The 112826-nt window shown below is 43.9% G+C and carries 115 protein-coding genes, 21 pseudogenes and 2 riboswitches (1 of these 138 running past the window's edge); of the genes and pseudogenes, 97 read left to right on the top strand and 39 right to left on the bottom strand.

Annotation, left to right across the window (positions count from 1 at the left end):
- The 6 genes and pseudogenes from pcrA to gatB all read left to right on the top strand — a co-directional run.
- Positions 1-180, top strand: a pseudogene (pcrA, locus tag MMY81_RS18230) (DNA helicase PcrA); it begins 2032 nt to the left of the window's first position.
- 20 nt (positions 181-200) lie between these two features.
- Positions 201-2199 (top strand): annotated as a pseudogene (gene ligA / locus MMY81_RS18225) (NAD-dependent DNA ligase LigA).
- A gap of 36 nt (positions 2200-2235) precedes the next feature.
- Entirely contained in the window at positions 2236-3423 is a 1188-nt protein-coding gene (locus MMY81_RS18220) for a CamS family sex pheromone protein (RefSeq protein WP_252313974.1), read from the top strand.
- Positions 3424-3533: 110 nt separating this feature from the next.
- Entirely contained in the window at positions 3534-3824 is a 291-nt protein-coding gene (gene gatC, locus MMY81_RS18215) for an Asp-tRNA(Asn)/Glu-tRNA(Gln) amidotransferase subunit GatC (protein WP_252313973.1), read from the top strand.
- A 12-nt stretch (positions 3825-3836) separates the two neighbouring features.
- Positions 3837-5294 carry an Asp-tRNA(Asn)/Glu-tRNA(Gln) amidotransferase subunit GatA gene (gene gatA, locus MMY81_RS18210; RefSeq protein ID WP_252313972.1) on the top strand — a complete coding sequence of 486 codons (1458 nt, stop codon included), beginning with the start codon at positions 3837-3839 and terminating at the stop codon, positions 5292-5294.
- 13 nt (positions 5295-5307) lie between these two features.
- Positions 5308-6736 (top strand): annotated as a pseudogene (gene gatB, locus MMY81_RS18205) (Asp-tRNA(Asn)/Glu-tRNA(Gln) amidotransferase subunit GatB).
- A 46-nt stretch (positions 6737-6782) separates the two neighbouring features.
- Here gatB and MMY81_RS18200 read toward each other — a convergent pair.
- Entirely contained in the window at positions 6783-7079 is a 297-nt protein-coding gene (locus MMY81_RS18200) for a hypothetical protein (protein WP_252313971.1), read from the bottom strand.
- Between the two features lie 390 nt (positions 7080-7469).
- Here MMY81_RS18200 and MMY81_RS18195 point away from each other — a divergent pair, with 390 nt between their 5' ends.
- Entirely contained in the window at positions 7470-8372 is a 903-nt protein-coding gene (locus tag MMY81_RS18195; RefSeq protein ID WP_252313970.1) for a helix-turn-helix domain-containing protein, read from the top strand.
- A 61-nt stretch (positions 8373-8433) separates the two neighbouring features.
- The gene (locus tag MMY81_RS18190) at positions 8434-9327 is read left to right on the top strand and encodes a diacylglycerol kinase (RefSeq protein WP_252313969.1); all 894 of its coding nucleotides are present in this window, start codon (positions 8434-8436) and stop codon (positions 9325-9327) included.
- Between the two features lie 38 nt (positions 9328-9365).
- On the opposite strand, the gene MMY81_RS18185 is transcribed toward MMY81_RS18190, so the two are convergent.
- Genes MMY81_RS18185 through MMY81_RS18175 form a run of 3 tightly spaced genes read right to left on the bottom strand, consistent with a single transcriptional unit; the run spans position 9366 to position 10480 of the window.
- The gene (locus MMY81_RS18185) at positions 9366-9695 is read right to left on the bottom strand and encodes a GNAT family N-acetyltransferase (protein ID WP_252313968.1); all 330 of its coding nucleotides are present in this window, start codon (positions 9693-9695) and stop codon (positions 9366-9368) included.
- Entirely contained in the window at positions 9692-9949 is a 258-nt protein-coding gene (locus MMY81_RS18180; RefSeq protein ID WP_252313967.1) for a GNAT family N-acetyltransferase, read from the bottom strand. The genes MMY81_RS18185 and MMY81_RS18180 overlap by 4 nt, the downstream gene beginning before the upstream one ends.
- A 12-nt stretch (positions 9950-9961) precedes the next feature.
- A complete protein-coding gene (locus MMY81_RS18175; RefSeq protein ID WP_252313966.1) occupies positions 9962-10480 on the bottom strand; it encodes a hypothetical protein in 519 nt (172 codons plus the stop codon).
- A 244-nt stretch (positions 10481-10724) separates the two neighbouring features.
- Here MMY81_RS18175 and MMY81_RS33420 point away from each other — a divergent pair, with 244 nt between their 5' ends.
- Together MMY81_RS33420 and putP are read left to right on the top strand one after the other, a co-directional pair.
- A complete protein-coding gene (locus tag MMY81_RS33420) occupies positions 10725-10847 on the top strand; it encodes a hypothetical protein (protein WP_256497953.1) in 123 nt (40 codons plus the stop codon).
- Positions 10844-12317 (top strand): annotated as a pseudogene (putP, locus tag MMY81_RS18170) (sodium/proline symporter PutP). Before MMY81_RS33420 ends, putP begins: the two are co-directional and overlap by 4 nt.
- Before the next feature lie 180 nt (positions 12318-12497).
- On the opposite strand, the gene MMY81_RS18165 reads toward putP, so the two are convergent.
- Together MMY81_RS18165 and exaC are read right to left on the bottom strand one after the other, a co-directional pair.
- Positions 12498-12872 carry a DUF779 domain-containing protein gene (locus tag MMY81_RS18165; protein WP_252313965.1) on the bottom strand — a complete coding sequence of 125 codons (375 nt, stop codon included), beginning with the start codon at positions 12870-12872 and terminating at the stop codon, positions 12498-12500.
- A gap of 140 nt (positions 12873-13012) precedes the next feature.
- Positions 13013-14536: an acetaldehyde dehydrogenase ExaC gene (exaC, locus tag MMY81_RS18160; RefSeq protein ID WP_252313964.1), complete on the bottom strand. Its 1524-nt coding sequence runs from the start codon at positions 14534-14536 to the stop codon at positions 13013-13015.
- Between the two features lie 268 nt (positions 14537-14804).
- Here exaC and MMY81_RS18155 point away from each other — a divergent pair, with 268 nt between their 5' ends.
- From MMY81_RS18155 to MMY81_RS18145, 3 genes are read left to right on the top strand one after another with little or no spacing between them, the layout of a single operon-like run.
- Positions 14805-15311, top strand: coding sequence for a GNAT family N-acetyltransferase (locus tag MMY81_RS18155; RefSeq protein WP_308215382.1), 507 nt, complete (start codon positions 14805-14807; stop codon positions 15309-15311).
- A gap of 13 nt (positions 15312-15324) precedes the next feature.
- Positions 15325-15651, top strand: coding sequence for a hypothetical protein (locus tag MMY81_RS18150; protein WP_252313963.1), 327 nt, complete (start codon positions 15325-15327; stop codon positions 15649-15651).
- On the top strand, positions 15605-15760 hold the full coding sequence (locus tag MMY81_RS18145) for a hypothetical protein (protein ID WP_252313962.1): 156 nt from the start codon (positions 15605-15607) through the stop codon (positions 15758-15760). Before MMY81_RS18150 ends, MMY81_RS18145 begins: the two co-directional genes overlap by 47 nt.
- A gap of 18 nt (positions 15761-15778) precedes the next feature.
- Here MMY81_RS18145 and MMY81_RS18140 read toward each other — a convergent pair whose 3' ends face one another.
- Positions 15779-16348 (bottom strand): sugar O-acetyltransferase, encoded by a 570-nt coding sequence (locus tag MMY81_RS18140; protein ID WP_252313961.1) that lies wholly within the window; start codon positions 16346-16348, stop codon positions 15779-15781.
- Positions 16349-16503: 155 nt separating this feature from the next.
- Here MMY81_RS18140 and rlmD point away from each other — a divergent pair, with 155 nt between their 5' ends.
- The 4 genes from rlmD to MMY81_RS18120 all read left to right on the top strand — a co-directional run bounded on the left by rlmD (position 16504) and on the right by MMY81_RS18120 (position 20616).
- Entirely contained in the window at positions 16504-17886 is a 1383-nt protein-coding gene (gene rlmD, locus MMY81_RS18135) for a 23S rRNA (uracil(1939)-C(5))-methyltransferase RlmD (protein WP_252313960.1), read from the top strand.
- Between the two features lie 174 nt (positions 17887-18060).
- The gene (locus MMY81_RS18130) at positions 18061-19494 is read left to right on the top strand and encodes a hypothetical protein (RefSeq protein WP_252313959.1); all 1434 of its coding nucleotides are present in this window, start codon (positions 18061-18063) and stop codon (positions 19492-19494) included.
- A gap of 257 nt (positions 19495-19751) precedes the next feature.
- Positions 19752-20387, top strand: a complete 636-nt coding sequence (locus MMY81_RS18125) for a hypothetical protein (protein ID WP_252313958.1) — start codon at positions 19752-19754, stop codon at positions 20385-20387.
- A gap of 22 nt (positions 20388-20409) precedes the next feature.
- A complete protein-coding gene (locus tag MMY81_RS18120; RefSeq protein ID WP_252313957.1) occupies positions 20410-20616 on the top strand; it encodes a hypothetical protein in 207 nt (68 codons plus the stop codon).
- Between the two features lie 323 nt (positions 20617-20939).
- On the opposite strand, the gene MMY81_RS18115 is transcribed toward MMY81_RS18120, so the two are convergent.
- The 3 genes from MMY81_RS18115 to MMY81_RS18105 all read right to left on the bottom strand — a co-directional run bounded on the left by MMY81_RS18115 (position 20940) and on the right by MMY81_RS18105 (position 25024).
- Complete coding sequence (locus tag MMY81_RS18115; RefSeq protein WP_252313956.1) at positions 20940-22115, bottom strand: DUF4317 domain-containing protein; 1176 nt, start codon at positions 22113-22115, stop codon at positions 20940-20942.
- A gap of 164 nt (positions 22116-22279) precedes the next feature.
- Positions 22280-22990 carry a C40 family peptidase gene (locus tag MMY81_RS18110; RefSeq protein ID WP_252313955.1) on the bottom strand — a complete coding sequence of 237 codons (711 nt, stop codon included), beginning with the start codon at positions 22988-22990 and terminating at the stop codon, positions 22280-22282.
- A gap of 471 nt (positions 22991-23461) precedes the next feature.
- A complete protein-coding gene (locus MMY81_RS18105) occupies positions 23462-25024 on the bottom strand; it encodes a BCCT family transporter (protein WP_252313954.1) in 1563 nt (520 codons plus the stop codon).
- Positions 25025-25234: 210 nt separating this feature from the next.
- Here MMY81_RS18105 and MMY81_RS18100 point away from each other — a divergent pair, with 210 nt between their 5' ends.
- From MMY81_RS18100 to motB, 11 genes and pseudogenes are all read left to right on the top strand, one after another.
- A complete protein-coding gene (locus tag MMY81_RS18100; protein ID WP_252313953.1) occupies positions 25235-25393 on the top strand; it encodes a hypothetical protein in 159 nt (52 codons plus the stop codon).
- A gap of 324 nt (positions 25394-25717) precedes the next feature.
- Positions 25718-27147, top strand: a pseudogene (locus tag MMY81_RS18090) (ethanolamine ammonia-lyase reactivating factor EutA).
- A 17-nt stretch (positions 27148-27164) separates the two neighbouring features.
- A complete protein-coding gene (locus tag MMY81_RS18085) occupies positions 27165-28535 on the top strand; it encodes an ethanolamine ammonia-lyase subunit EutB (protein WP_252313951.1) in 1371 nt (456 codons plus the stop codon).
- Positions 28536-28546: 11 nt separating this feature from the next.
- Entirely contained in the window at positions 28547-29257 is a 711-nt protein-coding gene (gene eutC, locus MMY81_RS18080) for an ethanolamine ammonia-lyase subunit EutC (protein ID WP_252313950.1), read from the top strand.
- Positions 29258-29375: 118 nt separating this feature from the next.
- Positions 29376-30821, top strand: coding sequence for a DEAD/DEAH box helicase (locus MMY81_RS18075; RefSeq protein ID WP_252314016.1), 1446 nt, complete (start codon positions 29376-29378; stop codon positions 30819-30821).
- An 84-nt stretch (positions 30822-30905) separates the two neighbouring features.
- Positions 30906-32390, top strand: coding sequence for an NAD(P)H-binding protein (locus MMY81_RS18070; RefSeq protein WP_252313949.1), 1485 nt, complete (start codon positions 30906-30908; stop codon positions 32388-32390).
- 122 nt (positions 32391-32512) lie between these two features.
- Positions 32513-33253 carry an SDR family oxidoreductase gene (locus MMY81_RS18065; RefSeq protein WP_308215381.1) on the top strand — a complete coding sequence of 247 codons (741 nt, stop codon included), beginning with the start codon at positions 32513-32515 and terminating at the stop codon, positions 33251-33253.
- A 111-nt stretch (positions 33254-33364) separates the two neighbouring features.
- Complete coding sequence (locus MMY81_RS18060; RefSeq protein ID WP_252313948.1) at positions 33365-33844, top strand: DUF6773 family protein; 480 nt, start codon at positions 33365-33367, stop codon at positions 33842-33844.
- A 21-nt stretch (positions 33845-33865) separates the two neighbouring features.
- Entirely contained in the window at positions 33866-34063 is a 198-nt protein-coding gene (locus MMY81_RS18055) for a helix-turn-helix transcriptional regulator (protein WP_252313947.1), read from the top strand.
- 84 nt (positions 34064-34147) lie between these two features.
- Positions 34148-34957 carry a flagellar motor stator protein MotA gene (motA, locus tag MMY81_RS18050; protein ID WP_252313946.1) on the top strand — a complete coding sequence of 270 codons (810 nt, stop codon included), beginning with the start codon at positions 34148-34150 and terminating at the stop codon, positions 34955-34957.
- Position 34958: 1 nt separating this feature from the next.
- Positions 34959-35741: a flagellar motor protein MotB gene (motB, locus tag MMY81_RS18045; protein ID WP_252313945.1), complete on the top strand. Its 783-nt coding sequence runs from the start codon at positions 34959-34961 to the stop codon at positions 35739-35741.
- 69 nt (positions 35742-35810) lie between these two features.
- Here the strand turns inward: motB and MMY81_RS18040 are convergent.
- A pseudogene (locus MMY81_RS18040) lies at positions 35811-36768 on the bottom strand (IS30 family transposase).
- A gap of 263 nt (positions 36769-37031) precedes the next feature.
- Here MMY81_RS18040 and MMY81_RS18035 point away from each other — a divergent pair.
- The 7 genes and pseudogenes from MMY81_RS18035 (at position 37032) to MMY81_RS18005 (ending at position 42246) form a co-directional block, all read left to right on the top strand.
- Positions 37032-37217: a hypothetical protein gene (locus MMY81_RS18035; RefSeq protein WP_252313944.1), complete on the top strand. Its 186-nt coding sequence runs from the start codon at positions 37032-37034 to the stop codon at positions 37215-37217.
- Positions 37218-37240: 23 nt separating this feature from the next.
- Positions 37241-37507, top strand: a complete 267-nt coding sequence (locus tag MMY81_RS18030; RefSeq protein ID WP_252313943.1) for an olfactory receptor — start codon at positions 37241-37243, stop codon at positions 37505-37507.
- Positions 37508-37604: 97 nt separating this feature from the next.
- The gene (locus MMY81_RS18025) at positions 37605-37907 is read left to right on the top strand and encodes a DUF4212 domain-containing protein (RefSeq protein ID WP_252313942.1); all 303 of its coding nucleotides are present in this window, start codon (positions 37605-37607) and stop codon (positions 37905-37907) included.
- 65 nt (positions 37908-37972) lie between these two features.
- Positions 37973-39639 (top strand): annotated as a pseudogene (locus MMY81_RS18020) (sodium:solute symporter family protein).
- Positions 39614-40156: a Crp/Fnr family transcriptional regulator gene (locus MMY81_RS18015; RefSeq protein WP_252313941.1), complete on the top strand. Its 543-nt coding sequence runs from the start codon at positions 39614-39616 to the stop codon at positions 40154-40156. The pseudogene MMY81_RS18020 and the gene MMY81_RS18015 overlap by 26 nt, the downstream one beginning before the upstream one ends.
- Positions 40114-41559, top strand: coding sequence for a DUF294 nucleotidyltransferase-like domain-containing protein (locus MMY81_RS18010; RefSeq protein ID WP_252313940.1), 1446 nt, complete (start codon positions 40114-40116; stop codon positions 41557-41559). The genes MMY81_RS18015 and MMY81_RS18010 overlap by 43 nt, the downstream gene beginning before the upstream one ends.
- Positions 41560-41595: 36 nt before the next feature.
- Entirely contained in the window at positions 41596-42246 is a 651-nt protein-coding gene (locus MMY81_RS18005) for a 3'-5' exonuclease (protein WP_374562292.1), read from the top strand.
- A 37-nt stretch (positions 42247-42283) separates the two neighbouring features.
- Here the strand turns inward: MMY81_RS18005 and MMY81_RS18000 are convergent, their stop codons facing one another.
- Positions 42284-43372 (bottom strand): exonuclease domain-containing protein, encoded by a 1089-nt coding sequence (locus MMY81_RS18000; RefSeq protein WP_252313938.1) that lies wholly within the window; start codon positions 43370-43372, stop codon positions 42284-42286.
- A gap of 110 nt (positions 43373-43482) precedes the next feature.
- Here MMY81_RS18000 and nei point away from each other — a divergent pair, with 110 nt between their 5' ends.
- The 16 genes and pseudogenes from nei (at position 43483) to MMY81_RS17920 (ending at position 55709) form a co-directional block, all read left to right on the top strand.
- Positions 43483-44304, top strand: a complete 822-nt coding sequence (gene nei, locus MMY81_RS17995; RefSeq protein WP_252313937.1) for an endonuclease VIII — start codon at positions 43483-43485, stop codon at positions 44302-44304.
- A gap of 16 nt (positions 44305-44320) precedes the next feature.
- Positions 44321-44929 (top strand): histidine phosphatase family protein, encoded by a 609-nt coding sequence (locus MMY81_RS17990; protein ID WP_252313936.1) that lies wholly within the window; start codon positions 44321-44323, stop codon positions 44927-44929.
- Positions 44930-44946: 17 nt separating this feature from the next.
- Positions 44947-45516 (top strand): annotated as a pseudogene (locus tag MMY81_RS17985) (GNAT family N-acetyltransferase).
- A 483-nt stretch (positions 45517-45999) separates the two neighbouring features.
- Positions 46000-46323 (top strand): hypothetical protein, encoded by a 324-nt coding sequence (locus MMY81_RS17980; RefSeq protein ID WP_252313935.1) that lies wholly within the window; start codon positions 46000-46002, stop codon positions 46321-46323.
- Positions 46320-46499, top strand: a complete 180-nt coding sequence (locus MMY81_RS17975) for a hypothetical protein (protein WP_252313934.1) — start codon at positions 46320-46322, stop codon at positions 46497-46499. Before MMY81_RS17980 ends, MMY81_RS17975 begins: the two co-directional genes overlap by 4 nt.
- Complete coding sequence (locus tag MMY81_RS17970) at positions 46496-46834, top strand: hypothetical protein (RefSeq protein ID WP_252313933.1); 339 nt, start codon at positions 46496-46498, stop codon at positions 46832-46834. The genes MMY81_RS17975 and MMY81_RS17970 overlap by 4 nt, the downstream gene beginning before the upstream one ends.
- Positions 46831-47370 carry a hypothetical protein gene (locus MMY81_RS17965; protein WP_252313932.1) on the top strand — a complete coding sequence of 180 codons (540 nt, stop codon included), beginning with the start codon at positions 46831-46833 and terminating at the stop codon, positions 47368-47370. The genes MMY81_RS17970 and MMY81_RS17965 overlap by 4 nt, the downstream gene beginning before the upstream one ends.
- Complete coding sequence (locus MMY81_RS17960) at positions 47310-48419, top strand: CDP-glycerol glycerophosphotransferase family protein (RefSeq protein WP_256497956.1); 1110 nt, start codon at positions 47310-47312, stop codon at positions 48417-48419. Before MMY81_RS17965 ends, MMY81_RS17960 begins: the two co-directional genes overlap by 61 nt.
- 265 nt (positions 48420-48684) lie before the next feature.
- Positions 48685-49077: pseudogene (gene tagD, locus MMY81_RS17955) on the top strand (glycerol-3-phosphate cytidylyltransferase).
- 412 nt (positions 49078-49489) lie between these two features.
- Positions 49490-50758 (top strand): CDP-glycerol glycerophosphotransferase family protein, encoded by a 1269-nt coding sequence (locus tag MMY81_RS17950; RefSeq protein ID WP_252313931.1) that lies wholly within the window; start codon positions 49490-49492, stop codon positions 50756-50758.
- 103 nt (positions 50759-50861) lie between these two features.
- Complete coding sequence (locus MMY81_RS17945) at positions 50862-51668, top strand: ABC transporter permease (protein WP_252313930.1); 807 nt, start codon at positions 50862-50864, stop codon at positions 51666-51668.
- A 17-nt stretch (positions 51669-51685) separates the two neighbouring features.
- The gene (gene tagH / locus MMY81_RS17940; protein WP_252313929.1) at positions 51686-52498 is read left to right on the top strand and encodes a teichoic acids export ABC transporter ATP-binding subunit TagH; all 813 of its coding nucleotides are present in this window, start codon (positions 51686-51688) and stop codon (positions 52496-52498) included.
- 107 nt (positions 52499-52605) lie between these two features.
- On the top strand, positions 52606-53475 hold the full coding sequence (locus tag MMY81_RS17935) for a ribokinase (protein ID WP_252313928.1): 870 nt from the start codon (positions 52606-52608) through the stop codon (positions 53473-53475).
- Positions 53476-53543: 68 nt separating this feature from the next.
- Positions 53544-54478 (top strand): annotated as a pseudogene (locus tag MMY81_RS17930) (NADP-dependent oxidoreductase).
- Between the two features lie 70 nt (positions 54479-54548).
- Positions 54549-55073 (top strand): DsbA family oxidoreductase, encoded by a 525-nt coding sequence (locus MMY81_RS17925; protein ID WP_308215391.1) that lies wholly within the window; start codon positions 54549-54551, stop codon positions 55071-55073.
- 138 nt (positions 55074-55211) lie between these two features.
- A complete protein-coding gene (locus tag MMY81_RS17920) occupies positions 55212-55709 on the top strand; it encodes an excalibur calcium-binding domain-containing protein (RefSeq protein WP_252313926.1) in 498 nt (165 codons plus the stop codon).
- 74 nt (positions 55710-55783) lie between these two features.
- On the opposite strand, the gene MMY81_RS17915 is transcribed toward MMY81_RS17920, so the two are convergent.
- Positions 55784-56248, bottom strand: a complete 465-nt coding sequence (locus MMY81_RS17915) for a hypothetical protein (RefSeq protein ID WP_252314013.1) — start codon at positions 56246-56248, stop codon at positions 55784-55786.
- A 147-nt stretch (positions 56249-56395) separates the two neighbouring features.
- Between MMY81_RS17915 and MMY81_RS17910 the strand changes: the two genes are divergently transcribed.
- The 4 genes and pseudogenes from MMY81_RS17910 to sinI all read left to right on the top strand — a co-directional run bounded on the left by MMY81_RS17910 (position 56396) and on the right by sinI (position 60594).
- Positions 56396-57820, top strand: coding sequence for an MFS transporter (locus MMY81_RS17910; protein WP_252313925.1), 1425 nt, complete (start codon positions 56396-56398; stop codon positions 57818-57820).
- A gap of 47 nt (positions 57821-57867) precedes the next feature.
- Positions 57868-58908 carry an AbrB family transcriptional regulator gene (locus tag MMY81_RS17905; protein WP_252313924.1) on the top strand — a complete coding sequence of 347 codons (1041 nt, stop codon included), beginning with the start codon at positions 57868-57870 and terminating at the stop codon, positions 58906-58908.
- A gap of 5 nt (positions 58909-58913) precedes the next feature.
- A pseudogene (locus tag MMY81_RS17900) lies at positions 58914-60107 on the top strand (class I SAM-dependent rRNA methyltransferase).
- 255 nt (positions 60108-60362) lie between these two features.
- A riboswitch (cyclic di-GMP riboswitch) is annotated at positions 60363-60447 on the top strand.
- 36 nt (positions 60448-60483) lie between these two features.
- The gene (gene sinI, locus MMY81_RS17895) at positions 60484-60594 is read left to right on the top strand and encodes a DNA-binding anti-repressor SinI (protein WP_252313923.1); all 111 of its coding nucleotides are present in this window, start codon (positions 60484-60486) and stop codon (positions 60592-60594) included.
- Positions 60595-60727: 133 nt separating this feature from the next.
- Here the strand turns inward: sinI and MMY81_RS17890 are convergent, their stop codons facing one another.
- A complete protein-coding gene (locus tag MMY81_RS17890; RefSeq protein WP_252313922.1) occupies positions 60728-61084 on the bottom strand; it encodes a helix-turn-helix domain-containing protein in 357 nt (118 codons plus the stop codon).
- 97 nt (positions 61085-61181) lie between these two features.
- Here MMY81_RS17890 and MMY81_RS17885 point away from each other — a divergent pair, with 97 nt between their 5' ends.
- On the top strand, positions 61182-61844 hold the full coding sequence (locus tag MMY81_RS17885; RefSeq protein WP_374562253.1) for a DNA-3-methyladenine glycosylase: 663 nt from the start codon (positions 61182-61184) through the stop codon (positions 61842-61844).
- Positions 61845-61868: 24 nt separating this feature from the next.
- Here the strand turns inward: MMY81_RS17885 and MMY81_RS17880 are convergent.
- Both MMY81_RS17880 and MMY81_RS17875 read right to left on the bottom strand, forming a co-directional pair.
- Positions 61869-63307 (bottom strand): annotated as a pseudogene (locus MMY81_RS17880) (MDR family MFS transporter).
- Positions 63308-63420: 113 nt separating this feature from the next.
- Positions 63421-64203, bottom strand: a complete 783-nt coding sequence (locus tag MMY81_RS17875) for a TetR/AcrR family transcriptional regulator (RefSeq protein ID WP_252313920.1) — start codon at positions 64201-64203, stop codon at positions 63421-63423.
- A gap of 255 nt (positions 64204-64458) precedes the next feature.
- On the opposite strand from MMY81_RS17875, the gene MMY81_RS17870 reads away from it, so the two are divergent.
- Positions 64459-65325, top strand: a complete 867-nt coding sequence (locus MMY81_RS17870) for an SDR family oxidoreductase (RefSeq protein WP_252313919.1) — start codon at positions 64459-64461, stop codon at positions 65323-65325.
- Between the two features lie 292 nt (positions 65326-65617).
- Here MMY81_RS17870 and MMY81_RS17865 read toward each other — a convergent pair whose 3' ends face one another.
- Positions 65618-66181 carry a nitroreductase family protein gene (locus MMY81_RS17865; RefSeq protein ID WP_252313918.1) on the bottom strand — a complete coding sequence of 188 codons (564 nt, stop codon included), beginning with the start codon at positions 66179-66181 and terminating at the stop codon, positions 65618-65620.
- Between the two features lie 95 nt (positions 66182-66276).
- Here MMY81_RS17865 and MMY81_RS17860 point away from each other — a divergent pair, with 95 nt between their 5' ends.
- Both MMY81_RS17860 and MMY81_RS17855 read left to right on the top strand, forming a co-directional pair.
- Positions 66277-66879 (top strand): TetR/AcrR family transcriptional regulator, encoded by a 603-nt coding sequence (locus MMY81_RS17860; RefSeq protein ID WP_308215390.1) that lies wholly within the window; start codon positions 66277-66279, stop codon positions 66877-66879.
- Positions 66880-67030: 151 nt separating this feature from the next.
- The gene (locus MMY81_RS17855; protein ID WP_252313916.1) at positions 67031-67837 is read left to right on the top strand and encodes a cation diffusion facilitator family transporter; all 807 of its coding nucleotides are present in this window, start codon (positions 67031-67033) and stop codon (positions 67835-67837) included.
- Here the strand turns inward: MMY81_RS17855 and MMY81_RS17850 are convergent.
- From MMY81_RS17850 to MMY81_RS17815, 9 genes and pseudogenes are all read right to left on the bottom strand, one after another.
- Positions 67834-68298, bottom strand: a complete 465-nt coding sequence (locus tag MMY81_RS17850; protein WP_308215379.1) for a Sir2 family NAD-dependent protein deacetylase — start codon at positions 68296-68298, stop codon at positions 67834-67836. The two genes, MMY81_RS17855 and MMY81_RS17850, sit on opposite strands and share 4 nt — an antisense overlap.
- A gap of 49 nt (positions 68299-68347) precedes the next feature.
- Entirely contained in the window at positions 68348-68548 is a 201-nt protein-coding gene (locus tag MMY81_RS34240) for a Sir2 family NAD-dependent protein deacetylase (protein WP_308215378.1), read from the bottom strand.
- 21 nt (positions 68549-68569) lie between these two features.
- Positions 68570-68797 (bottom strand): PQQ-dependent sugar dehydrogenase, encoded by a 228-nt coding sequence (locus tag MMY81_RS17845; protein WP_252313915.1) that lies wholly within the window; start codon positions 68795-68797, stop codon positions 68570-68572.
- Complete coding sequence (locus MMY81_RS17840; RefSeq protein ID WP_252313914.1) at positions 68764-69636, bottom strand: PQQ-dependent sugar dehydrogenase; 873 nt, start codon at positions 69634-69636, stop codon at positions 68764-68766. The genes MMY81_RS17845 and MMY81_RS17840 overlap by 34 nt, the downstream gene beginning before the upstream one ends.
- 11 nt (positions 69637-69647) lie before the next feature.
- Positions 69648-70529, bottom strand: coding sequence for an SDR family oxidoreductase (locus MMY81_RS17835; RefSeq protein WP_308215377.1), 882 nt, complete (start codon positions 70527-70529; stop codon positions 69648-69650).
- A 107-nt stretch (positions 70530-70636) separates the two neighbouring features.
- Entirely contained in the window at positions 70637-70837 is a 201-nt protein-coding gene (locus tag MMY81_RS17830; protein ID WP_120193703.1) for a cold-shock protein, read from the bottom strand.
- A 280-nt stretch (positions 70838-71117) separates the two neighbouring features.
- Complete coding sequence (locus MMY81_RS17825) at positions 71118-71447, bottom strand: STAS domain-containing protein (protein ID WP_252314012.1); 330 nt, start codon at positions 71445-71447, stop codon at positions 71118-71120.
- Positions 71448-71558: 111 nt separating this feature from the next.
- Positions 71559-71908, bottom strand: a pseudogene (locus MMY81_RS17820) (PAS domain-containing protein); the annotation flags it as partial.
- Between the two features lie 123 nt (positions 71909-72031).
- Positions 72032-73157, bottom strand: a pseudogene (locus MMY81_RS17815) (NADH-dependent flavin oxidoreductase).
- A gap of 171 nt (positions 73158-73328) precedes the next feature.
- Between MMY81_RS17815 and MMY81_RS17810 the strand changes: the two are divergent.
- From MMY81_RS17810 to MMY81_RS17800, 3 genes are all read left to right on the top strand, one after another.
- Positions 73329-73742: an organic hydroperoxide resistance protein gene (locus MMY81_RS17810; RefSeq protein WP_253076009.1), complete on the top strand. Its 414-nt coding sequence runs from the start codon at positions 73329-73331 to the stop codon at positions 73740-73742.
- Positions 73743-73856: 114 nt separating this feature from the next.
- A complete protein-coding gene (locus MMY81_RS17805; protein ID WP_252313913.1) occupies positions 73857-74084 on the top strand; it encodes a DEAD/DEAH box helicase in 228 nt (75 codons plus the stop codon).
- A complete protein-coding gene (locus MMY81_RS17800; protein WP_252313912.1) occupies positions 74081-74950 on the top strand; it encodes a helicase-related protein in 870 nt (289 codons plus the stop codon). Before MMY81_RS17805 ends, MMY81_RS17800 begins: the two co-directional genes overlap by 4 nt.
- A 66-nt stretch (positions 74951-75016) precedes the next feature.
- On the opposite strand, the gene MMY81_RS17795 is transcribed toward MMY81_RS17800, so the two are convergent.
- The gene (locus tag MMY81_RS17795) at positions 75017-75241 is read right to left on the bottom strand and encodes a hypothetical protein (protein ID WP_252313911.1); all 225 of its coding nucleotides are present in this window, start codon (positions 75239-75241) and stop codon (positions 75017-75019) included.
- Positions 75242-75512: 271 nt separating this feature from the next.
- Here MMY81_RS17795 and cshA point away from each other — a divergent pair.
- The 13 genes and pseudogenes from cshA to MMY81_RS17750 all read left to right on the top strand — a co-directional run bounded on the left by cshA (position 75513) and on the right by MMY81_RS17750 (position 83175).
- Positions 75513-76928 (top strand): annotated as a pseudogene (gene cshA / locus MMY81_RS36320) (degradosome RNA helicase CshA).
- A 254-nt stretch (positions 76929-77182) separates the two neighbouring features.
- Positions 77183-77287 (top strand): annotated as a pseudogene (locus tag MMY81_RS36315) (ATP-binding cassette domain-containing protein); the annotation flags it as partial.
- A 108-nt stretch (positions 77288-77395) separates the two neighbouring features.
- Positions 77396-77536, top strand: a complete 141-nt coding sequence (locus MMY81_RS36310; RefSeq protein WP_483882493.1) for a hypothetical protein — start codon at positions 77396-77398, stop codon at positions 77534-77536.
- 6 nt (positions 77537-77542) lie between these two features.
- Positions 77543-77755 (top strand): hypothetical protein, encoded by a 213-nt coding sequence (locus MMY81_RS36305; RefSeq protein ID WP_483882492.1) that lies wholly within the window; start codon positions 77543-77545, stop codon positions 77753-77755.
- A 102-nt stretch (positions 77756-77857) separates the two neighbouring features.
- Positions 77858-78112, top strand: a complete 255-nt coding sequence (locus MMY81_RS36300; protein WP_483882491.1) for a hypothetical protein — start codon at positions 77858-77860, stop codon at positions 78110-78112.
- Positions 78113-78222: 110 nt separating this feature from the next.
- On the top strand, positions 78223-78717 hold the full coding sequence (locus MMY81_RS36295) for an ATP-binding cassette domain-containing protein (RefSeq protein ID WP_483882490.1): 495 nt from the start codon (positions 78223-78225) through the stop codon (positions 78715-78717).
- Between the two features lie 527 nt (positions 78718-79244).
- A pseudogene (locus MMY81_RS17780) lies at positions 79245-80076 on the top strand (TerC family protein).
- A 77-nt stretch (positions 80077-80153) separates the two neighbouring features.
- Positions 80154-80848: pseudogene (locus tag MMY81_RS17775) on the top strand (response regulator transcription factor).
- Positions 80838-81275, top strand: coding sequence for a hypothetical protein (locus MMY81_RS17770; protein WP_252313910.1), 438 nt, complete (start codon positions 80838-80840; stop codon positions 81273-81275). The pseudogene MMY81_RS17775 and the gene MMY81_RS17770 overlap by 11 nt, the downstream one beginning before the upstream one ends.
- Before the next feature lie 302 nt (positions 81276-81577).
- A pseudogene (locus MMY81_RS17765) lies at positions 81578-81796 on the top strand (histidine kinase dimerization/phospho-acceptor domain-containing protein); the annotation flags it as partial.
- A 152-nt stretch (positions 81797-81948) separates the two neighbouring features.
- On the top strand, positions 81949-82176 hold the full coding sequence (locus MMY81_RS35475; protein ID WP_374562288.1) for a sensor histidine kinase: 228 nt from the start codon (positions 81949-81951) through the stop codon (positions 82174-82176).
- A 180-nt stretch (positions 82177-82356) separates the two neighbouring features.
- Complete coding sequence (locus tag MMY81_RS17755) at positions 82357-82629, top strand: winged helix-turn-helix transcriptional regulator (protein WP_252313909.1); 273 nt, start codon at positions 82357-82359, stop codon at positions 82627-82629.
- 3 nt (positions 82630-82632) lie between these two features.
- Positions 82633-83175, top strand: a complete 543-nt coding sequence (locus MMY81_RS17750) for a 3-dehydroquinate synthase II domain-containing protein (protein ID WP_252313908.1) — start codon at positions 82633-82635, stop codon at positions 83173-83175.
- Between the two features lie 48 nt (positions 83176-83223).
- Here the strand turns inward: MMY81_RS17750 and MMY81_RS17745 are convergent, their stop codons facing one another.
- Both MMY81_RS17745 and MMY81_RS17740 read right to left on the bottom strand, forming a co-directional pair.
- Positions 83224-84231: an NADP-dependent oxidoreductase gene (locus MMY81_RS17745; protein WP_252313907.1), complete on the bottom strand. Its 1008-nt coding sequence runs from the start codon at positions 84229-84231 to the stop codon at positions 83224-83226.
- A 17-nt stretch (positions 84232-84248) separates the two neighbouring features.
- Positions 84249-84755, bottom strand: a complete 507-nt coding sequence (locus tag MMY81_RS17740; RefSeq protein ID WP_252313906.1) for a cupin domain-containing protein — start codon at positions 84753-84755, stop codon at positions 84249-84251.
- Positions 84756-84913: 158 nt separating this feature from the next.
- On the opposite strand from MMY81_RS17740, the gene MMY81_RS17735 reads away from it, so the two are divergent.
- The 6 genes from MMY81_RS17735 (at position 84914) to MMY81_RS17710 (ending at position 87991) form a co-directional block, all read left to right on the top strand.
- Positions 84914-85234: a DUF2325 domain-containing protein gene (locus tag MMY81_RS17735; protein WP_252313905.1), complete on the top strand. Its 321-nt coding sequence runs from the start codon at positions 84914-84916 to the stop codon at positions 85232-85234.
- A gap of 15 nt (positions 85235-85249) precedes the next feature.
- Positions 85250-85738: a hypothetical protein gene (locus MMY81_RS17730; protein ID WP_252313904.1), complete on the top strand. Its 489-nt coding sequence runs from the start codon at positions 85250-85252 to the stop codon at positions 85736-85738.
- Positions 85739-85844: 106 nt separating this feature from the next.
- A complete protein-coding gene (locus tag MMY81_RS17725) occupies positions 85845-86753 on the top strand; it encodes a diacylglycerol/lipid kinase family protein (protein WP_252313903.1) in 909 nt (302 codons plus the stop codon).
- Between the two features lie 84 nt (positions 86754-86837).
- Positions 86838-86924, top strand: a riboswitch (cyclic di-GMP riboswitch).
- 29 nt (positions 86925-86953) lie between these two features.
- The gene (locus MMY81_RS17720; protein ID WP_252313902.1) at positions 86954-87076 is read left to right on the top strand and encodes an anti-repressor SinI family protein; all 123 of its coding nucleotides are present in this window, start codon (positions 86954-86956) and stop codon (positions 87074-87076) included.
- Between the two features lie 171 nt (positions 87077-87247).
- Complete coding sequence (locus MMY81_RS17715) at positions 87248-87571, top strand: helix-turn-helix domain-containing protein (RefSeq protein WP_252313901.1); 324 nt, start codon at positions 87248-87250, stop codon at positions 87569-87571.
- Between the two features lie 171 nt (positions 87572-87742).
- Positions 87743-87991: a hypothetical protein gene (locus MMY81_RS17710; RefSeq protein WP_252313900.1), complete on the top strand. Its 249-nt coding sequence runs from the start codon at positions 87743-87745 to the stop codon at positions 87989-87991.
- A 42-nt stretch (positions 87992-88033) separates the two neighbouring features.
- Here MMY81_RS17710 and brnQ read toward each other — a convergent pair whose 3' ends face one another.
- Complete coding sequence (brnQ, locus tag MMY81_RS17705; protein ID WP_252313899.1) at positions 88034-89344, bottom strand: branched-chain amino acid transport system II carrier protein; 1311 nt, start codon at positions 89342-89344, stop codon at positions 88034-88036.
- A gap of 120 nt (positions 89345-89464) precedes the next feature.
- Here brnQ and MMY81_RS17700 point away from each other — a divergent pair, with 120 nt between their 5' ends.
- A complete protein-coding gene (locus MMY81_RS17700; protein WP_252313898.1) occupies positions 89465-89872 on the top strand; it encodes a hypothetical protein in 408 nt (135 codons plus the stop codon).
- Between the two features lie 81 nt (positions 89873-89953).
- Here the strand turns inward: MMY81_RS17700 and MMY81_RS17695 are convergent, their stop codons facing one another.
- Positions 89954-90118: an SE1832 family protein gene (locus tag MMY81_RS17695; protein ID WP_252313897.1), complete on the bottom strand. Its 165-nt coding sequence runs from the start codon at positions 90116-90118 to the stop codon at positions 89954-89956.
- A 201-nt stretch (positions 90119-90319) separates the two neighbouring features.
- On the opposite strand from MMY81_RS17695, the pseudogene MMY81_RS17690 reads away from it, so the two are divergent.
- Both MMY81_RS17690 and MMY81_RS17685 read left to right on the top strand, forming a co-directional pair.
- A pseudogene (locus MMY81_RS17690) lies at positions 90320-91158 on the top strand (ABC transporter ATP-binding protein).
- Positions 91159-91162: 4 nt separating this feature from the next.
- Positions 91163-91957, top strand: coding sequence for a hypothetical protein (locus tag MMY81_RS17685; protein ID WP_252313896.1), 795 nt, complete (start codon positions 91163-91165; stop codon positions 91955-91957).
- A gap of 30 nt (positions 91958-91987) precedes the next feature.
- On the opposite strand, the gene MMY81_RS17680 is transcribed toward MMY81_RS17685, so the two are convergent.
- From MMY81_RS17680 to MMY81_RS17670, 3 genes are all read right to left on the bottom strand, one after another.
- Positions 91988-94027: an iron ABC transporter permease gene (locus tag MMY81_RS17680; RefSeq protein ID WP_252313895.1), complete on the bottom strand. Its 2040-nt coding sequence runs from the start codon at positions 94025-94027 to the stop codon at positions 91988-91990.
- A gap of 3 nt (positions 94028-94030) precedes the next feature.
- Positions 94031-95017 (bottom strand): ABC transporter substrate-binding protein, encoded by a 987-nt coding sequence (locus MMY81_RS17675; protein ID WP_252313894.1) that lies wholly within the window; start codon positions 95015-95017, stop codon positions 94031-94033.
- A gap of 160 nt (positions 95018-95177) precedes the next feature.
- Positions 95178-95552, bottom strand: coding sequence for a DUF1499 domain-containing protein (locus MMY81_RS17670; RefSeq protein ID WP_252313893.1), 375 nt, complete (start codon positions 95550-95552; stop codon positions 95178-95180).
- A gap of 102 nt (positions 95553-95654) precedes the next feature.
- Between MMY81_RS17670 and MMY81_RS17665 the strand changes: the two genes are divergently transcribed.
- Positions 95655-96317, top strand: a complete 663-nt coding sequence (locus MMY81_RS17665) for an MBL fold metallo-hydrolase (protein WP_252313892.1) — start codon at positions 95655-95657, stop codon at positions 96315-96317.
- 13 nt (positions 96318-96330) lie between these two features.
- Positions 96331-96780: a nucleoside deaminase gene (locus tag MMY81_RS17660; protein ID WP_252313891.1), complete on the top strand. Its 450-nt coding sequence runs from the start codon at positions 96331-96333 to the stop codon at positions 96778-96780.
- Here the strand turns inward: MMY81_RS17660 and MMY81_RS17655 are convergent.
- Complete coding sequence (locus MMY81_RS17655) at positions 96777-97208, bottom strand: hypothetical protein (RefSeq protein ID WP_252313890.1); 432 nt, start codon at positions 97206-97208, stop codon at positions 96777-96779. The genes MMY81_RS17660 and MMY81_RS17655 overlap by 4 nt on opposite strands.
- 109 nt (positions 97209-97317) lie before the next feature.
- On the opposite strand from MMY81_RS17655, the gene MMY81_RS17650 reads away from it, so the two are divergent.
- Together MMY81_RS17650 and mnmH are read left to right on the top strand one after the other, a co-directional pair.
- Positions 97318-98238 (top strand): ketopantoate reductase family protein, encoded by a 921-nt coding sequence (locus MMY81_RS17650; RefSeq protein ID WP_252313889.1) that lies wholly within the window; start codon positions 97318-97320, stop codon positions 98236-98238.
- Positions 98239-98256: 18 nt separating this feature from the next.
- The gene (gene mnmH, locus MMY81_RS17645; protein WP_252313888.1) at positions 98257-99282 is read left to right on the top strand and encodes a tRNA 2-selenouridine(34) synthase MnmH; all 1026 of its coding nucleotides are present in this window, start codon (positions 98257-98259) and stop codon (positions 99280-99282) included.
- Between the two features lie 146 nt (positions 99283-99428).
- On the opposite strand, the gene MMY81_RS17640 is transcribed toward mnmH, so the two are convergent.
- Positions 99429-100874, bottom strand: a complete 1446-nt coding sequence (locus MMY81_RS17640) for a peptidoglycan-binding protein (RefSeq protein ID WP_252313887.1) — start codon at positions 100872-100874, stop codon at positions 99429-99431.
- Between the two features lie 269 nt (positions 100875-101143).
- On the opposite strand from MMY81_RS17640, the gene MMY81_RS17635 reads away from it, so the two are divergent.
- The 7 genes and pseudogenes from MMY81_RS17635 to MMY81_RS17605 all read left to right on the top strand — a co-directional run bounded on the left by MMY81_RS17635 (position 101144) and on the right by MMY81_RS17605 (position 108330).
- The gene (locus MMY81_RS17635) at positions 101144-102136 is read left to right on the top strand and encodes a LacI family DNA-binding transcriptional regulator (protein WP_252313886.1); all 993 of its coding nucleotides are present in this window, start codon (positions 101144-101146) and stop codon (positions 102134-102136) included.
- 97 nt (positions 102137-102233) lie between these two features.
- Positions 102234-103647 (top strand): annotated as a pseudogene (locus tag MMY81_RS17630) (sucrose-specific PTS transporter subunit IIBC).
- A gap of 102 nt (positions 103648-103749) precedes the next feature.
- A complete protein-coding gene (locus tag MMY81_RS17625; RefSeq protein WP_252313885.1) occupies positions 103750-104754 on the top strand; it encodes a hypothetical protein in 1005 nt (334 codons plus the stop codon).
- Entirely contained in the window at positions 104751-105122 is a 372-nt protein-coding gene (locus MMY81_RS17620) for a hypothetical protein (RefSeq protein WP_252313884.1), read from the top strand. The genes MMY81_RS17625 and MMY81_RS17620 overlap by 4 nt, the downstream gene beginning before the upstream one ends.
- A gap of 25 nt (positions 105123-105147) precedes the next feature.
- Entirely contained in the window at positions 105148-106041 is an 894-nt protein-coding gene (locus MMY81_RS17615; RefSeq protein ID WP_252313883.1) for an ROK family protein, read from the top strand.
- 24 nt (positions 106042-106065) lie between these two features.
- Positions 106066-107301, top strand: coding sequence for an MFS transporter (locus MMY81_RS17610; RefSeq protein WP_308215376.1), 1236 nt, complete (start codon positions 106066-106068; stop codon positions 107299-107301).
- A 207-nt stretch (positions 107302-107508) separates the two neighbouring features.
- Positions 107509-108330 carry an SDR family oxidoreductase gene (locus MMY81_RS17605; protein ID WP_252313882.1) on the top strand — a complete coding sequence of 274 codons (822 nt, stop codon included), beginning with the start codon at positions 107509-107511 and terminating at the stop codon, positions 108328-108330.
- Positions 108331-108376: 46 nt separating this feature from the next.
- Here the strand turns inward: MMY81_RS17605 and MMY81_RS17600 are convergent, their stop codons facing one another.
- From MMY81_RS17600 to ytvI, 3 genes are all read right to left on the bottom strand, one after another.
- Entirely contained in the window at positions 108377-109273 is an 897-nt protein-coding gene (locus tag MMY81_RS17600) for an aldo/keto reductase (RefSeq protein WP_274622844.1), read from the bottom strand.
- Positions 109274-109301: 28 nt separating this feature from the next.
- Positions 109302-110078, bottom strand: coding sequence for an SDR family oxidoreductase (locus tag MMY81_RS17595; protein WP_252313881.1), 777 nt, complete (start codon positions 110076-110078; stop codon positions 109302-109304).
- Between the two features lie 73 nt (positions 110079-110151).
- On the bottom strand, positions 110152-111222 hold the full coding sequence (gene ytvI / locus MMY81_RS17590) for a sporulation integral membrane protein YtvI (protein ID WP_252313880.1): 1071 nt from the start codon (positions 111220-111222) through the stop codon (positions 110152-110154).
- 223 nt (positions 111223-111445) lie between these two features.
- Between ytvI and MMY81_RS17585 the strand changes: the two genes are divergently transcribed.
- Complete coding sequence (locus MMY81_RS17585; RefSeq protein WP_252313879.1) at positions 111446-112204, top strand: SDR family NAD(P)-dependent oxidoreductase; 759 nt, start codon at positions 111446-111448, stop codon at positions 112202-112204.
- Between the two features lie 12 nt (positions 112205-112216).
- Positions 112217-112768: a cysteine hydrolase family protein gene (locus MMY81_RS17580; protein ID WP_252313878.1), complete on the top strand. Its 552-nt coding sequence runs from the start codon at positions 112217-112219 to the stop codon at positions 112766-112768.
- The last annotated feature ends 58 nt before the right edge of the window (positions 112769-112826 follow it).

The raw sequence follows: 112826 nt of genomic DNA, 5'->3' as shown, positions 1-112826 counted from the left end.
GAAACCGGCGGATCAAAGCTTGGCTGGAAAGTAGGCGACAAAGCCTCCCACAAAAAATGGGGAACCGGCACTGTGGTCAGCGTCAAAGGGGACGCCGAAGATATGGAGCTCGATATTGCTTTTCCTAAAGACGGTATCAAACGGCTTCTGGCCCGATTTGCTCCAATTACGAAAGAATAGGCAAAGAAAGGAAGAAAAAGATGCAGCAGGCACAAGCAGAAAAAAAAGCAGTTGAGCTGCGCGGGCTGCTCGAGAAATACGGGCATCATTATTATGTGCTCGACGATCCCATCGTGCCCGACTCAGAATACGATGAGAAATTAAAAGAGCTGGTTGATATAGAAGAAGCCTTTCCGGAGCTGCAGACAGAGGATTCGCAACAGTCGGCGGGCTTCCGTTGGATTCATTTAAGAAGGTCCAGCATGAGATACCGATGATGAGCCTGGGAAATGCATTTAATGAACAGGATCTCCGCGATTTTGACCGCCGTGTCCAGCAGAATCTGGATGAACCGGCCGAATACATCTGCGAGCTGAAGATCGACGGCCTTGCTGTGTCTTTAACATATGAAGAGGGACGGTTTGTCCGCGGGGCTACGAGAGGTGACGGCACGACAGGGGAAGATATAACCAATAACCTTCGTACCGTCGGATCGATTCCGCTCCGCCTGGACAACCAAGTAAATATTGAAGTGCGCGGCGAAGTATTCATGCCGAAAAAATCATTTGAACGATTAAATGAAGAAAAAGAACAAAATGGGGAAGAACCTTTCGCTAATCCAAGAAACGCTGCTGCAGGCTCCCTCCGGCAGCTCGATCCTAAAATCGCAGCAAACCGAAACCTGGACATTTTTCTGTATGCGATTGCCGATGATAAAGGCCGCGGCCTTCCTTCTCATCTGGAATCCCTGCAGTACATGAAAGAGCTGGGGTTCAAAACGAATCCGGAGAGCCGGCACTGCCGGACAATTGATGAAGTCATTGCCTACGTAGAGGAATGGGCGGATACCCGGACAGGCCTTTCCTATGAAACCGACGGTATCGTTATTAAGGTGAATTCGCTGTCACAACAGCAGAAGCTGGGCTTCACAGCGAAAAGCCCGCGCTGGGCGACGGCTTATAAATTTCCGGCGGAAGAAAAGGTCACAACACTTGAAGATATTATTCTTTCTGTGGGCCGTACAGGCGTTGTGACACCAACTGCTGTACTTGAACCGGTTCAGGTGGCAGGGACAACTGTGAAACGGGCCTCGCTTCATAACGAGGATCTGATTCAGGAAATGGATGTTAAACTGGGAGACAAAGTGGTTATCAAAAAAGCCGGCGATATTATTCCAAAAGTCGTAAAGGTTCTCACAGAGCTTCGAACCGGTGAAGAAAAAGATTTCGTCATGCCGATCCACTGTCCGGCATGTGAAAGCGAGCTTGTCCGCCTGGAAGGCGAAGTAGCCAGGCGCTGCATTAATCCGCAGTGTCCGGCCCAGCTGAAAGAAGCCATTATTCATTTTGTTTCCAGAGGAGCGATGAATATTGACGGCCTTGGAGAGAAAGTGGTGCTTCAGCTGTTTCAGCATGAGCTCATTCACGGGATTGCCGATTTATATAAGCTGGAAAAAGAAAAGCTGCTGGAATTGGAACGGATGGGCGAAAAATCTGTACAGAACTTATTGGAAGCCATTGAAGCTTCAAAAAGCAATTCCATGGAAAAGCTCTTGTTCGGTCTTGGTATTTCTCTAGTAGGAGCCAAAGCCGCCAGAACGCTGTCTGCGGAATTTGAGTCGATGGACAATCTAATGAATGCGACAAAAGAAGAGCTGCTGGCCATCTATGAGATCGGTGAAAAAATGGCGGATTCCGTCGTTAATTTTTTCGACAACGAGGAAGCGGCAGAGCTTTTATCCGAATTAAAGCGCCTTGGCGTCAACATGGACTACAAAGGACCGAAAAAACAGGCAGTGGTGAAAGAATCTCCGCTGAAAGATAAAACGGTTGTCCTTACTGGGAAAATGGAAGATTATTCACGCAAGGAAGCGCAGGAAATCGTTGAGAAGCTTGGTGGAAGCGTGACGGGCAGTGTAAGCCGGAAAACAGATATTCTGGTTGCCGGGAAGACGCAGGTTCCAAGCTGGCGAAAGCAGAAGAGCTCTCTGTCGAAGTGTGGAACGAAGCACGTTTTAAAAAGGAAACGGATGCTGTTTAATCAAGCACGGCCGATTCAAATAGGGAGATGAAAGATATGTGGAGAAAAACAGGCTTGGTTGGAATATCTGCTGTATTGCTGCTCTCCGGATGCCTTCCGGGAATGTCTTCAGATGAAGAAGAAAGCCCGGAGGAAAACCAGGAGGAAGAGGAAACGACAGTAGAAGTCAGCCCGGATATTCCAGGCCTGGATGAATATTACCGCAGCATCCTCGAAGACGGGCAGTATGTACACGGCCAGTCCCGCGGATTCAGCACAGAAATGACGTACAATCGACTGGATCTGGAACGTTTGGAAACTGGTATGCAGGAAATTGCTGTAGATGAATTCAGTCAGGATGATTACTTTTTCCGGGAAGGCCGCTATATTACGAGAGATGAATTAAACAGCTGGCTGAGCCGCCAGGAAGATGCGTCAGAGGACGAAGAAGGAAACCCGGACGGCCTGAATCCGGCTCTTGGAGACGGAGATGATTTTGAAGCAAGAGAAAGCTCTTCTCCAAGAACGCTTTCAAACCTTATCGAGCACAACTACATGGTGGAAGACGGCGGGGACTACGAACCAGGCGGTGTGATGATCGGCCTTTCCATGAACAGCACCTATTATTTCCGGGAAGAATTGGATGATGGTTCCTATGGCCCGTGGCTGGAGGAAACGATCGATCAGGAAACAAGCATGGAGGACGCTGAACGAATTGCCCAGGAGATCACCGAACGGCTTCGCAGCGAAGAGCGCGGAGATGGAGTGCTTGAAGATGTCCCAATTATGTTTTCGGTTTTCCGTGAAGCTCCAAGGGATGCATCGGTACCGGGCGAATTTATTGCAACGGGTATAGCACAGCCCGGCAATGATGTAGGCGGCTGGAACGAGGTTGACGAGAATCATTATTTATTCCCTTCCAGTACAGCAACAGATGCCCAGCGCTCTGACGCGGAAGCATTCGATTCCTTCCAGACGGATATTAATAATTTCTTTGAGAACTTTACAGGAGTTGTAGGAGAAGGCTATTATCAAAATGGGGAAATGAGAGAACTTAGTATTGAAATTCCTATCCGTTTTTACAGCAAAACAGAAGTTATTGCGTTTACCCAGTTTGTAGTAGACCGCATGGAAGCACGCTTTCCTTCTGAAATGGAAATTGAGATTGAAATTAATTCCACGCAGGGGCAGGAAGCGTTAATTGTGAGAGAATCCGGGGAAGATCCTTACACCCATATTTATTAAAAGCAGGTTCTCTGTTTAAGGAAGCCGCCTGCCTCAGCGTTGCTGTGTAACATCTAATTTGGTATCATCAGAGTATTGTGCAAGCATAAGAAGCCGGAGGTGACAACAAAATGGATAAAATTACAAAAGAACAGGTAACACATGTGGCTCATTTAGCCCGTCTGTCGGTTTCTGAAGAAGAAGCAGAACGGTTTACCGAGCAGCTTGATAAAATTATTGAGTTTGCCGAGCAGCTCAATGAAGTAGATACAGATCATATTTCGCCGACATCGCATGTACTCGATATTCATAACGTACTGCGTGAAGATAAAACAGCACCTTCTTTAGATAGAGAAGAAGCATTAAGAAATGCGCCGGATCAGGAAAACGGTCAGGTGAAAGTACCGTCAGTTTTAGAGTAAAGGGGGAAGACCATGTCTATTTTAGAAGAAAGTTTTTCGAGCGTACATAAGAAGCTTGAAAATAAAGAAGTGAAAGTATCTGAGCTTGTCGATGCTTCCTATAAACGTATCAATGCAGTGGATGATAAGGTAAAGGCTTTTCTTACATTAAATGAAGAACAGGCCCGGGCACACGCGAAAACACTGGATGAAGCTATCGGAACAGATGGGGCAGACGGTATGCTGTTTGGCCTGCCGGGCGGTATTAAAGATAATATTGTTACAAAAAACCTTCGTACGACCTGCGCAAGCCAGCTGCTTGATAACTTTATCCCTGTATACGATGCAACAGTGGTAGAAGGACTGCAGAAAGCATCGTCTGTTAATATCGGCAAGCTGAACATGGATGAATTTGCGATGGGATCCTCCAATGAGAACTCCAGCTATAAAGTTACACGCAATCCGTGGGATCTTGACCGTGTACCGGGCGGATCAAGCGGCGGCTCTGCAGCATCGGTTGCTGCAGGAGAAGTAATGTTTTCTCTTGGCTCTGATACAGGCGGCTCCATCCGCGAGCCGGCTTCCTACTGCGGCGTAGTAGGCATGAAGCCTACGTACGGCCGTGTATCCCGTTTTGGCCTTGTAGCTTTTGCTTCCTCGCTGGATCAGGTAGGTCCGTTGACCCGGACGGTAGAAGATAACGCCAGAGTGCTTCAGCAAATAGCCGGACACTGCAAAAGAGATTCAACGTCTGCAGAAGTAGAACTGCCGGACTTCAGCGCGGATATTGAAAAGGGTGTCAAAGGATTGAAAATCGCTGTGCCGAAAGAATATATTGGCGAAGGCGTGCAGCCTGAAATTAAAGAAAAGGTGCTTGATGCACTAAAAGTACTGGAAAGCCAGGGCGCTACGTGGGAGGAAGTATCTCTTCCCCATTCCAAATATGCAGTAGCTGCTTACTATCTGCTTGCTTCTTCGGAAGCATCAGCGAACCTTTCCCGCTTTGACGGCGTTCGTTTTGGTGTTCGCCACGATTCCAGCAAGAACTTGATTGAAATGTATAAGGAAACGAGAAGCAAAGGATTTGGGGATGAGGTCAAGCGCCGTATCATGCTTGGAACATTCGCCCTGAGCTCCGGCTATTACGAGGCCTACTATAAAAAAGCGCAGAAGGTACGTCATTTAATTAAAAATGACTTTGATGATGTTCTTTCTAAATATGATGTAATTATCGGCCCGACAGCGCCAACCGTTGCGTTTAAAGTCGGCGAGCAGATTAATGACCCGCTTACGATGTATGCCAACGATATCTTAACTATTCCAGTAAACCTGGCGGGTGTGCCTGCTATTTCCGTGCCGTGCGGATTTTCTGAAAACATGCCGGTAGGACTGCAGATTATCGCAAGCCCATTCGATGAAAAAACGATCTATCAAGTAGCCCATTCTTATGAACAGGCAACGGAACACCATAAAGCGAAAGCGGAATTGTAAGGGGGGAACTATTGTGAAATTTGAAACGGTTATTGGACTTGAAGTCCATTCAGAGCTAAAAACGAATACAAAAATCTTTTGTAATTGTTCAACCGAATTCGGGGCACCACCGAACACACAGACATGTCCGGTTTGTCTGGGGCACCCGGGTGTTCTGCCGGTCCTGAACGAGCGTGCAGTGGAATATGCCATGAAAGCGGCAATTGCCTTGAACTGCGTAATTGCAGAAGAAACAAAGTTTGACCGCAAAAACTACTTTTATCCGGATAATCCAAAAGCCTACCAGATTTCTCAGTTCGATAAGCCTATCGGCGAACACGGCTGGATTGAAATTGAAGTAGAAGGCTATAAAAAAAGAATCGGAATTACCCGGATTCACCTGGAGGAAGATGCAGGAAAGCTGACGCACGATGATTTCGGCGAGCATTCCCTCGTAGACTTTAACCGTGTCGGAACGCCTTTGATTGAAATCGTATCAGAGCCGGACATCCGCACGCCGGAAGAGGCCTATGCCTATCTGGAAAAACTGAAAGCTATTCTGCAGTACACGGAAGTCCGACTGCAAAATGGAAGAAGGGTCTCTTCGCTGTGATGCCAACGTATCTCTTCGTCCTGCAGGCCAGGAGGAATTCGGTACAAAAGCTGAGCTGAAAAACCTCAATTCCTTTAAACGTGCAGAAAGGTCTTGCGTTTGAAGAAATCCGTCAGGAACAGGAGCTGCTGTCCGGAGGAGAAATTCTTCAGGAAACGAGAAGATGGGACGACAGCAAAAAAGAAACGATCCTGATGCGTATTAAAGAAGGATCCGATGATTACCGGTACTTCCCGGAGCCTGACCTGGTAACGTTATTGATTGATCAGGACTGGATTGATAAAATCAAAGCCAGATTCCAGAGCTGCCGGATGCGAGAAAAATCCGCTATATTGAAGAATATGACCTGCCGGCTTATGATGCAGGAGTAATTACACAGTCTAAGGAAATGTCGGATTTTTTCCAGGAAGCCGTAGATCAGGGTGTGAATGCCAAACAGACATCAAACTGGCTTATGGGAGAAGTAAATGCATACCTGAACGCAAACAACATGGAGCTTCAGGATATTAAGATGACACCTAAAGCGCTGGGTACGTTGATTAAACTGATTGAAGAAGGCACCATTTCGAGCAAGATTGCCAAAACGGTATTTGCTGAACTAATGGAAAACGGCGGCGATCCGGAACAGATCGTAAAAGACAAAGGCCTCCTTCAGATTTCAGATGAAGGCGAGCTGAAATCGATAGTAGATACGATTTTAGATAACAATCCGCAGTCGATTGAAGACTTCAAAAACGGGAAGGATAAAGCCCTTGGTTTCCTCGTCGGCCAAACGATGAAGGAAACAAAAGGAAAAGCGAATCCGCAGCTCGTAAACAAATTAATTAAAGAGGGCATGGAAGCCCGCTGATATAAAAAGAAGCAACCGCTGCGGCGGCTGCTTCTTTTTTTGTGTATTAGGAGAAAATGGCCTGTTTGACCCGATCGGTCATGAAAGCAAAGTCGGCCTCGTCGCTCTGATCAAAGATATCTACAAAGCCAGCTAACGCAGGCTCTTCTTCGGCAAGCTCCCGTACCATTTGGTCATCTTTGAGCCAGACATAAGCCATCAATTCAATAAAAGGCATGTCCGGACCGTACTTCGGCGTTTCATAGAAAACAAAATCAAGCAGAGCTCGTTTTGTCTCTTTATCCCGCGCCGCCTGTTCCTTCATAAAAAACAAAGCCATAAAGCTGTCTCTATCCAAAACCATCCAACCACTCTCCTTGCCAGGTATCATGAAAAAAAGAATCCCCTGCAGCACAGGGGATTAAAAAGGGGGGTAAAAAAACTTGGTGGTATGAAAACAAATTAAGAGAGATATAACTTAATGGATATGGGGTAAAGTTACAAGCGCTGAAAAGTCACCACTTGTTGCAAAAATAGCAGCAAATAAAGCAAGAGTGCTTACTGTTTTTAGTGATTTCATCCATTAATCCTCCCTAAACAAAAGTTAAATCTTACTAATAATATCCTCTCATAATTTGTAAAATGGTGCATTTATGGTTACAAGCGATCTCGTCGAATAATTAACATAATAAATAGCTTATTCTAACGTTTTTGTGTTTTAATAGAATTATAGTTCTATAAAAGGAGAAAAAAGATGAGCGATAATATAGGTTCAAAATTAAAAGATTTGAGAGAGTACTATAACATTACTCAAACGGAGTTGTCAGAAAATATTTGTTCTCAAAGAAATGTATCTAAAATAGAATTAGGCCAAACTATACCAACTGTTGATATATTAAATAAGCTTGCGATAAGATTAGGAGTAGATATTACATATTTTTTGAATGAGAATGAAGCACCTCGTTTCAATTATATTGAGGAAACCAAGAAAAATATTGAAGAATTAGTGAGCTTAACTAAATATAATGAAGCTTTAGAAATTGTAAAGCATGAACTAAAAAATCCATTATTTCGAAAACCTGCTCATAAGAAGTTTTTATTATGGAAACGTGCTATCTGTCATTTTCATTTAACTGATGAAAAAGAAGAGGCTCTTGAACTAATTCATGTAGCAATGGATATTGAAACAAATTCTAGAAAAACGATTACTGTAACAGATATAGAGCTCCATATTACATTAGGTATCATGAATTCAGAATTAAAAAATTACGAGGAATCTAAATTGTATTATGAAAAAGCACATAAGATGTGTGAGAAGTTTCCAAAAATCGATACAAACATTCAACTTATAAAAGTATACTATAATTCGAGCTTAACTAGTTTTAAAATGCGAAATTACAGTCATTCGATTATTATGTCAAACAAAGGTATTGCTGTTTGTTTAAAAATTAATTCATTATTTCTATTGGGAGAACTTTATTACCAGCAAGGTTTATCATACTACTACAGTAATAAGGTGAAATCTGCATTGATAGAAATGCGTCAGTCCATGAATGTATTTAAAATTAAGCAGCAACAGGCATTTTATGAGTTTGTTGAATATAATTATTTAAATTTCCAAAGAGCCGCAATTAATAAACTACACTTTAACATGTAGACTGTTTCAAAACACCGTCACCTAGGGTAAAGATAGTAAACCAGACAATGAGGAGATTGCCATGAGAAGAGCAAGAATAATATATAATCCTACGTCCGGCAGAGAACAGATGAAAAAAGACCTGCCTTATATATTGGACCGCATGGAACAAAATGGATACGAAACGTCCGCGCATATGACAAAAGCGGAAGGATGCGCCAAGTCAGAAGCGAGGCGGGCGGCACTGGACGGCTTTGACGTAATTATCGCGGCCGGCGGGGATGGGACAATTTTTGAAGTCGTAAATGGGATTGCGGATTTAGAGTACCGGCCAAAGCTTGGGCTTATTCCTTCCGGCACGACAAACGATATGGCACGGGCTCTTGGCATCAGTGATGTCGGTATAGAGGGCGTGTGCGATGTGCTCTGCGGAGACTACAGCCAGCCGGTTGATATCGGAAAAGTAGGGGACAAGTACTTTATTAATATTGCTGCCGGAGGAAAGCTGACGGAATTAACATATGATACGCCAAGCCGTCTAAAAACGATGATGGGCCAGTTGGCTTACTATTTAAAAGGGTTCGAAAAGCTTCGCGATCTGCATCCGCAGAAGGTAAGAGTAGAGTACGATGATGAGGTGTTTGAAGGAGAAATTATGCTGTTTCTCGTAGCAAATACTAATTCAGTAGGCGGCTTTGAAAAGCTGCTTCCGGAAGCTAAATACAATGACGGGAAATTTGACGTCATTCTCATAAAAAAAACCAATCTGGCTGAATTAATGAAAATAGGCACGCAGGCATTAAACGCGGAACATTTGAATCATGAACGGGTGATGTATGTAAAAGCCAGCCGCGTAAAGATTGAAGTGGAAGGCGACATGCAGCTTAATCTGGACGGTGAGCACGGGGGCGAACTGCCATGTGAATTCTTTAACCTGCATCATCATATTGAGATGTTCAGCCCAAAAATTAAATAAATGAAAAAAAAGGGACTCTTTCGAAGAGTTCCCTTTTTTTATGGAAAGAGGTTCTGCTGCTTCCATTCCTGATAAAGAATGCTGTAAATGTGAACGTTCCGTCGTTCCCCTTTCACCAACAGCCGCTGCCGCAGCGTACCTTCATACGTCATTCCCATTTTTTCTAGTACACGGATTGACTGGGTATTTTCGGCGAAGCATCTGGCTTCGATGCGAGTGACACCCATTCGTTCGAAAGCAAATTGATTCAAGGCACAAGCCGCTTCATAAATAAGGCCCCGGCCCCAGTATTGCTCGGCAATGGCGAATCCAATTTCGACCGTGCCATTCCCGCGTTCCCACCAGGCAAAGTCAATGGTACCGATCATTTTTTATCGCCTCTATACTCAATTGCAAAAGGAGCCATTTCTCCCCGGCGGTACCGCTCAAAGGCATAATCCAGAAAGCGCTGCGATTCTCTGACAGATTCATGGGCATCCCACAAAACCTGGCGGCTGATATTTTCATTGGACGCATATTCAAATACATCCCGAAGGTCCGTCTGCTGCAGACGTCTTAGAATAAGGCGCTCGGTCTCTAATATTGGAAAGGGTTTGAAAAGTGACGGCGTTCGGCGGAGCATAGGGGATACCTCCTAATTCGTTTCTTCTGCTTCTTGAAAAAGGGCTGGTTCGTCTGCTGAAGCATCCTCTTCCTGACGAGCGGCATCAAAAGAACTGCCAAAATCGTCCCATTGTTCATCAAAAGCATCCCAGCTGCTGTCCGTTTGTTCTTCCGGACCAGGGGTGCTTACAGGATCAATCGCTTCTGGTGCTTCCGGCTCTTTAAAGCCATTGGTAACAGCAGAAGCAGCCGTGAATAAAGTTAGTGGAGTCGTAAAAGCCGGAGTCTGGCCGCCGGAGGGAAAAGATGCCCACGTTTCGTCAAATTCATGCAGCCGCTCCTCCTCTGTCTGATTTTCTTCTGCTTCTACCTCAAGCTGAGCTTCTGCCCAAACGTCATCCACCTTTTCTGCTTCGGGTTCGGTTTCATTGGAAGGAAAGATTTGATTCATAAAAGAAGAAAAAAAGCCTCCCTGATCGGGGGATGCGGCCTCTGCAGACGCAGGCAGGCTGAGAAAACAGATAAGTGCTGCACTTGTCATCCATTTCATATGTATATTCCCTTACTTTCCTAAGTTTTATCATTATATTACCATATATTCATGGCGAAATAGTCTATTTCTTGTAATATAGAAGAAAGTTGCAGATACAAGTAAAATAGGGCAAAATATTAGGCAGTGCCAAAAAACTTGCGGTTTTAAACAGGGTAAAAGTAAACAAAGCCTTTACATAGTACATGTTGGAATTGGCACTTTTCTTGCATTTCAAAATAGTAAGATAAAAGGAGGACATATTATGACAGAGACATTAACAACTGCGACGTGGTTTTGGCTTCTGGTTCCGATGCCTATCCTTATTATCCTCTCCTGCATCACGTTTGTGACAGATAAAAGAAAGCAAAGGAGAGATCGAAGATGACAACAGCGACACTTGTTACATTTTTAATTTATCTTATCGGCATGTTTGTGATCGGCATTATTTTTTATAAAATGACGAATAATCTCTCCGATTATGTATTGGGGGGAAGAAAGCTCGGAGGTGCGGTTGCTGCATTGAGTGCCGGTGCTTCTGATATGAGCAGCTGGCTGTTACTCGGACTTCCCGGCGCCATGTATTTAGGCGGAATGAGTGAAATCTGGCTGCCAATCGGGCTTGCTGTGGGAGCCTACTTAAACTGGCAGTTTATGGCCCGGCGTCTGAGGCGCTACACGGAAGTGGCCAATGATTCTATAACCATACCGGACTTTCTCGAGAATCGTTTTCGGGATAAAAGCAAGCTGCTGCGGATGGTTTCTGCCATCTTTATACTTATCTTCTTTGCCTTTTACGCTTCTTCCGGCCTGGTCGGAGGAGCAACGCTGTTCCAGAATTCTTTTGGTTGGGAATACACCACGGCCCTCTGGATAGGGGTAGCCGTTATTATTACGTATACATTTCTAGGTGGATTTCTTGCCGTCAGCTGGACGGACTTTTTTCAGGGAATCATTATGTTTTTGGCGCTCGTGATAGTGCCTTTTGTTGCTATTTCCGAACTGGGAGGCTGGAGGGAAACAATCTCAGCGGTGGGAAGTGTGGATCCTTCGCATTTAGATGCGTTTGCCGGCACCTCGGCGATCGGCATTATTTCGCTGCTGGCCTGGGGGCTTGGTTACTTCGGACAGCCGCATATTATTACGAGATTTATGGCGATACGATCAGAAGATGAAATACCGAAAGCGCGGCTGGTTGGCATGACGTGGATGGTTCTTTCCTTGTTCGGTGCTATCTTTACAGGGTTTGTTGGCATTGCCTACTTCTCAGCCGCCGGAGCAGGAGGAGCGCTGGCAGACGGCTCTCACGAAACGGTATTCATTGTATTTTCCCAGCTGCTCTTCAATGAATGGATTTCAGGATTCCTGTTGGCCGCTATACTGGCGGCGATTATGAGCACTATTGATTCGCAGTTGCTTGTGTCTTCAAGCGCCCTGGCAGAAGACTTTTATAAAGGCTATCTCCGGCCGAAGGCAAGCGACGTAGAACTCGTCTGGGTAGGAAGAATAGGAGTGGTAGCAATAGCATTAATTGCCACATTTCTGGCCTACAACCCGGACAGCACCGTGCTGGAGCTGGTGGAGTATGCATGGGCGGGATTTGGAGCTGTGTTTGTGTCCTGTCCTGCTGCTATCGCTATTCTGGCGGCGTACGACAATGGGAGGGGCGCTTGCAGGGATGCTGACAGGAGGCATTACTGTCATTTTATGGGCCATTCCTTCAGAAGGTATTTTTGCCCTGTATGAATTGGTCCCTGGTTTCCTGTTTGCCGCTATTGCGATCATCGTGGTCAGCTTCATGCAGAAGCCGCCGAATAAAGAAATTACAGAAGAATTTAATAAAGTAGATGCCATGTAAAAACCTACCCTCACGAGGGTAGGTTTTTTAGTAGCCGCGGTTTATATTAACAAAAGCGAAAATGCCGGTACCTATAGCGGTAATTGCAGTAACAATAACAAACCAGTGCATAGAGAGAGCCTCCTTCAGCTGTGATCTTTTATGTAGAAGAAAGAGCGGATAAGGCTCTTTCTATCTTTATTATACGATGGATGCTTCTTTTTTAAGCTCTTCACGTTCGTCTTCTGTAAATATGCGGGAACGAGTTAAAAACCGCTTCCCTTCCGGTCCTTCCAGGGAAAACATGCCACCCCGGCCATCCACGACATCGATAATGAGCTGGGTGTGCTTCCAGTATTCATACTGGTCCTTTGAAATATAGAAAGGCGCACCGCTGATTTCTCCAAGGAGCACGTCACTGTCTCCGACCTTGAATTCATCCGCTGCAAAACACATCGGCGCGCTGCCGTCACAGCAGCCTCCGGATTGATGAAACATCAATTCCCCATGCCGTTTTTTCAGTGATTCCATCAGTTCAAGCGTGGCATCTGTTGCGGTTACTTTATCCACAGCCATATAAACCATCCTTTCTTGAAAATAGGGTCTTGTCGCGGGACAGTAGAAAAAGGATATAGTCTTATTGTACACGTTTTCATCCAGAAAGAAAATCAGGCCGCTCCCATTTCTAGAAGGCGGCCCGTATCATCTACTGTTGTTTAAAAGAAACCTAAAGCGTCATCACTGTAGCTGACAAGCATATTCTTTGTCTGCTGGTAGTGATCGAGCATCATCAAGTGGTTCTCACGGCCGATACCGGACTTTTTGTATCCACCGAACGCTGCATGCGCTGGATAATCGTGATAGCAGTTAGTCCATACGCGTCCAGCCTGAATACCGCGGCCGAAGCGGTAGGCAGTCGTAATATTACGAGTCCAGATACCGGCGCCTAATCCATAAAGAGTATCATTGGCAGTTTCCATTGCTTCTTCATCTGTTTTAAAGGTTGTAACAGAAAGAACCGGTCCAAAAATTTCTTCCTGGAAGATTCTCTGTTTGTTGTGTCCTTTAAAGACAGTAGGCTCAATGTAGAAGCCTTCAGCCAGTTCTTCATCGTCCATTTTTTGTCTGCCGCCTCCTGTAAGAAGCTCTGCCTCTTCCTGTTTACCGATATCAAGGTACGATAGAATTTTCTCCATCTGCTCCTGGGAAGCCTGTGCTCCCATCATCGTATCGGTATCAAGCGGGTGGCCGACTTTGATCGCTTTCACACGCTCAAGGGCACGTTTCATGAATTCATCATATATATCCTCATGGATCAGGGCACGGGATGGGCATGTACAAACCTCTCCCTGATTCAGGGCAAATAATACCATACCTTCGACCGCTTTATTCAGGAATTTATCGTCCTCGACCATAAATATCCTTAAGAAAATGTTCGGGGATTTCCCTCCCAGTTCGAGTGTGACCGGAATAATATTCTCTGAGGCGTACTGCATAATAAGACGTCCGGTAGTCGTTTCTCCGGTGAAGGCTACTTTAGAAATCCTGCTGTTTTGTGCAAGCGGCTTACCGGCTTCTACACCAAAACCCTGCACCACATTCAGAACGCCCGGTGGAAGAATGTCCTGGATTAGTTCTATAACGAGCATGATGGAAGCTGGTGTCTGCTCGGCCGGCTTGAGTACGATCGTGTTTCCGGCGGCAAGAGCAGGAGCAATTTTCCACGTTCCCATAAGGATAGGGAAGTTCCATGGAATGATCTGTCCGACCACGCCAAGCGGCTCATGGAAGTGGTAAGCAACGGTATCATCATTAATCTGGCTCAAGCGGCCTTCCTGTGCGCGGATAACACCGGCGAAGTAACGGAAGTGATCGACGGCCAGCGGAATATCAGCATTAAGAGTTTCACGGACGGCTTTTCCATTATCCCACGTTTCTGCTACGGCAAGCATTTCCAGATTTTCTTCGATGCGGTCAGCGATTTTATTTAGTATTTTCGAGCGCTCTGCTACTGAGGTTTTACCCCAGGCATCTTTTGCCGCGTCTGCCGCATCAACCGCAAGCTCTACGTCTTCTTTGGAAGAACGGGCTATCTGACAGAATACCTTGCCGGTAACAGGGGAGACATTATCGAAATACTCCCCGTTAACGGGAGCTTTAAATTCCCCATTTATAAAATTGTCATAACGATCTTTAAATTGAACAAGACTTCCTTTTGTGTTCGGGCTGTCATAGCGCATACGATTTCCTCTCCTTTTACATAGATGTGATAGTGATACACAAAACTGTAAATCGGTGGAACAGGATAATGGAAGCGATTACATTTAGAATTTTATCACATATTTTTCCTTTTTAAAACAATATTCTATCTGCCTATTATCAATAAGTTATAAATGAATATTAATGGATGCTCTGCCGGTTCTGCTGAAAAAATAAGTGATATTTGTCGAAGAAGCGTATTTCTTCTATAATAGAAGAGTAAAGAATGGGACACGTAAGGGGCTGAACATGATGAACATTGAAATTGAACGGCTCCATAAGGAGCACTGGCCGGAAGTCAGGGAAATATATGAAATGGGTATTCAGACCGGGAAGGCAACATTTGAAACAAAAACACCTTCCTGGGAAATCTGGTCAGCGACACATGATCTTGTCTGCCGGCTTACCGCGGTGGAGGAGGAGACAAGAAAAGTACTTGGCTGGGTGGCGCTGGCTCCTACATCAAACCGTCCGGTTTATGAAGGGGTGGGAGAGACCAGTATTTATATACATGACGAAGGGCGCGGAAAGCGTATAGGCACACGCCTCATGAAAGAACTGATCTATATCAGCGAGCGTGAAGGCTACTGGACTCTCCAGGCCGGCATTATGCCGGAAAATATTGAAAGCATCCGGATCCATGAAAACGCCGGCTTCCGGGAAGTTGGCCGCCGGGAGAAAATAGGAAAACTTAACGGCGAGTGGCGGGATGTGCTATTATATGAGCGCAGAAGTAAAATTGTAGGAATAGAGTAGGTGAATAGCAGCAATGACGTATCACTCTGGTTATAATCTCGTAAAGCCCCTGATTCTTCTTGCAGCGGTTTGGGCGCTTGTAGTGCTGACGGATCCGGCCTTTGTTATCCCGGCTGTCCTGATCAGCATTTTTGCTGTAGTGGCAATGTTTCTTCATCAGCATGTAAAAATTAAAAATAACACCATGACCTGCTATACGTATTTATTAAAGAAGCGGATATTCACCCGGGTCGTGTACCCGAAAAACGTTACCGGCATCTTTTTAAAAAGCCCCGGGCGGAAAGGTTCTTCCGTTGATCAAACGAAAAAATTTATCAACGATCCGCCTGCGCCGATTTAAAGATACCGGGCTGTACCGCGATGTGGAAAAATTTGCAGTCGACCATGATCTTCCGCTGGAACAGGATACGAGCTACACGAAATGGAAAGAAAGCGAACAGAATAAATAAAAAAAGCAGGGAGGCCTTTCAGCCTTCCTGCTTTTTTGTCTGCTTAATGACGCGTGCGGGATTACCGCCGACGACAGTGTGGGCAGGGACATCTTTTACAACTACCGCACCAGAAGCGATGACGGCACCGTCTCCAATAGTAATACCGGGATTAATAATGGAACGGCCGCCGATCCAGACATTATCGCCTACAGTAACGGGGGTCCCGTATTCATGAAGCGTGGCCCGCTCTTCTCCATCGAGTGGATGATTCACGGTGTAAATGTGCACTCCGGGGCCAAGCATGACGCCGCTCCCAAAGCGAATCGGCGCTTCATCAAGCATCACGCAGTCAAAGTTGGCGTAAAAGGATTCGCCGACGTGAATGTTGTAGCCATAATCACAGCGGAACACGGATTCAACCCGGACCGCGTCCCCGGTGGAGCCGAAAATCTGCTTGATCGTCTCCAGCCGTTTTTCCGGATATTCCACGCCGATGTTGTTGTACATTCTAAGGGCAAGCTTCGCATTCATGCGTTCTTCGGCGAGTTCTGGATCATGGGGAAGGAATAGCTCTCCGGCCAGCATTTTTTCTTTTTCTGTTTTCATATGTACCGTCCTTTCTTCATAAAGATCTCTGTATTTATCCTACCGCAGCTTGTTTCAAAAGAGAAGATTAGATATAAAGAACACAAACAAATTCAAATGAAAAAAGATATGATACAATCTGTAAAGAATATAGGACTAATAAGTGGAGGCATCACATGACAAACGAGCTGCCCGTACAGAAAAACGAGACAATTACGGCAACCATAGAAGATTTAACCCATGAAGGCGCAGGCGTCGCAAAGGTGGATGGTTATACATTATTTGTGCCAAACACCCTTCCCGGCGAAACTGCTGAAATTAAAGTGATCAAAACGAAAAAAGGCTACGGTTTTGGCCGTCTGCTTAACGTAATAGAAGAAAGCGCGGACCGCGTGGAGCCGCCCTGTCCGATCTATAAGCTCTGCGGGGGATGTCAGCTGCAGCACATGAGCTACAGCGGCCAAAAGAAGTATAAGCATAAGCAGGTAATAGAAGCATTAAGCCGGCTCGGCGGCCTGGCTGACGTAACCGTTCATCCGACGCTTGGCATGGATGACCCCTGGCATTACCGCAACAAAGCGCAGGTACCGATCGGTACGAAACCGGACGGCCATTTGAAGGCCGGCTTTTATCAGCAGCGCTCCCACCGGATTATGGATATGGATGCCTGTATCATCCAGCAGGAAAGCAACGATCAGGCCGTGCAGACGGTGAAAAATATTGCCGATGAGCTCGGCATTACTTCCTATAATGAAGATAAGCACCGCGGCACGCTTCGCCATGTGGTGGCTCGTTATGCCCAAACGACCGGCCAGCTGATGATTGTGCTAATTACAAAAGATGAAACCCTGTCCCATAAGAAAAAGCTGATTGAAAAGATCCGAGCGGAAATACCGGATACAGTTTCGATTATCCATAACATCAATCCAAAGCGTACGAACGTTATCTTCGGTGATAAAACAAATGTCCTATGGGGGGAAGAATATATTTATGACCACATAGGCGACATTTCATTTGCGATCTCAGCCCGCTCTTTTTATCAGGTGAATCCGGACCAGACGAAAGTATTGTACGATAAGGCACTGGAATATGCTGATCTGAAAGGTCATGAAACGGTAGTAGACGCGTACTGCGGCATTGGAACGATTTCACTCTTTCTTGCCCAGAAGGCGCAGCATGTCCACGGCGTCGACATTGTACCGGAAGCGATAGCAGATGCGAAGCGCAACGCCCGCCTGAATCAATTTGAGAACGTGACATTTGCTGTAGGGGAAGCCGAAGAAGTCGTTCCATGGTGGGCGAAAGCAAACGGTCTGCGCCCGGATGTAATGGTCGTCGATCCGCCGCGGAAAGGCTGTGACAACAAGCTGCTCGACATGATGCTTGAAACCCGACCCGAGCGTATTGTCTACGTCTCCTGTAACCCGGCAACTCTCGCACGCGACCTGAAGTACCTTACTGAAAGCGGAGCGTACCAGGTTAACGAAGTACAGCCTGTCGATATGTTCCCGCAGACCACGCATGTGGAGTGTGTTTCACAAATAATTTTGGTGAAATAACTGAAGTTTTTAGTTTTTTATAAATATATTAATTCAAGATTTTAATTTGTGCATAAATTTTTAAAGGCTATGTCTACTGTTGAATCTAAAAAAAAAAATTTATTATAATAAAATTGCAATAAAAAATTCTAGATTTATCAATATTATTAGAAAGAATTTTAAAGAGGTGAATAAATGCTATTTTCAGAATTACACCAACTTAAGAAAGGATCAAAAGATGATTGGTTTGACCCCATATTAGATATAGACACTAAGTTATTTATTGACCCATTTCTTCTGTTCAAAAATTCTAACAAGCACTTCGAAAAAAGTCATGAGAAAATTATTCTCTTTTTTAACGAATCTTTTATTCTAGCTGCTAAAAGTCAAGGAATATCAAATACTTTATCTTACAAGAAGCTAAGAGGGATGATGACCTTCCCAGAAGTTGGTGAAATTTGTTTAGGTTATACAAACAAAAGTACTAGTGGCTTAGGTTCAGGTCCGGGTTTTTCCAAAACTATAGGCGAAGCAATTTTAAAATCAATAGAAGCAGGAATTACAGACTTAGATCATTTTGAAGAAATTAGTATATTAGAAGAAGGTATAGGTGCAGATCGTATTAGTGATATTTGTGGGAATATTATCAAAGAGGAAATAATAGATTATACCAATGAAGTATGCAAAAGGCATGATATACCTCTAGAGGAATTTAAAGTAAAGCATTCTTCATTTGATTTTCAAAATCTAAGATGGGAAAATACTAAAATTTTTCTTCCTAAAAATCCCTTTAATAATAAACCGATACTATTAGTACCCTCAAATATTTTAAGAGATCTACCTAGCATAAATGCAAAAGGATTCTTAGATTGGGCATGGACAAATGAAAATGAAACTTTAAGAACAGATTTTAATTATGAAATTAAAAAGCAGTTAAAAAAAGAAGATATTGTAAAAGTTGCTTTAGAACAAACTGATCTATTAGAAAAATATGTTAAATTTGTTGAAAATAAAGGTTCAAGCCCTTACAATCTTGTCGATGACCCCAAGGGTCTTTATCAATGGTATCAACAATCAAAAATTTATACGGAAAATCATCCTGTGAAACTTCCAATAGCATCTAATTCGGAAGAGTTAGCAGTTTTTGTTAAAGAATTAATAGAAGAATTTAATAACTTTATTGTTAATAATTCGGGGTATAAACTTTTGTGGAATGAAAAGCCTCTATTACCTAAAACAGAAGAAGCATCACAGTTATTATTCCATGGTTTAATTAGAGCTCAATGTCAAGTGAACGGAGTAGATGTCTCAAGAGAAGTCAACTCTGGAAGGGGACCGGTCGATTTTAAATTTTCTAGCGGCTTTCAAGAAAAAGTTTTGATTGAAGTTAAGAGAGCAAGTAGTAATAAACTAATGCAGGGGATTACAAAACAATTGCCTCAATATTTAACCACTGAAAATATAAATATTGGGTATTATGTTGTTATTGTGCAAAAAGAAGAAGAATTCAAGAAAATAAGTACATTGAAAGGAATTGCAGAACAATTAAGTAAAGATCAAAATAAATATATAGATGTATTTACGATAGATGCTACTAGTGATAAGCCATCAGCTTCTAATTTAAAGTAGGGCATTTTCGAAGATTCTTAGAATAGGCTCTTAAATTAAATAGAGTTAAGCAACTAAGAAACAAATAAAAACTGAAAAGCAAATTGAAAACATATTTTCTATTTGCTTTTTGACTTTTAAGATAAAGAGTGACTTTATATTTACACTAGCTATTTATAAACCAATAAATAACAAGTTATCCTTTATTTACATAAAATCATTTAATGTATATACTAGATTTAATTACTTGAAAGACAAAAAAATATAGGGGGATTTTTTTGAAAATTCAAACTGTTTTATATAAAAATGAAAGTCTATCTGAAGAAATAAGTATTGAAGCAATAGAGTATCATAAAGATTTTGAAATAGTTAGAAAAAAACTTTATTGTACATTTCAAGGTTGTGGAGCGAAAATAGAATATGTACCAAAAGGAAAGCATAAAGCATACTTTAAAACTTGGCCGCGTCAAGATCATATTGAGGAATGTGTAGACTATTTTGAACGAGAAAAAAAAAGAAAAAGTGAAAAAGGATCAGCGACTCTAGATGTAGCTCTTACTCCCAGTCATATAAATAGAGTTTTACGAGAAATATATAAAGAAGCTAATGAAAATGAAGAGGATAAAAGAAATAGAATTGAGAAGCAAAAGAATAAGAGTAAGAAGAAAAATATTACTGTAGACGAATCACAACTTCCTAGTTCCAGTGTTAATATAAATCCCACTACAGAAGGAGGAAAAAATGACTTAAAAGTAGGTCAAAGAGCTCCGAATGTAAGAAAGCGTCATAATATACAGTTGTTAAGTGAAAGCGATATTGGCTTCACACGAGCAGTTTATGGAATTGTCCAATCAATTATCATTGAAAAAGATAGAGTGATTTTCAAAATATCTTCTGGAAATAAAAGAATGTAATATACGCTTTGAGGAAGCTTTTATGGCTACTGCAGCAAGTAATATAGTAAATATGTTTAAAATTGCAGATGAGTACAAATCTAAAGGAAATGTCTTAAATCTGTCTGGTATAGGAGAAGTAACAAAAATAAATACTAACTATCAATTAATAATCAGAAATCAGAATCACTTTACGCTAAATAATTATAAGATATCTTCTTTTGCTTCCCACTACGTAATTAATGGATAAAATATTCAACCAGTAGTTATTGTGTATAAATGTCTTTAGTTTAAAGACGGTTCTTAGAATTTATCGCTAATATTTCTCGAAGAGAGAGATTTTAATTAATGGTCAAATTGAGAAATTCCTTAAAGAAAGTTCTAAGTGATGTAATCACTAAATAGTCACGTTTATAAATAAGACGGCAGACTCCTGCAGACAAGCCATCGGTGAAGATAAAAGAGCGCTATTTTCTTTTAGCTGAGGCATGGCCTGCGGAAAGACGCCGTCTTAATAAAAAATGAAATATTCTCTCCAAACAAAAAGAAGAAGCCGCCAGGGCCTCTTCTTTTTTATATCTCATCTTCTCCAAATGCCTCAGGGAGCATTTTAAAGCCTTCGATTTCGGCATCTTCTTCGATTTCAATCATAATGCAGCGTTTGCCTTTGTAATTGACCTGTTTCACAAATTGCAGATCCTGCGGGCTGATGGATATGTTGGCTACTTTTGTATTGATCTTAATTGACTTGGATTTATATTTCGGAATCACGCTCGTTGCTTTTAATTCATAGGACTCTTCGTTAGTGAACCGTTCGAAGGACGATTTAATTTGTTCGTCTTCGACCTGTTCGCCGCTCTGGGCAAGTACGCGGCCCACGTCTTTATAGTCGAGCATAGGCGCCGTATCTTCTTCATTTTCTTCCACGACACGGTTGATTTCTTCATATACCGCGGCAAGGGTGGACGGATTAAGCTGGTCGCCGACCACGTCTTTAATAACCTCTTCAAACACTGCTTTGTCTTCCTGAGCAGTCATAATGTCCTGGCCGGTCAGCACTTCTTCAATAAACCGGTAGTCCGGCTCATGTGCTTTGCCAGCCGCATAAAGAACGTGATTTACGTCCGACACGCCATCGGTAATAGCTGGAAATAGAAAGCCTGCCATCGGATGCTTTAAATCGATTACGGGATCGGTTTCGATTTTGTATTTGAACTCTTTTTCAATATAGTCGAAGTGAATCTCTTTTTTTGGTTCCTCGGTTTTATTAATACTGCAGATAATAAAAGGGTTCGAATATACCGTATCACGGACATTTTCTTCATTTTCTCCGGCTTCCCGTCTGGTGGGCTTCATGTATTCGGCACGGATGAACGAAATGACAATATCCTTTTCATATGGATGATCCGTTAATATTTTTTTCGTAATCGCAAGCATTTCCTGCTTCCAATCCTCCACACTGCTGCTGAGAAGAGCTTTATGCAGAATCAGCTGGCTGGAATCCTCAGCTTCCCGGTCAAATTTTACTTCGAACAGCTTTTCATCCATCTGCCCGCCGAGCAGCTTTTTAAAGTGAGCAATAAACAATTCCTGCTGATCGTCATCAAGCAAATGAAACGGCTGGCTCTGCTGATGGTAGATCTCTGTTGTTTCTTTCATCACGTACACGTTAAATATATCTGAAATCTTTAATAGATCATTGTCTACTTTGAGCTGCCGGCGAATCGCGGCAATATCTTTTTTATCCATAGCTGTCCACTCCCGGGTGATGTAATTTACGTTTGGAAACTCTGTCAGTATACCATTTTGACACAGTGGGAGGGCATTTGTGAATATGCCTGTAGAACGTGCCTTTGAAAAAATAAAAAAAGAACCGTACAGGACATATCCTATCGGTTCTCTAGAAAACATATTTACATTTCTTTGGCTCCCAGATATCTTGATTTCCAGTAGCTGTTGTCCATATCCGTTACGGTGACGCCGGTAGAAGCGCCGGCATGAACAAATTTATTATCGCCCGCATAGATACCAACGTGGGAAGGACCGGTTCTCGTTTCAAAAAAGATCAGGTCTCCTTTTTCCGGTTTATCTACGCTTGTTCCTGCCTTCCACATCTGGGCTGCGGTCCGGGGAAGATCTTTGCCATGTTCCGAAAATACGCTTTGCACCAGGCCGCTGCAGTCAAATCCTTTTCTTGTCGTACCGCCCCATAAGTAAGGGACCCCCATGTGGCGCTTCGCTGATGAAATCAAGCTGTCTGCATCTGCGGAAGACGAAGAAGAAGGCTTTGCAGCGGAGGCTGCCTCTGACGGTACTGCCGTTGAAGCTCCTGCCACGACAGGGGAGGCTGCTAGTCCCAAGGAACCGAGCGTCTGCGGACCGGCCACGCCATAGAAGTTCCCGCGCGGGTTGGAAATACTCGTGGACATCTGATAATCCCGCACTGCCTGCAGGGTTTTAGATCCGAAAATGCCGTCTATGTTGGAAGAAGGATTAAATCCTTTTTCGGTTAATGTTTTCTGAAGCTGCTCAACAAAATCGCCCCGGCTGCCTACTTTCATGGAAGAAGCGGTGTTACCAGGCTGCGGAAGCGAAAACCCGCTTGTGGCTACATTATTTATCATGGAATTCCTGCCTTTCACTATGTATAAGAATTGAAGAAATATGTAGAGGAGATGGTCTCTTAAGGTAAAAGAATGTGCCATAAAATGTTTCATTCCTTCTATAGTATCGGCAGGATATAGGAAAGGTTAATGAAAAAATAAAATAAAATGAATAAAAAAATTGGTACCTCTTATAATATAAGGATGTTAATTTTTAAGATTCGTCTTCTTTATTCTATCAAAAACAGCGCAAAAACCTCGAATTCCTTATTTTAAGGAATCCGAGGTTTTTGAAATAATGCCGGTATTAATTTTGAAGGGCTGAAAAGAAAGGTAAAAGAAACCAGTCAGCGACTCGAGCAGACCAGCCATCGGTGAAGTTAAAGAAGGCGCCTTTTCCTCTTTAGCTGACGCATGACCTGCCGAACGCGTTCGACTGGATCTTTTTTTCAAAGTTTGGAATGAGCCCTTTCAGGAAAGAGGCTTCTCATTCTATTTCTTTCTTACATTGTTAATCCAGGCTTCATCCTGATTCATCATTTTAATAGCTGCATAAATCAGCATAAATTGAATGATAATAATCGGCAGTCCCATTAAACCGGACACGATTTCGAGCGGTGCGAGACCGCCCGCTCTCATTAAAACGAGAGCCAGGGCTGTAATAATAACAGCAACGACAATCCGTAAAAACTTAGATGGCTCGTTCTTGCTCATATCTTCTGTACTTGTATAAGCGGCAATCGTATACGTTGTAGAATCAAGGGTGGTCGTTAGGAATATCATCGCAACGATCATAAAGACGGTAAGAGACAGAGCAGGCAGAGGCAGAGAAGAGAGAATAGCAGGGATCGCTGCCATTTCATCACCGTTCTGCACGATGTCCAGTACATTGACATCTCCATTAATATAGCGGTGCACGCCGAGCCCGCCGAGGATGCCGGTAGCAATCCAGGACAACAGGGTAGGTGCAAGCAGATAGGTTAGTATCATTTCTTTAATGGTGCGCCCTTTTGATATTTTTGCAGCAAACACACTGTGCAGCATGGCCCACGTAGCGCTGTAGGCAAACCAGAACACTGTATTTGTCTGGATATGACTGGCTCCTCCATCGGCGAGTGATTCCGTCATAAAGCTCATACCAATGTAGTTGTTGATAAGAAAGCCAAAGGTTTCGGTGAAAAAGTTAAGAATAAATACGCCGGGTCCGGCAATCAAAATGAAAATACCGAAAGCCCCTGCTAAATACATATTAAAGGTACTCAGACGTTTGATTCCTTTTTCAATACCGACATAGGCACTAATGGAAAACATCAATACCCAGATGATCGTTACGGCCAGGGTAAGGCCGAATGTGACTTCCATGTTAAACAGTTCAGCGAAATTGTACGTGATAATCGGTGCACCAAGTCCGAGCGTAACCGCCGCTCCGGCGAGAATGCTGATAAGAAAGATAATATCCAGCAGTTTCCCTCGGATGCCATCAGTAAACGCATCGCCGAAAATACTGCGGAAGGCTTCTGAAATTCTCATCAGCGGACGCTTTCTTACGTGAAGAAGGTAAGCCATTGCCGGAGCAATCATGACAAAAATCGCAAATACTTGAAAGCTCCACATGAACATTCCGTAAGAATTTCCCCAAAGAAGGGCTTCGGCCGACCCGGCTTCAACACCAGACGGAGGGTCATTGGCCACAGAGGACCATTCCACCATGCCGGTCCGCATTAATGTAGAACCGACTCCCATTGCAATTAGTATGGAAGCATATTCAAACAGAGAAAACTGGGGTTTTTCCGCAGGGTCTCCAAGAACGACCTGCCCGTATTTAGAAAAAGATAAATAAAGGCCGGCTGCAACAAGAATAACAGCATACCAAAGGTACCCCCAGCTGAATATAGCGACAATAGAGTCAAAGACAGGATCTAATACTTCTAAAGCGGCGCCCTCATTCGCTGCGAAAAGAACGCTTATCGCAACAATGACAAGAAGGGCGGGAAGAAAAATTTTATAATCGATCAACGCCAGTTTACTTTTTTTCTGATCGACTTTTGGTTCCATACCGTACACTCCCTTTTAAAAAAATAACAAATTCTGACACTTATGTTTCCAGATGATTTGGAACAGGTGCATCCTCACCTCTTACCCTTTTTAACGATAAAATATGCATTTGAAATACTCTTTTTAAAATAGAGTAACAACAGAAGATAAAAAGATTCAGAAGAGCAGTCTAAGGGAAGAGGAAATAAAAAGCAGAAGGAGTGGATTCAAATGGCAGAAATAACGTTTACTTCCGTGCAGGGAAGCCATGAAACAAAAAGCGATCAAGGGCATAAAATTAACTACGATGTAACGGTCCTTTATGACAGGGAGGAACCGACCTACACTATACAGTATGAAACAAAAGACCGATTGGTCCCACAGGCCTGAAACAATAAAATTTGAAAATGGAAATACTGTAATCGAAGAGGGCAAGAATGTATTCCGGCTTGATAAAGAACAAGAAAGAAGAGGAAGAAGATTGATAAAAAAACACCGGCAGCCGCTGGTGTTTTTTTTGTCTTATGACAAGCATAATTAGGCAGAAAAGGTAAAAATTTGCCTGGGCAGATTGGGGCAGGCAGGTATTTCGAGGTCAGCCGCGAATATGTTTAATTAAAGAAGATAAGCGTTGGTTCTGCTGTACAATTGGCGCATTTACCAGCCGTTTATTTAGTAGAACAATGTCATTGAGCGGTTTGAAGGGAGGGCGTGATGGATAAAGAATGGATTACGAGCATCGGTATCGATATTGGGACAAGTACAACCAAATGTATTATCAGCCGGCTGTATATTCAGATATCAAATAATGGATTTACGCTTCCGGCCTGTACGATTGAACAGCGGGAGGTTGTCTATGAAAGTAAGATGTACACTACACCCTTGATCAATGATGAGGAAATCGATATGGAGTCGCTGCAGGCAATATTGGAAAAGGAATATAAGCAGGGCGGCATTCGTCTTGCGGATGTCGAGGCGGGAGCTGTCATTATAACGGGAGAAACGGCGTTAAAAAAAACGCAGAACATATTATTCATTATTTAGCCGACCGGGCTGGTGATTTTGTCGTGGCAGCAGCAGGAGCCTCGCTGGAGGGGATTTTGGCAGGCAAGGGCTCTGGTGCGCTTGAATACTCTGAAAGGCATTCCGGCGTCACCGCAAATATTGATGTCGGCGGCGGGACGGCAAACGCCGCTCTGTTTAAAGACGGCCTTCCATTTTATACGGTAACGTTCCATGTAGGTGGACGCCTGCTGCGTTTGGACGACAAGGGGGAAGTCAGCTATATCGCTTCTTCTACGAAAAAACTATTGAACGATTATGGTATCCCGGTGGAAATCAATGACACATTATCTATGGCAGACTTGGAAGATGTCTGCAGGCTTTTAAGCAGGCTGATGATGGATGCGTTGACAGGCAGGGGGACAGCGGAGGAATTAGTGACAGAACTTCCGTCATCGATCGTTCCTGCGATTGATACGATCATATTCTCCGGCGGTGTTGGAGAAATGATGAAACAGAAGAGACCAAAAACAATCGCAGAAACATCGGCATATGGGGATATCGGGCCGCTGTTGGCAGGAATTCTGCAGGAAGAAGCGATGCATCGTGATTTGACTATTGTTCCGGCCAAAGAAACGTCCCGGGCAACTGTTATTGGAGCGGGGATGCAGAATACAGAAGTGAGCGGATCTACGATGTTTGTGAACCAGGCGCTTCTGCCGCTTAAAAACCTGCCTATTTTACCGATACCAATATATGAAAATGGTACTTCTGCTGCATTTCATACACGCCTCGAGAAGATGCTTAAAGAAGCAAAAACCATTTATTCGGAGCAGGAGGATCCACCCTTTGTGATCGCTCTTCCTGCAGTAGAACATATCACCTATGAGCTCTTGCAGGACATAAGCGACAGCATAGAGGCATTATACGCGAGAGAGTTTGCTGAAAAGCGGATTCTGGCAGTGCTCAGTGAAAACGATCTGGCTAAAGTACTCGGACAGGCTCTTCAAAAGCGGGCAGGTGGAGAAAAAGAAGTGATATGCATCGATCAGGTGGATGTAACACATGGCGATTATATCGATCTGGGGCTTCCTGTCTCTGGAGAAGCCATTTCTATTTCTATTAAAACATTGGCATTTTAATAAAAGGGGGAAAAGAGATGGAGAAAAAAGTAATTCTTTTCGGTGAAACATACTCTTTTCAAAGTTTAAAAGAAATTCTGGCCAAAGCGAATGAGGAGAGATCAGGCGACGAGCTTGCCGGAGTGGCGGCAGATTCAATGAAAGAACGGATGGCTGCAAAAATCGTGCTGGCAGATCTGACGCTTGGGGAAATATACGAGAATCCTCTGCTTCTGCCGGAAGAGGATGAAGTGTCCGAGCTGATCGAGCAGTCCCTTCATAAAGAGAGACTGCATGCGGTAAAAGGCTGGACCGTGTCTGATCTGCGGGAATATCTGCTGAGCGATGAGCAGACAGGCAGCGATTTAGTCGAAACAGGTAAAGGGCTGACGAGCGAAATGATAGCGGCCGCAGCCAAGCTTATGTCCAATCTGGATTTAATTCAGGCTGCGTCTAAAATAACCGTTCTGACGACATGCCGGACGGAGATAGGCCAGCCGGGAGTTCTCGCATCAAGAGTTCAGCCCAATCACCCGTCCGATAATTTAAAAGGCATGAGAGCTTCTTTATATGAAGGGTTAAGCTATGGCATTGGGGATGCTGTCATCGGCATTAATCCGGTCATTGATACAACGAGCAACATTGATAGTCTTATGCGCGAAACGAAAGCAGTGATTGATGAATGGAGCATCCCTGCACAGAACTGCGTGCTCTCGCATATTACCAGCCAGATGAGAGCAGTGGAAAATGGCGCACCGGCAGATATGCTGTTTCAAAGTCTCGCGGGCACCCAGGCGGGCAACGAATCATTCGGAATTTCTACGGCAATGCTCCGGGAAGCGTCGGAGCTGATTCAGGAAAAAGGCACCGCACCCGGACCGAACCGCTGGTATTTTGAAACAGGGCAGGGGTCGGAGCTTTCCGCAGAAGCTCATGCCGGTATTGATCAAGTAACGCTGGAATCGAGATGCTATGGCATGGCCAGAGTGTTTAATCCGTTTATCGTTAATACAGTAGTAGGGTTTATCGGTCCAGAATACTTGTTTGACAGTAAGCAGGTCATTAGAGCGGGTCTGGAGGATCATTTTATGGGAAAGATGCACGGCCTGCCAATGGGAGTGGATGTCTGCTACACCAACCACATGAACGTGGATCAGAATGATATGGATACATTAAGCACGGTCCTGACCAGTGCGGGCGTTACCTTTGTGATTGGCGTGCCGATGGCAGATGACTGTATGCTGAACTATCAATCGCTGAGTTATCATGATATTGCCACACAGCGAAGCATTTTCAATAAGCGTCCGGCTCCTGATTTCGAAAAATGGCTGGAGCGCAGAGGTCTGATGGAAAACGGAAATCTTACAAAAACATCCGGCGACGCGGGAGTATTTCTGCACCGGGTATAGGAGGAAGCAGAATGAAAGAACAAAAGGATACACATGCGGACGACCTGAAACAGTTTACGCCGGCACGAATTCAAGTCGGACGTACCGGCACAAGGCCGCTTACGAAAGACGCTTTGTCGTTTCGCATTGATCATGCTGCCGCTGTTGATTCTGTTTACGGAGAAGTAGAAGACTCTCTGCTTGCGAAGCTTGGTTTGTTCTCAATAGATACCCGCTATGAATCAAAGGAAAATTATTTAAAGCGGCCGGATCACGGGCGTCTGCTCTCGGATAAAGGACAAAAATGCTTACTAGAGCATTGCGAAATGGCTCCTCAAGTGCAGATTGTCATCTCAGATGGTCTCAGCGCGTCGGCAGTAGAAGCAAATATAATGGATGTGTACCGGGCGCTTAAAGACTCACTCGATTCCTACGGATTAAAAACAGGCACCTCTTTCTTTTTAAAAGGGGGAAGGGTCGGCTGTATGGATGCAATAGGAGAGCTGCTTCAGCCTGAAGCCTTTGTGCTGCTGATCGGGGAGCGGCCGGGTCTCGTATCAGCTGAATCACTGAGTGCTTACATGTGCTACAAACCACGGAAAGGAACAAAGGAGTCGAGCCGCATGGTCGTCTCCAACATTCATCGCAGCGGGACCCCGCCTCTGGAAGCTGCCGCCCACATAGGAACATTAATTCATAAGATGCTGGAGCAGAAAACAAGCGGGGTGAAGCTGGTTGTTTAAATAAAAGGCGGGCGCAGGTCCTGCCTTTTTTGCTGATTTATTCCCTATTACATAAAGAACCATGTATGATTAAGTGAAGGATAACGTCAAACGAAATTTATAAAGAAAAAGGATTGTGTTGGAAATGAAATCATTTACGCAGTATAAATTACAGGAGGACATCCTTCGTGCCCTTGACATGCTTGGCTACAAAGAGCCAACCAATGTTCAGCAGAAGGTGATTCCAAAAGCGCTGGAAGGCCGGGACGTGATCGTGAAAGCAAGAACGGGAAGCGGAAAAACAGCGGCATTCGGCATCCCGCTTTGTGAGCTGGTGGAATGGGAAGAGAACAAGCCGCAGGTACTTGTGCTGACGCCGACCCGTGAATTAGCCGCTCAGGTAAAAGACGATATTATCCATATCGGCCGCTTTAAGCGTATTAATGCTGTTGCGCTGTATGGCAAGCAGCCTTTTGCGAAACAGAAAAATGACCTGAAGCAAAAAGCGCACATCGTAGTCGGCACCCCGGGGCGTGTGCTCGATCACATCGAAAAAGGAACGCTTTCTCTTGAAAAAGTAAAGTATCTTGTTATTGATGAAGCCGATGAAATGCTTCACATGGGATTTTTGGAGCAGGTGGAAGCCATTATCAACCGGGTTCCCAAACAGCGGAAAACGATGCTGTTTTCTGCCACGCTGCCGGATAATATTGAAAAGCTCGGACGCAAATACATGATCGATCCTGATTACCTGGAAGTGGAGCCGGAAGCGTCTTCCGCACGGGCCATTACTCATTACCGCCTGGACAGTATTCCGGAGAAGAAGCTTGAAACGCTTCATAAAGCAGCAGTTGTGGAAAATCCGGAAACGTGTGTTATTTTCTGCAACACACAGGCGGAGGTGGAGCGGGTCTTCGCGTATATTAAACAAAAAGGATATCCCTGTGATAAGCTGCATGGCGGCATGATCCAGGAGGATCGTTTTGACGTGATGGACGATTTCAAAAAGGGGCTCTTCCGCTATCTGGTAGCCACTGATGTAGCAGCGAGAGGCATTGACGTAGAGAACGTCACCCACGTTATAAGCTTTGACGTGCCTAGAGAACAGGAGAGCTATGTGCACCGGACAGGCAGGACAGGGAGAGCGGGGCGGACCGGAACAGCGATAACGATTGCGGGTACCCGCGATGAGCGGTACATGAAGTATATTGAAGACTATACCGGCATTTCTATTGAAAAAAGAGCGGTGCCGTCTGAACAAAAAGTAACGCGGGCTCTTCCTGCTTTTCAAAAAAGTCTGCAGCAGAAACCGCAGCGAAAAGCAGATAAAGGCGAACAAATGAATCAGGACATTTTAAAGCTGTATATTAACGGCGGGAAGAAAAAGAAAATTCGTGCCGTAGACTTTGTTGGTACGATTTCCAATATTGACGGTGTATCGGCAGAAGATATCGGCATCATTTCCATTCAGGAACAGTCCTCTTATGTGGATATTTTAAATGGAAAAGGAATGATGGTTCTGGAGGCCCTGCGCCATACGACCATTAAAGGAAAGAACCTGAAAGTACACATTGCCAAGAAGTAGCCGGCAGCCATGCGTTAGTTCTGCTCCAAAAAAGGGTACTGATTAAGTAACATAATAAAATTTAGTATACTGGAGTGAATTTCAATGGCTGATACTCAACAAAAAAGGCGTCCGAAAATTGCTTTAACCGGAGCGAGCGGTTACATTGGCAGAAACTTAATGAACAAGCTCACGGAACATGCTGATGTCATTGCTTTATCACGAAATGGTGATAAATACGAAAATACAGAGCACGTGGAATGGCGGTCCTGTGACGTGTTCTCAATGGCTGACGCAGAAAAAGCATTAAAGGGAGCCGATTATGCATTTTATCTCGTTCACTCCATGATGCCTTCTGCAAAGCTTACGCAGGGCACGTTTGAAGATATGGATATTATACTGGCAGATAACTTTGCCCAGGCTGCCAAGAAGAACGGAGTCAAGCAGATCGTTTACTTAAGCGGCCTGATGCCGGAAGCTAAACAGCTCTCCAGGCACTTGAAGAGCCGTTTGGAAGTAGAGAAAGTGCTCAGCGCATACGGTATTCCTATCACGACGATACGCGCCGGCCTGATCGTAGGACCGCAGGGCTCGTCTTTCCCGATTCTGCAGCGGCTTGTAAAGCGTCTGCCTTATATGATTCTTCCAAAATGGACGAACACAAAAACACAGCCTATCGCCCTGCCGGATGTTTTAACGGCGCTCGATAAAAGTGTAGGCAATGAATCTGTGTTTGGAAAAGCCATTGATGTAGGAGGACCGGAAGTCCTGACCTATAAAATTATGATGAAGCAGACGGCGGAAGTGTTAAATAAAGAACGAAAATTTTATAATGTGCCTTTTTTCACCGTGAAACTTTCCCGTTTATGGGTCAGTTTAACAACACAGACGCCGAAAGAAATGGTGTATCCGCTTATTGAAAGCCTGGTGCACCCTATGGTAGTCAGCAAAGAGCGGGTAGTAGAAGGCATCAGCGATGGTAAAATCACCTTTAAAGAAGCAGCGCTGAATTCGATACGGGAAGAGGAGCAGAAAGAGAAAGAACAGCAGGAAAAAGAACAGCAGCAGAGTTCAGCTCCTCCTAAACCGAAAAAGCCGGAAGTGGAAGCAAACGTCCGCTCTGTCCAGCGCGTACCGATGCCGGAGGGGAAAACAGCCCAATGGGTGGCACAGCATTATGTAGAATGGCTACCCGGCCTGTTTAATCCGTTTCTAAGAGCAAAATGCGACGATCCGAGCAGCTGCGAACTTTATCCGAAGTTCGGAAAAAAACCGCTTCTTATCTTATCGCTTTCCGAGGAACGGAGTACGGAAGACAGAGCTCTTTACTACATTACAGGCGGAGCATTTGCCAAGACGATAGACGGCAACCGCGGACGCCTGGAGTTCAGACATATTCCGGGTACCAACGAATGCATTGTAGCGATTCACGATTACATGCCTTCGCTGCCGTGGTTTGTTTATCAGTATACACAGGCGAAAATGCACATTTGGGTCATGTTCAGCTATAAAAAGCATCTGGAACGCTACATCAAACGCCAGAATAAAAATAACGAAACGAGCATTTCATCTTCTGAAGCAAGAGCCTAACCGCTCTTGCTTTTCTTTTGATAGGAGCTGGAAACAAAGAGAAACACATCTTGTATTTGTAAAATAGAGTCTTTTAAAGGTAGAATAAGAACACAGTTATCAATTTGGGAGGGTGTCGCTATATGGCTATGGAAGGAAAAGTTATTGTAATTACAGGGGCAAGCAGCGGAATCGGAGAAGCTGCTGCAAGAGAACTTGCGTCCAAAGGAGCCTGCGTGGTCCTCGGCGCCCGCCGAGAAGAACGTCTGGAACTGCTTAAGCAGACCATCGAGCATGAAGGCGGAAAGGCTATTTATAAAACGACGGACGTAACGAAGCGTGAAGAGGTGGAAGCTCTCGTAAACGAAGCGGTTCAGGCTTATGGCCGTGTAGACGTAATGATTAATAACGCAGGCATCTCGCTTGCTTCTAATATGAGCAAAACGAAAGTAAACGAATGGGATAGTATGATTGATGTTAACTTGAAGGGCGTTTTGTACGGTATTGCAGCCGCACTTCCTCCTATGCTCAAGCAGAAAGAAGGCCATATTATTTCAATTTCTTCTGAAGAAGGCCACGAAACAGCGACATCCAACGTCGTATACTCTGCTACAAAAAGAGCAGTACGCGTCGTAATGGACGGTCTTCGTAAAGAAGTACAGCCGGAAGACAATATTAAAGCAACGACCATTTCACCGGGAGTGGTGGCAACAGAGCTGACCGACCATTTAACGGACGAAGACTTGTTAAATATGATGGATAATTATATTCTCGGGCCATCCCTGTATCCTGAAGACGTGGCGAACGCAATCACCTACGTGATCGAACAGCCTGACCATGTGGCAGTCAACGAAATGCTCGTGCGCCCGAAGCCTCATCAATAAAAGATAAGCTTGAAAGCACTCTATCGGAGTGCTTTTTTTATGCCTTGAATGTAATATATATATTGCATTATGTTTTATATAATGTATAATTTTTAGAAAGGAGGCGTTATAATGCGTTGGTTTAAACAAAAAACAACAGATGAATGGATAGAGCAGACGAAAAACAAAATCTATAAGGAACTTTATGTGCTGGTTGTGGTAGTATGCGCGTTTTCGATTTTTTATAATGCGTTTGTAAACCCGGAACCCTCCACGATTCCTGTAGTAGAACTAATCATTTTAGCTGGAACCGGAATATATTATATGATAAGAGGCTGGGTGCTCGGTATTTTCAGCGCAGAAAAAGAGATACACGATCGAAACAGCCGGCTGCCGATGACAGCTAAACAATTTATATATGCTGCAGCAGGCGGGGTGCTCATATCTGTTTATTTTGGTGTGAGAAGCGCTGTTGTTTATGGAGAAGGGATGACACAAAGTATTTATTATTTTTTTATCAGTTCTGCAGGAAGTCTATTGATATATATGCCTGCTATGCTTCTGGTGGCATTTATTTCAGCTGTTTTTACAAGCTCAAAGAGTATGGAATAATCTAAAAAGAGAGGAGAAGAAATGAAAAACTTAAAAATGAAAGCGGCACGAGCAGAAAAAGATTTATCCCAGGGAGAACTGGCAGAAAAAATAGGAGTGTCCCGGCAGACGATTGGATTAATGGAATCGGGTAAATACAATCCGAGCCTTCAGCTGTGTCTCGCTGTGTGCCATGCGCTGTCGAAAACCCTGGATCAGCTTTTTTGGCAGGATGAATGAAAAAATTCCTATTCTTCCTTCATTTCTTATGCGGCGTTACCGATAGTAACAGTAGAGACGTCAAATTAAAGGAATGAATAAGAAATGGATAAAACAACCATTATTGGATTAGTACTAGCACTCACAGCACTGCTTGGCGGGATGGTTATGAAAGGGGTCCAGCTGGGAGCTCTGGTCAATCCGGCAGCCATTATGATTATTATCGTTGGAACGATCGCAACCATTGTGATCGGTTTCCCTACGAGTGAAATTAAAAACATACCTAATCTTTTTAAAATCATTTTCAGCGATAAAGGAACGTTAAGCGTGGAAGGCTTGATTCCGAAATTTTCCGAATGGGCTCAGACGGCAAGAAGAGAGGGACTGCTTGCACTGGAGCCGGAAGTAGATGAAATTGAAGACGAGTTTCTTCGCAATGGATTAAGTATGGTAGTTGACGGCCAAAGCTCGGATTTCATCCGTGATTTAATGACGGAAGAAGTCGAGGCGATGGAGGAACGCCATAAAGTAGGAGCAAGCATCTTTTCTCAGGCTGGTACATATGCGCCGACGCTCGGTGTTCTTGGAGCGGTAGTCGGCCTCATTGCGGCCCTTGCCGATATGAGCGATACAGAGCTGCTCGGCTACGCAATCAGTGCGGCTTTTGTAGCGACACTGCTGGGGATTTTCACCGGTTACGTATTATGGCATCCGTTCGCCAATAAGCTGAAGCGTAAATCAAAAAAAGAAATAGAAATCAGAGAAGTCATGATCGAAGGTATTCTTTCTGTACTGGAAGGCCAGCCTCCGAAAGTAATAGAGAAAAAACTGCTGATGTATATCCCGGCGAAAAAGCGTCAAAAAGTAATGGAAGATATTCAAAATGCAGAACCCGCGGCAGGAAGAGAGGGATAGCATGAGTAAGCGAAGAAAAAAGAATCACGAAGAAGACCATATGGGAGAAGATTGGCTGCTTCCATATGCAGATATTCTGACTCTGCTTCTTGCTCTTTTTATCGTCCTGTTCGCTTCGAGTTCTGTGGATGCAAAAAAGTTCGAACAGATTTCAAACTCGTTTAATTCCGCATTTGATGGCGGCACCGGTATTATGGATCATCCGGAAATGGTGCCGGAGATGGAAGAACTGGCCGGTGAGGATAGTATGGAACTCTCGGAAACATCAGATGCATCTGCTGCGGAAGAGGAAGCGGCTGCGCTTGCGGACCAGGAAGAACTGCAGGGCATTAAAGAAAAGGTCGATCAGTTTATCCAGGACCGCGGCCTCGAGGAAGAATTAAACACCAGTATTTCAGAAGACGGCCTGATGCTGTCCATTGAAGATAATATTTTGTTTAATTCCGGTGAAGATGAAGTACGGGAGGAAGCAGAGGCATTATCTGATGAAATATCGGAGCTTCTCGTATTAAGTCCTCCGCGGAATATAGTTATCAGCGGCCATACGGATAATGTACCTATTTCCAATGCCGACTTTGAAACAAACTGGGACCTCAGTGTACTGAGAGCTGTTCATTTTATGCAGCTGCTGCTTAATAACCCGGATCTGGATCCTGCCATTTTTAGTGCGAAAGGCTACGGAGAACACAATCCGACTGCGAGCAATGATACTGCGGAAGGAAGAGCACAGAATCGAAGAGTGGAAATATTGGTTCTGCCTTTAACAGAAGACACAGCACCTTAATAAACAAAAGAGTGAAGCCATATGGTGCTGCGCTCTTTTTTTACCGGATATTTTTTAATATTTAAATTGTCAAATTAAGTTAGACAATATATCAGTCCCCATGTACCTCATGAATACTTCCAACGGTGTATGGTAATCTAACGATTTTCTTGGAATATGATTTCGTTTGGAAGCTACAGCGGATATATAGGATGGACCTACCTGTTGAAAGTCCATTTGTTTAGGCAGTCCATTCCTTCGAAGCAAACCGTTCGAATGTTCGTTTAACCCACGCTGAGAAGGCGTTCCCGGATCTGCAAAATAGATGGAGATGTCATGCTTATTACTGATCGACCGCCAGTTCGAAAACTCTTTCCCACAATCAAACGTGATTGATTTGAAAAGGTGCTTTGGAAAGCGGCTGCACCATTGGTGCAGCGTCGTTTCAATATCACCAGCTGTGCGGCCTTCCGGCTGAAGCGTAATAATGACTTTGACAGACGCTCTACCAGCGTAATAATCGCACTTTTGTGGTGACGGCCTACAATCGTATCACCTTCTAGGTGGCCAAACTCCTGTGAAAAGATCGGATAATCGCGTTCCCTTTCGGAAAGGGTTCGTCGAAACGCCTGTTTCCCCGGCGTTCCTGATGCCCATTAGGTTTTCGTTTCCCTTTCATCGGCAGCGCGCTTCGGTCCAACACCCTGCGCTCGAACATACGGTACAGCGTGCGCCTAGAACAGGGAAGCGGATGTTCTTGTCGTCCAGCGATAACGTCAGGGGTCCAACCGTCTCCTACTTTTTCGATGATGTAGATGCGATCGGTTTCGGATAAGACCGTTGGTCTTCGGCCGCAGCGCTGTTTATTAGCCTGATACCGCTGCATATAATCCAGAGCGTTATGGCCTTCCCGCAAATACGACACCACGTTGTGGATGGTTTGACGGGCCCGATTCAGCTGTTTGGCGATCCTGGAAACCGGTAGTTCATTCTGCATATACACTTCTATGAGAACGACTTCATTCGTGCTAAGATGGGTGTAGGTCATTCGTGATCACTCCTATGATTTCTTTGGTCGGAAATTCATATTGAGTGTACCACGAGTGCCTTTTTTCATTGTCTAGCTTAATTTTACAATCGGCGTATTTTAGAATTTTGAAAATAAGAGTTGCGGGTTGAGGATATTTTTGGAATAATGTGTAGTATAACAAAACGCAGAAACACCCTGCGTGAAAAACAGAAAGCAGACTGATTGCTGTTTATATCAGACTGTCAAGTCTGATTTGAGAACGCATTCATAAAAGGGGGTAAATGATGACTGCACTAATTTTATTCTGGGTAGTGATGCTGGGTAGTCTCGCTGCAGCATGGAAAATGAAAAAGCCGGCGCTTCTGCTGATGCCGTTTCTGGCGATCGGAACGTATATGGTGATCGAGATAGCGAAAGTACCGCTTCCGTTTTGGGAAACCGTTCAGCTGATTTTCGGCCTGCAATAACAAAGTAAAGGAGAGGGCCGTGTATGGGAAATCAAAGCGGGCAGAACAAACGGTGCATTCATTGCAGCAGTGAACGAATTGCTGTGATGTCGAAATGGCGCTATGTCTTTTTTATGTCAACGCTTCCTGTCATAATGGCAGTGGTTTTGGGATGGTGGATGACTTCATTTTTCTTTGTGTTCATTCCAGCTGTTATTGTGTTGAATAGTATCCTGGCGGCTAAAAGGCCTCCGGTCATTATGTGTATGGATTGCAAAAAAGAAACAGGAAGAGCATCTCATAGTGCATAGTGAATTACGCATATTTTTTTGAAAGCGATTACATAAAAAGGAGGGCAGAAAACAAAAGCTATTGTAACTACTAACTCATAGAGGCGGGTGTTAATAAATGAAAAAAGTAGATAAAAAAGTAGCAGATGCTTATTTTAAAACAAGAACAACGATGATCTCGATCTTTTTATTCATTGGATTTCTCGTTTCCTTTGGTGTCGTAACCTTCGCAGAATTCTTTTCGCAGTTCATGTTTATGGGTGTACAGTTTCATTATTATATGGCATCCCAGGGGGCCGTGATCATATTTATTATTCTTTTATTCCTGAATGCGATTTTAAATGATCGTGTGGACAAAAAATACGGCATTGATAATGATGAAAATGTCCGGATAAGCGGTGGCAAAACGGTCGACCATTAACTAGACATAACGCTGCAGCAAAAGTAACCATTACAGACAAACTAAACATTCAGGGGGTCACCAGCTTGGACATGCAAACACTCGTATCTGTCGGTCTGATACTCGCTACATTTGCCCTGTATATTGGAATTGCCTATTTTAATAGAGCGAAAAAAACATCTGAATTCTACGTAGCCAGCCGCGGCATCCCGGCCTTTTGGAACGGAATGGCAATAGGCGGCGACTGGATGAGCGCTGCTTCATTTATTGGTATGGCAGGAACGGTTATGGCACTCGGCTATGACGGTCTTGCTTATATTATGGGCTGGACGGGCGGCTATCTTCTCCTTACCTTCCTGCTCGCGCCGCAGCTTCGTAAATACGGACGCTTTACCGTTCCTGAATTCATTGGGGACCGGTTCGACAGTAATACAGCACGACTAATTTCAGCTATTGCCACCATCATTATTAGTTTTACTTACGTTATCGGCCAGCTTTCCGGATCCGGAGTAGTTATTGGCCGTTTGTTCAGCATCCCGGCCGCATACGGTACGATTATCGGGGTTGTTATTATAGCGATTTATGCTTCCCTGGGCGGTATGAAAGGGGTTACCTGGACGCAGGTAGCGCAGTATATCATACTTATTATTGCTTATATTGTTCCGATTGTATTTATGTCCCTGCAGGTTACCGGAAATCCGCTTCCATGGCTGACCTATGGAAATGTCGTAAATGAGATCGGGGCATTGGATAGAGAACTTGGCTTTACCGAGTACTTTGCTCCTTTTTCAGAGAGTGACCGAAGTCAGTTTATTGCACTTATGTTCACATTAATGGTTGGAACGGCAGCACTTCCACACGTTATTGTTCGTTTTTTACTGTAACAACAATGAAAGCGGCACGCTGGAGCGGTGCATGGGCACTGATGTTCATTGGTTTCCTTTATCTTTCTGCACCCGCTTACGCTGCATTTTCCCGCTTCATACTAATGACTGAAGTAGCCGGCCAGCCGATCGATCAGCTTCCTGCCTGGACCGACAGCTGGGTAAACACCGGACTGCTTGAAATTGCCGACACCGATGGGGATGGAATTCTCGACTGGAATGAAATCGCTGTTGGTAATGACATGGTGGTAATGGCGACGCCGGAAATTGCCAATCTGGGAATGTTCGTTATCGGTCTTGTAGCAGCAGGCGCCATGGCTGCAGCCCTATCGACTGCGGGCGGACTTTTAATTACGATTTCCTCTTCGTTCGCTCATGATATTTACTATCGTCTGATGAATCCGACAGCATCAGATAAAAAGCGTTTAAACGCAGGGCGGATTGCTATTATCGCCTCAACGGTAGTAGCTGGTATTATTGCACTGGATCCTCCCGGCGTTATTACACAGATTGTAGCCTGGGCCTTCGGACTTGCCGGCGGTACATTCTTCCCGGTTCTATTCCTTGGCGTATGGTGGAAGCGTATGAACAAGCAGGGAGCTATTGCAGGAATGCTCGTAGGTCTTGGTACGACACTTACGTATATCTTCCTTGCACTGAATGATATTACCTTCCTTGGTATTCAGGACACGGGAGCCGGTATTATTGCTGTACCTATTAACTTCCTTACATGTATTATCGTCACGTTATTAACTCCGGCACCTGCTCAGCATCTGCAGGATGATGTAGTGGATCTCCGCTATCCGGAACAAATGACATATAAAAACGGTGAGGTATGGATGAATGATGGAACAGACGAAGACAAATAAAGAATACTTGGAGCAGGTACATCTCCATCCCTTATTCAGCGGCGCACCAGCCGCTGAATTTGGTGCATTAATGGAGACGTGCACCCTGCAGTCGTTTTCCAAAAATCAGCGTATTTTATACTCAGAAAGCCCGAGAGACGGACTCCTTCTTATTCTGGAAGGGTTAACAGAAGTGTATGTGAGCTTTTCCAAAACGAAAGAAAAAAATCAGGAAGTGCTTGAAGTGCTGGAAAAAGGAGAAGTCATCGGGCTGTCAAGCCTTGCAGATTTTCTTGGGGAACCGGCGGCCGAACAAAACAATTATACGGTGGAAGTCCGTGCCATTGAAGAATCGGTCTGCCTGTATATTCCGTACCAGGTGATGGAAAAAGTATGGCACCGTGAGGAAGTCCGCGATTTCGTCATGCGCCATGTAGCCGTCAGGCTGAGGGATATTTATGCTTCTCTTGCAGAACAGGTGCACCTTGCCCAGAAATGGGGGAGAGCGATCCATTTATTCAACGCGTCCAGGACGTAATGAATGCCCCTCCTTTAATGGTGGAAGAAAAAGAAAGCATCCAGCATACGGCAGAGAAAATGGTCGATCAGCAGGCAAGTTCCATTGTGGTTGTCAATGAGAAGCAGCGGCTGCATGGGATTATTACAGAAAAGGATCTGGTGCAGCGTGTCATTGCTGCAGACAAAAAGACAGGAACCGCAGCCGATATTATGTCGGCTTCTCCTTATACGATTTCCCGGCGGGCGTATTATTACGAAGCAATGTCGAGTTTTCTTATGAACGGTATTAAGCATCTGCCAGTGGTGAATGAAGACAGCACAAGCCAGGTGGTAGGCATGATCACACTGTCCGACCTGCTGAAAAAGCAGAACCGCGGGAAGTTTGACGTGCTGCGGGAAATTGAAGCGTCTTCGAGTGAGAGTCTTGCTGATGTAAAGTTTGCCATTTATGAAGTACTCGGCCATCTGATTGATGATGGCATTCCTATTCTTCACATTATGAAAGTAGTGACCAACCTGTATGACCGGCTGATCCGCCACTGTACCGAACTGGCGCTGGAAGAGGTCAAAGAGGAAATCGGAAGCCCGCCCTGCGATTTTGCGTTTTTCCTTATGGGAAGCGGAGGACGGCATGAGCAGTTTATGATGACGGACCAGGATCATTTTCTTGTATATGAAGAACCGGCAAAGGAAGAAGACCGGCAGACAAACGATGCCTATTTTAAAAAGCTGGGAGAACAGATTGTCTACTGGCTGGAAACAGCAGGCTATAAGCGCTGTGACGGCAACATGATGGCAAGCGCTCCCGGATGGCGAGGAACCATTGATCACTGGGAAGATAGAATCCGGACCTGGGGTCTGAGAGCGACCAATGAAAATATTCTGCTGGGCCAGAATTTTCTCGCGTTCCGCTGGATATACGGCAGTGAAAAAGTGCGGGATCAGTTTGTAAGAGGCGTCTCCCGGCAGCTCGGCAAATCAAAAATCTTTCTAAGACGTGCAGCCGAGCTTGAGAAAAATGTGCCGGTGCCCGTGCTGGATCATCCTATTCGCGCCCTATTCCGCGTGAAAAAAGAAGGCATGGATATAAAAAAACAAGCGTTGTTTCCTTTTCATCATTCGCTGCAGATTCTTTCAGCCGAGCATGGTATTTTAGGAGAAACGCCGGAAGAGATGATAGAGCACCTGAAAGAAAAAAGAGTGCTGGACGAGCCGTTTGCCGATGAGCTGCTTTATGCTTATGAAGTAGTGCTTCATATCAGAGTGACGCAGTCATGGGACCGGTATAAGCTGGAAGAAGAAAATTCCAGTGAAGTGTCTTTCCGACAGATGAAATCAAGAGATAAAGAAGCGCTGATACAAGCGCTGAAGGCGATACGCTCTCTTCAGACAAAAGCCGTGGCAACATTTGGAATGGCTTAGAAATACCAGGGGGACGAAAAGGAGGGGAGTCTTTTGATATTCTGGAAAAAAAAGAGTCTGCATTATCAGTTAAATAATGAGCTGCCATTAAATACGCCGTTGAAAGAACTAAGTTTTACCGTGTTTGATACAGAAACGACCGGGTTTGCAGTAGGCAGCAGAGACCGGATGATTGAAATCGGAGCCGTGCAGGTGCAGGGCCTGGAGGTGACCGACCACACATTTCAAACATATGTGAATCCAGAAAGAGAGATTCCTGACTCCATTCAGACCCTGACCGGTATTAAGCCGTCGGATGTCGAAGGGGCGCCCCTCGCCCTTGAAGCGATTGAATCGTTTTATCAGTTTATTGAACAGTATGACAGCGGCGGCTGGGTGGGTCACTATCTTGATTTTGATATTATGGTGCTGAAAAAAGAGCTGGCCCGGCACAAGCTTACCTTTGATGAGCCGACTTATATAGACACGCTTGATGTGATTGGCTATTTGAATCCCTCCTGGGATATGAGGGATTTATCCCATTATGCCATTCAGTTCGGTTCTAAACTATTTGAGCGCCACAGCGCTCTTGGGGATGCCCGGACGACCGCCCACCTGCTCGTTGAACTGCTTTACCATATCGGTGACCGGGGGAAACTCACTCTCGGTGATTTGATTGAAATTACGAAAAAAGACAACGGCTATTAACAAATGAAAAAACGGGAGGCATCGGCCTCCCGTTTTTTTAGTATGCTCGTTTTTTATCGGAAAACTGAATCTCTTTATCAAGCAGCTCCAGAAAGTAAGGAGTGCCTTCAGGATTGGTCTGCTGCAGAAGACCAAGCGTAAGCTTTACGTCATCAAGTGCCCGGTGGGACTGTGTCTGGGCGAGTCCATGTGCCTGACAGAGTGAAATGAGCTTTTTGGAAACAAAGCCGTACTGTTTCCAATTGACGCCTTTCACTGAACAATGCCATGGCTTGTTTTTCACGAAAGGAAAATAGCGCGAGACAAAGCCGCGGTCAAACGAAGCGTTATGAGCAACAATCAGGTCGGACTGTTCCAGTAGCAGTTCGATTTTGGGGTGATCAAGGCTTTTTCCACGAACGTCGTCATCGGTAATGCCATGTACTCTTGTCACTCCGGGCGGAATGGAAAAGCTTGGTTCATTTAAGTTATTCAACTCTGTGAGAACCTTTTCGACTTCGCCTGTTTGATTATTAACGAGGCAGACAATTAATCCAAGTTCGACTACTTCATCTTCTTCCTTTGACATTCCCGTCGTTTCCACGTCAACGATAGCTACTTTCACTAAGGAAGGATCGGTATGAGACTGATCCATAAGCTGCTCAGGAAGCCAAACACGGGTGACGCCGTTTTCTGTTTTTTTCTCCAGAACGCGGGAGTGGGTAAGGTACCATTTGAGAGAAGAGGAAACGGCTCCGGTAACCTGCTGCTCTGCTTCTTCGATGGGGATTCCCGGAGTCTTTATTAATACTTCAGCTAGAGCGTTGCGGGCTGCCTCAGTGTCATCAATACCGCGGATGGCTTTTTCGTGCTGAATGGAAGTATAGGCTCCTGCTTTATATACAGAAGCAACGGCTTCACGTGCAAGTTCAAATTGATCAGTGGTAAGATAACTACGGAGCAGCACGTCCCGGCATAATAGCTGTCCGGGAGGCTCTTCTGTTTCTTTCATGTACATAGGAAGCAGAATAATACCCTGCTCACACAGTTCAATCGTACGTTCTATATCCCCCTCCTGGGTGGATGTGGGACGGTTCGCTTCAATATTCTGGTTTAATTTATTAAATATATTAAGAATAGCACTCATGACGGTTCTCCTTCATAAACAATATATAGGTTCAAAAAATCAGCTTCTTATACATGATACAGGACGAAAGAAAAAGGGTAAAATAATAAATAGGAAAGGCAGCGATAACTATGCCGGAAGGACCAGAAATCAGAAGAGCCGCCGACCAGGTAGAAAAGGCAGTAAAGGCAGCACCAGTGGCAGAGATGTATTTTGCGTTTCCCTACCTTCAGCCGTATGCTGGTTCATTTGAGCAGGCAGAAGTACTAAAAGTGGAAACAAGAGGAAAGGCGATGCTGATCCGTTTTAATAATGGATATACGATTTATTCCCACAATCAGCTGTACGGGAAATGGTATGTTCGTTCCGCCTATAACTATCCTGCGACAAAGCGCCAGCTGCGTCTGGCAATACACAATGAAAAGAAATCGGCTCTCTTATACAGCGCCTCGGAAATTGAAGTGCTTAGAGATGAAGAAGTCGAAGAGTATCCATTTTTAGCAAAAATCGGGCCGGATATTTTAAATAATGAAACGTCCGCCGAAGAATTATATGAGCGGGTCACGAGCCGTAAGTTTGTGAACCGCAAATGGGCTTCCCTGCTGCTTGATCAGTCGTTTGTAGCCGGAATCGGCAATTACCTGAGAAGCGAGATTCTTTTTGAAGCAGGAATTCATCCCGGAAAAAGACCGGCAGACTGTACAGAGGAACAGCTGCATCGTGCAGCAGAAGCACTGATTACATTAGTGGAGCGCTCCTATGAGACAGGCGGTATCACAACTGACCCGGAAACAGCCGCTCGTCTGAAAGAGCGGGGGCAGAGTTACGCTCAGAGAAGACACTGGGTATTTAACAGAGACGGAGACCAGTGCCGTATAGATGGCACGGATATACAAAAGATTACGGCAGCGTCGAGACGACTCTATTTTTGTCCTTCCTGCCAGCCTGAATGAAAAGGAGACGGGGAACATGCTGACGGTTTATTTAGTACGCCATGCCCAGACAGAATGGAACGAACAGGGAATTGTGCAAGGGTGGAAAGACTCTCCGCTGACAAAAGACGGGGTGGTAAAGGCCGAACTGCTGGGAAAGCGTTTGAAAGAAATTTCCCTGGACGCGGTTTACGCCAGCCCGACAGAGCGGGCAGTAAAGACAGCAGCGATTGTTTCCGGGCTTCCGGCTGCAGCCATCAAGAAAGAAAAAAGGCTGATGGAGCTTAATTACGGGAGCTGGGATGGCCGTTCGGCTGAAGCTATTCAAAAGGAAGAAGAAGCGAAAGTTACAACTTTCTTTACGGAACCTCATTTATTTGAGGCGCCCGGCGGCGACACGTTTCCCGCTCTGCAGCAAAGAGCGGCATCAGCCTGGGAGAACATCATAAATACACATCAGGAAGGGCGGGTTCTGCTCGTGAGCCACTCCGGCACGTTGAAATGTCTGCTGGCATATTTGAAAGAAGAATCGCTGGAACACTTCTGGGACGCCCCGCCACTGGCGAACTGCAGCCTGACCCATGTTGAAATAAAACATGGGCGCACAAACGTAAAGCAAGAGGGAGACACGAGTCATTTCAATTAAAAAAGGAGGAGCATCCGATGAAAAAAAAAACAGGGAATCATTATCAGCTCCGCTTAATGCATATAGATGATGCAGAAGATTTATACCATATTGCAACGGAAGCATCCAATTGGACGTACATGGTGAGGTACCTTTCGTCTGTGGAAGATATGAAAAGCATTATCGAAGAAGCCTGTCTGGAGTTTGAACAGGGAACCTCTTTTCCTTATACGGTTATTGAGAAGAAAACAGGACGGATTAAGGGATCGACCAGGTTATATAACTATTCTGACAGCCGCCGTACGGTAGAACTGGGATCTACTTATTTCAGCTCTTCCCTGCATGGAACCGGCATCAATGCCGAAACAAAATACCTGCTCCTTCAACAGGCATTTGAAGAAATACATGCTATTCGGGTACAGATTTTAACAGACGAAAAAAAATATACCGGCCCAGCGGGCTTTGGAGCGGCTTGGAGCAGTGAAAGAAGGAACGCTTCGAAATGAGCGTCAGCTTCACGACGGCCGCATCCGAATGCAGTGATGTATAGTATTATTGCAGAGGAATGGCCGAAGATTAAAGTACAGCTTAAATGGAGAATGGGTTAAGAGAAAGAAGAATGCAAAAAGCAGGAGATGTTTCAAATGACGACACTACAACCAAAGGCTATGTCGGCCAAAGTAAACCACGTAAATGTAAATGAAAAGGAGTGGGTGATCAAAGGTACATGCACTTCTTTACCCGAGGAAATAATATATAGAAAAATAAAAAAAATATTCGACCGCAAAAGTAATCCATTCCGTAGAGAAAGAGCATCAATTTCCAGTCACTTCTATAGAGTGGACCGTTGTAAAGCCGAAAAAAGAAAAAGCAGGCCGCGTATCTTTTGTGTGCCGCATACCGCTGGAATCCCTTTTATACATAAGTTGACGCCGCACCTTAACAACTGGGAGATTTATATCGTTTTATCAGACGGCAGCATAGATATAAAAAAGAGGCTGCGTGCGCCGGCTTCAGATAAGCTTTATATGGAAAAGCTGTATTACGGCGACAGAGCTTTTTAAAAGCATATAAAAACACCTAAAGGATATTTGAATATTACCAGAAGAGAAGCATGGGATGATGGTCTGCTCAAGGACATGCCGATGAAAGTAGTGGATATAGAACGGTCCGGCGATACGTACCGCATTACGGGTACGGGAAACCGGAACATTCTATCAGATATTCCAGACCTTCATACATCCGGGATCCTTTTAAAAAAAAGAGAAAAAGTACTTAATAAAGCGTTAAAGATAAAATGGCTTGATGATTATTTCTGGCAGGTAGACTGGGTATCCTCCGAACCATCTTTTTCGGGGGGATATGGGACGCTTACTTTTATATCAAGACAGATAAACGAAGGTTGTACCGTATGAATATTGACTCGGGTGAATTTCTGCCCGGCGCCTACCATCGCGCGGAAGTTGACGGCGGCATCAGGCGGATACGCCCGTACCGCACATCAAACGGCAGTTTTTCCTTTAAAGTGTTCGCTGATTTAGTGAAACTCTACTCCTGGAATCGGAATACAAAGACGATAGAGTGCACATGAGCGGCAGCTTCCAGTGGGGAAAGTATGAGGTGGATGCATTTCATCTCTGCCTGTTTGACAAACTGTCAGGTGAAATCATTCGAACGCCCATGGAAACGGAAAAAGGAGATCCGGAAGCAAAGGAATATACATTTACTTGCAGCCTGCCGGAAAAGTCCCTCTTTTTTGGCAGACTCATTGATACATCGCGTTACGAAGTGTATTTGAGCGCAGAGGTGGATGCAAGTCTGATGGAATATCGTTTTAAAGCAGTAGCCGACCTGTTTGAAACAGAACCAAGAAAAGAATGGCGGCGCGGCGATTATGTGTATAAAGGATTTTCTATGCAACGGTGAACAACCGCCTGGGATATATTTTGAAGGAAGCAGGCATTGTACGAAATGTTAAGGCACTTCATGTGCAGGATAACAGCTTTTTCATAGAAGGAACGGCCAGTCTTAACGCCCTGGAAGCAGCTGATCCGGCAGAACAGTCGCTGACTATTATAGCGAAAAGCCGCGAAACAGAACGAGAGGCTTTATTTGTTCCTTATGAAAAAAAAGGAAATGCTTTTAAAGTAGAAGTGCCGCTCCATCAGCTGAAACCTCTGCATACAAATAAAGATGTCATCGATCTGTACATCCGTGTAGAGCTGGGCACATATCTTCGCGAAAGAAAGCTTGGGCAGGAAGAATTCACCTATTATAAAGATGATATTATTACCTCCCACTCTTTACAGACAGAAGGAGAAGTCCTGGAATACTATGCTACCCACACGCCACGTGGAAATGTGAAGCTGGAAACCGCACTGCTTTCTGAAAAACACGCGGCCTGGCTGGAAAAAAAAATGAAGCTTATGAACGCTCTACCGGAAAGTACACGTGGATTATAGGCGAAAGGCCTGATACGGCACAGGATACAGGATATCATTTCTTTAAATACTGCCGTCTGCATCATCCCGAAGTTAATGCGTACTATGTCGTTAATGAAGATGCTGAAGATTTCAGCAAGGTGTCAGCTCTCGGAAATGTATTAACGGCCGGCAGTGATGAGCATGTATTGAAGACGCTGGAAGCAGATGCGTTTTTTGGCTCTCACGATATTGAATATCTGCTGCCTTTTAAAGGAGCATTAATGGAGTCATACAAGCAGGGCAAAAAGATTTTCCTGCAGCATGGTGTGCTGGGCCGTAAAAAAGTGGAATACGATAAAAAATATTATCATTATCCTTTTGACATCTTCTGTGTCAGCTCAGAAATGGAAAAACAAATGGTTATAGAGGAAATGGGATACAGCTCCGATGAAGTAAAAGTGACCGGCTTGTCGAGATTTGATGAGCTTTTGGAAAGTCCAGGACCGAAGCGTAAAATTCTTTTGATTCCTACGTGGAGGGAGTGGCTTCATAATGAGGAGTCGTTTTTAGACTCCACCTACTACAAAAGGTATAAATCGCTTATTCACAATGAAGAGCTTCATGAGATGCTCGAAGCTCATAGTGTGGAACTGGACTTTTATCCTCATTATCGGATGCAGCCGTATATAGATCATTTCAGAGTAGAGAATATAGAACGCATCCGAGTACTGCAATTAGGAGAAGTTTCCGTGCAGGAACTCTTAAAAGAAAGCAGTCTGATGATCACTGATTATTCAAGCGTGTCGTTTGACTTCAGCTATATGGGGAAACCGGTGATTTTCTATCATTTTGATGTAAAAAGCTTTTTCAAAACGGGCAGCCTGCGTCCACTTGAAGAGACCTTTCTCGGAGATATTGTTAAATCAGAACACAATCTGCTTAACAGCATCCGAGGACATATCGAACAGTCTTTTCAGGAAATGAAATCGGTGGCCGGCATGAAATCATCTATTTTCACCTATATCGATCAGAATAACGCAGAACGTATTTATCAGGAAGCGGTCGATTCCTTGATTCGTCCGGAATAGAAAAAAGGGAGTGCCTTTAAAGGCGCTTCCTTTTTGAATTAAGTAAAAGTATGTAATTTTTGTTTAATTTGTTACACATTTTTATAAATCGTTGGGCAATATTTCCATGATTACTCGATGATTGGGCAGTATATGTATGTATAGTATAAAAGTCAACCAGTAGAAAGTAAATTTTTTATTAATTTTGATTAAATTTTTTAAACGAATATCCAAAAACAAATACAAATAAAACATATTATAAAGCTTAACAAGGAGGGCATTAGTTATGAAGAAAGTTATTACGTATGGTACATTTGACTTGCTGCATTGGGGACACATTAATCTGCTCAAGCGTGCCAAAGACCTAGGAGATCATCTAATTGTTGCTATCTCCACAGATGAATTTAATGCACTAAAAAACAAAAATGCTTATTATCAGTATGAGCAGCGTAAAATGATTCTTGAAGCTGTTCGTTATGTACGAAGTTATTAAAACGAGTGGGAGCAGAAGCTCGAAGACGTAGTAGACCGTTCGATTGATACCTTTGTTATGGGAGATGACTGGAAAGGCGAATTCGACTTCCTAAAGCCTTACTGTGATGTTGTTTATCTTCCTAGAACAGCAAACATCTCAACTACGAAGATCAAAAAAGAACTTCTTCTCGTGAATAACTACTAAAAAACGCAATCTGAATATAATGGAACAAAGAGAGGGGAACGTAGTGCTCTCTCTTTTTTTGCATAAAAGTCACAAGAATTTCCATTCTGCATGGAAAGACGGTGCCAATAAACCTGGCTGTGTGTCAGGTTTTTTCTTTACGTTTTTTACGAAAAAAAATATAAAAAGGAAAAACCTCCTCTGCCGGGTGATCACATATTCCACAATAATCTGAGCAGTTCAAAATCAGAAGAATTCCTGCTATATTATATAAGGCTCTCTTTTTAGCTGCCGGAGAACTGCCTGCGGCCATACCTGGAAAGTGCAGCATATACAAGACAGAACCCTGATGAGAAATATTCAGCCGCTGCTTTCGCAGCGAAAAAGCCGGCATTGCTTTCTAATAGATGGAGCCAGTGGAGGATTTAGTGATATGAAAAAACTATCCGTTAAGAAAATAAAGAAGTCATCAAATAAAATTAAAAAGTCCTACCTTAAAAAAGTAAAAAAGATTAAAAAAAATACATCTAAACGCTATAAAAAGTTCAAGAAAAGCAAAAGTCTGCAGCGTTCTCTGCTTTCTTTAATCGGCCGCCTGCCCGGCAAAAAGGATATAGTTGTATTTGAGAGTTTCTTTGGAAAACAGTACAGCTGTAATCCGAGGGCAGTGTATGAGTATTTGAAGGAGCAGGATCCGAAGCGTACGTATTACTGGAGCGTGGATCACCGCTATAAAGCAAAATTCGAAGAGCATAATGTTAATATGCTTCCCAGGTTTACCCTTAAGTGGTTTATGGTTATGATGCGGGCGAAATACTGGGTATTTAACAGCCGGCTTCCAAAGTGGATACCCAAACCGGAAAAAACAGTATACCTGCAGACGTGGCACGGTACGCCGCTGAAAAAGCTGGCATTGGATATGGATGAAGTGCTAATGCCTGGTACTACTACAGAAACGTACAAAAAGAATTTTGTAAATGAAGCGAGCCGGTGGGACTATCTGATATCACCGAACCGCTACTCCACGGATATTTTCCGTCGTGCTTTCAGCTACGACAAAAATCTGCTGGAAACAGGATATCCGAGAAATGACTATCTCGTGCACCATAAAGAAGAAGATGTACAGAGGGTCAAACGCAGACTCGGTCTGCCGGAAGATAAAAAAGTCATATTATATGCCCCGACGTGGAGAGATAACGAATACCATTTTATCGGCCGGTATAAGTTTAATCTGAAAATGGACCTGGATCAAATGAAGAAAGAGCTCGGAGATGAGTACGTCGTCCTTCTCCGTCTGCATTATCTTGTATCAGACCAGGTAGACGTAACCGAACACGAAGGATTTGCGTACGATGCATCCAATTATGAAGACATCCGCGATTTATATATTATAAGCGACATTCTGATGACGGACTATTCGTCTGTTCTGTTCGATTACGGGGTGTTAAAACGTCCGATGATTTTCTTTGTGTATGACATCGAAAGCTACCGTGATAAGCTGAGAGGGTTCTACTTTGACTTTGAAAAAGAGGCCCCGGGACCACTTGTACGGACCACAGACGAAATCATTAAAGAAATCAGGCAGGCTGATACCATTATGGAACGCTACAAAAATGAATTCGAGATATTTGAGAACAACTACAATGCTCTTGAAGACGGAAATGCCTCCAGACGGGTAGTAGAGCGGGTATTTCTAAAATAGAAGGAATAATGTCTGTTATACCGGAACGTACTGGGAAGCCTGAAGAGTTACAGGAGGCACCATGTAGTGATTTCCTAATGTATCGGCAAAAGAGGGAACTATTATGAAATCTGCAGTATTGATTTGCAAAGAACTGTACCAGAGCCTATATTTAATACGAAGGCTTTCCGTTTATGAAATTAAAAGTAAAAATAAAAACAACTATTTAGGTATTGCCTGGGAAATTATAAACCCGCTGATTTTTATCGCTATTTACTGGTTTGTATTCGGATATGGCATACGCGGCAATACCGGCGTAGACGGCGTTCCATTTTTAAACTGGATGATGGCTGGTATTACGATTTGGTTTTTTGTACAACCGGCCATAACCCAGGGCTCCAAATCGATATTTTCAAAGATTAAAATGGTAGCGAGAATGAATTTCCCAACGAGTGCTATTCCAACGTATATCATTGTGTCTAAGCTTTACCCTCATTTAGCTCTAATGGTCATTGTAGGTATTTACATGCAGTTCACAGGATATCCTGTGAACATGTATTACCTGCAGTTTCCTTACTTCTTATTTGGAACGATTGCACTGGTCGTATCGTTCGTATTGATTTCATCTACGCTTACAGTATTAGTGCGGGACGTGCAGATGTTTATTCAATCCTCGATCCGTGTCATGCTTTATTTAACACCGTTTCTATGGACGACGGATTCTCTGCCGCCGGCTATTCAGTCCGCTATGCAGCTTAATCCGCTGTATTATCTTGTAGAGGGCTATCGGGCTGCTTACTTTGGAGACGGATGGTATTTCATTAACCAGTGGGAATACACTTTATACTTCTGGGGCACGGTTGCGGTATTTTTCATCATTGGAGCCGCTCTGCACGTCCGTTTCCGCCGTCACTTTGTTGATTTCCTTTAATGGAAGAAGGGGTCTCTATGAAAAAAGCAGTTATCGCTGACAATCTAACGAAAAAATATAAGATATATGACTCCCAGTCGGAAAGGCTGAAGGATATGCTCCTTCCAAAAGACTTCGGTGAGGAGTTCTATGCTCTTCGCAACGTATCATTTGAAGCGGAAAAAGGGGATATTATCGGTCTGCTTGGAGTAAATGGTTCAGGTAAATCGACGCTCTCTAGCATCCTGGCAGGTATTGTACCTCCGTCAGATGGAGAGCTTATTAAAAATGGGGATTCAGCCATCATTGCTGTATCATCCGGTCTTGACCTTAAACTATCCGGGCGCGAGAATATTGAGCTGAAATGCCTGATGCTTGGCTTTTCAAAAAAGCAGATCAAAGAAATGGAGAGCAGCATTATTGAATTTGCCGAGCTCGAAGCATTTATTGATCAGCCGGTTAAATCATACTCCAGCGGAATGAAAGCCAGGCTCGGTTTTGCTATCAATGTAAGCATTGACCCGGATATTCTTATTATTGACGAAGCTCTTTCTGTGGGAGACCGGGCCTTTGCGAAGAAAAGTCTTGATAAGATGAGAGAATTTAAAGAAGAAGGCAAAACAATGTTTTTCGTCAGCCATTCGATCAGCCAGATGAAAGAATTTTGTACAAAAGCGCTGTGGCTGGAGTTTGGTGAGAAAAGAGACTACGGTCCGCTCGAGGAAGTACTTGAAGAATATGAAGCCTTTCTTGAAGAATATAATCAGCTCACCAAACAGAAGAAAAAAGAATTCAGGGAAGAAGGATTCAGAAAACAGAGCCGCAGAACAATAGAACCGGCTTCTTCCTAAGATTAAAAAACGACCGGCAGCGGTCGTTTTTTTTATTATATTGACTCTTCATGAAAATAATCGTATAAGAAAAGAGTACCTCACAGTGGCAGGGAAGGGAGACGAACATGGAAAAAATACCTCAAGTAACCGTAGTCGGCAGCATTAATATGGATTTAATCACTACATGCACCCGTATTCCGGAGCAGGGAGAGACTATTATTGGCGATGATTTCGAGACCGCACCCGGCGGGAAAGGGGCTAATCAGGCGGTAGCCGCTGCAAGACTGGGAGCGGAGGTGAATTTCATCGGACGTACCGGAGAGGATTATATTGGACGGGAGCTGCGCGCCCACCTTAAAGAAAGCGGGATATCCGGCCTGTATGTGGAAGAGGTTCCAGCAGTATCTACAGGAACGGCATCTATCCTTTTAACAGAGAAGGACAATCGGATTATTATTGCCCCCGGCGCCAATGCCTATGTAACACCCGATTATATAGATAAACATCTTCACGTTCTAAAGAAGAGTGATATCGTGCTAATGTCATTTGAAATACCTGCTCAGACGATTCTGCACACGGCAAAGAGATGCAGCGAATACAATCTGCCTCTTATGATCAACCCTGCTCCAGCTCTTCATATGTCGGAAATGCTATGGGAGCTGGCTGATTTTATCACACCTAATGAAAAAGAATACAATCAGCTTTTTATAAAAGCGGAAGAACCCATTCAGCAGAAAATCATTACAACCCTTGGGGATAAAGGAGCACAATGGAAAGAAGAAATGACAGTAGAGTCACATCCAGGCTACAAAAGCCGGGTCCAGGATACGACAGGAGCGGGTGACACGTTTAATGGGGCGCTTGCTGTCAGCAAAGCTGCAGGAAAGACCATGAAAGAAGCTGTAGCTTTTGCAAATGCGGCAGCCTCCATAGCTGTTGAAAAATGGGAGCGCAGACAGGTATGCCGGATTATGACGAAGTACAGAAAAGAATGAATGAAGGTTTGCATTACTAAAAGTAAGGGGATAGAAGGATAGTACAAAAAGAAGGATGTGGAATCAAGATGAAAGCAATTGTCATAAATGAATACGGCGGTAAGGAAAACCTTACGGAAGAACAAATAGATCGACCGGAGCCGGAGGATAATGAAGTCGTTATTGAAATTTACTCTACCTCTGTTAATCCGATTGACTGGAAGTTAAGAGAAGGTTATCTAAAAGACATGCTGCCCTATGAATTTCCTATCATATTAGGATGGGACGCAGCAGGAGTGGTGAAAGAAACAGGCAAAGACGTTCATACATTTAAAAAAGGGGATCGTGTATTCACGAGGACTGCCAACAACAATCGCGGGACTTACGCTGAGTATGTAAAAACAACAGAAAAGCGGATCTCCTATATGCCGGAAGATATGAGCTTTGATGAAGCTGCCGCTGTGCCGCTCGCCGGACAGACAGCCTGGCAGTGTCTTGTAGAATTTGCGGAAATGAAATCAGGAGATAAAGTACTCATTCAGCCGGCGGCGGAGTTGGTCATTTTGCAGTGCAAATTGCAAAAAGCTTTGGTGCCTACGTTATTGCTACAGCAAGCGCGGAAAAAGCGGACCTGCTGAAAGAACTTGGTGCCGATGAGATCATCGACTACCGGACAGAAGATTTTGAAAAAAAAGTATCAGATGCAGATATTGTGCTTGATACAATTGGCGGCGAAGTGCTCGAAAAAAGCTTTACCGTACTGAAAAAAGGCGGGAAGCTTCCAAGTATTGCCGGCCAGCCTGAACAGGAACAGGCCGATAAATACGGAGTGAAAGCCGGATTTGTATGGCTTGAAGAAAGCGGAGAACGCCTGCAGAAGCTGGCAGATCTTTATGTACAGGGGAAATTAAAAGTTGTTATCGACAGCACGTTCCCCCTCAGTGAGGAAGGCGTCCAGCAGGCACATGCTTCAAGTGAAAAAGGGCGCACACGTGGTAAAATTGTTATTCAGGTTAAATCATAGGAGAGTGAAAAATATGGAAGAAAAACAGAAAATGATCGTCTTCAGCGATTTTCTTTGACCTTTCTGTTTTATTGGGAGTGCCCCGCTCAACCAGTTGGTTGAGGAAGAGAATGTAGAAATAGAATGGCGGTCATTTGAATTAAAACCAGAAGGTGTGGAACTGCCGCCAAAGCCGGAAGGTTATATGGAGCAGGCCAGGGCAAACGTAAAGCGGATGTCCGAGCAGTACGGCCTGGATATGAAATGGAACGACAAAAGCAGTCATTCCCACTTCGCTCATGAAGGAGCCAAATTCGCAGAACAGCATGGAAAGGCAGATGCTTACCATGACGCCGTATTTAAAGCACAATTTCAGGAAGACAGAGATATTAATGATCTTGCGGTCCTGACTGCGATTGCTGAGGCAGTAGGCCTTGATGGCTCTGCGTTCCGCCGGTCTGTGGAGAATAGAGAGTTTGAGCAGGCTATTCTCGAAGACAGGCAGACGGCTGAGCAGATCGGCATTACGGGAGTACCATGCTTTATTGCAAACGAACAAGGTATAATGGGTGCGCAGACGTACGATTCTCTCGCTGCATTATTAAAAAAGAAATAGACAAGCAGCCTCTCCTTATTCACCAGGAGAGGTTTTTATTGATTAATTTTTCAGAATATTTGTTGAATAAAGCTCTTTTTTATGTAATAGTGAACAAAGGGAATAGTACATAACATACAATAAAGGGGATATTAACCAATGTTGAAAAAATGGATAATGGGATTAAGCAGTATTGCTGTTATTAGTCTCGGAAGTGCAGGGGCCGCTCAGGCTGCTCACGAAGAAGGAACTATCAACTGTGATGAATTCTCTACAGGAGAAGAAGTGTGGGTGTTCTGGGATGAGCATGGCTACAGCGCAGAGAATGACCCGGAAGGACTCGATAGAGACAGCGACGGGCTGCCATGTGAAAGCTTAACAGCTGGAATGGAAGACCGATTTATTGGAACGACTGATAATGATTCAGAGACTGTTACAGAAGAAGATTCGGCCGCGACGGAAGAAGATGCTGATACAGAAGAACCAGCAGCAGAAGAAGCTGACGCTTCTGCAGTACCGGCTGAAGAAGAAAGTACAGAAGAAGGCGGTGCCCTTCCAGATACAGCCACAACCAATCCAATGATGGTGTTGTTTGGGGTTATTGCAGCCGGTGCCGGAGCAGCATTGTTTATCCGTCGCAAAACCGTTCAGTCATAGATTCAACATGGACTATTCCCTTTATAAGCAGAAAGAAAGCAGTGCCGGAGAGCACTGCTTCTTTCTGCTGTTAGTTATAATACTCTTTTAAATCCTTCTTTTTCCAGATAGTCGATAGCTTCACCATACGTATTGAACGTACCATCGAGCTTGAGCCCGGCGTAAACATTCCAGCCATCCTCTTCCGGCATGAGAACGAGCAGCTGATCCTCTATATTTTCCCATTCTTCAATTTCAAACTCTTCTTCCGTAGAGTCATCCGCCTGAAGAGAAGCAATCGCTTCTTTAACGAGATTTCTAAAGTCATCCGCTGTATACTCCCGGATGTTTACCATGCCGCGTTCGTCTCTCTGTCTTAACGTCTTGACCAGTTCAGCATAAACAAATCCGTTGCCGTTTGGGTGAAGGTGATAGACGACATTTTTCTTGTCATAGGCACTTTCTTCATAGTGAAAGTTAACGCGGCCCATGGATACTTCTTTTTTTTCAAGTTCTATAAATTCTTCTGCAATTTTTATTTTTTCATCAAAAGTAAGCATAAATCCTCCGATCTTTTTTTCATCATTATAGTATATCATATATCCCACCGTTATTATGGAGAATACGAGGACTGAATTTATTTCGAAAAGTGAAATATATGATACACTGCTAATGGTGTAAAGAAGAATTAAAGGAGGGCGCTGCTCGTGCCGGATTCATATATAGAAAGTGATGTACCACTAAGCAGGTCTGTAAAAAGAAGAATAATTGTTTTATTATGTGCGGTTCTTATGTTTTCGGTTATGAACTCCACTATGTTTATGATTGCCGTGCCTGATATAGCCCAGGCATTTTCTTTGTCCCCTTCCGAGGTAAGCTGGGTAGTGACAGGGTATATTATCATTTATGCGGTAGGGGCGCTTATCTATGGAAAGCTTGCCGATTTATATCCATTTAAGCGGCTGCTGACAGTCGGGCTGATTTTGTTTGCCGTTGGCTCTGTGATTGGTTTTTTCTCTACGCATTTCCTTATGGTAGTGGCAGCCAGAATGATACAGGCGGCAGGTGCTGCGACAGTGCCGGCGCTTGTATTTATCGCGCCTTCCCGCTTTTTTAAAGAGGAACAGGGCAAGGTGCTTGGCATCGTATCTTCAACGATGGCTTTTGCCTCCGGTATAGGTCCTATTGCCGGTGGGTTGATTGCCGGTGCGTTCGCCTGGAACTATTTATTTCTAGTATCTATATTTGTTGTCATCACCATCCCGTTTTTTCATAAATGGCTGCCGGTGGAAGAGCCAAAAACCGGTAAAGTGGACTTTCCTGGCGCTTTTTTTATGGCGGTCGGAGTAGGTTTCTTTATTTTATTTATTACAACGGTCGGCTGGCTGTATCTTGGAATCAGCATCGTCTTCTTATCTGTTTTTATTTGGTGGATTTTTCACGTGAGTAATCCATTTATCAAGCCCGGTCTGTTTTTGAATCATGCGTACCGCACTACTTTAATCACAAGTTTCTTTGGTATTATGACAATGTTCAGCATGATGTTTATGATGCCGCTGCTTTTGGATGATGTGAATAATCTCAGTACAACCGCGATCGGTCTCGTGCTTTTCCCAGGGGCGATAACGGCGGCTCTGATGGGCAGGATTGCGGGATTATGGACGGACCAATTCGGCAGCTGGCCGATGGTGTTTCTGGCTCTTGGTTTAACGATGGTTGGCTTCACCTCGCTGTCTATTACGGCCGGGGCTTCCCCATGGGTTATAAGCATAGCCCTCATAGCCAGCTATGTTGCTTTTCCCTTTTTGCAGACTGCTACAGCTAATTTAATATCTTCTGTTCTTCCGGAAGAGGAGACCGGTGTCGGCATGGGTGTGTATAATTTGTTTAATTTCATGGCCGGTGCATTCGGAGGCGCGGTGATAGGTGCGCTTTTGAATCAATTTGCCGGAGCAGAGGCGTATAATCCGCTTCATTTTTCTCCCGGGAATGCTGGCATTTACAGTAATATCTTTATAGGAATGGCCCTGATGGCCGTTATTAATGGAGCTGTATTTTACTTTTCCTCCCGTTCCTTCCGCGAAGCTGCCACTACTTCTTCGAAACAGACAGGGCAGGTCGAAAAATCATGATATACTAACAAAAGTTGATTAAAATGAGTAGTGAAGGAGCCGTCATTATGTGGCAGAAAGGCTTATTCATCACAGCAGCCGTCATGTCGGGCGGCCTTTTTTCTGCTGCGGGTGTGCCTGCCGGCTGGCTGTTTGGAGCCCTGCTGGCAGGGATTTTTACTGGTATTTTTATTAAACGTTTCACGTTTGAAGGCTGGCCGTTTCAAGCAGCGCTGGCGCTTGTAGGAGCCAATATTGGTTTTCTGATGGATACAGAACTTTTCGCAGTTATTCCAGCCTACATCCTGCCTTTGACTATTACATTATCAATCACGCTGCTAATGGGACTTGTATTTGGAATGCTGATGTATAAATGGACGGACCTGGATGTAAAGACAGCTTTTTTCTGCTGTGTGCCGGGCGGAGCGTCGGAAGTAATCAGCGTCAGCCGGGAATACGGAGCGGACGACCGTATTGTGGCAGCCTTTCATACAGCGCGGATTACTTTTTTTGTGTTTCTTATTCCATTATCTGCCGTGCTGTTTTATCCAGCGGCTCCAGCCGGCGGTACGCCCGCAGATTCAATCGTCTGGAATCCGTTTATTGGTTTTCCGATTTTACTATTCATTGTAGGAATCGTTATTGTATTAAATAAGTATGTTAAAATTCCCGGTGGAGCTCTTCTTTATGCGCTGGCCATCGGATTTGTTGTCGGGGAATGGGTAGTGCCCGGTCTTGCTTCACCGGACTATGCAGCTGGTATCGGCCAGGCGCTGATCGGGGCTATGGTAGGCATCCGCTTTGACAGGGAGACGCTGGTTCGGGTAAAAAGTATCGGTCTGCCAAGCCTTGGCATTTTGCAGTGTTTTTTGCTGCTCAGTCTTCTATTAGCCGGTCTATTTACGATGATGACTCCGCTTCCGTACATAACAAGCCTGCTGAGCACAGTTCCGGCCGGCGCAGCGGAAATGTCATCTACTGCCTTTGCCCTGCAGCTGGAACCGACGCTCGTGTCAACGCTTCACATTATTCGTGTGATTGTGTTATTTTTACTGCTTCCATTTCTTATTAAATGGATGGATCGAATGATATTAAAAAATGAAGGATGAGATATATGACTGAAATAATGAAAATTTCTGCTTCAAAGCAAGCCGTTGAGACGTTTCAAAAAGGATATCCGTTAATCCATGAAGACATGGTAAATAAACGGGAAAAGCTTTCAGAAGAAGGAACTATTTTTGATTTAATGACCCCTCAGGGCGAATTTATTGCCAAAGCATACTACGGACTGCAGAACAAAGGAATCGGCTGGATTCTTACGCAGAAAAAAGAAGAAGCAATTAACCAGCAGTTTTTTACAGGGAAGCTAAGCGCTGCTCTGCAGAGACGTAAAGCTTTTTTTGAAGATGAATCCACTACTGCTTTTCGAGTTTTTAATGGTGAAGGAGACGGCATCGGCGGATTAACGATTGATTATTTTAACGGCTATTATTTACTGCAGTGGTACAGCGCAGGAATTTATGCCTTCCGCTCCCTGATCATCCGCGCGCTTGAAGCCGTGACCGCTTATGAAGGCTTATATGAGAAAAGACGTTTTCAGCAGCAGGGCCAGTATATAGAAGGCGATGATTTTGTGAAAGGAAAAGAAGCTCCGGCTCCGCTCCATATTAAAGAAAATGGTATGACTTTTGCTGTGTACTTAAATGATGGGGCGATGGTCGGTATATTTCTCGATCAACGTGAAGCAAGAAAGCGCTGCGCGATGAGTATGCAGCTGGAAAGACTGTGTTAAACACTTTTTCCTATACTGGTGCTTTTTCTGCAGCCGCTCATCATGGCGGTGCTGATAAAACAGTGGACGTAGATGTAGCAAACAGAAGTAAGTCACGTGTTCGTGAAAATTTTGAGCTGAACGATATTATAAGCGAAAATCAGGAAATACGGGTGATGGATGTATTTGCCTATTTTGATTATGCTAAAAAAAAACATTACATTTGACGTTATTGTGCTTGATCCGCCAAGCTTTGCAAGAACCAAGAAACGCACGTTTTCTGCAGCAAAAGATTATACTTCTCTGCTAGTTGATGCTATATCCATTGTTAAAGACGGAGGAACGATTGTTGCTTCAACGAACTTTGGAGGCTTTGGAATGAAAGCTTTCCAAAAGCAGATTGATAAAGCGTGCACGAAGGCTGGAGTGACCCAGAACGTCACAGAACGGGTCCGTCTTCCTGAAGATCATCCGTACACCGCTTCTTATAAAGAGGGAGATTATTTAAAAGTCGTCTTTATAGAAATAACGAAATAACGAATCAGGTGATAGAAGAAAGGAAGGCCTGCAGCCAGGGGCCGGCCCAAAACGTGTTTTAAATAAGGGAAAAAGATATAAGAATAACCTCGGACTCCTTTTAAAGGGGATACGAGGTTATTTTAAAAAGAAACCAGTTTTGCGTTTTCCTCTTTAAAAGATAGGGTATAAAACAAGATGCATAAGAAAATATAGGTTTTCAAAACAGATTGATTTACCCGACAGCATGTTGGTGATAAGATATTAAAATCAACCTTCAGATAAAGGCAAATTCATTGAAAAATGATTACGCAAAGTTACAGGTCTAAGGCGCTTATGCTAAGATGGCTGAACTGCCTGGGGAGAGATCCTATAAAGGCTTGGGAGGTTGGAAATATTGGAAACAAAAGAATTGGATTACGACTGGATGGTGTTAATCCGCGAAGCGAAAGCGGCGGGTATGACAAAAGAAGAGATCCTGGAATTTTTTCATACAGTAAAGCATTAGTCAAATACCATGCAGCGAAGTAGTATACTTTGACGAAAAGGGTGTTATTATCTTTTTAACCGTTTACTACACGTAAAAAGCATGTTAAAACAAGATTATTGTTTTAACATGCTTTTTGTATAGTCTGGAAAAACTAGTTGGTATTCTTATCTTTTTCGAAAGAGGTCCACTTCTCATAGCGGATAAATTTTTGAAAATCACGAAACTGTTTTTTGCTGATACCTGCCTGTATCGCTTCGTGGATTAAGGCCTGCCATTCTTCGTCAATGACCCCATCCTTGGAAGCCGGTGCAGGGGAATCTGTGATAATGCTGGAAATATTAATTTCAAGCGCTTCTGTAATCTTTTCAAGCACATCAATAGAGGGGTTGTGTTTAATTCCTCGTTCAATGTAGCTTAAATATGATTTGGAGATACCGGTTGTTGAGGCTAAATCAGACAACGTCATTCTTTTTTGTTTTCGGTACCTTCGTATGTTTTCACCAATCATGTACGGTTTACCCTCCCTATAAGAAAATGAATGTCTAATAAATGCTGAAGCGATATACGTTATATAGAACATTATAGTTCTTTATATTGTTCTAATCATGAGTCGAAGTAACTATTTTCGGTTATTTTATCCCGGATATGGAGGAGAAGATCTCTTGAAACGTCTTAATAAAGAATTTTTTCATCTGCCGACTTTGGAATTATCGAGAGCTCTGCTTGGACAGACGCTCGTAAAAGAAACACCAGAGGGGAAAACGGCAGGTAGAATTGTAGAAACGGAAGCTTACATAGGACCAGAAGACCGTGCTGCCCACAGCTACAAGGCGAGGCGTACGAAACGAACAGAAATTATGTTTGCCTCTCCGGGTCACGTGTATACGTACTCCATGCATACCCACTGCTTATTTAATATTGTATCCGCTCCTGAAAACAGCCCGGAAGCCATATTAATTAGAGCCGTTGAGCCGTTAGCAGGGAAAGATTTAATGGAGAGCCGGAGAAGCGGACGCCGGGAATTGGAATGGACGAATGGACCGGGGAAATTGACCAAAGCGCTGGGAATCTCGATGGATGATTATGGCCGGCACTGCTGCGATGATACATCAGTCTATCTGCTGGAGGGCAGAAGGCCGGAACATATTCAAGCAGGTCCGCGTGTTGGCATCGACAACAGTGGAGAAGCGGTAGACTATCCATGGCGTTTTTGGGATTCAAGTAGTCCATATGTCTCAAAAAGCAGAAAAAAGCCAGGCACTCCATAAGGGAGGCCTGGCTTTTGTTCTCCTTTATAAGGGGGAATTTTCTTTTTCAGATACTGGATGAAAAGCTTCTTTTGATCGCTTATTTCCTTTAATGAAAAAGGACAATATAAGGCCCAATAGAGAAATTACGGCGGTAACAAGAAAAGCAATATTGACGCCTTCAATCAGCGCAGTGGAAGGAGCAGAGGCAGAGCCTGCCGCAACGCTGCTCATAATAGTAATAAGAACAGCGGTACCAATGGATCCTGCCACCTGCCGCATCGTATTTGTCATGGCCGTACCATGGGGAATTAAATCCTCTGACAGCTGATTAAGGCCGGCGGTCGTCATCGGCATCATGACCATAGCCATCCCAAGCATACGCAATGCGTGGAGGGCGGCAATAGTCGTTAAAGAAGTCATATCGTCAAAATAGATAAATGGAATAGTTCCTATGACAAGAGATGCCATACCGATAAGCCCAAGCCATCTGGCGCCGACCTTATCAAAAATCCGGCCGGTAATAGGAGAACAGATCCCCATTACTATAGCGCCCGGCATGAGAATAAGACCGGACTGCAGGGCAGTGAAACCTCTGGCATCCTGAATGTACAGCGGAAGTATCGTAGCAGCACCAATCATAGCTGTAAAAACGATCATTGTAATAACGGTCGTTAAAGTAAATATTGGGTTCTTAAATACTCTGAATTCAAGAATAGGGGTTGGGAGCTTAAGCTGGCGTGTTATAAATGCTACGAGTGAAACAACTCCCACAGCTAAGGTTATGGTAACAACCGGTGCCCCCCACCCGCTTGAGCCTGCGGTGCTGAATCCATAAAGAAGACCGCCGAAACCGAAGGTGGATAAAATAATGGAAAGGCTGTCCATTTTCGGATGCTTCAGCGTGGTTACATCGGTCATTTTAAAGTAGGCAACAATTAAATTGATAATAGCAATAGGGAAAATAATATAAAAAGCAGGCGCCATGAATAGTTATCGACAATTAAGCCTGATAAAGTAGGACCGATCGCCGGGGCAAAAGAAATCACCATACCAACAAGCCCCATAGCAGCCCCGCGTTTATCTATAGGAAAGATAAGCAGAAAGACGGTCTGCATCAGCGGCATCATAATTCCCGCTCCCATTGCCTGCACAATACGGCCGACGATTAGGATGCTGAAAGTCGGGGACACAGCGGCAATGAGAGTACCAATAGCAAAAAGCCCCATAGCAGCCATAAAAAGGCGGCGTGTCGTGAATGTTTCAATTAAAAAAGCTGTAATAGGAATCATAATACCGTTGACGAGCAGAAATACAGTAGTAAGCCACTGGGCCTGGGAAGCATTAATATTTAAATCTCCCATAATGGTTGGAATAGCGGTAGCCAGCAGTGTCTGATTCAGCACGGCGATAAAAGCCCCTGTAATGAGAATAGAAACAATAATTCGTGTGTTAATTTCTTTTCCGGTTGTAGTATCTGTCATTTCTTTTTCCTCCTAGTGCTCTGAGCGGTAAATACGTTCAGCGTGAATGCTCTCTTTTTCGATTTCACTCTGTTGACGAAGGTGAGTGAAAAGGGCATCCACAATAATCGTATTTACATTCGTTCGGGCCATTTCTTCTTTAAGCTGCCGGACAACCTGTTGAAAATATTCATGTTTTTCTTCCGGTAGTTTTGTTTTAATAGCAGCCTGAAGTTCCAGCAGACTGTTGTTCCATCTTTTCTCAAATGGCTGGTGCTGTTCTTTTCTACTTCTTCTATAAAAGGAGCCATATACGCAGAAGTAAACAACGGTTCTGTTGATTTACGGGAAGCGATAACCGCTTCAATACTGGAAGCAACAAACTCCGCTATTGCTTCATAATCAACATTTTCTTCTCTTTTTTTGTCTAAAAGAAGCGTAATCTCGCGGGTGAATCCTTTAAAAAGAATAGTCAGATCCCAAATGTTCGCCTGTACATCACTTCCGAACCCTTCAAGAAGCATATTTTTATGCCAGTTCAGCAGAATGCCATAGCTTTGATTCATCAATTCATTTACCCGGTGCGACTGCTGCGGTTTTGCCTGCTGAAGCATATAAATGAATTCACGCTTGCCGATAAATCCACGGATTTCTTCCATTACTTTGGCTTTAAATGCTTCTCTGGGCGTAAGCGAAGTGTCCATCTGGATCGCTTCCGACCTGGCGATCATTTGATCACGGTTGTGTGTAGCAATATTTAAAAGAATATCCTCTTTGTTTTCAAAGTATTTATAAATAGATGCTTTAGACATGCGGCAGGCTTCAGCTATATCCTGAACCGATGTTTTGTAAAAGCCTCTCTCTGAAAATAAGTGCATGCTTTTAGTGAGTATGAACTGTTTTTTCTCTTCAATCATAAATTCATTCTTCTCCTTAAAACTAATTGGTTTCTATAAAACGTTACAGTTTTTTAACATGATTTATCTTATCGAACCCCTTAGATAAAGTCAAGAATAATGTTTCAGTTCCCGAAATAAATAAAACTGGATTCTTCATCCAGTTTTAAATAAATAATGAAAAATATGGCTGGATTTTGTTTCAAAAAATAGAAGGGGGAACAGAAGGAGTATTATCAGCAAGTCATTTAAATAAAAATAAGCAGGAGGATATATATGGATATCTCGAAAAGACAAACAGAAGGACAGCCTAACCAGACGCAGCCGGAACAGCCGGGTGTAGAATCAAAAATGGATCCATATCCGGTCCAGCCGGATCATTATAAAGGGGCGGAAAAGCTTAAAGACAGAGTGGCCCTTATTACAGGGGGAGACAGCGGCATCGGCCGTGCTGTTGCGATGGCTTATGCCAAAGAAGGCGCACATATAGCAATCAGCTATTACAATGAGCACGATGATGCGGAGGAAACAAAACGCCTGGTCGAGCAGGAGGGTGTAAAAGCACTTCTGCTTCCAGGAGATGTATCGGAAGAGAGTGTCTGCAAAGATATCGTGGAAAAGACAGTAAGTGACTTGGGGAAACTGGACATTGTAGTAAATAACGCGGCTATTCAGTATCCGCAGAATGATATTCAGGATATATCGTTTGAACAGCTGGATAAAGTATTCCGGACGAATTTCTATTCCGTTTTCCATGTGACTAAATTTGCTGTTCCGCATTTGAAGAGCGGAAGTTCTATTATTAACACAACGTCGATTAATCCATACAGAGGAAATCCTATTCTGATTGATTACACTGCTACAAAAGGAGCGATCGTCGGTTTTACAAGAAGTATGGCAGGAAGTCTTGTCAATAAAGGCATACGAGTTAATATGGTGGCGCCGGGTCCAATCTGGACACCGCTTATTCCTTCTACATTTGACGGAGAATCAGTAGAGGAATTTGGCACAGACACCCCAATGGGTCGTCCGGGCCAGCCTTCAGAGCACGTAGGAGCGTATGTGCTGCTTGCGTCTGATGAATCTTCCTATATGACCGGCCAGTGTATTCACATCAATGGCGGCGACTTTATGTCATCATAACAGCAAAACTCCCGGCAGCGGCCGGGAGTTTTTTTAGACTGTGGACAAAGACAAAAATACGTATTTTATACAAGGTCCTGTACAGGGGACGCTTTCCGCAGGCCATGCCTCAGCTAAAGAGGAAAAGAACGTCCTCTTTATCTTTTCCTATGGCTGTTCTGCTGGAGTCGCCCCTGTGTATTTTCTTTCATTATTAACACAGATTAAATAGGACTCAAAATCATATAGGGATTTACAAAAGAAGATAGTTTCACGGCAAACAGCAAAACTCCGGCCGCAGCCGGGAGTTTTTTTATTTTAATGTAGTTAATTTATTAAGCACGGAGCTTCTTGGTTTGGCAGCAGGTATATGGTCCGGGTAGCCTATCTGCATAAGCCCGATAATCGTTTCTTCAGTATCAATATGCATAGCTTCTTTGAATACATCACTATCAACGTAGCCGCCGGTTTTCCATATCATTCCGATTCCCTGTTCCCAGGCACAAAGCTGAAAGTTCTGGATAAGCGCACTGGCAGCACCGAAATTTTCCTCCCATTTTTTCTGATTGCTTTCAGCATTATTGATAACAAGCAGATGAGCAGAGGGGCCCATTTTTTTTGCGCGTACTTTTTCAGGGTTTTTAGGTTTTTTACACTGGCTGTTGTAGGCAAGCATCGCCTCCAGCAGGTTTTCCTTTCCATTTTCGAGACAGAGAATAAAGCGCCATGGTTCCCGTACTCCATGGTCAGGTGCCCATTTTGCCGTTTCCAGCAAATCGACAATCATTTCTTCGGATACAGGTTTATCTGAAAAAGAGTTGATGGATCGTCTTTCTGAAATAATAGCGGACAGATCTTTACGCTGCGTTTGGATCATGAGAAAGTCATCCTTCCTTAACTGAGAATCATTTTCATTAATCTTAGCATAATCAGACTGGAAGAACAAAAGATAACATGTTATAATAAAAATGACTGATAGTCATTCATTCTCAGGAGGGATACATTATAGATACCACAAAGAAAGAGCGAATCCTGCAAAGTGCAATAAATGTCTTCTCGGAGCAGGGTCTGGAAAAAACAAAAGTTGCTGATATTGTTAAACAGGCCGGTATAGCTCAGGGAACCTTTTATTTATATTTCCCTTCAAAATATGCTTTAATTCCAGCAATAGCCGAAAAACTGCTGGATGATATCTTAACGATCATGGAAGAAAGAGTGACTGCAGACCAGAAGTTCGAAGAGAAAATAGCAGCTATTGTAGATGCTACATTTGAGATCACAGCTGAATATAAAGATGTACTTGCCCTATGCTATTCAGGTCTTTCTTTGTCCGGAGCCCTGCAGGAGTGGGAAAAAATTTATGAACCTTACTACCGCTGGATGGATGGACTGCTTGAAGAGGCTGTCCGAAATAAAGAAATTCGTCCAGGTATACGGATAAGGATCACGTCCAAGATGCTGATTGGTGTTATGGAAGAATCGGCAGAACAGGTATATTTATTTGATGAGCACTATGATGGCAGCAGGGAATACCGTGAAGAACTTAAATTATTTATTATCCAGGGACTAAAATAATTCCTGGCAGTCAAAATGACTGACATTCATTCATTAAAGGAGAAGAATTAATCGTGAAATTACAAGAATCAACGCTGCTTCGTTTATCTGTGTCGGGGGCTTTACTGTTTTCTATTATGGGTATCATCTGGGGATATACGCTGCTTCCCAAATGATACTGTTTGACGGGCTTTATTCTCTTATAAGCCTCGGACTTTCATTTATGTCGATAAGTGCCTACTATTTTATGAAAAAGGAAAATCTTAAGCAGTTTCAGTATGGAAAAGAATCGATAGAACCGCTCATTGTCTCATTTAAAGCTTTAGTGATAACTCTTTTATGTATCGGAGCCATCGCTTCTTCTATTTATTCGCTATGGAACGGTGGAAGAGATATTGCGCTTGGGAGCGCGCTTGTATATGCCGTAGTAAGCACGATTCTCTGCGGCGCAGTGTACGGCATCATTCAGAGAAGAGGAGAAGAAAAGAGCTCTTCTTTTCTTCAAGCTGAATCAGCCCAGTGGCTGATGGATACACTGCTTAGTGCAGGAGTACTGGCAGGATTTCTATTGGCATTTATTCTCCAGGCTGTCGGTTTTCAAACGGTTATTCCTTACGTGGACCCATTGATGGTTCTTGTCATTGGCCTTTATTTTTTAAAAATGCCATACCAGCTTTTCCGCAGTAACGGAAGAGAGTTAATTCGGATGGCACCGGCACCGGCTACAGCAGCTCTTGTTTATAAGAAAGCAGAAGAATTATTAATGAAATATAATATGCAGGACATGGTTGTAAGAACAACCAAAGTAGGGAAGACGCTGTATATTGATATTGATTATATTATTGATGAGACGTCTGCCATTCAGAATGTAAAAGAAATGGATACCCTGCGCAGGGATTTCGAAGCGGGTATAAAGCAGATGGAGATGGAAAAGTGGGTAACGATCACATTTACGGCAGACAAGTACTGGGCTATTTAAAGGCAGGAATGTATCGAACGAATCGTTTCTGAAATCGTATGGCCGGTAAACAGGTGATCCGCTAAATGATCAAGTTCTGTTTCACTCTCATTGATTATAACGAGAGAGGCACCGCTTTGTTTCGCATCCGCAGGAAAATAGGAGGCGGGTGCTACAGTAAGGCTCGTACCCAGCACGATAAAGAGGTCCGACTGAAGAGCGGCTTTCTCTGCTTCTTCGATAGCTTGAGAAGGAAGCATTTCCCCAAATAAAACAATATTAGGACGGAGCATACCGCCGCAGGAAGGGCAGTTTGTTTCTGCCCTTACATAATGAAGTGTGTCTTCCCGGGCTCCGCAGTCATTACAGCGAAGGGATGCAGAGATCCATGAAGCTCCGACACAAAGACGGCTTCCCGCTTTTTGATGAAGATTATCTACGTTTTGAGTAATAATCTCTGCACAAGGCCGGTGCGTTCCCATTCCGAAAGAAGAAGATGACCGTCATTTGGAAATACGTTCTGCAGGGCTTCTATACGTTTTGATAAAAGGAAACAAAGGAAGCCCGGTTATTGTGCATAGCATCGGTGCTGGCCATTTTTACAGGGTCATATTTCTGCCACAGGCCCTGCTGGGAACGGAAATCTGGAAGCCCGCTTTCTGTTGACATACCTGCCCCTGTCATCACTGTAGTATAAGAAGACGCTTTTAATAAATCAGCTATTTTCTTCATATTTCCGAAAGCTCCTTTTAATTAATAGTCCGTCAGTTCAATAAGGCGGTCGTCATTATCAGACGGATTGCCCCGTCCATCGCCGTTATTCGTTACAATATACAGGCGTTCCTGCTCAACCCATACATCACGAAGCCTGCCTTCTCCGCTGTATATAACATTCATTTCTTCTGTTTCCACATTAAATCGCATCAGCTGCGTACCGCGGAGGCCGGTTACAAATAAGTCCCCGTTGGCATCTGCATCCATTCCGGAAGGTGCCCACGTATCACTGCCGGAATGAAAGAGGGACTCTGCATTGTCTCGTCCTGTTCATCCCCTGTAATTTCCGGCCAGCCGTAGTTTTCTCCTGCCTGAATCTGGTTGATCTCATCCTCTGCGGAAGAACCGTGCTCCGAGCTGTACATGGTGCCTTCCTCATTCCATGCAAGCCCCTGGGGGTTACGGTGACCATAGGAGTATACATATGAATCCTCCATAGGATTATCTTCAGGGATCATACCGTTCGTTTCCATTCGCAGAATACTTCCTGCCAGGTTGTCAGGATCCTGAGAGCTGTCTTCAACGTCCGCATCTCCGGTTGTAGCGTAAAGCATGCCGTCCGGACCGATTTCGAGCCGGCCGCCGTTATGGATGGAAGCGCCGGGTATTCCGTCAAGCAGCACGTCGTTCTCTCTCCAATCATCGCCTGAGCGCTTCAGGGAAACGATGCGGTTGGCTGGTCCATTATCTGATTCATAGGTGTAGTAAGCGTAGGCTGTCTGGTTAGCATCGTCAAAATCGGGGTCAAGTACGAAGCCAAGAAGGCCGCCTTCTCCTTCAGCAGCGACTTCATCCGATAAGTCAGGTTCGGTTCTTGTAACACTGCCATTTTCATCAATCCATGCGATGGTTCCAGGCCGTTCACTGATGAAATATCCATCCTCATGCGGCTGGATCGCCCAGGGAACGTCAAGATTTTCGGCGATGGTGCGCGCAGATGCCGAACTATCGGCACTGTTTTCCGAACTGTTATCGGTTTCCTCATCTCCACAGGCCGCAAGCAGCAGGGAGACACTGCTCAGAAAAAATAATGGCTTTTTATACATGTCCAGCCTCCTCAATTAACATCATTGATTTCTTTTTCGCTCCATTTCCATAAATCTTCAGCAAGATTGCGGTCAAGAGCCGTATTGGAAGGAACAATCGGCTGCATGTTTTCAAAGTATTTACCTGAAACCGATGCCGCCTCAGGTGAAGAAGCGAGGTAAACGGCAGTGGCTGCTCCTTCTTCCGACGTCTGGAAAAAAGGTCGGAGAACAGCATGAATGCCTCGGCCAAAACCAGTTTCCTGGTTTACGCCGAGGCTCGTGCTGACAGCACCGGGATGAAGACTGTTAACAGTGACCGGTGTACCGGAGAGACGCTGATCGAGAGAGAGGGCGAATAAAATATTCGCAAGCTTGGATTGGCCGTATGCCTTCCAGACGCTGTATTCTTTTTTTAAGTGAGGATCCTCAAAATCAATGCGGCCCCATTTATGGGCGCCGGAAGAGACCATGATAATCCGGCCCTGTGGTGCGGCTTTTATTTTATCCAAAAGCAGATTTGTCAGCAGAAAAGGACCTAAGTGATTAACACCGATCGTTTTTTCAAAGCCATCCGTTGTTTCTGATCGTTTCGTTTCCACCACGCCGGCGTTATTGATTAAAACGTCTAACGTCTGCCAGCGGGAGATGAAAGCCTGACAAAAAGCACGGATGCTTTCCAAAGAAGCCAGATCGCAAAGCATCATTTCTGCAGAGGCGTGTCCACTGTAATCATTAATTTCACGTACAGCATTGATGCCGCGTTCATTATTTCTTGATGTAATAATAACGTGAGCCCCTTTTTGGGCAAGTGCTTTGGGGATGCAAGACCCATACCGGTGTTTCCGCCGGTGATTAATACTCGTTTCCCGTTCATATGTAATGCCTCCTTTGTATACACTGCTTATTCCCAATATAGATCGGATGGAAACAAAAAGGAGGAGAGGGCAAAAGAACGCAAAAAAGAACTCCCCCGAAGGGAAGCTCTTTTTATTATGGTTCTTACATTGGTGTCGGCTTATTATGCTTTAGTTACGTTAGCTGCTTGTGGTCCACGGTCGCCTTCAACGATCTCGAAGTTAACCTGCTGGCCTTCTTCAAGTGTTTTAAAGCCTTCTTCCTGAATTGCGGAGAAGTGTACGAATACATCGTCTGCACCTTCGCGCTCGATGAAGCCAAAACCTTTTTCTGCGTTAAACCATTTAACTGTACCTTGTTCCATGTGATGTTCCTCCTGCGTGCGTAATAATCTGTTGCGCACTAATTGTATTACTTATCTTGCAAACCGATACCCTATTTATTAATAGTTGTACCGGACAAAATAGCTACTTTAGAATACCATCGATTTTTTGATTTTGCAACCACCTGGCGGATAAATTAATTATATTTTTTGCCTTATCGGCTGTTTATAAGGGGTAATAATGAAACATAAATGTTGTAAATGCTTTCATTGCAGTGGTTTCACGATTTTTTTGAAATGATGGTATAAAAACGAAAAAATTTTAATTATTTTTTTGTTTGTCGTTTATAGCGTCCTTTACCGTTTTAAATGCAGTGAAAGAGTTAAGGTTGGCGTGAACTTCTTTTGAGCGGACGGCTATTTTGGGAGTAACACCGGTTAGAATCAGCTCGGTCCCAAGGAGATTCAACAGGTCATACAGCGTAAAAAGGCTTTTTATGACATCATCGTTCAATTTAATAAGACCGGATAAATCAAGAATCAGTGTTTCAATTTCAGAATAGTAGACGGCTTCTGTTACGTTATGGAAGATAAGTTTGATACGTTCTTCATTCATATTTCCGATAAGCGGGAGTACATAGACTTTATCCATAACGGGAACAATTGGAGTCGAGAGGAGGGCTATTTCCTTGTTGTGTTCCCTGAGGGATTCCTCCGTATTTTTCTGTGCAGTGATGTCTTTTTGTACGCCTATAAAGAAGTATTTTTTTTCTTCTTCTGAATACACAGGGTCAATATGAAGTTCATTCCAGAATTTTTCACCGTTTTTTTTATAGTTGACGAGCTGTACACTGACGGATTCTTTCTGCTCAATAGCATTACGCAGTTTTGTATAGCAGCATTGGATGACTCCGGCCCCTGCAGAAAGCGGCAGTTTTTTCCAAGAATATCTTCATAGCTGTAGCCGGTCATTTGCAGGAATCCCTGGTTTGTATAAATGATAGGGTTGTCTTCGATTGCCGGGTCTGAAACGATAACACCTACCCGGGTGTGATCTATCGCTTCGAGAAGAATGGAAGTTGCAGGAAGGTCAATAGGGAAATGACGAGTCATGTTGTGAAGGGCTCCTTTATTAAGTAATAGCTTTTTTCTGTTCATAATAGTATCAAAATTTCTTATTGGTGCCCAGAAAAAAGACTCCTTTCCCCGGCAGAGCCGGAAAAGGAGTCTAAGGTATTATTTATCGGTTACGGGGAACCAGCCCGGTGTATGAATGATAGCCTGCCAAAGGGCATCGGGAATAACTAGTTTTCTTTGATCGTGAACGGAAAGGGTTGTTTGAATAGTATCCGTTTTTCCGTCTGCTGCTTTTTCGACCCAATCCGGTTCCATAATGAACTCGCGGCCCAAAGCAATAAGCGGAACGCCTGAGGCTAATGCTTTTTCCACTTCTTCCGGTGTATGAAGAGAACCTACTCCAATGACAGGAATGCGGGAGCCGATTCTATCCTGGATTAATGTGACCCGGGAAGCAGTATCATGTTCATCTCTTATAGAGCCCGACCAGAAGTTCTGCACAGATACATGAATATAATCGAGCGGCTGGGAAGCCAATATTTCAGAAAGAGCCAGCGTATCTTCCATCGTAATGCCCGGGTTCTCCGCTTCTTCAGGAGAAAGCCGGTATCCGACAATAAAAGAATCGTCTGCATGGGTTTTGGCCGCTTCGAGTACAGCTTCAGTAACAGCAAGGAAACCTGGTGCGGTTTTCAAAACTGCCGCCCCATTCATCTTCTCTTCTATTAGAGTGTGGAGAAAAGAACTGCTGAATTAGATATGTGTTGGCTCCATGGATTTCTACACCGTCAAATCCGGCCTCAGCGGCTCTTCTTGCTGCTTCACCAAAGCTGTGAATAATATGGTTAATTTCGTCTTTTTCCAGCGCCCGGGGTCACTGCGTTATCACGGACAGGAGCTACCGCGCTTGCGCTGACCGGCATATTATCAGGAACAAGCTCAGGCGGGCACATTCTTCCTCCATGAAAAATCTGCAGAATCGCTTTGGAGCCTTTCGCTTTGATAGCATCAGCAAGTCTTGTAAGTCCAGGAATGAAATCATCATGGTGGACGCCGATTTCATCTTTAAACCCTTTGCCGTTTCTGTTACGTTCGCACAAGCGGTCACAACAACGGAAGCACCACCGGATCTTCTTTCATAATAAGCTATTTCTTCATCGCTGACCTCGCCGTCCGGCTTAGATGCGAAGTTAGTCATTGGAGCAAGAAAAACGCGGTTCTTAAGCTCTTGACCGCGGGGGAGAGTGAATGGTTGTAAAAACGAATAGTTGTTTGATGCAGTCATATAATATCCTCCTCGATTTAAGTTACAAAGTATATTCTAGATAATGATTAATAACTAAAGCAAATAAATTAGCTTATGAATGTTTGATGATTCAACAGGAGGGGTAAATTAAACAATGTCCCGAATTTCACAGCAGTAGAAATACTGCTACTAACTAAGGAGGAATTTATAATGGAAACAATGTTTACTTCTTACGCAACAGCACAAGGCGGTCGTGAAGGTCACGTAAAGTCAGATGACGGACTTATAGATGTAAATCTCGTACAGCCGGGATCCGGTTCGGATAAAGGCTCAAACCCTGAGCAGCTTTTTGCAGCAGGATATTCCGCATGCTATGATGGCGCGCTGAACCTTATGGCTAAAAAAGAAAAAAAGAATATTACTTCAGAAACAACAGCAGCTGTAAGTCTTAATAAAGACGAATCAGATAATGGCTTCAAAATAAGCGTAGAGCTTACAGTTAATATCTCTGGAGTTTCCCAGGAAGAAGCAGAAGAATTAACAGAAAAAGCTCACCAGTTCTGCCCGTATTCCAAGGCAACAAGAGGAAATATTGACGTAACAATCACGACAAAAGCAGAATAATATAGTAAAAAGAACGGCTGCGTCAGCGGCCGTTCTTTTTTTTATCTCTAAATCTATATTATTTTATGCTAAACTAGACATTACTGAATAGATAAGCGTAAAAGGAGATATTACATGAGCAACGAAAGTCCGGCATTGGATTCGTTCCCTTCTTATATACAAGATAACTGGGAGAAAAGCAGTTATACAGAATGGACCCCTATCCAGGAAAAAGTAATTCCGCCATTGTTAAACGGCGAAAACGCATTGTTTCATTCCCCGACCGGTACAGGCAAGACAGTAGCGTATCTACTGCCTTCTCTTCAAAAAATAGACGAATCTGTTAAACAACACAGGTTTTGATTGTTGTACCAACGAGAGAACTGGCGATGCAGGTAGCAGAGCAGGTCAAAATATGGACGCAGGGATCAGAAATTAAATCCGCCGCATTTATTGGAGGAGCTAATATCCAGCGTCAGCTCGACAAGCTCAAAAAGACCGTGCATGTGGTCGTAGGCACACCTGGAAGACTCGATGAGCTGAAAAGCAGAAAGAAACTGAAGCTGCATGCTCTGCAGACGTTCATTGCTGATGAAACAGATCAGCTGCTGCAAAAAGAAAACACAAAGTATATGCAGTCCCTGCTTAAAGATGTGAAGCGCGAAACCCAGCTGGTCTACACATCGGCTACCGTAACAAAGGAAGTCCGGGCATTCGCTGAACGGACAATGGAGCCTTATCAACTATTCAGTGTTGAATTTACGCAGGAAGAAAAAGATAGAATCACCCACTTGTACATTGTGTCTGATGAACGGGATAAGATCGATCAGATGAGAAAAATTGTAAATGCTGTTGGAAAACAGGCCATAGTTTTCGTCAACAATGCAGACAAGCTGGAAGAAGCTTCCGGAAAGATGAACTACAGGCATTGGTCTTCCAAAACGCTTCATGCGCAAAGTTCAAAGGAAGAACGGGAAAAGTCGTTAAAGGCATTTAGAAATGAGGAGATTAAGCTTCTTCTTGCGTCGGATGTTGCAGCACGCGGTCTGGATATTGAAGAGCTTCCCTGCGTTATTTCACTTGATCTTCCCTTTACAAAGGAACAGTATACCCACCGTGCAGGCAGAACAGGACGGATGGGAAGAGAAGGCCTTTCATTACCCTTTGCACACCTCGTGAAGAATCTATCTTTAAGCGTATTGCTAAAGAAGCAGACGTTCACGCAGTAAAAGCTGCGATCCGGGGCGGGGAATTGGTGGAAGCATAAAAAAGCCGTCCCCCTTGAGGGACGGCTTCTAAACAGTATCAAACAATTCTTTCTCAAATATGTGCAGGTGGGTAGCCAGCGTGATAATACATTCTTTATGGTAATATTTCCTCACGGCTTCAGCCATTTCGTGCTGTGAAGAGAAGTAATGAATACTCTGGCTGTTGTTAGCAAGTGTTTCAATGTCGGTTGATTTTCCGGCGGTTACCTGCTGAATTTTTTCATCAAAGATATAAGCATAAGGCTTATTCATTTCAGGGCCCCCTAAAATAGTTTTGAGAACTGTCCTTATTTTATACCTAATATTGGACTAAATCAATCTGTCTTATATAAAGATACGGTTACTGTATTTTAATGATTGTAAAAAAATATTAATGAAAACAATGTTTTAAGATCAATAAATATGGTATAATATTAAGGTTATGGAATGAACTAGTTAAGCGAACTTTCCAGGTAAAAGTATCTGCCACACTAATTTGTTGCGGAAATAATAAGAAATATGAAATATAAAGGAGATCATTTTATTGACTTTGTTTAAAGAATTAGATATTAACCCGCAAATCTTAAAAGCTGTTGAGGCTATGGGATTTGAAGAAGCAACACCTATCCAATCAGAGGTTATCCCTAAGCTGAAAGCAGGCAAGGATATCATCGGCCAGGCACAGACAGGAACAGGGAAAACGGCAGCATTCGGTATTCCCCTTATTGAAAACATGAATAAGAGGAAAAAGCACCCCAAGGGTTAATTCTTGCTCCAACAAGAGAATTAGCTATTCAGGTATCAGAAGAAATCAACCGCCTGGGCAAATATGCCGGTATCTGGTCTCTTGCCATTTACGGTGGACAGGATTTACGCGCCAGATTAAAGCGCTGAAAAGATCCCCGCAGATTATTGTAGGAACACCAGGACGTTTCATGGATCACATGAGAAGAAAGACAATCCGTCCAAATACGATGAGAATGGTCGTATTAGATGAAGCAGACGAAATGCTCAGCATGGGATTTGTTGAAGACATTGAAACAATTCTTAGTGAAACACCTGAAGATCGTCAAACGCTGCTCTTTTCGGCAACTATGCCTACAAGACTAAAAACGGTAACAAACAAGTTTATGAAAGAGCCGGAATCCATTAAAGTGAAAAGCAAAGGTTTAACGGTTTCTAACATTGAACAGCGGTACATTGAAGTTCCGGAAAAGCAGAAATTTGATACACTTTGTCATCAGCTTGATATTACTCCACCTGACTTGGCAATTGTGTTCGGCAGGACGAAAGAAGAGTAGACGAGCTTGCTGAAGCTCTTACTCAGCGCGGTTATGCTGCAGAAGGTATCCACGGAGACCTGAAGCAGGAGAAGCGTGATAAGGTAATCCGTAAATTCAAAAAGTCTACTATCGATATACTTGTTGCAACAGATGTTGCTGCAAGAGGACTTGATGTAAGCGGCGTAACACACGTTTACAACTTTGACCTGCCGCAGGATCCGGAAAGCTATGTTCACCGTATTGGACGTACCGGACGTGCCGGGAAAAATGGTTTGGCTTACAGCTTGTAACGCCGAAAGAAAAAAGCCATTTGAAATATATCGAAGATACGACAAAAGCAAAAATGATAAGAGAAGAGCTTCCTACCTTTGAAGAGCAAGGAGAAGGAACGCGTGCATCAGGCTGTAGAAGATCTGTCTAAAGCAGCAAAAGAAGAAAGACTTGGACTCCTTAAAAGGACCAGCTGAAAACCTTCTAGTGAATACGATGCGGTCACGCTCGTAGCAGCAGCTCTTAAGATGAATACAAAAGAAGCAGAAAAAGCAACCATCAAGCTGACTGAAGAAGCACCATTGCGTTCTAAAAAGCAAGGCGGCGGTGGAAATTACGTAAGAGAAATGACGGACCTCGCGGCGGCGCCGGCGGCAAAAGCCTTATGGCAAGTCAACGCAGCGTAAAGAAAGCTATGCAAGAACAAGAAGAAATCCAAAACGTCCTACAAACTCATAAAAACAAAAAGAAACCGCCTGCGGGCGGTTTTTTGTTGGAAACAGCCGGCCGGTTACTGCGGCAGATGAGAAAATGAACGGTCGTATGATATAATAGCACGGCAGAAAGAGAAAGGCAGGAATGCGTGATGAGTATTATTCGAGTGGAAGATCTCTATAAATCATATGGGGAAAAAACAATTTTTGACCGGATTTCCTTCTCTATTGAACCCCACGATAGAATCGGATTAATTGGAGTAAACGGAACAGGCAAATCAACACTGTTAAAAGTTCTTTCAGGCATCGAAAGCCCGGAAGAAGGTACGGTATATCATGCCAATTCCTTTGAACAGGCGTTTCTTCCCAGGAACCAGAGTTAGACGGAGAGGCAACTGTATTAGATGAATATACTTTGGTGCCTCTAAGAAGATGAAACGATGAGAGAATACGAGAAAGTCCAGGCTGAGCTGGAAAAAGCTCCCGGTGATGAGAAAGTTCAGGAACGAATGATAGCTGTGCAGCAGCGGATTGAAGAAGAGGACGCCTGGGAGGAAGTACACTTGCCAAACAGGTGCTGACAAAGCTTGGCATTACTGAATTTTTTAAAAAGACAAAAGATCTTTCCGGCGGCCAGAAAAAAGGGTCGCTATGGCAAAAGCTTTAATTCAGCCGGGGATCTGCTGATTTTGGATGAGCCGACAAACCATTTGGACCATCAGTCTATCGAATGGCTGGAAAAATACCTCTCCACCTTTCCGGGCGCCCTTATCGTCGTAACGCACGATAGTACTTTCTAAATCGAGTAACGAATCGTGTATTTGAACTCGACAAAGGAAACCTTTATGAATACAGCGGAAACTACGAAATGTACCTGGAGAAAAAAGCAGAACGGGAAATAAATGAAGAAAAGAAATGCAAAACTTCAAAACACGATGAAGCGTGAACTGGAATGGCTGCGAAGAGGTCCTAAAGCACGGGGAACAAAACAAAAAGCAAGAGTGCAGCGGATTCATCATACGAAGGAAACCATGCAGCATACCTCAAAGGAAGAGCTTTCCTTTGCTGTGGGATCGCAGCGATTAGGAAAAAAAGTAATGGAACTCGAGAATGTGTCGAAGGCGTTTACCGGGCGGCAGCTGCTGGACTCCTTTTAGCCTGCTTATCCAGCCCGGAAGCCGGATCGGCATCATCGAGAAAAATGGAAGCGGGAAATCAACGCTTCTTAATATAAGGCAGGCCGGGAGGACGGCCGCGACAGCGCACAGTGGAAACAGGCACGACAGTCAAAATTGGGTACTATACGCAAAATCATGAAGAACTGGATGAATCCAAGCGTGTTATTGAATATATTAGAAGCATTGCAGAGGTAGTGCATACAGAAGACGGCCAGACCGTAACCGCTGAACAAATGCTGGAGAGGTTTTTGTTCAACCGGACTGTCCAGTGGAACTATATCAGCCGCTTATCCGGAGGAGAAAAACGGAGACTGTATTTACTGAGTATTTTAATGACAGAACCAAACGTATTAATGCTGGATGAGCCGACCAATGACCTTGATACCCAGACGCTTGGCATATTGGAAGAATACCTGGCTGTGTTCTCCGGCTGCGTCATTACCGTATCCCACGACCGCTACTTTCTGGACCGGTTGTGGATGTGCTTTTTATCTTTGACAGCACCTCAACGATCAAGCGGTACCAGGGAAGCTATTCTGATTTTTTATCGGACCAGGCAGAGAAAACAGAGACTGCTTCTTTAGCTAAGAAAGCGGCTGGAACTCCTGACAAAAAAGGCAGTCAAATTATCCTATAACGAAAAGAAAGAATGGGAATCCATTGAGGATGATATTCTGGAAGCAGAGAGCAAAGCGGAGAAATTCAGAAAAAGATCGATGGAGCCGGCAGTGATTCGAAAGTCCAGAAGTGGATGGAAGAAAAGCAAAAGCTTGATGAACAAACCGAATACTTGTTTGAACGCTGGGAAGAACTTTCTGCGAAAATAAATCCAGAATAAATAAGATTGACAAGACCGGCAGAGAAGAGTACATTATAAGAAATAACTTGATACTTTGGAAAAAGGGGAGTAGCTTTTTCAATAAAATCGTCAGGACGGGAGCAATCCCGGTTTTATTGGCAGCCGTTATGCTGTTAGCGAGACCTTACCTATGAGACGGTAAAGGTTTTTTCATGCCTTCACCGCCTCAGTGGTGAAGGTTTTTGTGCTTTGGCACAGAGGAACTTATCGCTGCAGGGTACCAGGTTTATCTTGGAAAAGGAGAAGATAAACATGGAACTTAGTCTGCTGATGGAATATGGATGGGTGCTGCTCGTTCTCATACTGCTTGAAGGAGTCCTTGCTGCAGATAATGCGCTTGTTCTTGCCGTGATGGTCAAACGGCTGCCTCCGGAAAAAAGAAAAAAGCACTTTTTTATGGCCTGGCCGGAGCATTTGTTTTTCGTTTTGCCTCTTTGTTTATCATTTCATTATAATTGATGTATGGCAGGTTCAGGCTATCGGTGCTCTTTATTTATTATTTATTGCGATCAACCACATTGTGGAAAACTGTGGTTTCATAAGGAAGGTGAGGAGGAAAAAAAGGCAGAAGGATACGCGGAAAACCCTGCAGGGTTCTGGCGTACCGTAGCTAAAGTGGAAATTGCAGATATGCGTTTGCAGTGGATTCCATTCTTGCTGCAGTGGCTCTGGCTGTTACTCTTCCTCGCACCAATCTTCCGATGATAGGCGGGATGGACGGCGGTCAGTTCCTCATAATCCTAACAGGTGGATTAATAGGTGTCGTCATTATGAGGTTCGCCGCGGGATACTTTGTAACTCTGCTTGAAAAAAGACCGGGGTTGGAAATTGCTGCGTTTGCCATTGTTGGCTGGTGGGCGTAAAGCTGATGGTTCATACCCTTTCTCATCCGGCTTTATCGATCCTGCCTGTGCATTTTGCCGAATCAACTATATGGAAAGCCTCTTTTTATATCGTATTGGTTGGTATTGCAGCTGCAGGTTGGCTGTTGTCCAAGGATAAAGAGAAATTTCAGGAAAAGTGGTACGCAAAGAGAAATCTGTTTAAAGGTAAAAATAAGATATATTTTCTATACTCCGGCTGAATCTAATCGATTCAGTCTTTTTTTTTCATAAGAAATTGGATAAGCTAGAGAAGTACAGAGAAGAGAGGGGGCGCGGCATGCAGGAAATTCTTATTATAGAAGACGAAAGAAGCTTGCAAGGGTAACGAGCCTGGAGCTGGAGTATGAGGGATATCAGACAGAAATTATTCACGACGGGCTGGAAGGGCTGGAGCGGGCCAAAGAAAAGAAATGGGACTTAATCCTGCTCGATGTGATGCTTCCCAGCTTAAATGGAATGGAAATTCTACGTCGTTTCCGAAGAGAAGATAATGTGACGCCGATTATCCTGCTTACTGCAAGAGACCAGACGCCTGATAAGTAAGCGGACTGGATCTTGGCGCCAACGATTATATGACCAAGCCTTTTCAAATTGAAGAACTGCTGGCAAGATCCGGGCACAGCTGCGTTACGCAGAAAACAGCGCTGGATCGAAAAAAATCTAATGTAATAAAAGTGGAAGATATAAACGTTAACATTGATAACCGGAAGTGCTGCGGGCAGGAGTTAGTATAGAACTGACCCCCAGAGAGTTTGATCTGCTCATATACATGATGAAAAATAATAATATCGTTCTGACCAGAGATCAGCTGCTCGAACAGGTGTGGGATTTGACTATTTTGGCGATACGAATGTAGTAGATGTCTATATCCGCTATCTCCGGCAGAAAATCGATAAACCGTTTCCAATCCAGCTGATTCACACGATCCGAGGCGTTGGGTATTCTATTAAAGGAAACAGTCATGAAACTTAAAACAAAGATCCAGCTTTTCACAACGATCTGGATGCTTCTTATCGTCGTAATTGTCAACATATCTATTTATTTGTTATTTGACCGATTATCGGTAAATGCAGAAGTGGAAAGGCTGCAAAGTCAATCCGAATCTATTACAGAATCTCTCCTGTCTACGGAAGGAAACGCAGCTGAATCTGAGGCACTCCTGCAGGCATTTCTGCCAACGAACGGTATGATTCGTATTATTGGGCAGGAGGAAGTGCTTTCTATTCAAACAACAGAGGATCGCTTCCGCCAGCTCCCGGCAGAGTATTCGACCGGCGAATCGCAGCGCACCTTTCTCAGTCAGAAAGCGGGGAAAGATATGCAGCCGTTGAAAAACCGATTATCTGGCAGGAGGAAGTATTGTAACGCTGGAAGTGACAGAGCACATGCAGGCACTTGAAGAAAACTGACGTTTCTTCGAATTGCGTTATTAATTGCCACTCTGTTTATCATCGTACCAACGGTGATAGGCGGACGACTGCTTGGCACTTACTGTTGAGACCGATTCTTGAACTGATCCGCACGATGAAGGATATTCAGCAGCGCGGCGAACTGAAAAAACTTACATGAAGGGTAACTCTAAAGATGAACTGTATGAAATGGGAGATACGTTTAATCATATGATGGAACGATTGGAAAGCAATTTCGAGAAGCAAAACCAGTTTGTGTCCGATGCCTCCCATGAATTAAAAAACGCCTCTCTCCATTATAGCAAGCTATGCAGGCCTGCTGAAAAGATGGGGAAAAGAAAAGCCTGAAGTGCGTGAGGAAGCAGTAGATGCTATTTTGTCAGAATCAGAGAGAATGAAAAGCATTACCGAGCAAATGCTGACACTTGCCAGAGATGAATCTATGCGGGAAATAAAAAAACAGACAGTGGATCTTGCGGCACTGGCAGAAAGAAGCGTCCCATGCGTTTAGTAAAACCTACGAGAGAGAAATTATTGTAAAAACGGCAGAAGAAATAGAAGTAGTAACCGATAAAGAAAATTAAAGCAGCTGTTATATATTCTGCTGGATAATGCTTTAAAGTACAGCGAAGAGAATGTTGTTATAGAAGTCGATGCAGGTAAATCGGCTTCCATAAAGTAATCGACTTTGGAGAAGGACTGAGTAAAGAGGAACAGGCCAAGATCTTTGACCGGTTTTACCGGGTGGACAAAGCTAGAAGCAGGAAAACCGGAGGGACCGGACTAGGTCTTTCCATCGCTTTCCGTTTATCCGAGGTTCTCGGGGGCAAAATAGAGGTAGAGAGTGAACCAGGTGCAGGTGCTTCTTTTATTTTCCGTTTTCCCAGTTAGCATAAACAATGGTTCCCGCTTCAGCTAAGGTTTACATGTTTCCTAAAAAGGATATTAATACTATATATTAAAGTGATGAACGCTTGGGCTGAAGAAGAATACGATAAGACTGGGGAGAAAACAAATGAATGAGACAACGCCTGAAGACATAAAAGAAACGCTGGAGGTTGTCTGTGGGAAATGGAAGGCTGTTATTTTGATGGAATTGATGGCAACACACTTCGATTCAATGAGATAAAAAAACGACTTCCGCGTATTAACCATCAGACATTAATTAAGCAGCTGAAGGAATTGGAACGAGATGAACTGGTGAATCGGACCTCCTACCCTGTGGTACCTCCGCGCGTAGAGTACACGCTGACAGAATATGGCGAATCCATAAAAGACTTGCTGCATCATATGGAAGACTGGGGAAGAAAGCATCGTCAGCGCAAACAGGAAGAAGTGAAGTAATAAATGGCTGAAGGTAAAGCAGTGATTACAATTCATGAAATAACAGAAGCAGGAACAGGTACGAGAGTCTGTATTGATATGGCAGACAGCCTGTCTCCAACAGAAGGGCTTCTTATTGGCAGTACGGGAAGCGGATATTATCATGTGCTTTCCGAAAACAATGAAACGGATACCTATCCACCAAGAGTATTTCGGGTAAATACCGGGGGAATCCATCACTATATCAGGGAAACAGAGAATACCGTTTACGCGTCGGAAATCCAGGGCGGTCATTCCTTAGATGTATTTGACGGCAGCGAATGGTCCCGGAAAATTGTTGGGCGCGCTAAATGGGAACACCGCGTTCTTTTACACGTATCCGGATTTATTGGAAAACAGAAAGTAACAGCTGTACTTCAACAGTCGGACAGCGTCTGTTTAATGAAGGAATCAGGGGAAAGAGCAGCGGTTATTGATTTAAAACCAGGAGATAAAGTTCAGGGCTTTGCAGACACTCCGGGCCGTCACCTGGGAAAGCAAATCGAAGAATATATAGAAGAAAAATAATAAGGAGAAACCCGCAGCGGGTTTCTCCTTATTTGTTACGTTTTATTTTTATAGTTTTACAATTTGTTTTCCGAGGTTCTCTCCCTTAAATAACCCAATAAAGGCGTCCGGAGTCTGCTGTATACCCTCTACAATGTTTTCACGATAAGTGATAGAACCCTGTTCGAGCCATTCAGCTAATTTTTCAGACCCTTCCTGAAAACGATCAGAAAAATCACCGACAATGAATCCCTGCATAAGGGCGCTTGCTTTCACAAGATACTGCTGCACTCTTGGTCCTACATCTTCTCCAGTGGAGTTATAGGTCGAAATAGCGCCGCACTGGGCAATGCGGGCGTACTTATTTAATAGGGGATAAAGCGCTTCGGAAATCGAACCGCCTACGTTATCAAAATAAGCATCTACACCGTCAGGGCAGGCTTTCTCCAAAGCGGCTTTCATATCTTCTGTTGTTGTATATTGAATCACTTCATCGAAATGAAGCTCTTCTTTCAAATAGCGGACTTTTTCATCTGTCCCAGCAATACCTACAACGCGTGCGCCGTAAATTTTGGCAATCTGTCCGGCCGCAGAGCCGACCGCACCGGCTGCTCCGGAAACTACGACTGTTTCTCCCTGTTTTGGCCGGCAGATGTCATTAACTCCGAAATAAGCAGTCAAACCCGGCATACCGAGAATCCCTAAATGAGTAGAGACCGGAGCCAGGGAAGGATCTATTTTACGGACGGAATCCGCAGTAACAACAGAAAATTCTTCCCAGGTCAGATTTCCGATGACAATATCTCCTTCTTTTAAAGAAGAAGAGCGGCTTTCTACAACTTCACCAATGCCGCCTCCGGCGATAGGCTCATGAAGTTCAAAAGGCGGGATATAGGATTTGCCTTCGTTCATTCGACCGCGCATATAAGGATCGACTGATAAATAAAGTGTTTTTAATAATACTTCCCCGGACTCGGGAGAGCCGGTAGAGACTCTGTCAAAATGAAAGGTATCTCTTGTAGGGATGCCTTCTGGACGTTCTGCGAGCAATATTTGATAATGAGCTGATGGTGCCATAGTAGAATAGGTCTCCTTTATTTCCAATAGTTTTGCAGAGGACCGTTCTCGCCATAAAAAGGATCAAGCGACGGCAGCTCTGCATGGTGAATATTTCTATATATTACCTCATGATTGTTCTCATCTCCAGTATAAAGGTCTATCTTCCGACTGTCCGGGTAAGCACCCATCACTTGAAAAATATCATCAGAATCAAGCAGTTTATGACCGACACCGGCTGGGATCAGCATAATATCCCCGCTCGTGACATGCACGACCTTTCCCTGAGGACCGCCTAGATGAAGAGAGGCGCTTCCTCTCGTAACCGCCAGCACTTCATGACTGTTACTGTGGAAATGATGGTATGAGAATACACTGCCATACCAAAAGCCGGCCCATCCATTACTTCGAAAAATCTTTTCCAACTCGGGAAGGTAATGTTCATTAACCGAATAAAGGAGTACAGAAAGAGAAGGGTTATTAGGTATTTTCCCATTATCATCGAAAAAAAGCCTTTCAACACTGTAAGCATGCTTATTAATCATTTTATCCCTCCATATCTATTAGTATTGAGCAGATGCTGTTATATGCATCTATTCCCATTTTTTTAAATATTAAAAACATTTGACAATGAGAATGATTTTCAATACACTTACATTATAATAAATGAGAATGATTTTCATTGAGAATGGGAGGGCTTCAGATGAATTCGTTATTAATAGTAGGAGCAGACAAGCTGGGTGCCATCCCGGATCGGTTGAGTGAGCTGGGATTTTCAGATATTATGCACATCAGCGGCAGAAAAGTAAAAATGGTGCACCGTGAAATACCTGAAAACATAGACCTTGTTCTGGTATTAACAGATTTCATAAATCATAATGTGAGCAGTAAGCTCAAAGAAAGAGCAAAGGAAAAAGCAATTCCTGTCTGCTATGCAAAACGCTCCTGGTGTTCTATCTATAAGGCATTATCGACCTGTAATGAAGTATGCGAACAGTGTCCATTACTGGAAAAAGCCAGATAACAGGAGGTAGAATCTGTGAAGAATCAGAAAGAATATATATTACGAAAGTCTTCTTCCGTATTTGATTTTACTATTTATATACTGCGGAGTATTACATATAAGCAGTTCAATGATGAGGCAGAACTTGCTTTAACAATAAAGCGCCGCTGGAAATATATCGATCCGAATCAATTTAGAGATGTGCAAGAGTTTATTCATACGCTGAAGCTTCTGCAAAAGCGGCTCGTTGAAATCAAGAGTCTCGCTGAACAATTGGAAGAAAAGCGGGAGACCACAGCAGAAGGATTGTTTATCATAAGCGGAATAGAAGCGGGGCCGGACGGACATGTAGCTGCCTGCGCAGTAACATCGGAATATAATGCATGGCAGATGAAAAGGGCAGCATCTTTTCTGCAGAAACTCTATCCCAATAAGGATTGGAGATTGTACATGCTGGACAGTAAACGCATGGAGTATTCCATGAGCGAATACCGTCATAAGGTTTTACCATATAAAAAGAAATAACGAACCCCTGCCGAATTTCCGGCGGGGGTTTTAAAAAGCTTTTGATAGGAGAAAATAGGGTATAGAATAGGGGGTAAAGAAGTTACAGAATGAAGGAATGGTAAATGTGTATAAAAAGATGTGGTTATTGATAAACGGAGCTTCAGGAAATAATGAAATCCAGAAAAACCTGGATGCAACGATCGGTACGCTCGCTATGCAGACAAAAGAGCTTACTATTACTTTCACGCAGGAGAAAGGACATACAGAGCAGCTCTGCCGTGAACAGGGCCATGAGTTTGATATCATTATGATCATGGGAGGGGATGGAACGGTACACGAGGCTATTAACGGCTTGTCCGGGCTTGACAACCCACCAGTTACCGGTATCCTTCCAACGGGCACCTGTAATGATTTTTCGAGATCCTTACTGATCCCGCAGAACTTAAAAAAAGCAGCCGCAGTAGTGGAGCAAAATCATATACAGTATGTCGACATCGGAAAAATGAACGATCGTTACTTTTCTAACTTCTATGGGATCGGCCTGATTGCAGAAACATCTGAAAATATAGATGATCAGCTGAAAGGAATGCTCGGTAAAGTAAGCTATTTTATCAGCGCACTCCAAACGTTCAATAATGCTTCACCATTTACATTTACATTGAAAGCAGATGGAAAAGAATACAAGGATGATGCGGTAATGATCCTCCTCGCAAATGGGAATTTTATTGGGACGAACCGTCTTCCGGGCGATCAAATCTCTTTGGATGACGGACTTATAGATGTATATATTATAAAAGAAAGCGGAGCACCGCTTTTAAAAGAGTTTTTTAATTCCAAAAATCCTTTTATGTATGACTTGGAACAAAGCTCTATTGAATACATTCAAGCCTCCGAAGTAGAGCTGGAAACAGAAAAAGTAATGAAAGCCGATACAGATGGAGAAGTGTACGAAGAAACGCCGGTTCATATAAAGATTCTCCCCAAAAAAATCCCTTTTTTATTTGGGGAAGTACAGCAGGATACTAATAATTAAAGAAAATTCTGATAATTATTCTTTTAGGCATTTTTTACCTTTTTTATGAAAAATGTAGTAAACTAAAAACACTAACAAGCAACCTTCAGAAAAAGGCAAAGCTGCTGAAAGGCAGTCTCGCAAAGTTACAGGTCTAAGGCTTATTGCAGCTAAGACGGCTGAACTGCCTGGGGAAATTTCCTAAAGGCGGGTGAGGGTTGATGGAACTAGTAATTCCAAAAGTACAAAAGATTGATCAAGATTGGTTACAATTAATGGTTGAGGCTAAAGAAGCTGGTTTAACCCCTAGTGAGGTTAAAGAATTCTTAAGACAAACCAAATAATGAAGAAAAATAAGTCATTTCGTATGGCTTATTTTTTTATTTTATGTAAATATAAGTATAGGCATAAATATGCAGATTTTAAAAAATGTCGTTCACTATAACATACTTCAATTCGTTATATGTTATAATTACAGCAAATTACAAACTACAGTATACAAAGGAGTTCAAGCGATGATTGGTGAAAGGGTGAAAATGCTTCGAAAAGAACAGGGTTTATCGTTGACAGAGCTGGCAAATCAGGCCGGAGTCGCGAAATCATATCTTAGTGCACTGGAAAGAGATATTCAAACAAATCCATCGATCCAGTTTTTAGAGAAAATTGCTAAGGTGTTAAACATATCGGTTGATCTTTTAATTAAAGAACAATCAGAGATTAACGAAGAAGAGCTCGATAATGAGTGGTTGGAAATAGTAGAGGAAGCCATGAATTCAGGCGTTTCCAAAGATCAGTTCAAGGAGTTTCTTGAATTCAACAAGTGGAGAATTAAAAATTAGAGAAGGATCGTATCATTCGATCCTTTTTTATTTTGATTATTTTCTATATAAAGAACAAATATTGTTCGTTAAAATGCATTTTATTTCATTTAAGTGTTTTCAAATCCGTTTTTTCGTTATATAATGTATTTAATTCTTTAAAAAGAACATTATAGAACGGAGGATGACGATTTGGTGAGGCTTAGGGGCGGTGTGTACTATACGAATATTATGAACAGACATATTAAGCTTGTTTACTTAACCAATAATAAATGTTCTCTTTATGTAAATGGCTACTTTCTCGGATATTGTGCGTTCGATGTGGCAAAACAGAAAATAAAAGAGATGGAAGATCGTTTGAATAATGTCACCCTAATGTACACAGGAGACAATATTTTTCAAAGCGGCAAAGATTCCACTATGGTTTACGTAAGAATATAAAAAAGCGAGGAGCTGGAAATAATCCAGCAGCCCCGCTTTTTTTTAATAAGAGATTGATTTTGATCTAAAACAATGACCAATCACAAACCCGATGAGAGCTGGCAGTATCCAGCCCAGGTTCAGCTCAAAGAATGGGAGAAGGGAATACAGGCCAACACCTTCGATAGGCACAAGCCCTGCTTCTTTCAATCCGTCATAGGCGCTTACAACAATAGTTCCGGCAATGGCTCCAATATAATGGGACCGATGCAGTGTTATTTTCTCATTTAGTAAGGCCATTAGGATTAACACAATCGCAAGCGGATAGATGGCAACAAGCAGCGGAACCGATAAGGAAATAATAGTGTTCAGTCCCAGATTGCCTACAAGAAGGCTGAGTACGGTCAAAAGCAGAGCGAGCACTGAATAAGGCAGAAAGGACAGATAGCGGTGAAAATATTGACTGCATGCGGTTACCAAGCCGATGCAGGTAGTTAGACAGGCTAGTGTAACGATTAAACCAAGAAGAATAGTACCTGTAAAACCGAAAGACTCTCCTGCAGAATAAGTAAGAATTTCACTGCCATTCTCCATAAGCATGCGGGGACCGCTGTGCACGCCGAGCCATCCAATCGCAATATATACAGCGGCAAGACCAATACCTGCAATAATGCCGGCGGAAGCAGCGGAGCGCCGTACCTCGCGGCGGTCCAATGCACCTTTTTCTTTCAGCGTATTTACAACAATCAAGCCGAAGGCTAAAGCTGCGATAGTATCCATTGTTAAGTATCCTTCGACAAAGCCTCTTCCGATTGCCTGGGAAGCATATTCATTGGACGGAGGCCCTCCTCCGCCCATAAAGCCGGTAACATAAGCTCCGGCAACAAGCAGTATAATAGAAAGAAGCAGAGCGGGTGTAATAACATATCCTATTGTCGTAACAAGCTTATTAGGATTGAGGCTGAGCAGAAACACGAGACCAAAAAATAATAGGGAAAACAAAAATAATGCCATGTTTGAACCGTTTTCCGGCAGAAGAGGTACGATCCCCATTTCATAAGAAACGTTTGCTGCTCTTGGAATGCCAAAAAATGGACCGATTGAGGCGTATAAAATAATCATAAAAAGTAAAGCGAAGGGTTTGTTTACTCTTTCAGCAATGCCTTGAAAGCTCTGCCCTGAAAGAGAAACCGCAATTATTCCTAAAACAGGAAGTCCCACACCGGTAATAACAAAACCAATTATGGCAGGAAGATAGGAAGTTCCAGCTTCCTGACCTAAAAATGGCGGGAATATTAAGTTGCCTGCTCCAAAAAACAAGGCAAAAAGCATTAAACCTATAAAAAAGTTATCTTTCCATGTTAATTTGTTCATGATTGTCTCCCTTAAAATAAAATAAACCTTCATTATCCTAACGCTGGATAAGTAAATTGTAAAGATATTTATGTGAACTGTTAAAATAGAGAAAAGCTATTGATGCAGAGGAGGGGAAGTATGCTTGTGACAATAGAAGACGAATTGATTTACATTTACCTGCAGCATAAAGCCACCAGTGCTTCACCGCTGGGAGCTTACCCTGATGTAAGTGGATATATGCTGTATGATAAAAACGGTAACTGGCTTGGATACAGGGTAATGCGCACTATTTACAATAATAAAAATTATGTTATTTCCATTCCAAAAGTGAAGAAAGTTGAATACCCGCTATTCGCGGCGAGCATTGAAGACGCCGATGAATTTATTGAGATTAAATTCGATGCCGATAGGGAAACTGCAGAAATGCTGCAACAGGAATGTCTGCTCGATATAAACGAAAAGGGGCTGTTTGGTATCGAATTAGTCAGACATCCTGATATTCCAGCAGGGGAAACAGAATATGTGAAATATTTTGTAGAAGAATAGAAACGATTTCTTTCTTTTATAAAAAATATCTCAAAGCGTTTATCGCTTTGAGATATTTTTATAAAGGAGAAAACAAATGATTTATTTTTTTCTTATCTCTGCAATCTGCTCTTCAAGTTCAGTAAGCTGATTAACTGCAGCATCGGGGCTTCTGCCTACAGATTCGAGCTTTTCCAAATCTCCCTGTACTCTTACATATTCACTTTTCAGCCACGCCAGCTGCTCTTCTTTTGCTTTATTATCCATTTGATGCCAGCTCCTTTTTCTCTGATTAATTCCAATGTAGCATATTCAATAGAAGAGAGGAAAACAAAAAATACAGAAAAGTCTTTTTGTTCGTGTTGATATTTTTAAAAAAAAGATTTATACTTTAAATGAAAATGATTATCAATGTTAGTAATGAAAAGATTATATAAATGTATGAAAAGCATGAAAGGGGTTTCCAGTGTGTCAAACTTAACCACACAGCAGATAGCAGTTTCGTATCAGGAAAATAACATTATAAAGGAAATGACAGTAGAGATACCAGAAGGTCAGGTCACCTCTATTATCGGTCCAAATGGCTGCGGAAAATCCACCTTACTAAAAGCTATGTCCAGAACATTGAAACCCAACAGCGGAGCCGTTTATTTAAACGGCCGCAATATACATGATATGAAAACAAAAGAAGTAGCAAAAGAAATGGCTATTCTTACGCAATCACCGGAGACGCCGCAGACGCTTACAGTCCAGCAGCTTGTAGCTTTCGGACGTTATCCTCATCGTAAAAGAGTCGGCGGGCTGACTCCGGCAGACAAAGAAGCGATTGATAAAGCAATCTTTGACACAGGTATGGCAGAATTTCAGGATCGTACGCTGGATGCTCTTTCCGGGGGTCAGCGCCAGCGTGCCTGGATCGCGATGGCACTTGCCCAGGAGACCGATCTGCTTCTGCTTGATGAGCCGACAACGTATCTTGACATGGCGCATCAATTAGAAGTACTGGAACTTCTGCAAAAGCTGAACAGAGAAGAAAACCGTACGATGTTATGGTTCTTCACGACCTGAATCAGGCTGCCAGGTTCTCTGATCATTTAATTGCTATTAAAAATGGGGAAATTCAGCATTACGGTTCGTCACACGAAGTAGTCTGCCAGAAAGTCCTGCGCAGAGTATTTGGAATTGACGCGTATGTAGTCCAAGATCCAAGGACAGGAAAACCTCTTTGTATGACATACGACCTTGTAACCAATGATACGCTCGATGCTCCTCCGAATGAAGCCGAACTAAGATTAGCACAGGTGTAAGCTTATGCAGGCAATTATCCGGCATAATGCTACTCAACTACGAAGCGTTTTTTCTGTTATCCATGAAGAACCGAAGCAGTGGGAGTGCCGGTTCTCTTTAAAAGAATGGGCAGCAGAAGAAACCGACTCCTGCAGGCAGTTTTTAGAGCAGTATGGAACGTATATTGAAGCACCAAGCTTTGATATGAGTGCCGCTTTCTGGGCAAATCGGTTCAGCCGCTTTATCGCATTTGGTCACTGGGCGATTGTGCACGGCTTTGATATGAATAATATTTCCAGCAGATGCACGGTTTATTTAGTGCCGGGCGAATACGCTGAGCCGGTGTATCAATTCCTGATTGATCAGGAAACGCTGGAAAACAGTGAGGCTGACTCCTCAAATACAAAACAGGCTCTGGCCCAGTATTATGCAGAACATGTCACCCCTCTGTTTCTAAAGTTTTCGGAAACAGCAGATGTACGTATAAAAGAGCTCTGGGGTCAGGTGTATCATGCCGTACCTTACTTTCTTCACCTTGCAAAAGTGACGGAAAACCCGGAAATTGAACAGGCACTAAGAAAAAGCTGGCAGGATGTCCTGGATTTTGAAGAAGGATATATTTTTGGACGGGCCAAGCCGCCATTTGCCTTTCGATGTATGGAAATACCCAATCCGGCGGGAGAAGAGAAAATTTATACAAAGCCGACGTGCTGTCTGGCTTTCAAAGGCAGCAACTCGTACTGTTACCGCTGCCCGAGAATGAAAAAAGAAGAACGAAACGCCAGATATAATAAGTTAACGAAAAGACAGGAAGCGTGAATACGCTGTCCTGTCTTTTTTATTAATAGATTATTTTTTAGTGCGGCTCATTAACCATAAGAAAAAAGGAGCACCGATAATAGCGGCCACAAGCCCGGATGGGATTTCTTTTGGAGCAATGATTATTCTTCCCGCAGCGTCTGCACCGACTAGCAGAGCAGCCCCGAGCAACAAGGCTACAGGGAAAATACGCCGGTAGTCTTCCCCTACAAGCAGCCGTGCCAGATGAGGAGCAACAAGACCGATAAATCCGATGGTTCCTACTGCAGCTACTGCCATAGCAGCAGAAAAAGTAGCTAAAATGATAGAAAACCAGCGGACGGCTGTTAGTGGAACGCCGAGGCCAATTGCATTGTTATCTCCCAGCGCAAGAATATTCAGTGACCCTAAAAGGAAAAAGCACGTCGGTATGATAATAATAAGAGGCCAGGTAAGAAACATCTGCAGCTCATTAAATCCACTCGCATAGGTGCTGCCGGAAAGCCAGGTAAGGGCGGAGGCAGCATTCAAATTAGAACGAACGATTAAAATCTGGGTAATCGCTCCTCCAGCTGCTGAAATGGCAATGCCCATTAAAGCAAGCACGGCAGGATGAAATTGTGTTTTCCAGGAAAAGAACAATACAATGGCCACGGTTAGAAAAGCGCCGATAATGGCACCCGCCGGCAGCCAGGCTGCGGAAAGGGAGGAAAAAAAGAACAATACACTCAAAGCCCCGACGCCTGCTCCTGCCGTGACACCGATCACAGAAGGATCTGCCAGCGGGTTGCGCAGTATTCCCTGGAATAAAAGGCCGCTTGCTGCCAAAAGCATGCCGGCAGCGCAGGCTGCAAGCATTCTGCCAAGCCGCAGGTCAAAGATAATGAACCTTTGTCCGGATGCTTCATCCGTAAACAGGGCCTGCCATGTTTGTCCCCATTCAAAACCTGTGCTGCCTCCAGCCATTCCTATGAAAAATACAGTAATTAATAAAAATGCTGAACCGGTCAAGACCACCGGATAGGGAAGCCTGAATGAAAGCCGGCTTCCCGATATACTTTCTCTGCTGCCCGATCCAAAAAAGCTGCCCCGGTGTTTTAACACGAGCCAGATCAGCCATGGCGCGCCAATTAATGCGGTGACAGAGCCTACAGGCATCTCGGTAAGAGAGGGATCCAGAAAGCGGCCGAGTATATCCGCTCCAATTAATATATTAGCTCCCCAAAGCATGGAAGCCGGAATAAGAAGGCTGTGAAGCTGAAATCCGGCGAGCCGCATTAAGTGGGGGGCTATCAGGCCGATAAAAGCGATAGGTCCTGCTACACTTACAGTAAGAGCGGAGAGACCAACAGCAAGAAAGAACATAATGACCTGGATTCTTTTTGTTTTTTCCCCCAGGACCTTTGCCTGGTCGCTGCCAAGCAGCATAATGTCCATCTGCCGGCTTATTGTAAATATGACGATGGTAATCACTGCCGCCCAGGGGAGGGCAAATAATACGCCGCTCCAGTCCTGCTGGACAAGAGAACCATTTCCCCATAGGAACAAACCGGCTGTTTCATATTCAAAAAAGATCTGCAGAGCTGCCGTGAAAGAGGAGAACATTAAACTCAGGACAAGCCCTGCAAGAGCCATGCGGACCGGGGTGGCATTGATGCCTCCCGACAAAACAAAGACAAGCACAGCGGCCAGCGAGCCCCCAAGAAAGGCAAACAAAAATCCACTGCCAAATAGCCAGGCAGGACCAGTTGACCCAAGAGCTGCTCCGGCTACTACAAAGAAATAGGCTCCAGCATGAACACCAAGTGTACTTGGTGCGGCCAGCGGGTTCTTCGTCAGCGTCTGAAAAATGACTCCAGCGGCGGCCAGAGCTGCCCCGGCAATGAGACCCAGTGCAATTCGCGGAAGGTAAACAGACCGTACGATACTATGCTGAACGGTATCGCCTTCATTTTGCAGCGCCTGAAGAACAACGGACCAGCCCATTCCCTGACTGCTTTGATATAAATGTAAAAATGACAAAAAAAACAAGAGGGCTGTCCCCCCTCCGAAGATAAGGACAGCCTTTGTTTTTCTATGCAAATGCTTCATAATTTATTCTCCTGTCAGTGAGTCTGAAACCTGCTCGGCAAATACTTCAGCAGAGAGAGGTCCTCCAAAAGTCCAGGTATCTCCCGGAAGTGCATAAGTACGGTCTTCCTCCACAAAATTCAAACCTTCCCATACTTCATTTCCAGCCAGCTGGTTTTCAAAGACATTATCTTCTTCCTGTACGATATACATAAAGTCGCTGTCCTGATACGGTTCAAGCGCGTCAACATTCGTTTCTGTATAACCATAAAGTTCAAATTCCGCACCATCATATGCGTTCTCAAGACCGATTTCCTGCATAATCTTTACAGCCATGGAGTTGTCTGTGAATAGGCGGATAGAGGCAGTATCATTTGCGCTGAAAGCCTGGGATAACAGAACTTCATTACCTTCATATCCACCGTCGCTGATTTCAGCTGCCACGTCTTCATAGGAATTATCCAAATCTTCCATGACCTGATCTGCTTCTTCTTCTCTGTCAACAGCTGAAGCGATCTCCCGGAACGTTGTTTCCATCTCCTCATACTGATCGCCTTCGCCTTCCTCCGGATATGGTTCAAACATAACGGTTGGAGCGATGTCGTTCAGTTGATCACTGATACCTTCATGCCGGGAAGAAGCGGTAATAATCAAATCCGGTTCGAGCTGGGCGATAGCCTCCAGATTTGGTTCCTGTCTTGTTCCTACATCAGTAATATCTTCTGGAAGTTCAGGTTCTACGTTTACCCACTGATTATATCCTTCCAAATCAGCGATCCCAACAGGATCTACGCCAAGTGCCAATAAATCCTCTGCATAAACCCATTCCAAAACTACAATATTCTGGGGCGTTTCTTCAAGCTCTACTTCTTCTGACGCTCCTTGAACGGTAGTTGTTTCCCCGCCGCCATTTTCTTCTTCACTGCCGCTTTCTTCTGTATCTGAAGAATTGCAGGCACCGAGCGCAAGCAGACCTGCTAGTGCTGGAATCCATATGTATTTCTTTGTCATTGTTCCATCCCCTTATTGATAAAGATTATCATTTGCAATTAAAATAATACTATGAATGCTGGTATAAATCAATAGATTTTTGGCGTGTATATGTAAAAGCTGAAGAGTGCAATTAACGGAAGCCATAAAAAAGATGGGTACCAAACCCATCGAGTCCATTCTATGTTGCCGCCTGCTTATTATAGGCCTCACGGAATTGTTTTGTGAAGTCATTCATTCTTTTTTTATTTTTCCCAAGGTCCGAATAGCCGATCCGGGAGGCAGAGCGAAAATGAACAAATCCTTGCTGGCCGAAATAAAATTCCACATCATCTTTAAACGGCAGAAGTTTTACTTTGTAAACAGCTTTCATATAATCGACATCCTCATGTTCGATTTCAGCGAGCGGTTCTTCTTTCAAAATAGATCGAACGATTCGTTTTGCTTCTTCCGGTTCCCCGCTGAAAGCAATCGGGTCCATATAGTGTTGTCTATCGTCAGAGTTCCCCATAGTGGAAACGCAATTTCTGGAATTGGGACAAGGTGGAAGTTTCATGAACGGAACCCCTTTCAAATGGTATGATGTAATTGTTATGTAAATCAGTTCCCTATTAAGGTCACCATTAATCATTCATTCCTTAGAAAAGGAGATACAAATATGAAATTCAAACAGATTTCCCCTCACGTTTACAAAGGCGAAACATGGATGGGTATCAAAATGAGCGCCTGGGTTGTCAAAGAGGGCGACTATACCATTATTATTGATACTGGACTCCCATTTATGGGTTCCTCACTACTATCATTCGCAGAGAAACAAGCACCTCTTCAGATGGTTCTGCTTACCCACGGACACTCTGATCATGTAGGAGGGTTATCTTCTATTTTAAGAAAAAGAAAAGTGCCCGTATATGCTCATGCCAATGAAATTAAATATATAGAAGGAAAAGAACCGTATCCAAAGCGTAAAAAACCGGAACGGGGGATGACGCCAGGCATCGTTAAACCACTGCCGGAAGATGAAAATAACAATCTTCACACGATGATGAATCTGGTTCCTTATTTAACTCCCGGCCATTCCCCGGGCCACACTGCGTTTTATCATAAAGAAGATAATGTGTTAATCAGCGGCGATATGTTTACTTCTAAAAGAGGAAAGCTGACCCCTCCTATAAAAGCTTTCACAGCTGACACACAGGAAGCTGTAGAGTCGAGCAGACTGCTCGAAGAACTTAACCCGGCAAGGATCAGCATTTGCCACGGAGAAGACATTGAGCAGCCAACGGAACAGCTGCAGGCCTATCTGCAGAAATATAAAAAATGATGAGGTGAATGAAATGGGATACAACGAAAATTTTATGAAAGAAGCCCTGCTGCTGGCAGCAGAAACAGTAAAAGAAAGCAGAGGAGAGCCTTTCGGGTGTGTTATCGTTAGAGAGGAAAAAATAATAGCACGGGCCTCCAATCAGCTTCATCGGACAAATGATCCCACAACTCATGCAGAACTCGAAGCGATCAGACAGGCAACAAGAGAGCAGGCATCTCCTGATCTTAGTGACTGCGAACTTTATACGAGCGGTGAACCGTGCCCGATGTGCGAGGCTGCCATTAACTGGAGTAAGATACCTGTAGTTTATATGGGGAAAACGCTCGAGGACGCAAGAGAAGCAGGACTTGTACCTGCTCCAGGAGATGAGGCACCGGCGTATACTGCTTATCACAAACCGGTTCATATGGGAGAAGAAGACCCCTATGATATATGGGAAAAAATAAACTCGGATAATTAACCGAGCAGAAAACGAAAATAGATGATAATAAATAGGAAAAATAGGAAGAGCAGGACAGCAAATAAAAGTATGCCCCACATATATGGCAGATGAACATATTTTGACTGCTTTTTAATGGTAATAGCTGACAAAGTAAAAGAGACACCTAGTGCCAGCACGATAATAACAGCTACCCAAAGTGCGAGCTGCGGCCAGGGAAGAAAATATACAATGGGCATAAGTAAAAGCAGTACACAGACGGTGAAGAAAGCGTAAAGAGATGCACGGTAAAAGCGGTTATCTGTTTTAGATTCTTCCTGCTGGCGTCTTTTTTCCATACGGCTTAATGACTCCTGAACAGAGCCGCCTCTGCCGCTGTCTCCCCGTCCTATCCAGCGGTTTATTGTACTGACGGGATTCCATTCTCTAATTGCAGTGATCCATTTCATATTTTCATCTCCTGATTGTCACGGAAATTAACTGTCTTGTTCATCTTGGCTATCATATCTAATTATAGTTGATTGTGCAATGAGAGAAGAAAACAAAGGAGAGATACACATGAAAGTTATCGTGCAGGGAGCCGGGGCAGTAGGAGCATATATAGGTGCACGTCTTGCCGAAGCCGGTCATGAAGTGACGTTTTTTGTGAGGTCAGGGCGTCGTCAGCAGCTGAAAGAACATGGTTTAATGCTTTACAGTACGGCCGGCGACTTCCATATATCAAAAGTAAATACTATTACATCGTCAGAAGAGGCTGAAAGTGCAGATTTAATCATATGGGCGGTAAAAGGGTATCATATAGAGGAAGCACTTCCGCAGCTGGCTGACCTGGCTGAAAAAACAGGAGCGGCAGTTCTGCCTTTACTAAATGGGACTTCTCATATTGATAAAATGAAACAAATGATCCCGGATAGCCGAATTATCGGAGGACTCGCATTTATCATTGCAGCTCTGGACGAAAAAGGGCACGTTCATCACACCAGCAGCCAGCATGGCATCATTTATGGAGCGCTTCTACCGGAGCAGGAAGCGGAAGTGGACAAAATAGAGGAATTATTTGAGGACGTAAATGCAGAAACAAAAAGAAGCCGGAACGTCTGGCATGACATGTGGAAAAAATATATGTTTATCACTGCATTTTCAGGCATTACTACGGCGGCAGACCTGACAATAGGTCCTGTCGTCCGTTCAGAAGAGGCATGTATGACCATACGTTCTGTATTGATGGAAATGAAAGATATTGCCAACACAGAAAATGGAGATATAACCTCAGAGCACGCAGAGACAGCGTTAAAGCAGATGAAGTCATTGAATGCAGAGGCAACTTCCTCTATGCATAATGATCTACTCCGCGGGGGAGAAATTGAAGTAGAGCATCTGCAGGGTGAAGCATTAAAGATTGCAGAGAAGCACAGTAAAGCGGCTCCTGTTTTATTTACTATGTACAGCATAATAAAGCCAAAGGCTCTCAATAGATAAAGTAGAGAAGGGAAGAGAATGTACAGAATGTTATTTGAAAACAAGCAGTATATTGACGTGCGGTCTCCTCAGGAATTCGAAGAATATTCACTTCCTGGAGCCATTAATATTCCTATTTTTGACGATGAGGAACGGGCGTTAGTAGGTACAGCTTATAAACAGCAGGGAAAAGAAAAAGCAATGGAGCTTGGACTGGAAATATTATCGCCTAAACTTCCTTCCATGTACCGGCTGATGCGTGATATCAGTGAAGGAGAGCAGGAAGTAGAAGTATATTGCTGGCGCGGCGGTATGCGGAGCGGATCTTTTGTTTCTTTTATGAATATGATGGGGATTTCCTGCTCCAGGCTACCTGGAGGAATACGGTCTTTTCGAAAAGAAATGGAGAAAACCTTCCAAAGGGAAAAGGAAAGAAAAAGAGAGTATATTGTGTTGTCCGGAGGCACAGGTACCGGAAAAACAGAAATCCTGGATCAGCTGGAACAGGAAGGCTATCCGGTTATTTCATTGGAAGACCTTGCAAATCACAGGGGATCGGCTTTTGGATCGATCGGACTGAAGAAAAGAAGCCAGAAACAATTTGAACTGCTTTTATGGATAAGAGTGAAAGAACTCGAAGATGCTCCTTTCTTTATTATAGAAGGAGAAAGCCGGCGGATAGGCAACATTCATCTTCCGGATTTTATTCAAAATGGGAAATGGTACGGGCATCGCATTGATGTGCAGCTGCCGATGAAAGAAAGAGAAAAAGTGCTGCTGCGGACGTATGATCCTAAACTGTATCATGAGGAAATCAAGTACGCTATTGAGAAAATCGAAAGCAAACTTACGGATGAAGCAAAAGAAAGCATTCATCAGGCCATGCAGGAAGAAAGCTACGATAGAGTCGCTTCTCTTTTACTGGAGCATTACTATGATCCCCGCTATGACCATGCTTATGCCCAGTATGAAAAAGAACCTATGCTTGTTGCTGCCGCTGATATTGGTGAAGCCAAAACAGAAGTAGCTCGATTCATTGAAAGTATTCAAAAAGAAAAAGTGTGAAAAATAACTATATCTGCTATGTAAAAACCTCGCGTCCTGTAAAAAGGATGCGAGGTTTTTTGTTTCATGACGGCATAAAAGATAAATTCTTCAGAAGATAAAAAAACCCTTGAGACCATCTAGATGGCTCAAGGGTTTAAAGTATATTAATCGATAACAGTTACTTCTAGGTTTTGACGACCGAATGATACAGCATCGCCGCGATCCGGCATGAAGATATCAATTCTATTGCCATTGATTGCTCCACCTGTGTCAGCAGCTGTAAATGTACCCATGCCTTCAACTTCAACAGTTGAGCCTAGCGGGATAACATTAGGGTCTACCGCAATAACATTCTGGTTAGGATTGGCACGAAGGTCTACTCCTGTTGCAGTAGTACCAGAGCATCCTGTGCAGAAAGCAGTATATGCTGTAGCTTCAGCTGTAAATGAATCACCAGAAGCTTCTGTTTCAGAACTTGCTTCACTTGAAGATGATTCTACTACTTCCTGAGAAGCTTCTTCTTCAGCCTGAGCGGCTTGTGCAGCTTCCTGCTCGGCAGCTTCCTGTTCAGCAGCGGCAGCTTCAGCGGCTTCCTGCTCTTCAGCGGCTTCTTGAGCGGCAGCGGCTTGTGCAGCTTCCTGCTCGGCAGCTTCTTCAGCAGCAGCAGCTTGTGCAGCTTCTTCTAGTTCGGCAGCTTCTTGAGCGGATTGTTCAGCCTGAGCAGCTTCCTGCTCGGCAGCGTTTTCTGCTTCAGCAGATTCTGCTTCTTCGGCGGCCTGTTCAGCAGCAGCCTCTTGTTCAGCAGCTTCCTGCTCAGCAGCCTCTTGTGCGGCAGCTTCTTCTTGTGCAGCCTGACGTTCAGCGGCTTCCTGCTCGGCAGCCTCCTGCTCGGCAGCCTCCTGAGCGGCAGCTTCTTCAGCTTGAGCGGCTTCCTGTGAGCTGGAATCTTCAGAGCTAGTATCTTCAGAGCTGGTGTCTTCAGAGCTAGTATCTTCAGAAGAAGATTTCTCCTCTACAGGTGCTTTTTCCTTAGAATCAGCTGTGGAAGCTGATGATTTTGGTGCTGGAGCAGCTTCACTTGATGAAGGAGCTTTTGTGTTTACTGCATGAAGAGCACCAAACGTTTCAGGGCCTGCAAGGCCATCAACGCTGATTCCGCTCTTGCTTTGGAATTCTTTAACAGCTTTTTCAGTTTTATCTCCATAAATGCCATCTACTTCGATAGTGTATAGTCCAAGATCACTTAGATCTTCCTGCAGGTTTTCAACAGGCTGGCCTGTTGAACCGTGCTTTAGGACTTCAAGAGCACCAATTGTCTGCGGTCCGGCAATGCCGTCAACAGCAAGGTTATGCTTTTCCTGATAAGCAGTTACAGCTGCTTTAGTTTCTTTACCAAAAGAACCGGATACTGCGCTTGAGTTTAGTGTTCCTTTATCACTTAGAAGCTCCTGAAGGCTTTCTACCTGTGAGCTTTCCTGTCCTTTTTGAATAAGATCGTCTCCGAGTTCGCTTGCTTCTGAGTTAACTGGACCTGCAAAGAAAATAAATCCTGCTGCTACGGCGGGTACGCCAAGCTTAGTCCATGATTTTAGTGTTGGTTGAAATTTCAAAATGTAAAACCTCCATTTAATAGTAATTCGATTTCTATACTGTTCTCTGTTCTCTCTCGACCTTTCACATCTTATCAGCCGGGTTTCTTTTTACGCAACCATAAATCGCCCATTTAAACGAATTGAAATCTCCATGTAATCTGTGCAACTGAACCACAATATTTTAAAAACTATAATATTAATAAAGAAAAACTCTATAGTAACTGGTAAAATGGGATAAAATAAAACAAGGACGTAAATACCCGGGAGCAGAAAAGGAAAGTGGTAATATGACAACAATAAAAGATATTGCACGAATGGCTAACGTTTCAAGGACGACAGTATCAAGGGTGCTTAATGAATCTTCCGCTGTCAGCAAGGAAGCCAGAGAACGCGTTCACAGGATAATAGAAGAAACAGGGTATATTCCAAGTGAAAATGCTAAATCACTGCGGACGAAAAAGACAAAAGTTATCGGTGTTATCCTGCCGAGACTCAGCACAGAGACAACGACGCGTGTAGTGTCAGGTATAGATAAGGAGTTAGGGAAAAAAGGTTTTCAAATTCTCCTCGCAAGTTCCGATTTGAATTTGGATAAAGAAGTCGAGCATATTAAGCTGCTTGAGAGCAGAAGAGTAGACGGCATTATTCTTTTGGCAACCAACACTCTCGATCCCATAAAGGAAGCTGTTTCCGAAGCAAAAGTTCCGGTTATTGTAGTGGGACAGGAGTTTCCTGACGCCATTTGTCTAATGTACGATGACTTTCGTGCTGCTTATGATTTAACAAATTTGTTCATAAAAAAAGCCTACAAAAAAATTGGATTAATCAGCGTGGATGAAGCGGATGAAGCCGTCGGTTTCTGGAGAAAAAAAGGTTACATAAAAGCCCTGGAAGAAGCAGGATTATCAATAGAAGAGAATTGGCAGGCGGAAGGAGCATTTACTATTGAATCAGGCTATACTGCGATGAAAACTATCTGGGAAAGTTCAGACACAAAGCCCGACAGCGTAGTATGTGCAACAGACCGGATGGCAATCGGAGCAGCGGACTACCTTGCACACATCGGAGCAGCAATCCCAGGTGATGTAGGTATTGCTGGATTTGGGGCATCAGAGCTGTCACAGTATGCGAAGCCGGCACTCACTACGGTGGATTATTACAACGAGCAGGCTGGTATAGAAGCGGCAAAGATTTTACTGGAAGAAATGGAAAATCCAGCTGTTAAAAAGAATAAAAAAAATATTTTAAAGTATGGACTTATAGAAAGAAATAGCTTATGATGAGAATGTAATCGATTCCAAAGAGGGGTCGACTATCATTTTACTTCTTTTTGGAATCGATTCCAAAAGAGCTTAAACGGAAACAGGAGGGTGAAAAATGGCAGCTGATAATAAGACAATCGTGAAAAAATTGATTGAAGCAGTAGGGGGAAAAGAGAATATTGCTTCTGTGTCTCATTGCGCAACAAGGCTTCGGATCATGGTTCATGATAAAGAGAAAATTGACCAGGATAGTGTAGAAGATATTGATAAAGTAAAAGGAGCTTTTTACAACTCGGGCCAGTATCAGGTGATTTTTGGCACCGGGACGGTAAACAAAATGTATGAAGAAGCTTCTAAGCTTGGAGTAACGGAGAGCACGAGTTCCGAGCAGAAGCAGGAAGCAAAAAAACAGGGAAATATGTTTCAGCGTGCTATCCGTACGTTCGGTGATGTATTCGTCCCTATTATCCCGGTACTCGTAGCAACAGGACTCTTTATGGGATTAAGAGGGCTTCTGCTGCAGGAAGCAGTGCTTGGGTGGTTCGGCTTAACGCCTGATGACATTTCATCTAATTTGATAACGTTTACAGAAGTATTAACGGACACAGCGTTTGCCTTTCTGCCGGCCTTAATAGCCTGGTCTGCCTTCAGGGTGTTTGGAGGAAGCCCTATTATCGGTATCGTTTTGGGACTCATGCTCGTCAATCCTTCGCTCCCCAACGCTTATGAAGTAGGGGAAGGCGTGGCAGATCCGCTTACCTTTTTCGGTTTTATTCCGGTAATCGGCTATCAGGGTTCTGTTCTCCCGGCATTTATTGCAGGGTGGCTCGGAGCATTGTTTGAGAAGCAGCTTAGAAAAAGGGTGCCGGAAGCTTTGGATCTTATTGTTACACCCGTTTTTGACACTGCTCGTTATGATTTTTCTATCGCTTTTCTTCATTGGACCGGTAATGCATGGACTGGAAAATATAGTGCTTTCCGGAACAGTAGCGCTGCTGGAAGCGCCGTTTGGTATCAGTGGACTGGTTATCGGCTTTTTTCATCAGGTTCTTGTTATTACAGGGGTACACCACGTATTTAACTTTTTGGAGATTCAGCTTCTCGAGCAGTTTGGTGCCAACCCGTTTAACGCCATTATTACATGTGGTATCGCGGCGCAGGGTGGTGCTGCTTTGGCAGTAGGCTTGAAAACAAAATCGAAAAAGCTGAAAGCACTCGCTCTGCCATCTTCCTTTTCCGCATTTCTCGGAATTACGGAACCAGCCATCTTTGGGGTTAACCTTCGATATGTAAAGCCTTTCGTGATGGGATTAATAGGCGGCGGTGTCGGCGGATTTACAGCTTCTCTTTTTCAAATGGAAGCAACCGGAATGGCCATTACTGCAGGTCCGGGTATCCTGCTTTACTTGAACGAACAAATTATTCTCTATATTGTTGTTAATCTTCTTTCAGCAGCAGTGGCATTTACATTAACATGGTTATTCGGCTACTCTGATAAAATGAAAGACGAAATAGAACAGGCGTCATAATATAATAAGAAACACCAGCCGGAAGCGGCTGGTGTTTCTTATTGTCTAAATATCCTTCCTGTGGCAGACTAGAGAAGCACTGCGACGGAGAGGAAGTTGTTAATGAAAGCGTTAATTAATGAAAAGCGATACATAATCTATACCCTGATGCTGGGGATTTACCTTGTTAATATATTTCTTGATCATAATGTTCTGCTTTACATGGCAGGCATTATAGCGATCCCTGTATTTATCATATCATTTGCGGCAGCTTCCAGGCTTTTTAAGATTCTGGGAACTTTTTTTATCGGCGCAGGGGTAATCTTATTTGTCGTCAGCGGAGAGAGTGCTGCCCAAATTCCTATTTTTTTAACATCAAACATGCAGCTGCTGGCTTTCCTGGCTGTACTGCCCTGGATGAATAGTGTTGTTCATGCAGGAAGATTCGACAGAAAGATCAGTCAGCTTTTAAGAGCAGACGTAGATGACCTGGGAAAGCTGTATGCAAGAAGCTCGATTACCTCCTACCTGCTTGTCTGCTTTATTAACCTGTCGGCACTGCCTTTTTCCCAGCAGGTTCTGCAGGATAATTTGTCCGCTGTGTCGAAAAAGCTAAGGGAGTCTTTCGTCAGCCGAACGACCCTGCGTGCATTTGCTATAGCTCTTGCCTGGAGTCCGATGGAAATTATGGTGGCAATTACGATTGATGCGACAGGGGTAGGATACGCAGCTTATCTTCCCTGGCTGCTGCTGTGTTCTCTTCTCGTTCTCGCAATTGAAATGCTGTGGGGGCGTATAGAATTCAGAAAGCATCCTTACACACCGGCCAATCAGAAAATGAAGAATGAGTCGATTAACTGGAAAACATTGATCTTTAAAATTATAGAATTGTTTGCTGCACTGTCTGTGTTTTTGATGGCCGTTCTCCTCATCGGTAATTGGACAGGGTTCAATTTTATATTAACGGTCACTCTTGTGCTGATTCCTTTTTCTATGTGCTGGGCTTTTGTTATTCGAAGATGGCGTACTTTCCGTATCGTAGGCTGGTCGATGTGGAAACAGAGAACGACGAACATGCAGAATTTTGTTGTGTTGTTTCTTGCTTTGGGCCTGTTTCAAGCAGCTTGAATGAGACACCTGTGCTGACATTGATGCAGACACCGTTTGAAGCCGCCTCAGGCTTCCCGCTTGCGATTCTTCTGCTGATCCAGTTTACATACCTGGGATTATCAATGGTCGGGGTGCATCCTATTGCAACAATAGGTATATTGATGGAAATCCTCCCGCCCCTCTATGAAACGATGAACCCATTAAGTATTGGAATCGTATTAATTACCGGCGGGTTGGCAACAGCTACTGTAGGTACATTTGGAATAACAGTAACGATGACAGCGCAGAACACGATGCAGAATCCTTATAAAATCACCTATCGAAACATGCCATTTGCTCTGCTTTATGGAGGCATGGGAACGCTTATAGCGTATTTACTGCTGTAATATAAAATAGAAAGGACGACAGCATATGACCCGAACATATCAAATTGGAATCGACCTGGGAGGTACAAGTCTTCGTACCGCTCTTATAGAAGATAAGAAAACAATAAAGCAGATTGAATCTGTTCCGACGCCAGATAAACCCGAAGAGGGGATAAAGAAGATAAAAGAAATGATAGATTCGTTTGGAAACCATCAGGCACAAACAATTGGCTGCGGAGCGCCCGGGCCGCTTGATCCGTGGAGTGGTATGATGCTGGATCCGCCGAACCTTCCGGGCTGGCACGGATTTTCATTTAAGAAAGAGCTGGAGAATGCAACCGGTCTATCTGTTACGCTTGATAATGATGCAAACGCGGCAGCGCTGGCAGAGCATGAGCTTGGAGCAGGGAAACATGCAGGCAGTATGATATACGTTACTATCAGTACCGGTATTGGGGCCGGAATTATTATAGGTAATTCGCTGCTTTCTGGAGCACTGGGTGCTGCGGGTGAAGTAGGCTTTATGAGAATGGGTCGTACGCACCCTTCACCAAACGATCAGACCTGGGAGCAGGCGGCTTCTGGTACAGCTTTAAAGGAAAAAGCGATAGAGCTTTACGGAGAGCATAGTCATGCAGGAGAACTGTTTGATGCTTATGAAAAAAATGATAAACAAGCATTGCATGCACTTGATCCCATCATTGATTATCAGGCCGCCGGCATAGCTAATATTTATTTAACGATCAACCCGGAGCTGATCGTGCTTGGTGGAGGCGTAATCCAGCATAATCCCTTTCTCGTAAAGGTTCTGGAACAAAAAATAAACGAATATTTGTATAAAAGTTTGAAAGGTAAATGCGTAGTGGTAAAGGCGGAATTAGAAGGTAATGCAGGTGTGATGGGAGCCGGTCTTCTTTCTTCTGCCGAACGATTAGGGTGAATCCCGGCACTTTGTACAAACAAGGTGCTTTTTTATTGCCCGCCCCGTAAAGATAGGAGGAGCTGCAGTGAAAAAAACCGGTGGTATGCGTTACTGATTATTTCTTTATCTGTCTTCTTTTCATTAAGTCTATGGTTCAGTGCTTCAGTGATTGCAGAAGATTTAAGAGAACGATGGGGGCTTACCCCGTTGATGGAAGGATGGCTTTCTGCCGCTGTGCCGGCAGGGTTTGTCGCTGGAGCCTTTGTAAGCGCTCTGCTTGGGCTGGCTGACCGTTTTAATACAAGAAAACTATTTGCCTTGTCTGCGCTGGCAGGGGGGATATTGAACATACTGCTTTTATTTACGGACACGATTGTTGTTGGGCTGCTTTTAAGAATACTTACCGGCGCGGCGCTTGCAGGTGTATACCCTCCCGCAGTGAAATTGATTTCTTTGTGGTTTCCAAAGCAGCGCGGCTTAGCAATTGGTATTCTAATTGCAGCTTTAACCTTGGGTACCTCACTTCCACATGCTCTATTTTTGTTTACAGCTGGTGCCGACGCCGGCATGGTACTGATTCTCAGTTCCGCGCTGGCGTTTACCGCAGCCGTGTTAATGTATGCCGTGCTGGGAGAAGCACCGGTGAAGCCGAATCCTTCTGTTTTTTCGGTAAGGCTTTTGTCTAGTGTTATAAAAAACCGGCCGGTTATGCTGGCTAACTACGGTTATTTTGGCCATATGTGGGAGTTGTACGGCATGTGGACCTGGCTGCCGGCTTTTTTGACCGCGAGCTTTGCCCAGTCTGCTGTCCCCGACGAATGGAGCACGGCTGCTGCTTTTACAGCGATTGGAGCGGCCGGAGCAGTGGGATGTATAGCTGGAGGCTTACTTGCTGATAAAATAGGAAGGTCGCTTCTGACCATTGGAGCGATGGGTATAAGCGCAGCCTGCGCAATAAGTATTGGCTGGACCTTTGGCTCTGCTGTCTGGCTCACTGTTTTGCTGGCAGTCATATGGGGTGCTTCGGTTATTGCCGATTCCGCCCAGTTCTCCGCCGCCGTTTCCGATTTTGCAGAGCCGGAATACACGGGAACCGCATTAACCTTTCAGATGTGTATCGGATTTTTAATATCTGTTGTTTCGATTAATCTGATTCCGGTCTTTCAGACGCGGATGGGCTGGGAGTGGGTGTTTGCTGTTCTAAGTATAGGGCCGATCCTGGGAATGGCTGCTATGTGGAAGGTTAGATCCTACGAAAAGAACTCCATTTCTCTATAAAACAGTGATGGCTTCCAGCAAATAAGAATCTATACTTACCTTGCCTGAAATAGAGGCAGGGGCTTTTTCATTTTCAAGGAGAATAAAAAATCAAATATGCTTGAAACACTTGATAGTAAGCGTTCTCAGCTGAAATATCATGTTTATAATACGGATGGGGTGGTATGAATAGAGAATATACTTAACTAAGAAAAAGGAGTTTTTTCAATGAAACGCTTGGAAAATTACACAACAGTTATTACAGGAGCAGCTACAGGTATTGGCCGTGCGACAGCGAAAGTATTCGCTGAAGAAGGAGCGGAAGTGATCTGTACAGATAAAAATGAAGAACAGGTGAAAGAACTTGCGGAGGAAATAAAGCAGAGCGGCGGCAGAGCTCAGGCCTATGGGCTGGATGTGTCGAAAGAAGCAGAAGTAACAGGATTTGCGGATAAGATAAGAGAGAAATATCAAACGATTGATGTATTATTTAACAACGCCGGTATTGATGAGGAAGGCGGAAAGCTCCACGAATACCCGGTGGAGCTGTTTGATGATATTATCAGTGTTGATTTACGCGGCACTTTTTTGATGAGTAAATACATGATTCCGCTAATGTTGGAAAAGGGCGGATCGATTATAAATAACTCCTCTATGTCAGGTTCAGCCGCAGATCTGGACCGGTCAGGCTACAACGCAGCCAAAGGCGGTGTGACTAATTTAACAAAGGCTATTGCAATTGATTATGGTCGTCAGGGTATTAGAGCAAATGCTATCGCTCCTGGTACCATTGAAACACCGTTAGTATCGGGTCTTGCAGGGACAGAAAATGATGAGAGCGGTAAGGCATTTCGGGATGCCCAAAAATGGGTTACTCCAATGGGCAGACTTGGGGATCCGAGAGAAATGGCAACCATTGCGCTGTTTTTAGCTTCAAAGGACAGTTCTTTTGTGACAGGAGAAACCATTACAGGCGACGGAGGGTTAACAGCCTACACCTGGCCCGGAAAAATGCTCTTTGAAAAAGGCTGGAAAGAAACGACCGAATAATAATAGAAAGGCCCATGCTTCTTTAAAAGCATGGGCTTTCTTTTGTTTATACAATATCGAGCGGCTGCTTCTGCCTTGGGGCTGGAAAGGCATTGTCGAGCTCCTTCAGATCTTCAGCTGTCAGGTTAATACCAGCTGCACGGGCGTTCTGCAGAACATGCTCCTGCCGGCCGGCTTTAGGAATACTAAGCACTTTACCGGAGCGAATGCTCCATGCCAGTAAAAGCTGCAGCTCTGTTACATCATGAGAGGCAGCGACTTTCTTTACAGACGGGTTGGTTAACAGCTGTTGGCGGAGATTTCCGCCTTGAGCAAGCGGGCAGTATGCCATAGCGGGAATGGCCTGCTCCTTCATCCAGGGCAGCAGGCTGTATTCAATGCCGCGGGATCCGAGATGATACAGTACCTGGTTTACTGCACATGCTTCTCCACCGGTGATTTCGCTCAGCTCCTGCATATCTGCAGTGTCAAAATTGGATACTCCCCACCGTTTAATCAACCCCTGGGCTTTCATTTTTTCCATTTCCTCTACAGTTTCCTGCAGAGGAACTCCTCCGCGCCAATGAAGCAGATAAAGATCCAGATAATCAGTCTGCAGCCTGGAGAGGCTGTTTTCCAAAGAAGACTGAAGACGCGCTCTGCCTGCATTGGAAGGGAGAACTTTAGAAACAAGAAAAGCTTCTTCACGGGAGTGTTTCAGTGCTTTTGCAGTAACTCGTTCCGCACGGCCGTCTCCATACATTTCCGCCGTATCAATTACGCGGAGGCCAAGCTCTAATCCGAGCTGAAGTGCCTGAATTTCGTCTTCTTCTCGAGAAGAATCATCTCCCATATGCCACGTTCCCTGACCGAGACTTGGAAGAACTGTCCCGTCCGGAAGAGTCACGGTATGATGCTGAACCTCATTTTTGATAGCTGTCATTTCTTTATTTGTTAATTCCATAGAATAAATCAGTCCTTTGTTAGTTGAATTACATAAGGGATTGCGCTCCATCAAGATAAATTTCAGACCCGGAGATATGCGAAGAATTTTCCGAAGCTAAAAACAGAACCAAATCAGCAGCTTTTTCTGCTTTTGCAGGCTGATTTAATAAAGTATCAGCAGATTCATCCATTTCTGTTTTTACAGGCAGTTCAATCTTTTCGATGCCTTCTGTATAGGTGCGGTCGAATATATTCGTCTCCACATATCCCGGGCACATGATGTTAACACGTATTTTATAACCGGCGAGCTCGAGCGCGGCCATTTTGCCAAATGCCATTTGTCCTGCTTTGGAAGAAGAATAAGCAGTCATTCCCATATTGGAAAAAGTACGGTTTCCATTAACAGAGCTGGTAATAATAATACTGCCGCCATGTTCTTTCATATGAGGGATCGCGTATTTAACGGATAAAAACGTGCTGCGCAGATTGGTTTCAATAGTTTTGTCCCACTTATGCGGCTCCATATCCTCAATTGGAGCAACTGTTCCGTTCATTCCGGCATTGGCCAGCACCACATCAATACGTCCCCATTCTTTAGCAGCTGTCGAAAAGCTTTCCTCCATCTGTTCCGGATCGGAAACATCTGTTTCAAAACAAAGCGCTTCAGAGCCGGCGTCTTCGATTAAACGCTTGGTTTCTTCTGTATCCTGCAGATCAATTAGAGCTACTTTTGCTCCTTCTTGTGCAAATTTAATAGCAGCAGCCTGTCCAATACCTGAAGCTGCGCCTGTTACAACAGCAATTTTATTTGATAATAGTCCCATTTGCTTTCTCTCCGCTTCTACGTGTAGTTGTTTTCTTTCAATACCCTTCTCTGTACTCCTAAAAACAATTCTCTTATACAAATCCTTCTCTAATAAATCGGTTCAGCGCTTTAAACACGCCGATATCAATGCAGATTACGATAACAACGAGAATAACAGGACCGATAATAAATCCTAATGCGCCGAACAGCTGAAGTCCTGCAAATAATGAAACGAGAACAGCTATAGGGTTGAGGTTCATACTTGAAGAGAGAACTTTAGGCTCAACAGCCTGCCGGACCACTAAAATGATTACGTATAAAATGATTAAGCTGACGCCAAGACCAAGGTTGCCTGTAATAATCAAGTACAGTCCCCATGGAATAAGAATAGTGCCGGTACCCAAATATGGAAGAAATTCAGCCAGCCCGATAATCAGGGCAAGCAGGACCGCGTTATCGACCTGCAGAACAAGAAGGCCGATAAACACGATTATTCCTGTGATGCACATTAATATGAGCTGGGCCTTAATATAGCCGAAAACACGAACCCACATTGCCTTATAAAATTCTTTCGCTTTCAAGACAACCTGATCAGGAAGAGCTTTACGAATTCCGCCTGACATTCGTCCCCAGTCTTTCCCGATAAAATAAATAGCGATAAGCACGAACAAGAAGGCGACAAGAAAAGCAGGGATACTGAGGGCCAGCTGGGCTGCGGCATCACCGGCACTTTGGGCCAGTCTGCTGAGTCCTGCTCCAATTTCTGCCCCGATTTCGGGCAGCCCGCCGCCTCCACCGATGCCATCTGCAATGCCGCTGATCTGCTGCCATAATGGAAGAATGGTCGTGTCCAGAAAATCCTGAATCTGATAAAACGCATCTTCCATAATCGCAGGTGCACGTTCAGCAAAGCGCTGAATTGGATCAATAACAAGAAACGTAATGCCGGTAATAATTCCACCAATAACGGAAATACCGACTAATAAAGTGGTTACTGCAGCGATACCGGCGGGGAAACGAAGCTTTGTTTGAAGAAATGTTGACAGCGGCTTAAGAAGCCAGGCAAAAAAAGCAGCGATCCAAAATGGATAAGTAAGAGAAAAAATAAAGGCCGTCGCCCATAGGACAGCAGCTACTGCTCCCATTACAAGCAGTAAACGCATAATCATCCACGCTGTTTTTTCATAGCCTGTTCACCTGCCTTATCCTGACGTATTATATGTAGATATTATTATTTTAGCTCAATTGCAGCTAAATAACACGTTCCCTTCTTTTACGCTTTTAAAAATTATTCTTTTATTTAGAAGGTATTTTCACATAAACAGCTAATCTTTATAAAGAGAAGATGCATATAGTATGGACACTACATAGAGAGCAGGGATACAAATGGATATTAAAGATCACGTGTTTATGGTAACAGGGGGAGCTACCGGCCTCGGCAGGGGGGCTTCAACGGTGCTGGTAGAGCAAGGAGCGAAAGTGGCCATTATTGATACGAATAGTAAAAAAGGAAAACAGCTGGCTGAGGAGCTGGGAGAGAATGCTTTATTTCTAAAAACGGATGTAACATCAGAAAAAGATTCGTTGGAAAGCCTTGAAAAAACGGCAGATTACTTTGGCGGCTTTCATGGTCTTATTAATGCGGCCGGTATTGGAGTAGCTGAAAAAATACTAAATAAGAAAAGTGTTCATTCACTCGATCATTTTAAAAAAGTCGTTGAAGTCAATTTAGTAGGCACATTCAATATGATGAGGCTCGCAGCAGACAAGCTGCGTTACAATGAGCCTAACGAAGATAAAGAACGGGGTGTTATTATAAATACGGCTTCTATTGCAGGACTGGAAGGCCGTATCGGACAGGTGGCCTACAGTGCATCAAAGAGCGGGGTCGCCGGGATGACGCTTCCGGCTGCACGCGAAATGGCAAGGTATGGCGTAAGAGTGATGACCATTGCTCCAGGAGTATTTGAAACGATTCTTTATGATCCGCTTCCAAAAGAAGCGCTTGAACGTTTAGGAGAAAAAGTACCTTTCCCCAATCGGATCGGGAAGTCAACAGAGTACGGAAGTCTGGTTCAGCATATCATCAGCAACCCTATGCTGAATGGCGAAGTAATACGTATTGACGGGGCTATGAGGTTATAAAAGGAGGCAGCTATGTCCAGAGCACTGCTGGTGATTGATTATACGAACGATTTTGTGGCAGAGGACGGAGCGTTAACGTGCGGCGCTCCAGGACGTGAGATTGAAGAAGCCATTGCTGAACGGATAAAGGAAGCAATGGAACGAGGAGAGGAAATCTTTTTTGCTGTAGATCTTCATGAAAAAGAAGAGCCGGATCATCCAGAGGCAGAGCTGTTTCCCCCTCACAATATCAGGGGGGAGCCGGGCAGGGAATTGTTTGGTCAGGTGAACAATTTGTATGAATCAATTAAGGACAATCCAGGCGTACATTGGCTGGATAAAACCCGGTACAGTGCGTTCGCCGGCACGCCGCTCCGCCTTCTGCTCCGCCAGAAAGAAATTCATACCGTTGCGCTGGCTGGCGTATGTACCGATATCTGCATTCTTCATACTGCCGTGGATGCCTACAATGAAGGATTCCGTATTCAAGTAGACCAGGCGCATGTCGCAAGCTTTAATAAAACCGGCCATGAGTGGGCACTGAGCCATTTTAAAAACACGCTTGGAGCTGATGTGCAGCGCTAGCGCTGCACCGATTGATCCAATATTTGAAGCATTTCGCCGATACCCCGTGCCCTGGAAA

The sequence above is a fragment of the Sinobaca sp. H24 genome, from assembly GCF_023845525.1.
The sequence above is the reverse complement of the archived record's forward strand: the minus strand, read 5'-3'. Positions and strand labels throughout refer to the sequence as shown.

Excerpts from the sequence above, each read along its gene's own strand:
- MMY81_RS18220 (WP_252313974.1), top strand. The coding sequence starts at position 2,236 with ATGTGGAGAAAAACAGGCTTGGTTGGAATATCTGCTGTATTGCTGCTC.
- gatC (WP_252313973.1), top strand. The coding sequence starts at position 3,534 with ATGGATAAAATTACAAAAGAACAGGTAACACATGTGGCTCATTTAGCC.
- gatA (WP_252313972.1), top strand. The coding sequence starts at position 3,837 with ATGTCTATTTTAGAAGAAAGTTTTTCGAGCGTACATAAGAAGCTTGAA.
- MMY81_RS18200 (WP_252313971.1), bottom strand. The coding sequence starts at position 7,079 with ATGGTTTTGGATAGAGACAGCTTTATGGCTTTGTTTTTTATGAAGGAA.
- MMY81_RS18195 (WP_252313970.1), top strand. The coding sequence starts at position 7,470 with ATGAGCGATAATATAGGTTCAAAATTAAAAGATTTGAGAGAGTACTAT.
- MMY81_RS18190 (WP_252313969.1), top strand. The coding sequence starts at position 8,434 with ATGAGAAGAGCAAGAATAATATATAATCCTACGTCCGGCAGAGAACAG.
- MMY81_RS18185 (WP_252313968.1), bottom strand. The coding sequence starts at position 9,695 with ATGATCGGTACCATTGACTTTGCCTGGTGGGAACGCGGGAATGGCACG.
- MMY81_RS18180 (WP_252313967.1), bottom strand. The coding sequence starts at position 9,949 with ATGCTCCGCCGAACGCCGTCACTTTTCAAACCCTTTCCAATATTAGAG.
- MMY81_RS18175 (WP_252313966.1), bottom strand. The coding sequence starts at position 10,480 with ATGAAATGGATGACAAGTGCAGCACTTATCTGTTTTCTCAGCCTGCCT.
- MMY81_RS33420 (WP_256497953.1), top strand. The coding sequence starts at position 10,725 with ATGACAGAGACATTAACAACTGCGACGTGGTTTTGGCTTCTGGTTCCG.
- MMY81_RS18165 (WP_252313965.1), bottom strand. The coding sequence starts at position 12,872 with ATGGCTGTGGATAAAGTAACCGCAACAGATGCCACGCTTGAACTGATG.
- exaC (WP_252313964.1), bottom strand. The coding sequence starts at position 14,536 with ATGCGCTATGACAGCCCGAACACAAAAGGAAGTCTTGTTCAATTTAAA.
- MMY81_RS18155 (WP_308215382.1), top strand. The coding sequence starts at position 14,805 with ATGATGAACATTGAAATTGAACGGCTCCATAAGGAGCACTGGCCGGAA.
- MMY81_RS18150 (WP_252313963.1), top strand. The coding sequence starts at position 15,325 with ATGACGTATCACTCTGGTTATAATCTCGTAAAGCCCCTGATTCTTCTT.
- MMY81_RS18140 (WP_252313961.1), bottom strand. The coding sequence starts at position 16,348 with ATGAAAACAGAAAAAGAAAAAATGCTGGCCGGAGAGCTATTCCTTCCC.
- rlmD (WP_252313960.1), top strand. The coding sequence starts at position 16,504 with ATGACAAACGAGCTGCCCGTACAGAAAAACGAGACAATTACGGCAACC.
- MMY81_RS18130 (WP_252313959.1), top strand. The coding sequence starts at position 18,061 with ATGCTATTTTCAGAATTACACCAACTTAAGAAAGGATCAAAAGATGAT.
- MMY81_RS18120 (WP_252313957.1), top strand. The coding sequence starts at position 20,410 with ATGGCTACTGCAGCAAGTAATATAGTAAATATGTTTAAAATTGCAGAT.
- MMY81_RS18115 (WP_252313956.1), bottom strand. The coding sequence starts at position 22,115 with ATGGATAAAAAAGATATTGCCGCGATTCGCCGGCAGCTCAAAGTAGAC.
- MMY81_RS18110 (WP_252313955.1), bottom strand. The coding sequence starts at position 22,990 with ATGATAAATAATGTAGCCACAAGCGGGTTTTCGCTTCCGCAGCCTGGT.
- MMY81_RS18105 (WP_252313954.1), bottom strand. The coding sequence starts at position 25,024 with ATGGAACCAAAAGTCGATCAGAAAAAAAGTAAACTGGCGTTGATCGAT.
- MMY81_RS18100 (WP_252313953.1), top strand. The coding sequence starts at position 25,235 with ATGGCAGAAATAACGTTTACTTCCGTGCAGGGAAGCCATGAAACAAAA.
- MMY81_RS18085 (WP_252313951.1), top strand. The coding sequence starts at position 27,165 with ATGGAGAAAAAAGTAATTCTTTTCGGTGAAACATACTCTTTTCAAAGT.
- eutC (WP_252313950.1), top strand. The coding sequence starts at position 28,547 with ATGAAAGAACAAAAGGATACACATGCGGACGACCTGAAACAGTTTACG.
- MMY81_RS18070 (WP_252313949.1), top strand. The coding sequence starts at position 30,906 with ATGGCTGATACTCAACAAAAAAGGCGTCCGAAAATTGCTTTAACCGGA.
- MMY81_RS18065 (WP_308215381.1), top strand. The coding sequence starts at position 32,513 with ATGGCTATGGAAGGAAAAGTTATTGTAATTACAGGGGCAAGCAGCGGA.
- MMY81_RS18060 (WP_252313948.1), top strand. The coding sequence starts at position 33,365 with ATGCGTTGGTTTAAACAAAAAACAACAGATGAATGGATAGAGCAGACG.
- MMY81_RS18055 (WP_252313947.1), top strand. The coding sequence starts at position 33,866 with ATGAAAAACTTAAAAATGAAAGCGGCACGAGCAGAAAAAGATTTATCC.
- motA (WP_252313946.1), top strand. The coding sequence starts at position 34,148 with ATGGATAAAACAACCATTATTGGATTAGTACTAGCACTCACAGCACTG.
- motB (WP_252313945.1), top strand. The coding sequence starts at position 34,959 with ATGAGTAAGCGAAGAAAAAAGAATCACGAAGAAGACCATATGGGAGAA.
- MMY81_RS18035 (WP_252313944.1), top strand. The coding sequence starts at position 37,032 with ATGATGACTGCACTAATTTTATTCTGGGTAGTGATGCTGGGTAGTCTC.
- MMY81_RS18030 (WP_252313943.1), top strand. The coding sequence starts at position 37,241 with ATGGGAAATCAAAGCGGGCAGAACAAACGGTGCATTCATTGCAGCAGT.
- MMY81_RS18025 (WP_252313942.1), top strand. The coding sequence starts at position 37,605 with ATGAAAAAAGTAGATAAAAAAGTAGCAGATGCTTATTTTAAAACAAGA.
- MMY81_RS18015 (WP_252313941.1), top strand. The coding sequence starts at position 39,614 with ATGATGGAACAGACGAAGACAAATAAAGAATACTTGGAGCAGGTACAT.
- MMY81_RS18010 (WP_252313940.1), top strand. The coding sequence starts at position 40,114 with ATGGGGGAGAGCGATCCATTTATTCAACGCGTCCAGGACGTAATGAAT.
- MMY81_RS18000 (WP_252313938.1), bottom strand. The coding sequence starts at position 43,372 with ATGAGTGCTATTCTTAATATATTTAATAAATTAAACCAGAATATTGAA.
- nei (WP_252313937.1), top strand. The coding sequence starts at position 43,483 with ATGCCGGAAGGACCAGAAATCAGAAGAGCCGCCGACCAGGTAGAAAAG.
- MMY81_RS17990 (WP_252313936.1), top strand. The coding sequence starts at position 44,321 with ATGCTGACGGTTTATTTAGTACGCCATGCCCAGACAGAATGGAACGAA.
- MMY81_RS17975 (WP_252313934.1), top strand. The coding sequence starts at position 46,320 with ATGAATATTGACTCGGGTGAATTTCTGCCCGGCGCCTACCATCGCGCG.
- MMY81_RS17970 (WP_252313933.1), top strand. The coding sequence starts at position 46,496 with ATGAGCGGCAGCTTCCAGTGGGGAAAGTATGAGGTGGATGCATTTCAT.
- MMY81_RS17950 (WP_252313931.1), top strand. The coding sequence starts at position 49,490 with ATGAAAAAACTATCCGTTAAGAAAATAAAGAAGTCATCAAATAAAATT.
- MMY81_RS17945 (WP_252313930.1), top strand. The coding sequence starts at position 50,862 with ATGAAATCTGCAGTATTGATTTGCAAAGAACTGTACCAGAGCCTATAT.
- tagH (WP_252313929.1), top strand. The coding sequence starts at position 51,686 with ATGAAAAAAGCAGTTATCGCTGACAATCTAACGAAAAAATATAAGATA.
- MMY81_RS17935 (WP_252313928.1), top strand. The coding sequence starts at position 52,606 with ATGGAAAAAATACCTCAAGTAACCGTAGTCGGCAGCATTAATATGGAT.
- MMY81_RS17920 (WP_252313926.1), top strand. The coding sequence starts at position 55,212 with ATGTTGAAAAAATGGATAATGGGATTAAGCAGTATTGCTGTTATTAGT.
- MMY81_RS17915 (WP_252314013.1), bottom strand. The coding sequence starts at position 56,248 with ATGCTTACTTTTGATGAAAAAATAAAAATTGCAGAAGAATTTATAGAA.
- MMY81_RS17905 (WP_252313924.1), top strand. The coding sequence starts at position 57,868 with ATGTGGCAGAAAGGCTTATTCATCACAGCAGCCGTCATGTCGGGCGGC.
- MMY81_RS17890 (WP_252313922.1), bottom strand. The coding sequence starts at position 61,084 with ATGATTGGTGAAAACATACGAAGGTACCGAAAACAAAAAAGAATGACG.
- MMY81_RS17885 (WP_374562253.1), top strand. The coding sequence starts at position 61,182 with ATGAGTCGAAGTAACTATTTTCGGTTATTTTATCCCGGATATGGAGGA.
- MMY81_RS17875 (WP_252313920.1), bottom strand. The coding sequence starts at position 64,203 with ATGATTGAAGAGAAAAAACAGTTCATACTCACTAAAAGCATGCACTTA.
- MMY81_RS17870 (WP_252313919.1), top strand. The coding sequence starts at position 64,459 with ATGGATATCTCGAAAAGACAAACAGAAGGACAGCCTAACCAGACGCAG.
- MMY81_RS17865 (WP_252313918.1), bottom strand. The coding sequence starts at position 66,181 with ATGATCCAAACGCAGCGTAAAGATCTGTCCGCTATTATTTCAGAAAGA.
- MMY81_RS17855 (WP_252313916.1), top strand. The coding sequence starts at position 67,031 with ATGATACTGTTTGACGGGCTTTATTCTCTTATAAGCCTCGGACTTTCA.
- MMY81_RS17850 (WP_308215379.1), bottom strand. The coding sequence starts at position 68,298 with ATGGGAACGCACCGGCCTTGTGCAGAGATTATTACTCAAAACGTAGAT.
- MMY81_RS34240 (WP_308215378.1), bottom strand. The coding sequence starts at position 68,548 with ATGAAGAAAATAGCTGATTTATTAAAAGCGTCTTCTTATACTACAGTG.
- MMY81_RS17845 (WP_252313915.1), bottom strand. The coding sequence starts at position 68,797 with ATGGATGCAGATGCCAACGGGGACTTATTTGTAACCGGCCTCCGCGGT.
- MMY81_RS17840 (WP_252313914.1), bottom strand. The coding sequence starts at position 69,636 with ATGTATAAAAAGCCATTATTTTTTCTGAGCAGTGTCTCCCTGCTGCTT.
- MMY81_RS17830 (WP_120193703.1), bottom strand. The coding sequence starts at position 70,837 with ATGGAACAAGGTACAGTTAAATGGTTTAACGCAGAAAAAGGTTTTGGC.
- MMY81_RS17825 (WP_252314012.1), bottom strand. The coding sequence starts at position 71,447 with ATGGATAAAGTCTATGTACTCCCGCTTATCGGAAATATGAATGAAGAA.
- MMY81_RS17810 (WP_253076009.1), top strand. The coding sequence starts at position 73,329 with ATGGAAACAATGTTTACTTCTTACGCAACAGCACAAGGCGGTCGTGAA.
- MMY81_RS17805 (WP_252313913.1), top strand. The coding sequence starts at position 73,857 with ATGAGCAACGAAAGTCCGGCATTGGATTCGTTCCCTTCTTATATACAA.
- MMY81_RS17795 (WP_252313911.1), bottom strand. The coding sequence starts at position 75,241 with ATGAATAAGCCTTATGCTTATATCTTTGATGAAAAAATTCAGCAGGTA.
- MMY81_RS36310 (WP_483882493.1), top strand. The coding sequence starts at position 77,396 with ATGAGAGAATACGAGAAAGTCCAGGCTGAGCTGGAAAAAGCTCCCGGT.
- MMY81_RS36300 (WP_483882491.1), top strand. The coding sequence starts at position 77,858 with ATGAAGAAAAGAAATGCAAAACTTCAAAACACGATGAAGCGTGAACTG.
- MMY81_RS17770 (WP_252313910.1), top strand. The coding sequence starts at position 80,838 with ATGAAACTTAAAACAAAGATCCAGCTTTTCACAACGATCTGGATGCTT.
- MMY81_RS17755 (WP_252313909.1), top strand. The coding sequence starts at position 82,357 with ATGGAAGGCTGTTATTTTGATGGAATTGATGGCAACACACTTCGATTC.
- MMY81_RS17750 (WP_252313908.1), top strand. The coding sequence starts at position 82,633 with ATGGCTGAAGGTAAAGCAGTGATTACAATTCATGAAATAACAGAAGCA.
- MMY81_RS17745 (WP_252313907.1), bottom strand. The coding sequence starts at position 84,231 with ATGGCACCATCAGCTCATTATCAAATATTGCTCGCAGAACGTCCAGAA.
- MMY81_RS17740 (WP_252313906.1), bottom strand. The coding sequence starts at position 84,755 with ATGATTAATAAGCATGCTTACAGTGTTGAAAGGCTTTTTTTCGATGAT.
- MMY81_RS17735 (WP_252313905.1), top strand. The coding sequence starts at position 84,914 with ATGAATTCGTTATTAATAGTAGGAGCAGACAAGCTGGGTGCCATCCCG.
- MMY81_RS17720 (WP_252313902.1), top strand. The coding sequence starts at position 86,954 with ATGGAACTAGTAATTCCAAAAGTACAAAAGATTGATCAAGATTGGTTA.
- MMY81_RS17715 (WP_252313901.1), top strand. The coding sequence starts at position 87,248 with ATGATTGGTGAAAGGGTGAAAATGCTTCGAAAAGAACAGGGTTTATCG.
- brnQ (WP_252313899.1), bottom strand. The coding sequence starts at position 89,344 with ATGAACAAATTAACATGGAAAGATAACTTTTTTATAGGTTTAATGCTT.
- MMY81_RS17700 (WP_252313898.1), top strand. The coding sequence starts at position 89,465 with ATGCTTGTGACAATAGAAGACGAATTGATTTACATTTACCTGCAGCAT.
- MMY81_RS17695 (WP_252313897.1), bottom strand. The coding sequence starts at position 90,118 with ATGGATAATAAAGCAAAAGAAGAGCAGCTGGCGTGGCTGAAAAGTGAA.
- MMY81_RS17685 (WP_252313896.1), top strand. The coding sequence starts at position 91,163 with ATGCAGGCAATTATCCGGCATAATGCTACTCAACTACGAAGCGTTTTT.
- MMY81_RS17680 (WP_252313895.1), bottom strand. The coding sequence starts at position 94,027 with ATGAAGCATTTGCATAGAAAAACAAAGGCTGTCCTTATCTTCGGAGGG.
- MMY81_RS17675 (WP_252313894.1), bottom strand. The coding sequence starts at position 95,017 with ATGACAAAGAAATACATATGGATTCCAGCACTAGCAGGTCTGCTTGCG.
- MMY81_RS17670 (WP_252313893.1), bottom strand. The coding sequence starts at position 95,552 with ATGAAACTTCCACCTTGTCCCAATTCCAGAAATTGCGTTTCCACTATG.
- MMY81_RS17665 (WP_252313892.1), top strand. The coding sequence starts at position 95,655 with ATGAAATTCAAACAGATTTCCCCTCACGTTTACAAAGGCGAAACATGG.
- MMY81_RS17660 (WP_252313891.1), top strand. The coding sequence starts at position 96,331 with ATGGGATACAACGAAAATTTTATGAAAGAAGCCCTGCTGCTGGCAGCA.
- MMY81_RS17655 (WP_252313890.1), bottom strand. The coding sequence starts at position 97,208 with ATGAAATGGATCACTGCAATTAGAGAATGGAATCCCGTCAGTACAATA.
- MMY81_RS17650 (WP_252313889.1), top strand. The coding sequence starts at position 97,318 with ATGAAAGTTATCGTGCAGGGAGCCGGGGCAGTAGGAGCATATATAGGT.
- mnmH (WP_252313888.1), top strand. The coding sequence starts at position 98,257 with ATGTACAGAATGTTATTTGAAAACAAGCAGTATATTGACGTGCGGTCT.
- MMY81_RS17635 (WP_252313886.1), top strand. The coding sequence starts at position 101,144 with ATGACAACAATAAAAGATATTGCACGAATGGCTAACGTTTCAAGGACG.
- MMY81_RS17625 (WP_252313885.1), top strand. The coding sequence starts at position 103,750 with ATGAAAGCGTTAATTAATGAAAAGCGATACATAATCTATACCCTGATG.
- MMY81_RS17615 (WP_252313883.1), top strand. The coding sequence starts at position 105,148 with ATGACCCGAACATATCAAATTGGAATCGACCTGGGAGGTACAAGTCTT.
- MMY81_RS17605 (WP_252313882.1), top strand. The coding sequence starts at position 107,509 with ATGAAACGCTTGGAAAATTACACAACAGTTATTACAGGAGCAGCTACA.
- MMY81_RS17600 (WP_274622844.1), bottom strand. The coding sequence starts at position 109,273 with ATGGAATTAACAAATAAAGAAATGACAGCTATCAAAAATGAGGTTCAG.
- MMY81_RS17595 (WP_252313881.1), bottom strand. The coding sequence starts at position 110,078 with ATGGGACTATTATCAAATAAAATTGCTGTTGTAACAGGCGCAGCTTCA.
- ytvI (WP_252313880.1), bottom strand. The coding sequence starts at position 111,222 with ATGCGTTTACTGCTTGTAATGGGAGCAGTAGCTGCTGTCCTATGGGCG.
- MMY81_RS17585 (WP_252313879.1), top strand. The coding sequence starts at position 111,446 with ATGGATATTAAAGATCACGTGTTTATGGTAACAGGGGGAGCTACCGGC.
- MMY81_RS17580 (WP_252313878.1), top strand. The coding sequence starts at position 112,217 with ATGTCCAGAGCACTGCTGGTGATTGATTATACGAACGATTTTGTGGCA.